Here is a 115,047-nt window from a genome sequence, read left to right on the forward strand (position 1 = left end):
GCGATACTCGTCGGCCCCCGCCCGGCGGGAACCTCCGACGTGATCGCGAAGGTCGTCGTGTCCATCACCTGGATGTTGTTGGCATCCACCGTCGCCAGGTAGGCGTACTTGCCGTCAGCGCTCAGGGTGATGTCCTGCGGGTGGCTGGCCGTGGGGATGGTCGCAACGACCCGCCCGGTGTTCACGTCGGTGACGGAGACGGAACTGTCGTCGTAGTTGGCGTTGAACACCAGCGGCTTGGTCGAGTGCCGGATGATCGAGTGCGGGCTCTTCCCCACCGCCACGGTCCCCAGGATCGCGTCGTTGCTCGTGTCGATCGTGGTGATGACGTTCGACTCGTGATTGGCGGCGTAGAGCCTGGTCCCGTCCGGCGAGAAGTCCACCCAGTGCGGGTTCGGAGCCAGCTGGATGGTGTTGACCACGGAGTTCGACGCGGTGTCGATGACTGTAACGGAACCCGAGTCGTGATTGGGCACGTACACCTTGCGACCGTCCGGGCTGACGTCGAGGGCGAACGGACGTTTTCCGGTGGGCACCCGCGCCACGAAGGTGCCGGTGGAGGTGTCGAGGACACCGACCTCGTTGAGGGAGTAGTCCTGGTTGAAGATGCTGACGTAGGCGCGGGTCCCGTCCGGGGAGAACGCCACGAACTGCGGACCGCCGTCGGGCACCGGGATGATGCCCGTCGGCACGTTGCGCGTCGTATCGAACACAGTGATGACGCCGGCCGCGCGGTTGGCGATGTAGGCGAAGTCCCCGCTGGGCGCAACCTCCATATAGCCCGGCGTCGAGCCGACCTGGACCGTCGATCCCACGGTCGGCTTGGCCACGGCGTTGGCGACCGGACGCACCGTCGACCCGCTCGAGGGGTCGAACGGCGCGGCGGCGACTCCGCCACCGGCCGAAGCCGGTCGCGTGACCAGGGTGACGACCCCTGCCGTCGCCACGACGAGCAGTACTGCGCAGGCGGCCACCAAAGCGATCACGACGGCACGCGATGGGGGGAACCACCGCGACGAGCCGTTATCGCCGCTTCCGGATCCGGCGGGAGGCGCTGGGGGCGGCGGCGCTTTCGCAGCGCCAGTGGTCGCTGACGGGACTGGCGACGAGCCGTTGCCGGCGCGAGTCGGGCCCCCGGTTCGGGCAGCGGGCACCGTCACTGTGCGCTCGGCCTGGTCCGCCGTCAGGACAGCCGTGGCCGACGTCGACGAGGGCGTAGCAGCCAGGCCGACCGGCTCGTCGACCCGGAGGGCTTCACGGGCCGCCCGCGCGAGCTCACCGGTGCTGGCGAAACGATCGTCGGGGTTCTTCGCCATGCCGCGGAGCACGACATCGTCGAGGGCCGCGGCAGCCCCACCCACGACCTCGCTCGGTCGCCGCGGCTCGAGGTACATGTGGGCGTACACCTGCGACGGGAAGTCGCTCCCAAGGAAGGGCTTGGCGCCGGTGAGACACTCGAAGAGGACACAGGCCAAGGAGTAGACGTCGGTCCGCGCGTCAATGGTTCCGTTGGTAAACCGCTCGGGGGCCATGTACTCCAGCGTCCCCGCAGCCGCCCCGTTTCCCGTCGCCGTCGACTGCGTGTGACCGACGGTGTGTGCAATGCCGAAGTCCGCGACGTAGACGAAGTCGCTGTTCGTGACGAGGATGTTCGCCGGCTTGACATCGCGGTGGATGAGGTCGTTCCGGTGCGCGGCGTCGAGTGCTTCGGCCGCCTGCGCGACCACGGCGACGGCACGCTCCGGCGCCAGAGCGCCCTCCGCACTGATCAGCGAAGCCAGGCTCCGACCCTCCACCAGCCGCATGTCGATGAACAACCGACCATCGGCCTCGCCATAGTCATGGATAGGGATGACATGAGGCTCCGTGAGGCGAGCCGCAGCGTAGGACTCGCGACGGAAGCGCCGCTCGTAGTCGGGATCTTTGCCGAGCGCTTCGGGAAGAAGCTTGAGTGCGACGTCCCGCTCACGCTTCGTGTCGTGGGCGAGATACACCTCGCCCATCCCCCCGCGACCGATCAGAGATCGGATCTCGTATTGGCCGAACTGCTGCATGTTCATCCCCCGGAGCCATGGTGCCTGCACGTAGAACAGGCCAGACATTCAGCTATCGCGACCTAGTGTGATCGCGTTACCTCATTCGAGGACAATCTTTGCCCCGTCGACGCGAACGGATCTTACGTTGAGTGGTCGCTCGGCTGGTCCATTCGCGACCGTGCCGTCGAGGTTGAACCGGCTGCCGTGACACGCGCAGTTGATCGTCCCGTCGGCCACCGCGGCCACGATGCAGGCGGTGTGCGTGCAAATCGCCGAGAAGCCCTCGTACCGGCCCGGCGTCGGCTGGGTGACGACGACCTCGAGGGCCTGGAACACCTTCCCGCCCCCGACCGGTACGTCCGAGATCGCCCCGACCACGGTGCCGGCCGCGCCCGACCCGGCGCTAGGCGCCATGGTGAACGGCTGACCTCCGCCCGCAACACGTGGCGACGATGGCGCGGGATCAGGGCTCGCGCAGGCCGCCAGCCCCAGTGCCGTCGAACCGAGGAGTGCGCTCCGCCGACAGATGCTCGCGGGACCAGGTCCATCGTTCGGGCTCATTCGGCCTCCTTGGACGACAAGTGATCACTGTCTTGGACGGCGGCCGCAGCGAGAATGTTCCGCTCGACTCCGTCGGCGAGGGCGCACCGTCCCGAGCGATCGCGGAGGTCCCGCGCAAGAGGACGGGGCACCGAACTGCTGCGGTGCCCCCTCCTCAACAGCACTCGTCAGTCCGAGTCAGGAGCAGAGCCCGAGGACTCTGACGAGTCAGAAACCTCTGGGGCCTCGTCACGAGAACTCTCACGACTGGCCCGAGCCGAGGATCCTCGAGGGCCCTCGTCGCCGTCCGTGCCCTCGGCCCCGTCCGTCCCCCGAGCGGGATCGTCGAGCAGGGCCTGCCCGCCCCGTCCGCCCGAACCTCCTTGCGCTGTTGCGTCGGAGTTGGCCGACCCGCCGTTGCCGCCGTCGCCGCCCGTCCCGAGAGTGGCCTCGTCCGGATTCGCGCTCCAGTTGCCGTCGCCCCCGATGCCGCCCGAGCCGCCGCGAGCGTCGATATCCGCGGTGGCAGTGCCGCCGTCGCCGCCGTCGCCGCCGAAACCGGCTGAGCGGGAAGGAACGGTGGCCGACGGCCGTCCGGCGCCATAGAAACTGTTCCCGCCGCCGCCTCCGACGGCGGTCGCCCCTGCGGCGGCGTTGCCGCCGTCGCCGCCATCGCCGGCATAGCCGACGGTCTCTCGGCCGGTCTGGGAACCGTTGGCGCCTTCGCCTCCTTCGCCGCCTTGGGCCGAACTGTCTGGCTCGCTGGCACTGGCGTTGCCGCCACTACCGCCGTTGCCGCCGTAGCTCGGGGTTCGGTCGCCACCCCCGCCCCGGCCGCCGTCACCGCCGGCTCCGCCCCCGGCGTACGCGGCGCCGGTGGCGTCACCGCCCCGTCCGCCCTCGCCGCCGGTGCTGCGGATACCGAGATCACCGCCGGCGTCGCGGAACGAGCCGTTGCTGCCATCGCCGCCCTCGCCGCCGACACCGCCGGAGGCACGCCCGCCCGGCGCCTCGGCACTGGCGGCGCCACCGGTGCCGCCGACGCCGCCGACCCAAGTGGGATGCACGTCGCTGAAGCCGGTGCCGTTGCCGCCGCGACCGCCCTCGCCGCCGGAACCGCCGTAGACGTACGTGGCGCCGGCCGCCATACCGCCCGAGCCACCGGCGCCGCCGGTGCCGCTCGAGCCGTCGCCGTTCACTCCGGTTCCGCCCGCACCGCCACCGCCGCCACCGGCCTCACGTCCGACTGCGTCGCCACCGGAACCGCCGGCGCCACCGATGCCAGTGCCCCGAACACCCGGATCAGCGTCAGGTGCGGCAGCCGGGTAGGCCGGATTCGGCGTGCCGTCGTCGTTGAACACCGGCTCCGTCACCAGTGTCAGGGTGCTCGTACCGCCGGTTCCACCCCGGCCGCCGTACCCGCCTCGCGCGTAGCCGGTGGGAGAAGTCGCCGCGCCGCCGTTGCCGCCGGCGCCGCCAATGCTGGGTCGTTCGGTGCTCAATGGCCCGCCGTCTCCCCCGGCTCCGCCGTCGCCCGCACCGGCGTAGGAGGAGCCGATCGTACCGGCCACTGGTGCCGCGCAGTCTGGGTCGCAGGTGGCCTCCCCCGCTTCCCCTGCCTGTCCAGCGGTGGCCGCGGCGTCACCACCGGCTCCGCCTGCGCCACCGATACCGCTCACGTCGTCACCGACCCCGCCGGCACCGCCCCTACCGCCCTCGGCCGTGGCGGCCCCGCCGGCGCCGCCCGTGGCGATGCCACTGCACTCCTGCTCGCAGACTCCGAGGCCGCCATTGCCGCCGCGACCGCCGAGTGCAGTCGCGCTTCCCCCGGCGGAGCCCGCCACGCCTGCCGACGTGGCGTCCGCGCCCACCTCGCCGGTCACGGTCGAGGATCCTCCGTTGCCGCCCTTGGCCACGTTCGTGCAGGTCCCGATGCAGTAGCCGGTCCCGCCGTTGCCGCCGTTGCCGCCTGCCCCCGAAGTCGAGGAACCGCCGTTGCCGCCGCTGCCTACGTTCGTGCAGGTCCCGAAGCAGTAGCCGGTCCCACCGTCCTGCCCGTCCTGCCCGTCCCCATCGCCGACGAGGGCCAGGCGGGCGAAGCCGCCTCCGGGGGCTCGAGGCGCTTGCCCGTTCCCGCCCTCGGCGCCCGCGGCACCCATGGCGACGTCGGTGCAGGCCCCCGAGCAGAACTCGATGTTCTGACCGGACTTGTCCTTCGCGCGGATGAACCCGTCGCCGTAGGTGATGTCGTAGTCGTCGGGGTTGAACGACGCGGAACGCTCGTCGAAGCCGGCCCCCTGAATTTGGTTGCCGAACGCCTCGAGCCGCTGCTCCTCGGAGAGCCCGGGCGCGTTCGGGTCCGTCGGCTCAGCGGGGTCGGTCGGGTCGGTCGGGTCGGTCGGGTCGGTCGGGTCGGTCGGGTCGGTCGGGTCCGTCGGGTCCGTCGGCTGCCCTGGGTTCCCCGGCTGCCCTGGGTTCCCCGGCTGCCCTGGGTTCCCCGGCTGCCCCGGGTTCCCCGGCTGCCCCGGCTGCCCCGGCTGCTGCCCTGGGTGCCCGGGCTCGGACTCCTCACCATCGGTGCGGGTGTCGGAGGCCTCGTCCTGCACGTAGAGAGCTTCCCCGGTACTGCGCCGCCCGGATGTGCCGGACCCGTCGCTCGAGTTGTGCGCAGGGCCCCGCGTGGCAACAGCGGAATCTGATCGGACCAGGCGACAGCCGGAGAGATCGAGGTGGGCGCCAGTGGTCGCGTGCACGGTGCCGGTGTCGTCGACCACGACAGTGGCAGGCGAGAAGTCCAGCTCCGTGGTGTGCGTCGCGCTCCATCCGTTCGCACTGTGCGCGATCGTGGTGATGGAGCGACCCCCCTGGTCGGCCGTGTAGACGTTCCCCGAGCGGGCGTCGAAGACCGCCGAGACCGGGTCAGCCCCGGTCGGCACCGCTGCGATCCGTTCGTGACCGCCGCCGGGGCGCAGGGCGAAGATCAGCAGCCTGTCGCCGCAGGGGTCGACCTGGAACACCGTTCCCGACGCCGGGTCGATCGTCACCCCGGTCGGCAGGGAGAGCCCGGGAACCGGGGCGCCCGCGCCGGGAACCGCGGTCGTCGAAGGCGGCTGCGCTACGGCAGTAGGAGCGGTCGCCGCGATGAGGGTGGCCGACGCCGCGATCGCCAGGGCGACCCATCCCTGCCGAGCACGTACACGGAACCTTCGGCAATCTCGAAGTACCTGGCCAGACATGCGTACATCCCCCCGGAAACAGGTCAGCGACGGTGAATGCCCGCCGGGATGCCGAATCGGAATCCCAGGTGCGAGCAGTGCGGCTCGTGCACGGCAGCTCTGCCGAAGCTGAACTGGGCACACCGGACGAGGCCCCCGCTCTGCCGGTAGCGCCATCACAACCAGGAGGGCTTTCATTCCGCTTTCACGGCGCCACGTCCTCGCACGGACCCGGGTGACGGCCCTCTGCGCCTACACCCCGTCAGGAGTCGCCCCCGGCGCAACGCATCCGGCACGCCGATCAGTCGCGAGCTGTTCGGCGTCTCCCAAGTCCCAGGGGCAGCTCGACGGCGGCACCGTCCAGATGAGCGCCGACGCGCGCGGCTGCATCGACCCATGGCGTCCATCCGAGTCCGACGGCGAGCTTCTCGGCGACGGAGACGTCGGCCCGCGCCTGGGCAACGTCGCCGAGTGCCATCGCGGCGATGCCCGCGAACAGCGCTGCCGGCCCGGTGATCACCGCGCCGTAGCCGAGGATGACGACGGCGTCGGGGTCGGCGGGGAGCTCGGCGCGGACGATACGGGCAGTCTCGAGGTCACCCGTCGACCACGCGGCGCAGGCCGCGAAGCACAGTCCCGGCCGGTCGAACCGCCGGCTGTCGGTGGCCGCGCGACGGGCGCGGAACTCCGCGAGCAACGCTGACGCCTCGTCGTACCGACCCGCGCACGCTCGGGCAGCGGCCGCCACGGCCGCCCACGCCGGCATCGCCGGGTGGTCCCGAGCCGCCTGCTCGGTGAGGTCGCAGAGACCGGCCAGCGTGCCTCCTATCCACGCCCTCACCACCAGGTGCACCGCGAACGCGGCGCGCGCGTCGTCGACCCCGAGGTCCTGCCCGAGCTGGAGCGACGCACTCGCCGCGTGATCGGCGGCCTCGTCGTCGCCACGGGCGAGCAGCACCGACGACTCGAGGACGTGTGCAGCCCAGACGAGGCGCGGACGGTGCCAGCGATGTGCCTCGACGGCGAGTGTCCGGCGCAGCCCCAGTGCCTGGTCCACCTGGCCGGCGGACAGGGCCGCAGTGAGCATGAGCTCGGTGGCGTCGAGCACGACGGTGGGGTCCCCGCCCAGGCGGGCCAGTTCCAGGCCCTCGGCGGCGAGATCGACCCGGTGGGCGGCGGGCACGGGACCCTCGAGCAGCTGACGGACCTCGAGGGCTCGCGCTCGGGCGCGCATTGTCGTCGGCGCATCCTCGGCCCCGGCGAGGGCCCGCATCTCGGCCACGAGCTCGGGCCGGGCGACGCCGTCGAAGGACTGCTCGCGCAGCATGGCCACCAGCAGGTCGAACCGGACCGCCGACGGGGACGGGACGAGCTCGGCCCGATCGAGGCGAGCCCGGCGACGGGCATCTCCGCGACCGGGCCGCTCCACCGACTCGTCGCCCACCGCGGCCTTCACGACGAGGCCGGGGTCGGCCGGCGCCGTCATCGCAGCGCCGATCGCCTCGTCGAGGAGGTCGTCGGCCTCCCGCGCCCGTCCCAGAGCGCCGAGCACGAGGCCGCGGTGGACCTCGACGACGGGGTCCTCGGACAGCACGCGGGCGGCGGCATCGAGCAGGGCGCTCGCTTCGGTGAGGGCCCGGCGCTCGTAGGCCACCACTCCCGCGTCGCGCCGGGCGCGAGCGACTGTCGCGTCGTCGAGCAGAGGAGCTGCACCGAGCGTGTGTCGGAGGCGGAGGAAGGCGTCGTCGTCCGGGCCGAGGTGCTCGAGCCAGGCGGCGTGCCACGCCACCCGGATCGTCTCTGGGACCCGGTCGCGCACCGCTACCGCGACGACTTCGTGGCGGAGGTCGCCGTCAGCGACGAGCCCACGAGAGGCGGCCTCCCGCAAGTCCTCGGCCACGGCGCGAGACGGTCGGTCGAGGGCGACCGCCAGAGCCCCGGGCGGGACCGGGCGCAGGACCGCGAGTGCCTCCACGGTCCGACGAGTGGCGGGCCGCAGACGATCCAGTTGGCGGTCGACGAAGGCCCGTAGTCGGGGTGGAACCGTCCGCACGGCGGCCGCAGCGGCGGCCTCGTCGTGGCACGTCGCGAGCACGTCGAGCAACGCCGTGACGTGCAGCGGATGACCGGCGGTCTGCTGGTACAGGAGCCGGGCCAGGCGGTCGGCCGCCTCGGGCCCGAACGAGACGAGCCGTCGCCGGGCGAGTTGGCGCACCGCCGTGCCGTCCAGTTGACCGAGCTCGACCCGCATCACAGAGGTGTCCCGGGCCAGGTCCGCCCGGCAGAGCTCCCAGCCGAGGCTGACCCCGGGGGCGGGGGCGCAGGCAGAGATCAGGACGACGACCCCGGGCGGCAGCCCGTGCCGGGCGATGTCGGTGATCGCCGCGAACGACGCCGAGTCGGCCCGGTGGGCATCGTCGAGCGTCACCAGGACCGGACCGTCGGCAGCCAGCTCCGCGAGACGCTGGCGCACCCACGGCACGGGGGCGCCGGCCGGGCCGGGCGGAGGCGGACCGAGGGCGTCGACCCATCCGGCCAGAGGAGCACTCCCCTCGTCCCAGGCGCCGTCCACCACCTGCGCGTCCCGGCGGGCGACGTAGCGAGCTGCGGCGAGGACCAGCGACTTGCCGATCCCGGCCTCGCCCTCGACCAGGACGACCGGGCCGTGCGACCCGTCGTCGACCCGCGCGGCGACGATCGTGGCGAGGACATCGTCGCGGCCGACGAGGTACGGACGGGGTTCCTCCGACCTCAGCCGAGACCGTTCGACCAGGACCGCCCGGTAGGCGTTCCGAAGCTCCTCCCCCGGGTCGACGGCGAGCTCGTCGTGCAGTCGCCGCCGGGCTGCGAGGAACGCGTCGATGGCCTCACCGGGCCGGCCCGCGGCGTGGAGGGCACGCACCAGCAAGGCGTGCCACACCTCCTGCTCGGGATGCTCCACCGCCAGCGGGGTCACGGCCTCGACCGCCTCGTCCGGCCGTTCGAGCGCCAGCAGTGCGCGTGTCCTGGCCTCCACGACGCGGCGGTGGCGGGCCAGGGCGTGTCCCCGGGCGAGATCGAGCCGCGGGCTGGACAGCCCCGGCCACGGCGGTCCGACCCAAGCAGTGAGCGCCTCGTCCGTCGCGTCCACCAGGGCGCGCGGCTCGGCGGTCGCCAGGGCGGCCGTCGCCGCAAGATGGAAACGACTCAGGTCGACATCGCGCGGTTCGATGGCGAGCGTGTAGGTCCCCGATCCCGCCACGAGGTCCTGTCGAGGCACCCCGAGCCAGTCCCTGAGACGCGTCATCCGCGTGTGCAGAGTCGCCTCGGGACGCCCCGGCGCCGAGCCGTCGGCCCAGAGGTCGGCACACAGCACGTCGCGCGCCACAGGGACACCCGGTGAACACGCAAGCAGGGCCAGCAGGAGGGTCATGCGCGAGCTGCCAGGAGATCTCGGGCCGTCACCGGTATCGACGGCCACCCGCCCGAGCAGTTGGACCGACCACGCCTCGCCCATGGGCCCCCCAGCCGAATGGTGGCTCCCCCGAACCGACGCCGACAGTAGGTGAGCCGGATGTATTGGGCCAGTTCGCACAGAAAGAACATCGAACTCATCAGGGACAGAACAGAAGATCCATACGAGAGGCCCTGAGAAGTGTGCAAGATTGGGTTCAATTTGTCCGAATCAAACGTCCACGGTCACGGAGTGCGATCGAACCATCACAATTTACGAGAACAGGAGATCTAATCGCGCGGAGAGCACGTGACGGCGCCGACTGACTGTGAACGGCCCGCTCGAGGTGTAAGGCGAATGTAAGTGCCTCGCCCTAGCTTGCCCCTCGTCCTGTCACCAGCCCGGCGTCGCTCCCTCCCGGGCCCTCCCTGCCCGAGGACGTGTCCGTGCCCCGAACGGCTGTTGCCTCCCGCGTGCGTCGGTCGTCCCGACGCCGCGCCCTGACCCTCGCGGTCGGTCTTCTCATGGTGCTCGCCCTCTCCGCCACAATCGAGAGGCCCACCGCCTCGGCGGCGCCCGCACCGCCCGGGACCTGGATCGTGACGCTCCAGGACGGAGTCCCCGTCGACTCCGTCGCGGGTGCTGTGCGGGCGCCCATCCGGCAGCGGTTCACAGCGGCGGTCACGGCCTTCTCCGCAGCGCTGACGCCGGACCAGCTGAGTCGCCTCGATGCAGACCCACGGGTCCGCTCGGTGACCGAGAACGCGGTCGTCGCCCAACTGCCGCGAACCGTGCGACGGGCGAGCCCGGTAGCCCCCTCGACGCAGTTCGTGCCCGAGGGGGTACGCCGCGTCGGTGGGACGCTCAGCCCGACTGCGCGCATCGACGGCGTCGAGCAGCGCATCGACGCCGACATCGCCGTGATCGACACCGGGGTCGACATGCACCCCGATCTGCGGGTGGTCGCCCAGCAGGACTGCACCGGCGAGGGCATCACCGCTGACACCGCCGGGCACGGCACCGAGGTTGCCGGTGTCGCCGCCGCCCGCGACAACCGCATCGGCACCGTCGGTGTGGCCCCTGGAGCCGGGCTGTGGGGTGTGCGCATCTTCGACGCGTTCGGCAACGTCACGCTCGAATCCCTGCTCTGCAGTCTCGACTACGTCCGCAAGAACGCCGATCGCATCGACGCGGTGACGCTGGCCTTCGAGAACGAGGGTGCTCGGGCCTCCGGAACCGTCTGCGGCATCACCACTCGCACCGGCCGCGAGCGCGGTGGCACCAAGTACCAGGTCGTCGACCCCGTCGATCTGGCCATCTGCCGAGGCACTGCTGCCGGCCTGACCTTCGTCGCCAGCGCCGGCAACGACTCCGCGGACGCCGCCAGCTTCGTGCCCGCCGCTTACCCCGAGGTCATCACGGTGTCCGCGACCAGCGACACCGACGGCCTACCTGGCGGCCGCGGCGCCCCGCCGTTCTGCTTCCCGACCGAGGACGACGACACCTTCGCCAGCTTCTCCAACTTCGGACGCGTGGTCGACCTCGCCGCCCCCGGCGTGTGCGCCTACACCACCTACCCGGGCGGCCTGTACACCACCGACGTCGGCACCAGCTTCTCCGCGCCTCTGGTCGCCGGAGCCGCCGCCCTCATCCGCGCACGCGACCCGCGGGCGTCCTTCGTCACGGTGTACACGAGACTCCAGCAGCTGAAGGAACGTGGACCTATCCTGAATGACCCCGACGGAATCCCCGAGGGACTGCTCAACGCCGCCAAGCTCTGATGGCGCCTCTCGCAGTCGGGACGTCGGCCGGGAGGTGCCCGAGGATCGATTCGGCCTCGATCGTCACCGCGTGCACCTGGAGGGCCTGCGCCAGCCACGGTGGAGCAACAGGTAGACGTACCACCCCGCCACCCGCCCCGGCCCGGCCCGGCCCGGCTAGAGCTGCTGTCGGACGAGCCGGGCGCGGCGGTCGACCGCCGCAACCTTGTCGAAAGGCCAGTCCAGGTGTGCGGTGTCGTAGTCCGGGCGCAGGTGCAGAAATGCGCCCGGCGAGCCCCACCTGCTCGACGAGCGACGACGAGGTTAGCTCCTCCCCGACGAGGAACGAGGGCGCGGATGTGAGTAGGCGGACCGGACCGTCTCGAGGTGCCGCGGCACTGCTGTAACCGGTCAACAGATGGCAGGCGAGGCCGGCTCATGCGTGAGGCCCGCCCGTTGTGTCGGTAGGGAAGGACTCTCTTAGCCTCCCGCCTGGTCCAGGGACCACTGTGCTGACCGCGGCCTTCATGAGGAGGGCCGTGTCATCGTGGCTGCCCAAGCTGGCTGGGCCTCTGCGTCCCTGCTCGGCGCGATTGTGTCCCACCGATTGGTCGAGTGCGTGCACAGCATCTAGCCGTCGTGCCCGCAGAGGTTGTTGACGCGGGAGGCGGGTGGGTTGCCGACGAGTGAGGTGTGGGCCGGTGGAAGTTGTAGCCGTGCAGCCAGGCCGGTAGCGAGGCGACCCGCTCGGTGGAGGAGTCGAAGACGCTGGCGTAGGCCCATTCCTGGGCCAGGGGTGCGGTTGAACCGTTTGGCTCTCCCGTTCGTCCAGGGGCAGCGGGATTTGGTGAACCGTTGGGCGATGCCGAGCTCGGTACAGGTCGCGGCGAACAGGCGGCGGCGCCGGTAGGCCATGGCGTTGTCGGTCAGGATCCGCTCGATCCTCACGCCGTGATCGGCGAACCAGGCGTGCGCGCGGCACAGGAACCCGCGCACGCCTGCTGGTTCTCCCCGCCCTGGTCGGTGTGGACGACCTCGACTTAGGCCAGCCGGGAGTGGTCGTCGACGGCGACGTGGACGTAGTCGTAGCCGACCCTGGTGGCGCTGCGGGAGGCCCGGTACTGGTCGGAGTCGCGGCCGTGGGCCCACCAGCCGCCGCCGGCGAGGATGTTGCCGAGTTTCTTTGACGTCGAGGTGGACCAGGTCGCCGGGGTGGGCGCGTTCGTAGCGCCGCCACCGGTTCGGGCCGTGGACGGTGGTGGTCGGGTCGGACTCGCGGAGCTGCTCGCCCGTGGGCGGGTCGAGGTCGCGCAGTCGGGAGATGCCTCGCCGCAGCAGCACCTTGTGCACCCCGGAACCCGAGATGTGGGTGCCGTCGGTGCGGCGCAATTCGTAGGCGATGCGTACCTGGCCGAGATTGCGCTCGCGGCGCACCGCCTCGATGCGGGCCTCGAGCTCAGCTGTTGTGCGCCGCGGGCTGTGCCGGGGCCGCGAGGAACGATCGAGCAGCCCGTCCTCACCCTCGGCCAGCCACCGGGTGTGCCACTTGTGCAGGCACTGCCGGGAGATGCCTGCCTCCGCAGCAACATGCGCCTTGGGGCGTCCGCGATCGACGCGCAGACACAGCCGGCGCTTGCCTTCGAAGGTAGCGGGGCATTGCGGTGAGACACGAGGACCTCCAGGGTCGACGGCGTGGGTGCCTTCAGCAGCTCCACACCTCGCCTGGAGGTCCTCCCTACTTCAAGATCATCGATCTCGGCGTGTCGTCACCGCCGCGTCACCAACCTCCGTGAGTGGGACATATAATGGACCGACTTTGGGCGCTCGTTCTCGCTCCTCCGCCCAGGTGCGCCGTCCGGGGCTGCCTCTCAAGGCAACGGTCCGGAGGCGAAGTAACGGGACCGTGGTCGTTCGCGACACGTTGTCGTGACTGTCGCCGGGGAGACGTCGCAGGCGTCGTCGGCGCCTGCCGCGCGCAGGGACACGGCTCGGCCCTCACCGCCTCGTCGACTGATCGAAGTTGACGTTGCGCGGGCGCTCGTCGTCGTCGGAGTCGTGTTCAACCACGCCGTCGACGGGCTTGTCACGAGCGGCGTCGTCGATCCCGCTTCGGAGCTGGCGTCGGCGAACGCTGTCCTCTACATGTTTCGGATGCCAGCCCTGGCGTTCCTTCTCGGGCTTTTCGTACCCGGCGGTGTCGACCGCTATGGAACGCGGACCTATCTTTGGCAGAGGCTCGTCGCTGTCGGCTATCTTTACCTGCTGTGGTTCTACCTGCAGGGCCTCGTTGAGTTCTTCGCGAGCGGCGTGAAGAATCACGTCTTCCCCTCGGCCCGATTCCTCTCGCCCTGGACGAGCTACGGCCAACTGTGGTTCCTGCCATTCCTGGCGGTCGCCACGGTTACGCTCGTCGCGTTCCGGCCTTGGCAATCGGGCCGACGGACGGTGGTCGTCCTCATCGCCACCGGCGCCGTATCGCTAGCACTGTGGGGCTGGAACATGGAGGTGCTCGGGTTGCACGGGCTGTCGCTGCTCGTCTTCGCCGCCGCCGGTGCCGCCATCGGCTTGGGCAGAATGACCGTCCTGGTCGAGGGCCGCTCTTGCTGCTGGGCATTGCTGGGCGTGGGAGCAGTGTTGGGTCTACTCGTTCTCGTCAACCTTGGGGCGGCGCCCGCGACAAGCGGCTCTGTCGCCACGTCGCTGCCTGCAGCATCGGTCAGCTTTGTCGCCGCCGTCTGCGGCATCCTCCTCGTGATCGCACTCTCTGTCCTGATCGTCCGCATGGCGCCATTCTCCCGGCGTTTCTTCTCGGCCATCGGCACCAATACATTGCCTATCTTCTTGGCGCACGTTGCCGTTGTGGCCGGTGTACGCATCGCCATGGGCCAAATCGGGGTGACCCCAGGGTGGACAGTCGCTTTGGCAGTCGTCTGCGGGGTTGGTGGCCCAGTCGTCGCGTCGAGGTTCGCCATCGGACGACCTACGGTTCAATGGCTATTCGTTCCGCCCGCTCAAGTTCGCCGTTGGCTCGCGGCGTAATGCTCTATCTCGGCGCACGAGCCGGCAAGCTTTCGAAGTGAACGAACGGGACGCGGGCGGCCGATTCTGGACGAGCCCTTGCGTTGCGCTCTTTGAAGCGGCGCCCCGGGGTTCAGTGGAGGCTGGGTTCTCCGGAGATCGGATCTTCTCGGGCTGGTTGGTGAGCGTAGTAGCTCTGTTCGTACTCGACCGGCGGAACGTGGCCCAGCATCGAATGCAGCCGGCTAGTGTTGAGCCAGTGCGCCCACGACGAGGTGACGAGCTCGAGGTCCTCGACGGTGCGGATCGGACCGTCGCGGCGGACGCCTTCGGTCTTGTAGAGCCCGATCAGCGATTCGGCCATCGCGTTGTCGTAGGAGTCCCCGGTCGAACCGAACGAGGCCAGCGCGCCGGCCTCGGCTAGCCGGTCGCCGTAGCGGATCGCGGTGTACTGGCTGCCCGCATCGGAGTGGTGGATCAACCCATTCAGGCGGCCGTCACGGGCCTGACCTGCCCGTTCCCGGGGCCAGAGCGCCATCTCCAGGACGTCGAGCGGGAGCTCAGTAGGCATCCGGGACGCGCAGCGCCACCCGACGATGCGGCGCGAGTAGACGTCGGAGACGAACGCGGTGAACACCATCCCCGACCAGGTCGGGACGTAGGTCAGGTCTACGACTCGGTCGCTGCGCGGTGAGTCTCGGTTGACCAGATCCGGGGCCCGCTCGGACTGTCGATCGCTCCGGGCGGTAATCACCGGCTGGCCGCGGCGGAACCCGCGCAGGCCGAGGGATCGCATGAGCCGCTCCACGGTGCACCGTCCGACCGGGCCGCCGGCCATCCCGGGGACGTGGTCGCGGCGCAGCTGGGCGGTCATCTTGCGGGCCCCGTAGACCCCGCGGCCCTTCTCCCGGTCGAAGAACGTGGCCTCGATGACCTCAGCCAGGACGGCGTCGGACAGGGCCCGCCGGCGACGGCTGGCGCGCCTTTTGGCGTAGTAGCCCGACGGGGCAATCTGGATGCCCTCGCTGGTGACGACCTCGCAGATCGGCACAACCGGAGAACCGGTCTCGGTGCTGGTCGATGTAGTCGACGATCAGCGGATATGGCGGTCGAGGTCCGCCGCCGCGAAAACGCCGACGCGGTCTTGAGGATCTCGTTCGCCCGCCGTAGCTCGGCGTTCTCCCGCCGCAGCCGCTTGAGCTCCTCGGACTCCTCGGTTGTCACGCCCGGGGCGAGGCCGTCGTCGATGTCGGCCTGCCTGCACCACCCCCGCAGAGTGTTCGGGAGGATCCCCAACTGCGGCCCGATCCGCTTACCCGCAGCGTTGACCGACAACCCGGTCTCCTGCTGAGGGGCCTCACGGACCATCCGCTTAGCCCGCTCCGTCATCTCGTCGCTGAACCTTCCTCGGCGCCGGCACGACCCCCAGCTTCCCGTGGGATCAACCTCCACCACACCCGGGGCGCTTCACCCTTCGAGGCCTGACAGGGTTCGCAGTGCGGCCGCAGCCGATGGGTTCGGATCGCCGCGGTCAGCGACGGATACGTGCCGGTGAACCCGAGCTTCGCGAGCTCGTCCTGAAGGGTCGAGGCCCACAGATGCGGATCCTCCCCGAGCCGCAGCCGGCAGTACTCCAGGAACAGCTCCGCCACCGTCGGCTCCCGGCGCACCCGCACCTCGGGCACCCGCCGGCCCTCGAGATAGGCGCGGACGGTCTTGCGGTCATGACCGAGATGTCGGGCGATCGCCGAGATCGTCCACCCCTGCTCGCGCACTGCATGCGCTTCCACATCAGCCTCCCGAGACAGCACCCGGGCCTCCCACCAGTCCGCCTGTTTTCACTCACCAGCAACCCAGCGGCAGACCCCCGTTCGGCCCGGGCACCACGCCGGGGCCGCCGTACTATCTGGCGGAGTTGATCTAGCGAGAGGGGGGAGATTCGACTAGCGCCATCAGGCGCGGGTGCTGGCGTCCGCTCACCCACGACCGGATCGCGGAGGTCTCCGTGCCGTCGACGCCGAGCAGGATCGCGTCCGGGGTTAGTCCGCGGTGAACCCGGCCGTCGTCGTGCAGCGCGTCGAGGGCCGCGGCCGCGGGCCGCAGGACGTCTAGCGCGGCAGGACCGAGACCGCCGTCGGGGAACGATGTCGGCCAGGGTCCAGCCGGGTGGGGCTGTCATGCGTCCGCCAGCTGGTAAAGGCGGAGGCCCTCGATCCGGACGAGCCTGGTGCCGGTGGTGCTCTCCACCTCGACGCTAAGGATGGTGCGGGGGGACGGACACTTGATCGTCGATCACGTCCAGGACACGGCACGCGTAGAGGGCGTACCGGTGCCGCTCACCGCAGCGATACGACCCCAGCTCCCAGACCGGTCACACCCTCAGTTGCACTCCGTTTTCGGAAGAGCCGACAATCCCGGCGAGGTCGGCGCGAGCCGCCAACCTTGGAGCCGCGCCGGACCCACATGAGAGTCCAGCCCCCGGATCCGGTAACAATGCGCACCACAGGACACGATGGAAGTTCCATGGAGGGTCTCCGATGATCGGCCGCAAGCGACTGACGCCCGAGCACGCTGCGTGGAACGCCGCATGGCAACCACCATTTCCCGTCCCCGGCGCGCGGCGGTTCTTACGAATGCCCTGGCTTGCACGGCGCACGGTTAGCCCGTTCGCGTTCCAGCCCAACAGCTCGATGCGGCAATTCGAGTATCCGTGGGCCTACGACCAAGTCGCTCCGCATCCGGGGCAGGTCGTCGTCGACCTCGGCGGCGCACTATCCGGCTTTCAGTTCACTCTGGCCGCCGCAGGGGCCTCTGTCATCAACGTCGACCCGTTCCTCGACTATGGCGGCTCATTGAGTTACGCGGAGTACGTGCCGACGCCCCAAGCGATGCTGTCGAAGATGAACCGGGCATGGCCGGGTGACGTGCGGCTCAGTCGGACGACGCTGCCGAACGCCAACCTCGAGCCAGAATCGGTCGACGTCGTGGTCAGCGTTAGCACCCTCGAGCATTTCCCGCCCGACGAGATCGCCGATACCCTCGACTCAGCCGTGCTAGCCCTTAGACCCGGAGGGCGGCTGGTGCTCACGGTGGACCTATTCCTGGATCTGGCGCCGTTTACCGACCGGACAGAGAACCGGTGGGGAACTAACATCGACCTCCGCGCCCTATGTGAGCGGACCGGGCTCCCGCTCGTAGTCGGTCAACCCCATGAACTTTGCGGCTTCTATGAGTTCTCGCCGCGCGAGGTGCAGGCCAATCTCGGTGAACTGTTTGTCGGCTCTTACCCGGCGGTCCCGCAGGCATTGGTGCTGCAGAAGCCTTGATCATAGGGTAACCAGGAAAGTCGAAGCGCTGGCCGGTGTACCCGTTGCAGCGGATGCTGTGCGTAGCTGTGGCTTGTTCAAGCTCGCAGTAGGTCGGCACTGGCCTCGACAGGGAACAAAGGTGTTTAAAGTTAGCAGATAACTGAGGCGGAACTGGTGCTCATCTGTTTGTAAGCTCATCAGTCAGGTCGACCACGACGTGTTCGTAGTAACTGAATTGAACCGCCGTGGGTCTGGTGGAGATGGATCGTGTCGTTGCGATGAGGCACGATTACCTCGGCGACGTCCCACCCGCCGAGCACGAGCAGGCGTTCTGCGCTGCCACCGGACCGACCAGCCCTCGGTCGGAGTCCCAACGTGAAGGTCAGCCTTCCGGTCGATCACGCCCTCAGATGCACTCCAAAGCCAGAGGAGCCCCTAATCCCGGACCACTCCACCCTCAGCTAGACTCCAAAATCGGGAGGGCGACGTAACGATTGGACCGCGCGAAAGCGACTTCCAAAATTATGCACCCTGAAGGAACACCAACGCTTCCGCTACGGATATCCGCTCTCGCGCTCCGCGTGTACAAAAAGGTCGACCGTAACGTGTGACCCGTTCAAACACCAACGATCGGCAGGGGATCACGACGAAGTGCGACACACGCCGCTTCGTACCTTGGAGGATCGCCTACTTCGGGTGTCTACGAACACGAACTGACCGACGTACAGTCCGCGAGACCGTCGAACCCGGCGACGTCTTCCTAGAACCGGCGCCAACATCGGCTGCTTCGCGGGGACGTGGATCGGCGATGAGTCCACGTCGTCGCCATCGAGGCAGACCCGTCCACCTACGGCCGACTCGTCGAGAACGTCGAACTCAACCCCTCCCTGAAGATCTCCACCCGCCACATCGCGGTGACCGCCCCGCCGGGCCGCGTCCGAATGCACGTCCGGGGTGAGAAGAACCTAGGCGCCAGTCGGATCGTCGAGCGCGGGATGGCGCCGAGGTCGAGGGCCAGCCACTCGACGCCGTCGTCGGGGAGGACCTGGCGAGGACCATTTCCATCAAGATCGACGTCGAGGGCGCCGAGGCGCCACTGCTGGACGTCATCCTGCAGGAGTTGCCGAGGATGTCACCCCGTCTGATCATCGCCGTCGAGGTCGACAAGTCCAATCGGCACTGCAGCACGGTTCGGGGCGGAAGGGTTCGGCGCCCGTAACTACGAGTTCGAACACTACCTAGCTCGAACACTACCCAGCTCGCTCAATGAATCGGGAGCGAACCAGCGGACCCGCCGCGTCCGCCGACGACTACGTGTTCGTCCGGAACGGAATCGGCGGAGACTCGGCGTCGTCTGCCTGAATCCTCGCATACTAGTCAGCGGTCACGTCAACAACCCCGCCGACGTCGGTCCACCGACAGTCGTCGACTATCGACTCAGAAGGCGTTTCAATCTGTCGAGATCATCGTTCACGACGATCTTACTCGCGTAGAGCAGCGCAGCTTCTTGCGCGCGCCGGCGACGCGCTCGGTCCACGATGAGGTCCTCCATCGCCCGCTGTTCGATTTGAAAGGCGCAGTCTTCGTAGCCCTGAGGCAGCCCCGCGAGCGTGATTGTTGAGCCGAAGACCGGCAGACCGGTCGCGAATGCCTCCAAGGCCTTGATCTTGAGACCCGTACCGTCGACCGGCGAGATCAGGAAGCAGCACCGCCGCATGAGTGTCGTCAGATCTTCGACGTAGCCGAGCAGTTCTACCTTGGGCAGGTCCGCTACGGCTTCGCGCACCCGCTCGACGGAAGATACACGGCCTACAATAGCCATTGTTCGACATGACAGCCACGCGTAGTGGTCGGCGACGAAATCGCAAAGGCCGTCGACGTTGAGAGTGTTCTCGGAACCAACGAAGAGGATATCGTAGAGGACCTCATCCTCACCGACTTCTGGCCGCGGGAGCTGGTAAGCGGGAATGAGGTATATGGGCATATCTGGATAGAAGAGACGGAACAATCCCGCTTCCGGTGGAGCAATTGCGATCAAGCTCCCGGCAAGGCCTAACAACTCCATCTCCATGCGCGCGCTGAGCGTGGTCTTCGCAGCTGTCAACCGACGGTGCAGCGATTTGGCTGCGTTGACAAAGTTGATGTCGTGGGTCTCGACGATGGCCTCGCTCGGATCTACGCCGTTCAGCTCGGCGAGCCCGTGAGCGTAGTTGACGAAGGTGCTGATGTTCGGGTAGTCGGTCCGGAGCCGATCGTAGGCTGGGGTCAACGCTATCAGCCTCAGAGAAAGCAAGCGCGCTCCGAGGCGCGGCATCAGCGCAATCAAGCGCATTTTCAGCAGTGTGATGAGCCGGAAGAGGCGGCTACGGTGGTCGAGGACGAGCTCGACATTGGGATACGCACTCCGGAAGCGCTCGATGTCATCCTGCCGCCACGGACACGAAGGGTGCTCATAGTAACTGTAGACGATTACGGGGCGACCCGTCGCGATGACGAAACTCAAGAGTTCTGCGACGCGGGCCTGAGCGCCGTTCTCGCGGTTGACGAAAGTCCCGTTGAAGTAGACGAGAATCGGTTCAGTCAAACTGGCGGGTCTCCTCTGGTCGACGTGGCTGCCGCACGTGTATGCGTGCGGGCGTGGAAGGCAGCTGTGGGTGCCGCCAGATCGAGGGTGGACGTGCTGCCGTTGCCGTGACCCGACGCGCTATATTGATCACCCGCTCGCTACTGGAGATCGACGGAGATCATGCCGTCCAAGCGGAGAACGCGTTTCTCCATTGTCTGAGCACTTCCTCTTTCCTGAACCGTTGCCCGTAGGTTCTCAAGCCTAGGCTGCGCATCTGACGCTCTTCGACCGTCAGTGCGGCGAGCTTTTCCATTCCACGTTGAATATCCGACACATCTTCCGCATCCGCCGTGAACGCGTCGGCGCCGGCGACCTCTTCGAGCACGCTGTGCCGGGTGACCAGCGGAACCAGGCCGTACTCGATCGCCTCCGCGACGGGCATGCCGAAGCCCTCCAGCCGACTGACGAGGACGAAGCCCTGCGCGTTGGAGTACAGCCAGTCCAGTTCGCCGTCCGGGACGTGAGGCAGCATCACTACCCCGTCGACCGAGTCGGCTGCTGCTGCGACCTCCTCGAACCCGGGTTCGGGTCCTCCGCAGATGACGTACTGGACGTTTTGCGATGGCAAGCTGGAATACGCGTACGCCTCGATGCACCGTCGCTGATTCTTGCGCGCACCGATACTTCCCACCGTGAGGAGGAAACGGGAGCCGACTGATGGCGGCGCCACTCCGCCGTCGTGGGGCACCTTCTTGCTCTCGATCGCGGGGTAGATCACCCTACGACTTGCGGCCCGACCCTCGGGATACGCCTGCTGGAACCTGTCGCGGACGTCTCTGCTCACGAAGACGAGGTGCGGGCCGACCTGCGCGATCTCGTCGTAGATCGATCGGTACATCGCGCCGACGTCCTTCTCGAACAGATCGGGGTGGGTCAGCGGTCCGATGTCGTGACAGACGACTATGTCATCGCTCCGCAACCGGACCGTCGCGACTGTGAGCGGATCCAGGTGCAAGAGGGGACGCATATTCCGCCGCCGAGGGATCAGGGCCGCGAGCCGTTCGTGTCCCGAGGCCGTTCCGGTCTTACTCTTGATGTGCCACAGCTGGAGCCGACCGAAGATCCGCCGGACGAGGCCGCGCGGGACGCGCGAACTCCACCAGTAGAGAACACGCACGACGGGTAGGTCGTCGCAGTCGATCAAACTCCGACCAATGACGTACTTACCCGTGCGATTGTGCATGGCAAGCGAGAAATCGACGTCGACCCCTTCGTGTCGCTGCCCGCTCATTGCCGTGTTCCTCGCTTCTCGCACCCAAGAACACGTCGATAGAACGTCACGTACTGCTCTCCTACCGTCACGGTTGCCTCCGCTCGACATCCCGACTCACCGCCGACGCGGGAATGCGACCGCTGTTGCACCGCTGTCGTGATCGCCGCCGCCCACGCCTCCGGGTGGTCTTCGGCCACGACATAAGAGTTCGCGACACCTCTGACCGTCTCAGGAAACCACTCTTGTCAGACACGAGCACGGAGAAGCCGGTCGAGGCCGCTTCGGCTGCGACACGACCAAAGGGTTCCTCCCACCGGCTCGGCACCACGACCAGATCGACCTGAGTCAGGAAGTGGTCGATGGACACGTGGCCGACGAAAGACACCCGGGACGACGGGGCGAGCGATCGTGCGCGATCACGCAGTTCGTCTGGCACCTCGCCGGCGCCGATGAGACGGAGGTCCAGGTGGTCCACCATGGCGAAGGCATCGAGCAAGAGATCGACCCCCTTCTTGCGGTCCACGGCTCCGATGTAGCCGACGGTCGTGATTCGCGAGACCACTCGCCGACCAACCGCTTGAACCACCACCTGCTGATTGGCGACGGTCGCAGTCGGTGCAGTCGGCCATACCCCAAGCCGACGATGCGCACCTGCGATGTGCGAACTCACACTGACCAACAGATTGGGAACAGGAGCACTGCGACGTCGAACGGTTAGGATCTGGCACTTCCGACAGATGCCGTCACAGCTCACCGGCGCCCGATAGCGTGTTGTCCGCGAGCAGATCGGATTGTAGCCCCTGAGGGCGTGGACCCAGGGATATTGCTCGGCTACCTCGATTCTTGACGGCCCGAAGCAGGCGATGTTATTCGAGTGGAGCACATCGGCGCGAGAGCATCCTACGACACGTTTGAGGAAGCGGTCAGCCTCTGATCGATACTCCTCTCGAGCGTGCCACACGACCTTGTCGAGCGGAGTCACTGGCGCACCGTCGAGGGATGCGTAACTGCTAGTGGCCCACCGGAAGACCTGGACGCCCTGCACGTGCTCGACGGAGACCGACAGTCCGTCGGCCGGCGGACCGAGTGTGGCGACGGCGACCTCGTGTCCGTCATCGATGAGACTCGACGCGAGCTCGGCGGCGGAGCGCTCGGCTCCACCACCTCCCCGGGGTGAGTACAAGGAGTTGACGAGGAGCAGCCGCATCTAGCGCTCGACCGTCGAGATACACGGAGGCACGAACTCCGAGACCTGCGCGGGGACACCTCGTCCGCTCAGCAGGCTCTCGATCAGGACCATGTGCCTCCGCGCGTAGTCCTCGCTGCGGAGGCCTCGGCTTTTCAAGTGAGCGTGGGGGCAATGTCGTCCGACGACCGACGGCCCGGCGACGAGTGCCGCTCGAATCGAAGCGACCAGGGACGCCGCATCACCGACGTCGTAGTACTGAACGGCGTCTCCGAAGTAGTCGCGGAGTCCCCCGGTGTCGGCCACCACCACGGGGCGGCCGACCGACAGCGCCTCAAGGGCCACGGTGACGCCGCTTGCGTGCCGGTTGGACGAGAGCGGGACGACGACCACGTCACACCACGACAGATCGTCGAGGAACTCGTCGACGTCGATCGACGGTCTTACCGATGCATCCACCTCGTCGAGCGAGGCGCGGGCCACCCGACTGGAGCTGCGAACTCGGAGGTCGAGCGGCGTCCGTGCCGCAGCTCGAGCGAGCACGTCCCAGTCGCGGTCCTTGTCGTTCCCCGCGCTCAACACGCGCGGCCGCGCGTGGTCGGCGTGGTCCACCGCGACCGCGATGGGCGGGAGCGGCTGGATCCCGAAGGGGACGACGACGGCCGGCACGGACGGTACGACGTCACGACACACGACGACGTTCTCGTGGCTGTGCGTGGTCAGCACCAGTGCCCGGTTCATGAGGTGCCGGTATGCCAGTCGCTGCAGCGGGAGGAGATACGGCCAACGGTCCCAGAGCCACACCGCCTGGCAGAGGACCTTCCGGCGTCGGTCGCGGAACAACCGGAGGAGCACGAGGACGCCGATGAACTCGAACTCGGTGTGGGTGACGACGACGTCGCTGCGCCGCAGCTGCATACGGTTGGTCCAGAGGTGGGCAAGGTCGAAGCCGAGCACCTTGCGCAACGCCCGGTGAGCCGTCACCGCCCAGGGCTCCCGGGGCAGGTCGCGAGAGAAGGTGACCTCGTAGAACTCACGCAGCGTCTGGTACCCGTACGAGTCGGCACCCCTGACCTCACGAGCCTCCACCTTGCGCCGCCACGACTCCGGGCTGCGTCCCCAGTCGAGATGCACATGGACGTGACGTCGCACGCCCGTCCCCATCGCGCTCGCCGTAGGTGGATGAGCGCCGGAACTGTTCATGAGATGTGTTGCTCCTTCCGCCGCGTGTTCACGGCTCTGCGCACCGTGGCCGGGGCCGCGCCGAGGAGTCGGACGTCCGCCCGGGTCAGGCCGACGAAGCGGGAGGCGGGGACGCCGAGTTCTCGGCCCGCGAGGACGACGGAGACGACGCTGGCGAATAGGGTGGCCACTACGACGGCCGCAGCCGCCCCCACCGCCCCGAACTCGGGGACGAGCGCGAAGACGAGGGCGCCGTCCAAGACGAGGCTCGCCACGAGCGTCAGCGACCGGACGTGCGGTCGACCCGACGCCTCCAGCGCGGCTCCCGCGATGAGGCCCGGCACCGCAGCGCAGGCGCCGAGCAGGAGCAGGTTTGTGGGCCATAGGGCGCGCGCGAAGTCGCCACCAAACACGGGGACGAGCCACCAGGGTAGGGTCACCGCGACCCCGACGCACAGCAGGGCCGCTCCGGCGGAACAGATCCGGGACGCCTGGGTCAGCACCTTGGAGTCCATCGTGCGGCTGCTAGCGCCGAACAGCACGTCACGCAGCGCTTGCGTAACGATCCACGGGATATCGGAGATGGTCACTGCCACGACGAGCAGGCCGAGCTGCGTGGCGTCGGACAGCGGGATCAAGAAGATTTCGTTGATTCGCGCCATCAGCATAGTGGCGACCGAACCCATCCACACCGACGACCCGAAACGAAGCAGACCGCCGAGACGGGCGGGCGGGGCGTGGATCGGCACGCTGACCGATGCTCGCCTGCGCGCGCTCGGCCGGAGCCCCGGCAGGTAGGTCATCCCCCCGATCACCGGCGAAAGGCACACGGCGAGGACCGCCGTGAGCAGGTCGAGGCCTCCGGTGGCCGCGAGCCCCACAATTGTGACGGCGCGCACGAGCGTAGTCAGGGCCTTTTCGGCCGCGACCTCGTTCCATCGCTGCAGCCCAGCGGCGCGGCCCCGGAGGAGCCCGACGAGCAGCGCGGGCGTCACGAAGACTCCGCCGACGACGATGAGATCGGCGAGCAGGGGATCGGCGTCGGAAAGGTAGCCGCGGGCCGCCGCGATCCCGACCGTCGACGCCACGCCGATCACGACAGTGATCCCAACTACGGCCGCGACGACGGAGGAGGACAAGCGGCGGCCTTGGGCGACGTAGTACGTCACCGCCTGGGGAAGACCGAGGCTGCCGGCGGCGGACAGGACGAGGAGCGGGGCGGCGGCGGCCGCGGACTGCCCTCGCCCCGCCGCACCGAGGACGTTGGCGAGCACTGGAGCCGTGACGAGCCCAACGACCGGCACGAGAACGGAGGACGCCGACACGAGCAGCAGGGCGCGGTGGACCGATGTCACGGCTCGCTCTCCCCGCAGTCGGCCCCAGACGACGAATTGTGCTCGTGCCACGGCGAAGCGAATCGCACGAGCTGCTGAGCGCTCTTGTGAGCGGCTCGGCTGAGCGAGGCGTAGCCGACCGGGTCGTCCGCGAGTTCGCGGAGCGCCGTCGCCGCGTACTCGACGTCAGGATCGGCCCACTGACTGCGATGGCGGTAAACGCCGGCTCGGTCCCGCACGTCGACGAGGCGATAGGGAACGAGGATCCCGTCGTCCGGGCCCATGAAGTCGAGGTTGCCCGACCAGCCGGTCGCGACGGCCGGGGTGCCGTGCGCCATCGCCTCGAGGATCGGCAGCCCGAAGCCCTCCGCTCGATGCAACGACAGCAGGACGTCGGACTGCCGGAAGAGGGCACGCAGCTCGTCGAGCCCGAGCGTCTCGGTCAGGAACTCGATGTTCGAGGCCCCACCGACGGCGTTGACGAGCTCGCTGACCTCGGAGGGGCGACCAAGAAGCTTCACAATCAGACGGACGTCGGAGCGGTCGCCAAACGCTCGCCGGAACGCCGAAACCGCGCCAATCGGGTTCTTCCGGTCGAAGCTCGATCGGCTGTCCGCCATTGTCAGTACCGTGAAGATCGAGTCGGGATCGCGGGCGCGCCGGGGCTCGGGAGCCACGCGGTGCGGGACCACGTACACCGGGATATCGAAGAGCCGTCGGAGCGATGCCGCGGAGAACGTGCTCGGCGTCCATATCTCGGAGACGAGTCCCTGGTAGCGCTTCCAATCGCGCGGCGGATCGGGCAGCTCCCACGCCCAGTACCCGATCGGGTACACCGACAGAGGTGGGAGGGCGAGACCGTTGATCAGCCGGGCGCACTCGGGCGCGCCCGAGTGCAGGACCAGGTTGCTGCCCGCTCCCGTCGCGAGGCCGCCGTCGGCCGGACCGGCGCTTCCCGGAGAGGTCGGGACGCCCGCCCGTCCCATCGAGTCCACCTGGAGCTGCGCTCCGCGGGTCAGCCCGTTCGGTTTGGCGTAGAAAGCCTCGACCCGCCAGGTGGAGCCCCGCTCCTCGGTCCGGGCGCGACCCATGCGACGAGCGGCGACGGCGTGCTCGGCGGCGAGGACCGCCGCCACCGCTGGCGGGCGCAACAGGGCTTTCAGCTGACTGGTCATCTGAGCCCTAGCCTCGACCCGTCCGCGACGAACCGGCGCCGGGGAGACGACGACGGGGCCACGCCGCCGGGCGCGGGCTCGTCGGGCGCGGTGGCGTGCCGTCGCCACGCGCCCTGCGCGCACACTGCGAACAGGAACCACAAGATCGGTTCTGACACGTCCGGCCCCGAGACGGCCTTGCTGATCATAAGGGCGATCGCGGACCATACGGCCGGCTGGTAGCGAGCGTCCCGGAACGCGTACCCGAGCACCAGGACGAGGGCGACGACGAGGAGCAGCGCACCGAGCACTCCGACGTTGGAGAGCACCGTCGCCACGAACGAGGACGGGCGGTTTGACCCCAGGCCGGTCCCGATCCCCGACGAGTCGCCAAGAACACCAAAGGAGAACTGGTCGGCCGCCGATCGGTTCGCCGCCGAAGTGCTTCCCGACTTGTCGACGACGATTGCATCAACGAAATCGGACACGGCCGGCCCGGCGATCGCAGCGATCGGAAGCACTGCGACCATTCCCGCGGCTCCGAGATTGGAGATCCTCTGCCGCCCGACGATGACGACATAGGCCCCCCGGGCGAACACCACGAGAGCGACAAGGACACCTGTGACCACGGCACCGCCGGAATAGGAGAGAGCGGCGTTGGTGAACGACCAGATGGCGAACAGCAAGCAGATGTAGCGCAAGGGCCCGGTCGAGCGGGCAGTGGACACCGCGAAGAAGATGAAGGCGGCGACCGAGAAGGCACCGAGACCGGCCGGTTCGGAGAATAAGCCGCGCATGCGCTCCACGCCGTCGAAGGTCCCGGCGGTATATGTGACGTTCGAAGAGTTGTCGAACACCTGCGTCTGCACCGACTCCGGCAGGAGACCCTTGAGGGTGTTCAGCACCGTGCCGAGGCCGAACGCGAGGCCCGGGAGCCTGTACGCAGGATAGGGATGGAAGGCGATGACGGCGACGACGAGCACGGCGAGGACGAGGTAGCCGCTCTGCGCGACGTTGGAGATCGACGGTTCGAGCGACCCCGGTTGCTTGACGCCGAGATCGATCCCACGTCGAGGATCCAGCACCTTCAGACCTGCGAAAATGCGCGGACTCGTCATGGTGACAATCACGGCCCAGACGCCGAACGCGAGGAGCGGTCGGGCGCCGGGCAGCGTCGACAGGTCCGCGTGGTAGGCCCGCAGGAGCAAACCGCCGGATGTCGCGATGAGAAGGATCGCGACCAGGTGGTAGGGGATAACACTCTGGCCCGCGACCGTCACCGCACTGGTGGCGGCAAACGGCACCGCCGCCGCCAGCAGCAGCGGCAGCCGCTCCACGTCCGTGAACAGCGTGACTGCGGCAGCGAGCACGACGAGAGCTCCGACGATCGACACCTAGCCGTGTCCGTTCCACCGGCCGGCAATCTGCTCGGTCCCGGCGTCGAGATGCCGTCCGTTCGCAGAGCGCTGACCCACCGGCTGAGGCCGCGGCCGGGGCCGCGGGCGCCGATGGGCCTCGTCCGGCTTGGACCCGAGTGTCGGCCGACCGTCGTGCTCTTGCTCGAAGGGCGGCGCCTCGGACGGTGTGGCGTTCGGAAGGACCGGGGAGACCGGGACGCTCGCCTGCGAGGACGCGGCGTAGGAGTACGAGCCGAGACGCCGGCCGCTGCGATCCCCCCCGACCAGCACGACGCCACCGACCTTGCTCGACACGGAACGGAGCGCCTCTGCAGCTCGACGCGCTTCGACCGAGGACGTGCGGTTCGCGCGGCACACGAGCACCGAAGCATCGGTCGCCGGGGCAAGGGCCGCCGCGTCGCTGACAGGCAGCAGGGGCGGCGTGTCGATCAGGACGACGTCGTAGCGGGCACGGCTCTCCTCGATGACGCGGGCGTTCTGGGCGCTGGCCAGGAGTTCGCTCGGGTTCGGTGGAATCGTGCCGCTCGTGAGCACGTCCAGCTTGACGGCGGGCACGTTCTGCACCGCCTGGAACAGTCCGATCGCCCCGGCCAGGACGTTGGTCAGGCCCGCGGAATTATCGAGGACAAACCGCTCCGCGATCGCTGGGCGACGGAGGTCGGCGTCGATGAGCAGAACCCGGTGGCCCGCGGCGGCCAGTGCCAGGGCCAGATTTACCGCCGTCGTGGTCTTTCCCTCCGCGGGCAAGGCGCTGCAGACCGCAAGCACCTTGTGGTCCTTGTCCGCCTCGATGAACTGCAGATTCGTCCGCAGGCGGCGGAAGTCCTCGGCAGTCGCGGAGTTCGGTTCGTCGATGACGATCAACGGGCGCTTGGTGAGGTTCGACTCGACCGTGATCTGGCCCAGGTTCGGTGCGTCGACGATCTCGGCCAACTGCTCTGGCGCCCGCACGCTGTTGTCGGCGGCGTTGCGCGAGATAGCCGCGGCGACCCCGGTCGCGAGCCCAAGCAGGAACGCGATACCCAAGACCCGCTTCGGCCCGGCGGACGACTGGTCCTCGGGCACCGGGGCCGGCTCCACTGCCCGCACGGTCATCACCGGCGCGGTGACCGGGCCGGGCACCGTCGGGCGCTCAAGGCTGTCGACGGTGGCAGTCATGGCGTTCCCGACCGCGTTGGCGATCGCGGCTGCGGTCTCAGGAGACGCATCGGAGACGTTCACGACCATCACGACCGACCCGTCGGTAACCGTCGCGTCCATCTTGCCTCGCAACTCCGTCACGGTCAGTGGCAGTCGAGTGGCCGCTATGGCCGCCGTCAGCACGCGAGGGCTCGTAACCAATTCCTGATAGGACTTCACCCGGTCCTGCGCGAGCTGGGCTCCGGACAGCGACGCGGAGTCCGAGTTCCCGGCCGCGGGCGACGAGACGTACATCTGGAGGGCCGCCGTATATACGGGCGGGCGGAGCGCCAGGTAAGCCACTCCCAGGCCCATTGCAAGCACAACGACGGCGACGACCGTCAGCCAGCGTTCGCGTAGGACCCTGAGATGTTCTTGGGCGCTCATCACTCTCCATCCCCGACATTCATGTTCTCTACTGCCGCCCGTTCCCGACCGGGCCGCAGAGTCGTCAGCCCCGTGAGGCGGACGTAATCGCTGCTGCGGTCTCCTCCCATGTGAAGCGGTCGTGGTCTAGCCGCGAGGACGGCGCGCCGTCGAGCTCGCGCGCTAGGCCAGCGGCGATGTCGTGAACGCTCGACGGGTCGACGTACCGGGCCTGGTCGCCGCAGATCCAGCGGAAGACCGGTATTTCGGACACGAGCAACGCCGGGGCGCCTGCGGTCGCCGCCTCGACGATCGGGAGGCCGAAGCCCTCGTCGAGGCTGACGAGCAGGACGCACCGCGAGTGGCGGTAGAGCTGCCTCAGATGGTCGTCGGAGACGAACTCGGCGTCGATCACGCCGTCGGGCACCGTCAGCTCCTCGTGTCGGAAGATCGCGCTACCGCCTCCCACTAGCAACAGCGGTGTGCGCGAGCGAACGTCCGCGGCCAGCGAGCCGTACGCGCCGAGTAGACGGGGGAGGTTCTTCCTCGGGTCCCGGCTGCCGACCGCGAGTAGATACGAGCCAGCCGTAAGCTCACGCTCCCGCACCGCCTCGTCGTCAGGAAGGTCGTGTTTTGTCGAGTCGAACTCGGCACTAGGGGCGTTGGGCGCGACCGCCACGCGGTCGGTGCGATAGGCCGCGAGCTGCTGCGCCACCGGCTCGCTGACCGCGACAACCGTTCCAGCGCTGCGCAGCTGCAGGCGCAGCAGTGGGGCGTGTGTCCAGATGTAGCGCCGCGAGTACCACTCCGGATGGTTCAGCACGAACAGGTCGTGCACCACGAGGACGGTGCACCGACGCCAGACGGGCGCGCGCGAGGTCATAGACACGATGACGCGGTTGCCCGCGAGGATCGGCAGGACCAGCTGTACCCATATCCAGACCAGTAGCGTCGAGCGAGCAAACACCCCTTGCGGACGCAGTTCCTCCACCTCCGGGTCGACAAGTAGGCGGCTCGCCACCTCAGTGGCATAGCGCTGCTGGCCAGTGACCCGCTGGCCCCGAAAGGCGCCGTTAATGACGATGCGGCTCAACCTTGGCTCACCCACTCGGCGATCTCGCGCTGGAAGCGGGCGAGGGAGAATTCCTTGGCGTGTTCGCGACGGTGACTCTGCAGAGTCTGCATGGCTTCGTACGCGGCGCGACGGATGGCGTCGTCGTCGTCGAACGCGACCAATCCGCCTGTGAGACCTGGGATGACGCTTTCCGCGGCACCGCCCTCGACCTGGGCCAGCACCGGGGCACCCGCGGCCATGGCCTCCACGGGCATGATCCCGAAGTCCTCGACGGCCGGGAACACGTACAGCGCGGTCCGCTGGTACAGCGCGTACAGCATGGCGCGCGACGGTGCGTCGACGAAGATCACCGGGACGTTCGCGGTCGCCGCGGCGTCCTCGAGCACGCGGCGGTGTGGCCCGCGGCCGGCCAGCACGACGGGCTTGCTGAGAGCCTCGCCGGTGCGGATGACGTCCTCGAGTCGCTTGTAAGGGATGAAGCGCGAGGCACCGAGCACGAAGTCGCTCGGCAGGAGGTCGAGGAAGCGGCGCTCGCCGTCGGTGAGCTCGCTGCGCCAGTCGTCGACCGACTGGATCAGCTCGACGTCGACCGGGGGGTGGATGACCCGGGCGTCGACACCCCAGGTCCGGCGGATCCGCTCGCGGACGAAGTGGCTGTTCGCCGCGAACTCCGCGCCTTCACCGGCGCGACGGCGGTCGAGCGGACGCAGAGCGCGCGATGCGATGCGCGCGAGGAGGCCGTCGCCGCGCGCGTCGTGGGCGCGGGACCACACGTAGCGGGCCGGGGTGTGGACGTAGACGAAGCGCCGGAAGGTGGCCGGTGCACCGCGGAAGTGCGCGTGGTGGGCGAAGGCGTGGGAGCTGATGAGCGCCCACTCGTAGCCCTGGTCCTGCAGGGTGCGCCAGGCGACGGGCATGAGCGGCAGGGCGAGCGCCTTGCTCCTGCGGAACGGCGTGCGCGCCATCCACGACTCGTGGACGCGGCTGGCGTCGAAGCGTCCCGACGAGTCGTTCCACAGACAGTGGATGTCGGCGTCGGGGAACGAGGTGCTCATCGCCTCCAGCACGTTCTCCGATCCCCCGGCCTGGGCGATCCACTCGTGGACGAGCACGCCCCCCGTCCGCGGTGGCGCTACCTCATCCAGCCTCGGTCGCGCGTCCTCGGTCTCCAGCCGTGCAGTCACTCGAGTCCCCCACCCCTCCGGGAGTTGCCGTCACTATCTGTCCACCCCCACTTACGGACAGCACGGTCCTCCCAGGGCGACCAAGCTACATCGCCGGAGGAGTGGCATCGTCGTCCACCTGAGGGACTAGCGAGCTAGACCTTCTGGTCGAAGATCACGCCCTGTACGTGTTGTCGCCACCGTGTGGGTGTCAGCGCCCGCGGGCGAAGAACACCTCGCTGAAGGTCCGCAGGATGACCTTGGCGTCGAGCCAGAGCGACCAGTTCTCGATGTAGTAGTTGTCGAAGCGGGCGCGGTCGCTGATCGGGGTGTCCCCGCGAAGACCGCTCACCTGAGCCAGGCCCGTGAGGCCGGCGCGCACGCGGTGCCGGTGGTCGTAGCGATCGACCTCGGCGGAGAACTGGCTGACGAAGTGCGGTCGCTCGGGGCGAGGCCCGACCAGGGTCATGTCGCCACGCAGGATGCTCCAGAGCTGCGGGAGCTCGTCCAGCGAGGTGCGACGAAGCACCTTGCCAACCGGGCCGACCCGCTTGTCGTTCCCGATGTTCCACTGCGTGGCCGACTCGGAGGCGGTCGCCGGCTTCATCGAGCGGAACTTCAGGCAGGAGAACACCTGGCCGTGACGACCGACCCGGTCCTGGCGGAAGAGAAAGCCGGGCCCGCCCTCGAGGCGCACCGCGATCGCGCACACCGTCATGACGGGGGCGAGGACGAGGAGAGCGAGAGCGCTGACCACGACGTCGAAGGCGCGCTTGGCGGCCCAGGTCGGACCCTCGAGCGACGGGTTGCGGATGCGCATCACCGGGACCGACCCGATGTGGTCCACGATCCCGACCTGGGTGTGGAACTGCGGCAGCCGCGGGATGACCAGCAGGTCGCAGTCGAGGCACTCGGGACTGCGGACGATGTCGAGGAGCTCGGTCTCGGCCAGGTCGCCGTCGGCGACGAGCAGGACGTCGGCGCCGGTCGCGGGCACCAGGAGCTCGAGGTCGCGGACCCGCCCGAGGTGGCTGGTGACCCGACCGGCCTCGCAGTCCCGGCTGTCGTCGACGAAGCCGACCGGCACCAGCCCGTACTGCGGGTAGCGGGCGAGCAGGGTCGCCATCTCCGCGGCCCGCACTCCCCCGCCGACGATGATCGTGCGGTGCGCGACGACCCGACGCCGACGGGCGGTGAGGATGAGCATCGTCGTGGTCATGCGACCGACCAGGACGAGCGCGATCGTGACCAGGAGCGTCCCCAGGAAGGACGCGACCTCCGCCTGATTGTTGATCAGGGCGAAGAGGGTGGCAACCACCGCGCCGGCGGTGAGGAGGCGACCCATCAGGGTCGGGAGCTCGTCGAGAACGCTGAGGTGGAGGCGGGCGCGGTAGCGGCCGGCGCCGAACAGCAGGGCCATCGAGACGGCGGCCATGAGCAGGATGGCCTTGAAGTGGTTGCCGTTCCAGAGGAGCGGCAGGAGGAGCATCGCCGCGTCGACCGGCGGGACGATCATCCAGGCGGCCCACCCCTTCGCCGATCGGACTCCGAGCATCGGGCGGGACGTCAGGTAGACGTCGGGCTCGACCTCAGCCGCCTCGACGACCTCCGACATGGATCGATTCCGTTGGACAGGCGCCTCGGACACCTGCGCCGTCTCGAGCACGAGGCCGTCGGCCTCCCGCTCCTGCTGCTGCGTCACGCCAGTGACCCCCCATAGTCACAGACGGCCAGATCGTGACCTTCGAGCGCAGTGGTCTCCCACCCCGCCGCCCCGGTCCCGCGGCCGTCACCCCTTAGTGCGTCTTCACCTGGGGCATCGCCACGAACTGATCACGTCGTTACTAGGCCGCTTGTTCCGCTACGGCGTGTCGCCACGACACGCCGCGATCCCCTGACGCAAGGGCGATGCAGGTCACCCTTCCGTGTTCGTCACGGTCCGGACAATCGCTACGTTCTGTGTACGCACTAACAGCGCGCGGACGAATGGCTGCTCCGACTCGTCCCTGTGGGCCATCACCGAGGCAGGTGAGTGAGGTTCAAGCGGTCGTCGCCCACCGTCACCTACGGTCGGGCCAGACGAGGATCGCGGCCGCCGCGAACGCGGCGAGACTGAGCAGGTCCGCGGTAGTCAACCCATGTTGCGGGGTGACCACCAGCAGTACGGGCCCCTCGAGCCGCTGGTCGACGCGCAGCCATACGAGGCCGACGAGAATGAGGAGAACAGCAAGCAAGACGCGGCGAGTGCGGAGCATGGGTCTCGAACGTCCCGTCGTCGCGTGCCTTGCTTGCCACGTCGCTGACTCCATCGTCAGCGAGGAGTGGCCCAGTTCATCACCCGGTCCGTCTGCCGGCGCTCTCATGCGTCGCGACGAGCCCATGCCTCACGGCAAGAGCAGCCGCTTCCAGACGCGAGTGCACGCCGAGCTTGTAGAAGATCGACTGGATGTGGCTCCGCACCGTCATCACGGAAATGCCGAGTTCAATGACGATCCGGTCGGTGGGGGCCCCGTCGACCAGGAGGGAGAGACACTCCTGCTCGCGGACGGTCAAGGAGGCCGAGAGCCGCTCGATGACAGTAGGCGTGGCCGGGCGCGCTCGGTGGCTGTCCGAGTTCCGGCGACCGAACGACTTCCCCTCGCGCAGGAGGTGGAGAGCGCCCAGGAGGTCCTCGAGGCCGCCGGACACGTCGAGGAATCCCACGCGATTGTTCAGGCTGATGTCGACGGGTTCGTCGTCGGACTCCTCGCCGTCGATCACCACGACCTGGGCCGAGGGCACGAGGCGCGCGGCCCGATCCAGAAGCGCTCTCCGGTCACCGCAGCCCAGCCGTCCAGTCACGGTCACCATGGACCGCAGGTGGAGCACGACCACCCTCGGACGGTGACACTCGATCTCGGCGAACAGATCTTCGGCATTGCCGACCACGGCGACCACCGGATGTCCCTGTTCCTCGAGCGCCCTCCGTAAGAGATCTGCGTACAGGGCATGCCCGTCGCCCAACACGATTGCCATTGGTCCCCCTCCGGACTCTCCGGAACCGAACTTCGAGGACGCCTCACCCTGCTGGGACGCCCATCACACGACCGAGGACGGATCAGTAACACTCAGCGAGCCCCCGGCGCCCACCTTAAACCACTCGGCGGACATCACCTCTAGGCCGGAAGGGGCGATCACTGCGCCGACAGTGGCCGTTCTTACCCATCGAGATCGAGATCCCGCATTCGACGTACGTCCACTACGTCGCGGATTCGACGACGCCGGATGGGCAACCTCCTATCGTCCTAGGGACATCCGCCTCTCGAGGAGATTCGTGGCCACAGGATCCGCGCGAGGGAGACTCAGCGCGCTCGCCCTTCTCCTTTCGATCGGGGCGGGATGTGCTCCGTCGTGGCCACCGGCCCCGCATGCGCAGGCTGTCGCCGACGACGGACCGACGGCGGCTACCCGGTGGAACTGGGGCCCGCCCACGTGGTCCGACGAGTTCGCCGGGACGTCCCTCGACTCCGGCTGGAACGTCTACGACAGCCCCGGCAACGGCGGGAACGGCACGCGACGTCCGACGCAGGTGTCGGTGGCCGGCGGACTGCTGACCCAGACCGGAACGGCGGCGACGGTGACTGCCGGCATGCTGCTCGAGGGCCGGGACGCCCGGAACGGGCGTTGGGAGGTCCGGGCCCGGGCCGACCAGGATCCCTCGTCTCGCGGCAGGCCGTACCACGTGGTGGTGGCCCTGATCCCCGTCGGCGTCCCCTACAACTCAGGGGAGCGGGATGTCGACTTCCTCGAGGGCGACATCGGCCAGGGTTCGGCCTTCTTCTTCCTGCACCACCCCCCGAACAAGCAGGACTACGCCCAGATCCCGCTCGACATCGCGACCTGGCACACGTTCGCCGTCGAGATCACGCGGGGGCACGTGACGTGGTTCGTGGACGGCCGACCGGTGGTCACCGATCAGCGTCCGGAGGCGATCCCGAGCGTTCCGCTGGCGCTCAACATCCAGCTCGACGCCAACTCGGACCGGGGAATGCGCCCAGGACGACTCCAGATCGACTGGGCCCGGTACTACGCCCTTCCGAGTACCGAGGTGCCCGTTCCGTCGGCTCCGGCTCCCGTGACCGGGGACTACGACCCCTCGTCCTAGGCCCCGTAGCCCCAGTCGGTCGTCTCTAGGTCGCTGTGACCGCGCTGCCCGCCCGCTCTGCGACCCGTCCGGCCGCGAAGGCGATGTGGCGGCGTGCCTGCCCGAGTGGTGCGTTCACGGTGCCGAGCCACCGGTCGCTCGAGTGGGTCATCTCGTAGGGGACGAGGTTCGCGACCTCCCGGCAGAACCGCCGCTGCAGGTCGTACTCCCGTCGTCCCGCTCCCCCGGACACTGACCCGGGAGCGATGCGGAACGAGGCGAGCGTCTCCCGGAGCCCCAGCAGGTTCCCGTGCTCCGTGAGCTGGACCCACAGGTCGAGATCGGCCAGGAACTCGCGCCCGACCCGGAAACCTTCGGTCGCGTCGAAGGCGCTCCGCCGGAACATCACTCCGGCGGGCGCCCCGATCGGGTTCGCGCCAGCGCGGACGATTCGGCGGAGTACCGACGTCCTGTCGTGAACGCCTAGGAGCCCACGCAGGAATCGGGCGGGAGCGATGATGCGGTCCTCACAGTCCACGAGGTCCTGGCGATGGACGACGAAGGCCACGTCCGGCGCCGACGCCAGGGCCTCCGCCTGGACCTCCAGGCACCGCGGGTGGAGCAGGTCGTCGGCGCAGACCAACTTGACGAACGGGCCCCGGGACAGCGCGACCGCCCGGTTCCAGTTCTCGGTCAACGGCAGAGTGGTCCGGTTCCGCTCGATCCGGAGCCGCGGGTCGTCGAACGACGCGATGACGTCCGGAGTCCCGTCGTCACTGGCGTTGTCCAGGACCACCACCTCCATGTCCTGCGTGGTCTGCCCGAGGACGTGCTGGAGGGTGCGGGCGAGGAAACGTTCGCCCCGGTAGACAGGGATGCACACCGAGACCGTCGGTGTCGTGGCGCCGGACTGCGCGGGCCGCGGCTGCGGCAGCACAGCACGACGAGAACGGGCATACGCAGGTGCCACCAGCGGGCGTCGATGCACCGTCAGCATCTGGAGGCAGTCGACGTCCGCCGCGGTGAGGCCCGCGAACTCCGCCGCCCTGGGCACCGGGCCAAGGGCCTGCGAGTGGTCCTTCTCCTGGACGACGTCGAAGCCGGCCTCGGCGAACAGCGTCCGCCATTCGGGCCGCTGGATCCGGTTGACGTACTGCACGTCGGTGTCGAACCACCGGTTCCACGTGCGGTCGTCGTAGCGGTAGTAGTGCTTCGGCGAGGTCGTCGGGTCGAAGTAGTGGAAGTGATCGACGAGGTCGATGCGGTGCACGGCGAGCCCGCCCGGACGCAGGGCCCTCCTGGTGGTGGCAAGCAGGGACGGAAGTGCCTCGCGACGAACGTGTTCGAGCACGTCGGCGCTCACCACCAGCGCGAAACGCTCCTCGGGCAGATCGTCGAACCGTCCGGTCGGGTCGACGACGTACCGCATCCCGAGCAGGTCGTAGACCTCGTCGAACGATTCGCACCGCAGGATGTCCCCGAGCAGGGTCATCGCCGCGGCGCGACGGGAGGCCGACAGGGTGTCGTCCGCGGCGAGATGCCTCCCCAGTTGCGCAAGCCAGGTCTGGTACGTGCCGAACAAGCGGTTGTCGACGACGTCCACCATGGTGATCCGCACATCGTGGAACAGACGGAGAACCGTCGACTCCCAGTGGAGCCAGCCCGTCCCGAGCTCGAGGACCTCGTCGCCCGGCTGCAATGCGTCGAACCGGTCGACCTGCGCCAGCAGCGCGCGCGCCCGCTCGACGTAGCGCTCGTCGACCGACCGGCTGGTCCGGAGCCGTTCGAGGGCCACATTGCCGAGTGCCCGGTAGGCCCGTTGGGTGGCCGGGCTCATCGAGAACGCTTTCGAGGCGGCGACGACCGCTCCGTACTTCAGCATGTGTCTACTCGATTCGTGCTCGTGCCGCCGCGACGGGCGGAATCGGTCCGGACATCGAGACTTCCGTCTTCACACTGGCTCGACATCCCCCATCGGCGCAGCCGCCCTACGTCGGTTGCGGGAGCTCGGACAAGCCGGGGCTGCGCTCCGACCAGACGCCCGCCGGGGCCGGGATGACGGGAGCCGCCACGACGGGAACCGGGACCACGGGAGCCGGAGCGATCGGCACAGGTCTTGCCGGTTCGATGCGTCCGGGGACGTGCGCCGGCCGCCCCCACAACGCCGACCTCAGCCGTTGCACGGCCAGGCCGCTCAGTCCGCGGTCATGGGAGCCGACGACCGTCCGGAGCACCCGAGAGCCGTCCCGGAACGTGCGGAGGTTCGAGTCTCCGCACAAACGAGGCGATTCACAGCTGCCCACCTCCGTGACGCGCAGCCTCGCCCGGATGGCGGAGATCAGAAGTTGCGCCTCGACCTCGAAGCCGGGACAGCTCATGTCGAGCCTCGACAGGTGGCTCCGGTCGAAGGCGATGTAGCCGTAGCAGAGGTCGCTGAAGCCGGAGGCGTAGAGCCGGTTGAACAAGCCGAGCAGGGCGAGGTTGCCGGCTCGGCGGAGGATCGTGATGTCCGTCGAGCACCCACCATCGGCGAAGCGCGAGCCCTTGACGACGTCGTAGCCGCGGTCGAGCAGGTCGATGAATCTCGGTATTTCTGTGGGAGACATGCTGCCGTCCGCGTCGATCATGACGATGCGTTCGCCCCGAGCAGCCTCGAACCCGAGACGGAGTGCGTCGCCCTTGCCCCGACCCTCCTGGTGGACCACCCGGATGTCGGGACGGACGGCGCAGGCGACCTCGACCGTGCCGTCGGTCGACCGCCCGTCGACCAGGACGATCTCGTCGACGATGTCCGGCACCCGACGCAGCACCCAGGGCAGGTTGGGGGCCTCGTCGCGAGCGGGGATCACCAGCGATACGCGGGGTCCGGTCGTCTCGCCGTAGGAATCGATCACCCGACGAACCGTACGAAAGCCGACGGCTCGGGAGCCTCCCCCGCCTGCAGCAGGCCGTGTACTGCGGGCTCAGGGGACGGACTGTCCGGGGTCGTCCCCAGGGGCGCTCGTCCGGGCGTCGTAGCGGGCGGCCCGGCCGGGAGTCAGCCCAGCCTCCCGGGCCACGCGGACCGCCTCGAGCCTGCTGTGCACCGCGAGCTTGCGGAAAATCCGGTTCGTGTGGGTGCGCACCGTGTTCGGGGCCATCGCCAGGTGCTCGGCGATGAGCGCACTCGGCCAACCCTCGACGAGGCAGGCCAGCACCTCGAGCTCGCGCTGACTCAGGGCCGTCACCGGACCGGTGGGAGCAGGCTCGACCTCGAGCACGCGGCGGACGTCGCGGAGCAGGGCCCCCAGATGATCGGGCGGGTAGTGCGCGTGGCCCTGGCGGACCCCGCGGACGGCCTCGATCACGGCCGCGGTCCCTGCGTGCGGTGACAACCACGCTCCGAATCCCGCGCGGACGGCGGCCACCACGTCTCTCGCGTCGTCCTCGTCGGCCACGAGCACCTGACCGCAGTCCGGGAGTGCCTTGCCGAGCTGCTCCCCGACCCGAGGCCACGGCAATGCCAGACCTCGCGCCACGACCACGATCACATGCGGGCGACTTGCGCGGATCTGGGGGACGAAGTCCGGCTCGGACGTCCGTCGGGGCGGCAGAACGAAGAGGTCGGGCTCGCGGGCGAAGCACCGCTTGAGCGCCTCGACGAACAGGCGGTGGTCGGCCACCAGCGCGGTCCGGATCACCTCCATGACAGCGACCGTAGGGCGGCAACACCCTTGATCGCCTCCATCAGATCAGTGACCGTTTCGTCCCTTTCCGGGCCACCCTTGACTCACTGAGCGTAGCCGGGCGGCACGGGTGAACCATCGGCCGACCAGGAGGCACCCCGCGACCGTGCTCTGGCCGACGAGGGCGGCCATCCCCACGCCGGCCAGACCGAACGCCGGCATCGACGCCCACGCGGATGGGATGACGAGGAGGGCGGTGAGAAGTGGCACGCCGACCTGGAGAAGGCGTCGGTGGTGCACCCGCGCCAGCGCGATGCCGGCGGCGCCGACGATGTTGGGCACCGCCGAGAGGGCCGTGAGGGCGAGCAGCACGGTCCCAGTCCTGACGTAGTGCTCGCCGAACACCCGGAGGATCGGCGAAGCCCCGATCGCAAGCACGAGGGCCGCCGGGCCGACGACGGTCAGGGACTTCACGGCCATGTCGCGGGCCGCCCGCTCGGCCCGTTCGGGGACCGCGGCGGTGTGGGCGACGAGCGACTGCCCCATGCTCTGGGCGACGAGGTACAGGGCGAAGGCGACGGTCCAAACGACCCCGAAGGTCGCCGCGGCATCCGGTCCGAGTCGTGCCAGCACCAGGAGAGGCAGCCCGAAGTAGACGGCGCTGAGGAAGATCGTTCCGGTCCAGTCCGCCACGACGTAGCGTGCCAGGACCGGGCCGGCCACCCTTCCCGCGGCGTCGGTCGTCGCTCCATGGCTCAGGACGCGCCGGAGGTAGAGACTGACGACCACCACGGTGATGGCCGTGGCCACGGTCCACGACCCGGCGATCGTCGCCACGGTCCCGAGGGTCGAGGCAGCGAGGAGCAGGAAGACCTTGCCCACCGCGAAGGCGAGGTTCTCGAGCGGCACCACCGTCGCCCGTTTCGTCGCCGTGAGGACATAGTCCTGCATGACGAAGACCGTCCACACCGGGGTGGCCAGCACGAAGAGGACCAGCAAGGGCCGCTCCCCCAACGCAGCGACCAGCTCCGGGGCCCACCACGCCGCACCCAGCGCGAAGCCGAGTCCAGTGACCGTGCCGACGAGCACGCCGAGCGCGTAGCACGCGGCCACGAGGTGACCGGCTCCCCGACCCGCCTCGGGCACGAAGCGCAGCAGGGCACTACCGAGATTGAGCTGAGCGATCCCCGCCAGCATGGTGAGCGTGGACACGATGGTCGTGTTGACCCCGACGACCGCCGGTGGGAACAACCGGGCGGCCAGAACCCAGTAGCCCAGGCCCACCACCGACGAGAGGGCCGAGCTCAGCACCAGGGCGGCGCCGTCCCGATGCTGCGGCGCCCGCCAGCCGCGGAGGACGTCGACAGGGAGCCGGGACCGCAGCCGCACCGTCAGAGCGAGACCGTCGCTTCCGGCGTCTGGGTTGGTCGGGCGACACGCTGCGGTGGCGCGGGGGTGTTGCCGAGGAGGTGGTCCACGCCCTTCTCGGCGAGCATCATCGTCGGCGCATGGGTGGCGCTGTTCGGGCAGTACGGCATGGCCGAGGCGTCGATGACGCTCACGCCCTCCAGCCCGTGCACGCGCATCGTGGTCGGGTCCACCACCGACCCGGGACCGACGCCCATCCGGCACGTGGAGGTCGGATGCATGTCGGTCTCTCCGGTCCGGGTGACCCAGTCGACCACCTCCCGGTCGCTCGCCACCGCGGGGCCGGGCCAGGCCTCTCCGGCATCGAACTCCCGGAACGCCGGCTGGGCGAGGATCTCGCGGGCGATCCGGAGCGCGTCGATCCAGAACCGCCGATCGGGCTCGGTCTCCAGGAAGTTGAACAGCAGTTCCGGGGAGCGGCGGGCGTCGGCGGATCGGATGCGGACGGATCCGCGCGACTCGGCCCGCATGCTCGCCATGATCAGTTGGTAACCGTGTTCGGGGGCTCCCTCGTGGAACTGCATCGCGACGGGCGCGAAACCGAGCATGAGATCGGGGTAGTCGACCTCGGGCCTCGTCCGGACGAACCCACCGCCCTCGAAGATGTTCGTCGTGGCCGGACCGCGACCGGCCAACCAGGCGAGCCCGATCCCGGGCCAGTTCCGCTTCCGTCGCATCCCGCCCATCGAGACGGGCGACGAGCATGCGTGCTGCACCTTCGCCACGAGGTGGTCCTGGAGGTGTTCGCCGACGGCCGGCAGCTCGTGCATCACCCGGACCCCAGCGCCTTCGAGGGTCGCCGGGGCACCGATCCCGGAGAGTTGGAGGAGCTGCGGTGAGTTGAAAGCGCCTCCGGCGAGGACGACCTCGCCGCACCTCGCCTCCTCGGCCCGCCCCCGACGGTCGGAGTAGCGCACCCCGACGACGCGCCCGGACTCCACGATCAGGCCGGTCACGAGGGCCCCGGTGCGCACCTCGAGATTCGGGCGGCGGAGCACGGGGTGCAGGAAGGCCCGGGCCGCCGACATCCGACGGCCGTGGGCGATGGTCCGCTCCCAGGGGCCGAAGCCCTCGGGGTCGACGCCGTTGAAGCCGGGCACGACACGGTGGCCGGCGGTCTCGGCTGCCCCGAAGAGAGCACGGAAGAGCGGGTGGTCGACCGGCCCGCGTTCGAGCTGCTGCGGCCCGGTTGCGCCGCGCAGGTCGTCGCGCAGCGAGGGATCGCTGGTCTCCAGGCTCCTGAAGTACGGCAGGCAGTGCTCGTAGTCCCAGCCCGCCATGCCCTCGTCGGCGCCCCACCGGTCGTAGTCCAACGGGTGCCCCCGTTGGAAGACCATGCCGTTGATGCTGCTCGAACCACCCAGGAGCTTGCCGCGGGGATGCCGCATGCGGCGCCCCGCCATGTGGGGCTCCGGCGCCGACTCGTAGCGCCAGTCGTGGAACCGGCTGCCCACCGGGAAGGCGAGGGCAGCCGGGACGTGGACCGCAAGGTCCCACCGGCGATCCGGACGTCCCGCCTCGAGGACGAGGACCCGTCGAGCGGGATCGGCGCTCAGGCGGTTCGCCACCACCGAGCCCGCAGAACCCGAACCGACCACCACGAAGTCGTGGGTCTCCACCGTCGTCCCCTCACTGTTGCGTGTCCCGGATCGTCGGTGCCTCGTCGCCCGGGAGGAACCTGCAGACGACGTAGACGCCCGCACCGTCTGAGGGACGTTCCGGGTCAGACGAGGGTCTGGACCACGACCACCACCAGGCCCACCAGCAGGACGAGGGCGGCGACGCCGGCGAGCACGTCGAGGATCCGCACCGCCTGCGCCCGGCGGGGACCACGCCGGACGATCGGTGGCGCGCTCTCCGTAGCGACGGCGCGTGCAGCCAGGACCATGAGGAACACCGCGAATGCGCCAGCAGCGACGCCGGCTGCGACGGTCACGGAACCACCCTCACCAGCAGCGCGGAGACGTCGCCGGGTCCACCCGGGCCGTCGATCTGCCAGGCGAGCCGATAGGCACCACTCGCCGTCAGGAAGCGGACGGCGTCTCGCGTCCACCCGGGCGGCCGGTTCTCCAGCGCCACGCCACCGGCGTCCATGTTCGGCATGACGAGGATGCGGTCGGGACGTTCGAGGTCGACACAGCGCCGGAGATCGTCCGCGAGCTCGGAACATCCCCTCGCCGAGTTGACCTGGGTGAGTTCGCCGACCCGGGCGACCGAGAGCGGCGCGCCCCGGGAGAGCGGCAGGAGCTTGGCCCCGGGAGGCGTCTCGGCGATCACCGCGCGGGTGATCGCGACGTCTCTCGGCGTCACCTGCAGGTAGGAGTCGTTCCCTCCGCGAAGCACCACCAGGAGGAGGAACGTCGCGATCATGGCGACCACGCTGAGACCGGCCGCCGGCCGCCGCCGCCATCGCGTTCCGACGGTCCGGATCGCCTCGGCCCCGAGGACCGCCAGAACGGGCAGCCCGTAGAGCATCACCCGGAGGAGGACCTCACCGCCGTAGCTCTGCGCGGCGACGAGGACGACCGGGACGAGGGCCACGAGCAGCAGGACGACCTCGCGGTCGCGGCGCCACCGGATCCAGGCCCCCATCAGAGCCAGCAGCCACGTCGCGAGTGCCGTAACAATCCGCGCGGCCTTGACCACGAGCTGCCCCGGATCGCCGACGAGCCGACCGAGCAGTGAACTCGACAGCGCTCCCTGGACGTCCCCGAGATCCCCGGTGATCAGCTGCAACTGGGCCAGCCAGACCTCGCGGGCCCCGATCACCACCCAGGTGAGCTCCGCCGCGATGAGGACCAGGACCAGCCAACGCCCCCAGAACCGGCCGGCGAGTGCGAGCACCAGCAGTTGGCCGCCGAGGGCGAACGGCGTCAGTTGGTGATCCACGACGACCGCGAGCAGGCACAGCCCACAGGCAAGCCAGGAGAGCAGTACCTGCGACCCGGGGACGTCCGGTCGCCGGACCGGGGTCAGCGCTGCCACGAGCATCCGGCGGACGGGCCCGCTCGGCGATGCTCCGGGGTCCGGCAGCGGCCACCCCTCGTCCTCCGGTCGGACCCGGCGGGTCGCCAGCGGGCCGACGACCAGCGCCAGTACCGCAAGCACGAACACGATCGCCGTCGCCTGGGGCGAGAAGTAGTCCTGCTCGATCCAGTTCGCGCCGCAGAACAGCCACACGGCCACCCAGGGCCCGCGTCCTGCTCCGAGGAGTGGCCGAGCGATGGCGAACACTCCCACGGCCCAGACGACTACGATCACCGGAGGCGTCCAGCGCAGGACCACGTCGAGGGACGCCCCTCCCCCCGCCTCGGTGATCCAGGCCCACTGGGCGAAGAAGCCTGCCCAGCTGAACCGGGCGTCGACGTCCGCGGGGACACGGCCGGTGCGGGCGATGACCTCCACGAATCCGGAATGCAGCCACGCGGTCGGGATGCGGGCGCCGGTCTCCACTACGGAGGGCATTCCGGTGGAGCAGAGGATCAACGTCCCGGTGGCGAAGCCGAGCACCCGTGGACGGGCCCGTCCGGCGAATTCGGCCGCACAGGCGAGAACCGCGAGAAGAACGGCCCCCCAGCCCCACCCCGACAGCACCCCGGCGAGCCCCAGGCCGCCCATCGCCGTGACGTCGGTGCTGCTTGCGGCCAGAGGCAGGCAGACGAGTGCAGCGACGGCCAGTGCGGCGGACACCGGTGCCCGCCATCTCGTCCTCGGCCCAGACGCCGGTTGCAGGGCGTCCTCGACGTCGCTGGCCCGTACCTCGAGGGTCGTCATCCCGGAACCGCAGAGGAGCGTGCAGATCGTCCTAGTCGGGACGCGACCTCTCGCCGTCGACGCGCCCCGGGTGCGCGCAGGGCCCCCACCACCCGGTCGACCCGGGTCACCCCGTCGATGAGACCGAACTCCCTCGTGGAGGAGCGTTGCAGGGAGAAGAACCGGTCAGCCGTATCGGCATCCGGCGGGGATGCGCCGAGCCGGACCGCGGCGAGGGGGTCGGGAAGCCCGAGCATCGGACCGTGCTCGGTCATCCGGACATAGAGATCGAGATCGGCGACGAAGCGCTCGCGCCGGAACCCACCGATTGCGTCGAAGACGGACCGCCGGAGGAGGACTCCGGACGTCGATCCGACGGGATTGGCGCCACTGCGCACCACCCGGCGGGCGACGTGGCGCCGCTCCTGGACCCCGAGCAGCCCCCGGAGGAAGCGGGCGGGAGCGATCGTCCGTCCGAGTCGGTCGATCAGGTGCTGGCGGTGGGCGACGAAGGCCGCGGCCGGCTCGGCCTGCAGGAGCGATACCTGGACGGCGAGGCAGTGCGGGTGGAGGAGGTCGCCCGGCTGCAGGAACTTGACGAGAGGCGCGCTCGACGCGCCGACCGATCGGTTCCAGATGGTGGTGACCGGCAGTGTCTCCTCGATGTGCTGCACCCGTACCCGGTCGTCGTCGAGATCGGCCGTGACCGCGGCGCCCGGGGCAGCCAGCACGACCACCTCGATGTCCGTGAAGGCCTGCATCAGGACGCTTCGGACGGTCTTCGCCAGATCCTGCGCGCCCTGGAGTACTGGGACGCAGACCGAGACCGTCGGGGTCACCGGACCGCCACGGCGTGCCGCACGAGCAGGGGCAGACACACGAGCGCGACCAGATACAGAGCCAGGACCGGGTGGAACTCCTGTGCCACCACCATCGCCTGACCCCCGAGCACCCCCACCGCGCAGCCGACGGCCAGCGCGATCGTCCAGACCAGCGCCACCGGCGCTCCGCGGAGGAATCCGGCAACCGCCCAACCGGGCCCGAGCACCAGGAAGAGCACTGTCACCGCAAGGCGCGTTGGCCCCTCCGCCCCGACGAAGGCCGACACGGAGGCAGCGGCACCGAGTACGAGCAGGGCGAGCGCCATGGCGCGCCGTAGTCCGACCTGCGCCGTCCACCCCGCCGACGCCACCGAGGTGACCAGCCCGACGAAGTAGGCCAGAGCCGTGACGAGGACGGCCAGCGGCAGCGCCACCGCGGCACCGAGGGCCCGGCGGCGCGAGCCACCGCCGCGCACCGCGATCGTGAACTCCCGCCATACCGCTCTCGGGATGGCCGACACCACGTAGGAGCGCTCCGTGGCGAGCCCGTCTCCATCGCCGACCAGCCGTGAGAGCGTCGCCTTCGAGCGGCCCTCACCCCAGCACCGCCGGACCAGGTATCGCCATCGGGTGCGGGCGGGAGTGACGCGGTGGTCCACCACGGCGGCCGGGGTCAGCACCACCCGGGCACCTGCGTCCGCCTGTCGGAGCCGGATACACAGGTCGGTCTCCTCGCAGCCGGAGGGGGCCGTGCCACGTCGCCCCAGACGCTCGGTGAAGCCGCCGAGGGCGAGCGCCGACGAACGACGGAGGGCCATCGAACAACCCATCACGTTGCGGACGTCGCGATCCTCCTCGTCCCGGACGTAGCTGCACCCGACGACCCAGAGGAGCTCGAGCGGGAGGCAGGCCGGTGCGCCGGAGTCGTCGGGCCATTGCGGTTCTGCGGCCCCTCCGACCGCCACGACCGCGGCGTCGTCGAACGGCGCGAGGATCGCCTCGAGCCAGCCGGGCCTGGCGACGGCGTCGTCGTCGAGGAAGGCGACGACATCTCCCGTCGCCGAGGCCAGGCCGGTGTTCCGCGCCCCGGAAAGCCCCCGTGGGCGATCACTCTCGACCACCGATACGAGGAGGGGCCCAGGCCACTGTTCCGTCGCCCGTCGAGCGAGGTCCGGGTTGTGGTCGACGACCACCAGGATCTCGTCGGGCCCGCGGCTCTGGCCGGCCAGCGAGTCCACGGCACGGACGATGTCGTCCCACCTGTCCTCGGTGTAGGCGCACACCACCACGGACGTCGTGATCACGGCCCGGAACCCTCCGCCTCCCCGACGTCGCTCTGGAGGTGTCGAATGTCGTCGAGAGCGCGGCGGACCTCATCCCCCACGGGGCGTCGAGCAGTACGCCGTCTGCGCGAGTCCCCGGCGGGGCGCACGTTCCTATGGTGGGAGCCGCGATCGAGGTCCGGGGGATGCCGTGCCGTGGACGTGGGTGCTCGTCGCCGTCGTCTGGTTGACGCTCTCACTCCTCGTGGCCGCCGTGCTCGCGGCCGCGGTGAGGGCGAACTGGCGGACGACGCAACACCGGCTCGACGCCGCTGCGCGAGCCACGGACGCCGGTCCCGTGACCTCGGCACCGCCACATGCTCCCGGAGCCCTCGATCCGAACGCAGGATCGATGATCTGTCCCGGATGCGGCGCGGGTCGAAGCGGCAACTCGCCAATCCGGCCCCTGCCACGTGGCGCTGGAGGGAGCTGCACCTCCTGCGTCGGGCGCGACCCTGTGACACCTGATTCCTGACTCGACGAGAGCATCGGGGTCGGGACAGCGCGAAACGGGCGCGCGTGCTCTACCCCCGCTTCCTGCCAGGGCCGGCACAACCCGGAACGGCGCCGCTCCCGATGCGCGCCCACCTGGCTCCACGTCAGCCGGGCCGCGCGGTGGCAAAGGCAGTTCTCAAGAGTCCCGCAACGTCTGCCGAAGATAAGCGACGGTCACGACGCGGGTATTCGCCGACCAGCATCGGCAAACGGTCAGAGTCGGCCGGGTCGCCTCGGCTGCAGGGAGGTCGTAGCCGCGCGCCACAGCAACGGCGTCGTCCCAGGCGTCGTCGAGCCAGTAATCGCCGTGCTTGCGGAGCGGGAGGAGCGGTTTGACCTGGAGTTCCTGGTCGGGGACCGGCGGATCAGCGAGTCTCCAGTCGGGTCCGAATTCCCGACGACCGGGACGGCTCTCACCCGCGCCAGCTCCGCCTATCCAATCGGCCCGCGATACCTCACAGGCGTCGAATGTGTGGCGCCAGCTCAGCACCGGACCGGCAACGTGATCGGTATCCCGGTACAGATTGACCCACCGGGCGCCGAGATCGTGATGCAGCCCCTTAATGACGTCGAAATTGACGTACCCGGGAAAGGAGCGGGCGAACAGGACCTGCAACTGGGACCCGAAGGTGACGAGTCCGAGACGACGTCGATCCGGACAGTCGCGCGGCATCGACGCGAGCAGACGGACGAGGGTCGCTAAAGAGATCAGGCTCCCTTGGCTGTGGCCACACAGGACCACCGGCCCGCGCGACGATTCGAGATGGTGTTCCACCCGATCGGTCAGGCGCCGGATCGTGCCTCGGGCGTAAGGGGGCGGCACGAAGGGGTGCGACGACCTGGGCCAGAAGGCGATGACGTCCCAGATGACGTTGAGCCCGCGGCGGGTCGTCGTGTTCCGCGCCGCCGACCGCCCCAGCAGAGCGAGACGCACCGCGACGAGGCCGAGCAGGGCGGTGCCCGCCTCCATGAGCAGGGGCTCGATCCCTGCGCCGGCCGTGGACGCATAGGTCAGGAGTGTCGGTGGGGGTGCCCATCCGAAAAGGTCGCTGAGCTCCCCCCAAGCGGCGAAGACACTGAGGAGGCACCCGACGGCGGTCGCCGACGCGAGAAGGCCGACCAGATGGTTCTTCAGACGTGCCACGCCGATCGCTCGAGCTACGCGTGTCAGCCAGGAGGCCGGGAGCGGAGCACCGTACGCCTCGAAGGGCTCGGCTGCCTGGGCGCGTCGCCGACGAGGGGAGGCGACCGGCAGCCAGAACAAGACCACCAGGCCCACCAGGATGAGCAGGCACGTCATGACGCCCCACGCGTAGACCGCTCGGCTGAGCATGCCGGGGGCCACGACCCGGTAGTCCTCCGGAACCGACGGCTGCGCCTCCAGCGCCTTGGCCGCAGCGGTGCCCAGAGCACCGGCGTAGCCGACGGCGACAAAGATGGCCAGTCCGGATACGAGCGTGGCGGCCATACCCCCGGCGAAGGGCCGGAAGCGATCGGGCGACTCTCGGTGCCTCTCGCTCCATGCCACCACGGCATTGCTGATGAGCAGGACGATCCAACTGGTGCAACACCACACCATCACGGCGAAACAGGCGGGCTCGGCGTCAGGCAGTGACTCAGCGACGTTCCCCGGGGCTAGCGAACCAGGGCCGGTCAGCACGAGGAACAGGGTGAAAAGCAACGGTATCGAGCTCAGCAGGCTTGCAGCGTAGAAGGCTACCCCCGACCAGGACTGTATCCATGCGAACCTGCCCCACGGCCGGTCCCCGAGAACTATCGTGACAGCGGCGAGCAACCCCAGCGACACGAGCGCTACGAGCCGCGTGACGTGGAGTTCCCTGGTCGGAGGGCCGAGCGGTGCTGCGAGAACAGCGACCGTGAGAAGGCCGGCCGCCAGATGGACCGACCGGAGGACGGGTGCGTCCGGGTCGCCTTGGAGGAACTCGGGCGTCGTGAAGCGCGATGGCCCGTCGGACCTGAACGCTTGGCTCGGTTCACAGACGTCGTGACGATTCCGGGCCAGCCCGAAGCAGCCGAGGACGAACACGGCGCTTCCGGCTATCGCCAGGAGAGACACCCAGGTGGTCGGGCCTCCGGGCTTCTGCCACGCCCAGAGATCGAGGAGGATTACCGACACCGATACCGTGAGCAGGACGGTGAGCCCGAGGCCCAGAAGTCGGAGCGCAGCGCGCGCCACGGCCCGACCGCCTCGGGCGGCCCTTGCATCTCCTAATTTCGACCCGGTCATCGGCAACATGAAACCCGCAGCGTTCACGATCCCGAAGGGCGCGAGCAGGAACCAGAAAGCGCTGGCGGCCGAGCCTGATGTGGCCCGGCCCCAGTGGAAGGCCTCGATCTCCTCGCCGTGGTCGCCGCGAAGTAACGCGCCCCGGTTGTCGATTCCGCGGAAGAAACGCCCGTCCTGATCGCCGGCGACCTGCTCGACGCGGGCCGCCGCGAGCATCGATTCGGGTGGTGTGCCACTCACACCGTGCACTCGAAGCTCGACCCACGGAACGGCTGCGTTCTCGACCGACATCGCGCCCCCCCAGTATGTGCCACTGAAGGTGATCGGAGAGCCCAAACAGTGCAAGGCCATACACTCATTCGTCCGATTCGAACCACTCACTCGTACGCAGTGGCGTTCGCTCGGTGTGCACGTCTCCTCACGGGGAGCGGCGGGAAACCCGAAGCCCGAGGGGCAGCGCGGCGTTGCCGTCATCAACCGCCGCTCGCAGGGCCCGCGCGGCAGTGACCCACGGGACCCACCCCGACCGCTCGGCGAAGGCGACCGCCTCGCCGAATCGCTGCCGCGCCGTGGCCTCGTCGCCCCGGGTCCAGGCGCTGAGCCCGAACCACAGGGCCTCCGGCCCCACGATCGCACCCCCGAACCCGACGAGCACCGCCCCTCCTGGCTCCGAGGGAAAGGCGGCGAGAGCGGAGGCTGCCACCTTCGCGTCGCCCAGCCCGAATGCGGCACCGATGGCCATCGCGGCTGCTGTGCGCTTGAACCACATCGACGGGTTGGCCGCCCGCCGCGAGTATTCGGCGAGGTGTTCGCGGGCGAGGTCGTCGTGCCCGGCGCTCATCTCGGCCAGCGCCGTCGCTGCCGCCCATGCCGCGGTGTTGGCGGCACGGGCGGAGGCGGCGGCCGTCAGCGGCCCGAGCTCGGCGACGGTGCCGGCCAGCAGCCTCGACGCGAAGAGATGGGCCCCCACCGCGATCTGGGCCGACGGCAGACCGAGCTCGGCGCCTCGGGCGGCGGCCCGCTGGGCCGTGGACTCGGCGTCGGGATGACCCTCGGCCTGGAGCATGGCCGCCTCGATCACCCCCGCCGCCCACATGGAACGAGGGCGGAACCAGCGCGCCGCGGCCCGCTCGAGCTCGAGCCGGAGCTTCCCCGCGCGCTCGGTGCGCCCGTTCGCGAGTTCGGCCGACATCAGCAGTTCCAGGGCGTCGATCTGCAGGATCGGGTCCTCGGTCGCCAGCGCCAGGGCGTGCGCGTCGACCGCGAGCTCGAGCCGCTCCGTCGCGGGAGCCGTCGTGTCGGACACCTGCCGCGCCTCGAGGGCCCGCACGCGGGCGACCGCCGCCGGGTCCTCGGCGAGGACCGCCGGCGCGACCGCCCGGGCCTCCGCCATCAGCTCCGGCACCGTGGGCCCGGCGCTCGCGCCCACCTCACGGATGTAGGCCGCGAGCAGCTCGAGCCGTTGCCGGGGCGATAGCGGTCGGTCGAGCAGGCGTCGGAGCCGGTCCGCGCGGCGAGGGTCCCCGTCGATGGCGAGTCCGAGCGGCTCATCCCCCACCGCGGCCCGCAGGGCGAGCTCGTCCTCTCCTGCGGCGAGCGCCATGTCGACAGCGGCGTCCAGCTCGTCGTCAGGATCGCGGGGGTCCCGGTCGTCACGACGCATCCCGGCCAGAGCGCCGAGACACAGGGCTCGGTGTACGACGAGCGCCGGAACCAGGTCCGGCGATGCCGCCTCGGCCGCGTCGAACAGGACCAGCGCCTCGGCCAGCGCCCGCCGCCGGTACGACTCGACGCCGGCCCGCACCCGCGCGTCGGCCACCCGGTCCGCCTCGAGGACCGCCACGGCTCCCTCGCAGTGGCGGAGTTCGACGAAGGCGTCGTCGATGCCCCCGGTCTCGAGCCGCGCCCGGTGCAGGTGGGCGGCCCGGACAGCGGGGACCCGGGCGCGCAAGGCATCGGCGTCGAGCTCGTGGCGCAGCACGAAGCGGTCGGTCTCGGGTGCGACGAAGCCGCCGCGAGCGGCCGGGTCGAGATCGTCGGCGAGCTGGAGGGGACGGCGGCCGAGGACGTCGGCGAGCGCGGTCAGGGAGAGCGGGGCGAGCACGGCCAGGGCCTCGAGCGCGGAGCGCGTCGGCTCGGGCAGCCGCTCGACCTGGTGGGCGATCAGGGCGAGGACCTGCGGCGGGACCGTGCCGATCGCGCTGCGGGCATCGTCGAGCGATCGGGCCGGCCGGAGCACGTCGAGCAGGGCGGCGACGTGCAGGGCATGCCCGTGCGTGCGGGCCTGCACCAGCCCGACGAACTCGTCGTCCGGGTGGAGGTGCGCGAGGCGCGAGCGGGTCAGCGAGGCGACCGCATGTGCCGGGAGCGGGCCGAGCGACGGCATCTCGACGCCGTCGGCGCGTGCGAGGTCGGCGCTGACGGCGTGCCATTCGGGATGGGCGACCGCGTCGGGCACCCGGGCGGCGACGACGAGCACCGCCCCCGGCGGGAGGCCGCGGCGGGCGAGGCCCCGGAGGACGTCGAGCGAGGCGGAGTCCGCGTGGTGGGCGTCGTCGAGCGTGATCAGCACCGGACCGTCGGCAGCGACCTTCCCCAGGCCCTCGTGCAGCCACGGGCCGAGGGAACGGTCGGGCCGGCCACTCAGTCCGAGGTCGCCCGCCACCTCGTGCCAGGGCTCCGCCGGGGCACCGCCCGGCCCCCAGGCCGAGGACGCGGTCGTCGTGCCGGCCTGGTGTGCGGCGTCGGTGAGCGCCCGCAGGACAGCGGTCTTCCCCGTTCCGGCCGGCGCCTCGAGGATCACGGCGCGGCCGTCGTCGTGCAGGTGCTCGAGGACCGTGGCGACGAGTTCCTCCCGCCCGACGATCGCGGGGGCCTCGGGGCGACGGGGCGGGCGACGACGGGCGAGCGAGGCGTAGAGCTCGCGCAGCTCCTCACCCGGTTCGGCCCCGAGGTCGTCGCGCAGCCGGCGGCGGACGTCGAGGAAGTGCTCGACCGCGTCGCGCGGGCGGCCCGCGTCGCTCAGGGCGCGGACGAACAGGGCGGCGAGGCGTTCGTCGAGCCGGTCGGCGTCCGCGAGGAGGTCGACGACCGCCTCCGGCCGACCGGCGTCGACGAGCAGCGTCGCGTGGCGCTCGACGAGGGTGCGGTGGCGCTCCTCGGCGTGGGTGCGGGCTACTGCGAGGCGCGGTGAGTCGAGACCGGGGAGGACCGGCTCCCGCCAGAGAGCGGCGGCCTCGTCGTACCGGGCGAGGTCGGTGCCCCTCAATGCCTCGTCGGCGGCGTCGAGGAAGGCGAGGAGGTCGACGTCGCGGCGGTCGACGTTCAGCGTGTACAGCCCGCCCGAGGCGGTGATCAGCGACTTGTCGCCCAGCCATGTACGGACGCGGTGCACGGCGACCTGCAGGGTGGGACGAGGGTTGTCCGGGAGTTCCTCGCCCCAGACTTCGTCGATGAGCAGGTCGGGCTCCACCCCATCGCCCGCCCGGAGGGCGAGAAGCGCGAGCAGGGCGCGGGACTGCGAGCTGCCGGTCTGCTCGACCTCGCCCTCGCGGACGACGGCGACGTCCCCGAGCAGGCGAACGCCCACGTTCCCCATCGCAGCTCCCCCAGTGCGACTCACCCGATCCGGTGACGCGGAGAGAGTAGCCGTTGCGCGCGATTTGTCGGCATCCGCACGAAACAGGATCGATGAGCTACCCCGACGATCGCTGCGCGAGCGCACGGCGCCGGCCGTTGGTGCGGGCCCAGCCTGCGCAGCGCTCAGCCGCAGAGCACGCCCGCGCGTTACCCGGGCTCGATCGCGGTTCCGACGTCTTCACGTTCTGGCGCCTCATAGCCGGAGAAGCGCTCGGGAGGCTTGCTAGCGGTCCCCTTGAGCTGCACTAGCGAGCCATCGAGATCACGCACCCAGCCCCGGCCAGTAGCGTCGGCGAAGACCAGATCAATCCAGATCGGGACCTTCTCGTCGTAGTTGGCTAGCACTATGTCGTTCAACCACTCGTTGATGCGACGGCGAGTGTGTTCCTCGCCCGTCGGGTAGATGCGCCGCATCTGCCGATAACCCATGTCCACACCGTTCAGGTAAGCGTGCACTCGGATCCGGTAGACGGGCACGTCGGAAGCGTTGCGATACTTCAGCGACCACTCTCCAGCCTCTGATTTGTCCAGCCAGTGTGCAACCTTTGAAGCCTGACTCTCTGTTTGAGCCCGACGCTCTTCACGTCGCCGGCGGCTTTCGATCCACAGGAGAGAGGTTGTTCCAGCGAACGCAAGACTGGTCGCTATCGCTTCGATCCACCCTGGAACGTCACCAAAATCCAGCAGCATGCATTCCCCCGTCATTCACAGAAGGTTGCCTAGGGTACAGATCCTATCCGCGGCCTCGTGATGACCGTCGCGTCGGCACCATGGCTCAGGGGGCATACGTCGGCGGGGCCCGACGTCGGTGAGAGAGAGCGAACACGGGCAAACTGGCAGAAGCCGCACTGAGACGGGCCCACATCTCCATGGCGACGCAGAACTCGTCGGGTTTCCTGGTGGTCAGCTCCAGCCCGTCGTACGAGGAGTTCATCGGTGGAGGCGATCCGAAGTCGGACAGTGGCCTGCCGCATCACGGATGCCTCGGGGCCGTCGTCTCGTAGCAGCAGGTGTCGGGGCAGAGCGCGAACGCGAACTGTCTCGGCTACTGACGACCCGGACGCGCGCGACGACCACGAAGGGTCGCCATCGGGAAGCGTGTCGGCAAGACTCGGTTGATCGGTTGCTCGATGAGTTCGAACACGCGACTCGTCAGCTACCGGTCGGACTGCTCAGGTTTTCGGCCTGTCTATTCCCTCAGCACGGGTGGAGGGACTCGAACCCCCGACCGGTCGCTTTGGAGACGACAGCCCTGACCTCTGAGCTACACCCGCGTCGACCAACGTAGGCAGCGGCAGCGTCTTCGGCGAACGAATTCCGGAGGGCGGCGTTCTGCCGCGCACATCAGCCGGCGGCGAGACGACGACCGGTGCGCGGTGGGACCTCATGGGCGCTTGCACATGAGGCCCGTGCGAGTCGGATGGCGGACGAGGGCAAGCAGTGTCACTACCTCCAGACCGCACCATGGGTCCGTGAGCCACTGCTTCCTCGCCGCGGCCGCGGACGACACCATCATTGCGACGTGGTGCTCGGTCGCCTTCGAGGACACGCTCCGAGGCCTTCCAAGTCCCGTGACCGACGGCGACGTCACCGCGGAGCGCTTCCTGCTCCACCGCGACCCGGCCCTCGAGGTGTACTTCGCTCCCCTCGACCGGTTCAACGCGTCGGCCCGGGTCGCGCTGGTGGGCATCACTCCCGGCCGGTCCCAGGCCCGGCTCGCCCTCGCCACCGCCTCGGCCGCCCTGCGAGCGGGCGCCTCCCTCGACGTGGCCCTCGCGCAGGCGAAGTCGACGGCCAGCTTCGCCGACCCCATGCGCCGCAACCTCGTCACCATGCTCGACGGGATCGGCCTCGCCACCGCCCTCGACATCCCGACCTGCAACGACCTCTTCCACGAGCGGACCGACCTCGTCGCGATGACGTCGGTCGTCTGCCATCCCGTCTTCGTGCGCGGCGGGGAGAACTACCGCGGCTCATCCCCGGCGCTCGACGGCCATCCGCTGCTCCGGGCCTTCGCCGAGCGCGTCCTCGCGGCCGCCCTCACGTCGGCGCCCGACGCGCTGGTGGTGCCGCTCGGGGTGGCCGCCGAGCAGGGTTTCCGCCTCGCGGGTGTGGATCCTGCGCGGGTCCTGTCGGGCTTCCCGCACCCCTCGGGCGGGAACGGCCACCGCGTGGCCTTCTTCGCCCGGGAGAGGTCCCAGCTCTCGGCGGCCGTGACGGCCTGGGGAGCTCGCGGACGCCGGTGGCCTCGCCCTCGTGCTGCGCCTCGGGCTGTGGGTCGATGACCGAGAACCGGGTCCCCGGGACCCGGTTCTCGCTTAGGGTTGACCTTCGAGGACATCAGCACGGGTGGAGGGACTCGAACCCCCGACCGGTCGCTTTGGAGACGACAGCTCTGGCCTCTGAGCTACACCCGCGCCGAGCAACGTAGCGAGTGAATGCTGTGCTGCCGAACGAATTCTCGGTAAGCCTGGTCGCTGGATCAGCGACGGATCATGGTCGCCAGACGGCGGCGCACCGCCCGAGGCACGACCCGACAGGCCAGATCGACCAGCGCGACCCGCGGCGGCGCGACGACCAACGAGCCGGACCGGGTTGCTCCGGTGATCTCACCCTCGGAGCGTCGCGACAGGGCGGTGCCCGTCCGCGGCGGGACCACGGCCACGATGTCCACCTTGGAATCGAGCACGGAGATGCCGAACGACCGGGTCAGGGAGAGCACGAACGCGTCGGTCGCTCCACGGGTCGTCCCTCGCCCCGGGCTGAAGCCGGCGGCGTCGGGCAGCGTCACGATGCGACCTCCTCTGCCCGCCGACATCGCGGACAGTGCGGCGCGGAGGAGTTCGAGCGCGGCCATCGGGCCGGCCTGCAGTTCGGACTGCAGGACGTCGAGGGCAGTGTTCGAGAAGTTCGTCGACAGTGCGGGACGCTCGACGCCGAGCACGACGAGGTCGATGGGCCTGCTCTCGTCCTGGAGGCGTCGGCAGATGTACTCCCGTTCGAGGGGGACGGCCAGGTCGGCGGCCACGACCTCGACGGCCTTCTGGTCGGCGCTCCCGAGGGACTCGACCAGCCGGGCCATCCGGTCCTCCGCGCGGCCGACCAGGACCACCTCCGTGCCTTCGGCCAGGAGAGTGCGCGCCACGGTGCCGCCGAGGTCGGAGTCCGCCGACGTGATCAGGGCGCGACGGGGGACGCCACTGGCGAGCCCGGACCGTCGTCGCCGGGCCAGGGTCGGAAGGACACCCAACGGTCGGTGGGGCACGAGACGACCGAGGGTCGCGGTGACGCGGAACCGGACCCCCGGCACGGACACGACCCGACCCCGCGCGAGATCACCGAGGCAGGCCTGCGCCATGTCGGCGGGCGACCACGAGCGTGCACCGAATCGGCGGGGCGACGTCGCACCGACCTCGTTCCGGTCGGCGAACTCGGTGTCGGTGAGGCCGGGGCACAGTGCCATGGCGTGAACGCCAGTGCCGCGGAGCTCCTGGGCCAGCGACTCGGTGAGGACCGTGACCCACAGCTTCCCCGCGCTGTAGACGGCGGCGGGACCGGCCTTGGACACGAAGACATCGACGCTGGCGACGTTGACCACCGCGCCACGACGGCGGGCGATCATCGCCGGCAGCGCGGTGCGGGTGAGGGCGAGGACAGCGCCCAGGTTGAGGGCGACGTGGCGGCGCAGTCGGTCGACGTCGACGTCGCCCAGCGCGGCGTCGACGGTGTCCCCGGCGTTGTTGAACAACAGGTCGACCGGGCGCTCCGTCTGCGTGAGCCGGGTCCCCACCCGCGCGACGTCTTCCGGGTCGGTGAGGTCGGCGACCAGCACCTCGACCAGGACCCCTTGCTGCTGACGCACGCGCTCGGCGAGCGCATCGAGCCGGGCCCGGTTCCTGGCGACCAGGACGAGATCGTGCCCACGGGCCGCGAGCGCCTCGGCGAGGGAGCACCCGATCCCCGAGCTGGCTCCGGTGATCAGTGCGGTCCGGAGCCCCGTCAGGTCCACGGTCACGGGAGAACTCTCCTCCCTGCTGAGAACACGTTGGTGATCGTATCGACGCCCGTCGCCGCAGACCGGAGTCAGTTCCCCGCGCGTCGAGGAGCTGGTCGTCGATCCACCGGTCGCGCGAGCGCTCCCGGCCCTGGGAGTCGACGTAGCCGCAGTTCCGGGAACGGGGCGTCGCGGTGGTCGTCGAGACCGGCGCGACCACCGGGGCTACGGCGGCAGGGGCCGTCGTCGGGAAGGCCGGGAGGACCGGAACGGACGGGACCGGCGCCGCCTGCAGCGCGACCGCCACCCCGAGCGGCACATGGGCCCCCCAGCCCGCTCCGCGGAGGCCGCCGCCTCGTCGAACCGATGGGCCAGAAAGGGAAACCTCGGCACAGACAGGTCAGGGGCCTGTCAGCGGTCCGTGCTCGTCAAGTGGCCGGCAGCCCTCTGGAACGGCCACTTCAACTACTGAGCACGAGGCCGTCGTCGAGGATCTCGTGGACCGGTGTCGAACGCCCGTCCACGGTCGTCCCGAGCACCCGCACCCAGCCGTCGCCGGTCCCCACCCGGACCTGTTCACCCTCGACACGGACACGACCTGGCTCCGCCGCACCGTCTGACACGTCCGGCTCGAGCCGCGTCACCGCCACCTCCCCCACACCCGGCACCAGCGTCCGGGCCGCACCCCACGGCGACCGGAACGGCCGGTAGTCGAACGCACGGACGAACGCGTCCACCTCCGCCGTCGAGGAGGACCAGGAGATCCAGCCCTCCTGCGGCACCTCGCGGCCGTAGTAGACCCTCGCGGAGAGGTCCTGCGGCGTGCGGGGCAACCCGCGCGGGTCGTCGTGAAGGCGCGCGAGCAGGTCGTCGACCAGTTCGATCCCGCGCTGAGCACACCGGGTCGAGACGGTCAGCCCGGTGTCGCGCGCGGTCAGATCGAAGTCGGCGCGGGACACCACGTCGCCGGTGTCGATGCCCGGCTCCATCCGGTGCAGCGTCACGCCGTGGCGGTCGCGGCGGTGCAGGACCGCCCAGCTCGGCACGTTGAGCCCGGCGTACTCCGGCAGCGGCCCCGGGTGCAGGTTGAACGCGCCCACGCGCGGCGAGGCCAGCACCTCCGCCCGCACGATGGCCAGCGAGTGCACGTTGAGCAGGACGTCGACCCCGAGCGCGCGGAGCTCGTCGGCCAGCGCGACGTCGCGGACCCGTCTGGCGGGCAGCACGGGGGCGCCGGCCTCCGTGGCGATCGTCGCCACCGAGCCGCCCACGGGCGCCGAGTCGGTCAGCGCACACACGAGCTCGTGGTCGCCGGCCACCACCCGCGCGACGGCCCGCGCCCCGGCCGCCTCCTCACCCACGAACGCGATCCGCATCGTCGCCCACCCCCGGACGAGTGAGCGTAACCGGACGAAGAGGACACACCAGTCCATGCGCGAGATGTATGGGCGCGCACCTCCGGGCGTCGCGGGCGGCCCGAGCTACGGGAACACCCGCAGAGACCTCGTGCCGGTTCCGCCGCCGACTGCACCGAGGCCGAGGAGCTGCTCAGGTCGCCCCATGTCTCGTGCGCCAGGGTCTTCCCGAGGTGCGTGCACCCGCTCAGCGGAGTCAAGGAGCACAGGACCCGTGCCGGGCGTACCCCCCAGGCAACGCCCGGCACGGTGTATGAGGGTCGGGGATCAGCTCCCCGGGGGCACGACGTTGCGCCGGCCGGCGTCTACCGGGAGAGCGTTGCCGACACGGGGCGGCAGATGGGTCGCGGTGTCGATCCGCAGCTGCCGGCACCGCGCCTCGACCTGGTGCCAGACTCTCCGTGCATCGGCGTCGTCGTCGAGCCACTCCTGGGCCTCGGCGGCGGCGGCCGCGTCGCCGTGCTCGACGAGCACGTGCAGCTCGACCAGTCGGTCGCGCGTCCGCGCGCCGCCGGCCAGTTCCGGATACCGCGCTGCGGCGACTGAAGGCTGCGCGTCGAAAGTCGACGGCAAGCCCAGGGCGGTCAGGTCGATCAGGCTCATGCGCGCACCCCTCGGGTGGTGAAGCCGCGGCAAGTCGTAGTACGGGGCGCACCCGGGACTGGAGTACGTCGACGTCGTCGGCACTGGGCCGTCCGGACCGTTCCAGCGGCGCCACCCGCTGTGCGATCTCCCCGCAGTCCAGGTTCACGCTCCGTCCTCGGCCTGGCCACGGACCCCGGGGCGGCGAACATACCGCTCGTTTTCGTCGGTGAGAAGGGTGGACGTCGGGTTCGACTGGCCCGGTACCGTCGCGCTCACCTCAGCGGGGAGGGGGACCACTGTGAGTTCGCATCCTGATGACGGCACCGGCGCCAGTGCCACCGGGGCCTCCGATGGGTTCCCGCGGCATGGCGGTCGCGGACAGCAGCAGCGTGCCGTGGTGACACGCCACGGCCTGCTCACGGCCGCAGGCGAGCACTTCGCGGCCACCGGCTACCACGGGACGTCGCTGCGCGAGATCCTCGAGGCCTGCGGGGTCACCAAAGGCGCGCTGTACTTCCACTTCTCCAGCAAACAGGCCCTCGTCGAGGCCATCATCGCCGAGACCACCCACACCTGGACCGAGATGGCCGCCGAGGTCCGGGGGCGCGGGATCGATCCGCTGAAGGCCCTCATCGCCTCCATCGACGGGGTGTTCACGCTGATGCTGACCGACCCGATCGTGCGGGGCGCCATCCGGCTGCTCAACGACCCCGGCGTCCCCTCCGACCGTGCTCGCGAGCACTACGAGCAGGCCGAGGCCTTCATCGACACCCACCTGAGCGACGCGGCCGCAGCCGGGCTGCTCCGGGACGGGACCGACGTCCACGCGCTAGCGCAGTCCGTCACCGCCACCATCACCGGGCACCGACTGATCTGCGACCGCACCGACGCCCTCGATGAACTGTCCGGGCGACTCGAAGCCATGTGGCGGGCGCTGCTGCCCCTCATCGCCTCCCAGCGCTGGCTCGACGACCACCATGAAGGTGCACTGCCAGGACGCTGAGCGGTCCTCCGGATCGATCTGCGCCTGTCATGAGGACCTGTCCGGGCGGTGCTCAGCCGCGTCTCCGTGCCGCGTGCCGCGACACCCCTCCGTTGACTCGAGCACCGAACCGCCGCACGCGTCAATGCGCGGCAGCGTCGAGGAGCTGGTCGTCGATCCACCGGTCGCGCGAACGCTCCCGGCCCCGGGAGTCGACGTAGCCGCAGTTCCGGTTGGTGATGACGTTCGGGTGGGCCGGGTCGCCGAACTCCGGCGGGCCCGAGAGGTCGCAGACCGGCGCCGGCTTCTTCGTCGTCGGCTTCTTGGTGGTCGTCTTCTTGGTGGTCGTCTTTGCGGGGGTCTTTGACGAGGGACGAGCCGCCTCGGTCGTCGTCGGCACCGGCGCGACGACCGGAGCCACGGCGGCAGGGGCCGTCGTCGGGAAGGCAGGGACGACCGGGGCCGGCGCGGCCTGCAGCGCGACTGCCACCCCACCGCCGCCGAGCATGCCGGCGACCGTGGCCGCGCCGAGCGCGAGGTGCGCGACGTAGCTGCCGCGCCGCGAGTGCTGCTGGTGATGCCGACCCATGGTGTCCCCCGACCTCCGTGTTGACCGGTGGTTCGGAGTTCCGGAGGCGAGCGTTATCGCAGCTCCAGGGGTCGCACCCGAACGAGCGAGCTACGCCTCGAACACCAGCACCGCCGCCCGGGCCATGACCTCGGTCCGGCTCCGACCCCCGTGCGAGGCGACGATCAGGGAGCTCGAGATGGCCGCGGCGAAGGCGAGCAGGCAGCGGGCCTCGAGGTCGAGCGGGTCGGGGAAGCGCTCGCGGAAGGTGTCCCGCAGGTACTCCATGCGCGCGTCGTCGACCCGGCGGAGGCGCTCGGCGACCTCGGGGTCACGCCGGGCCCAGTCCCGCACGGCCAGGTCGACCGGCACGAGGTCGTCGGCGAACGTCAGCATCGCCGCGCGGCGGGCCTTCGTCAGCGGGTCGCCGCCCTCGCGCTCGGCCTGCTCGACCACGGCGCTCCCGCTGCGGCGCTCCCACTCGTCGAGCACCTCGGTGAGCAGGGCCGGGCGGTCGGCGAAGTAGCCGTAGAAGCCGCCCTTGGTGACCCCGAGCTCGCGGGCCAGCACCTCGACCCGCACCGCGTCGGGGCCCCGCTCCCCCAGCATCCGCAGGCCGGCGTCGACCCAGGCCTGTCGGGGTGTCCTCGCGCGTGCCACATCGTGACTATACGGCGCCGTACAGAGCGCCTACGGTCGAGTAGATACGGCACCGTACAGAAGGAGTCCCGATGCGACGTTCGACAGCGGTCTGGGCCGGCGGGTGGCTCACCCTCGCCTTCGGCGCCACCCACACCGTGCTGGCCACGTGGGGCACGCGGTCGGAGTGGGCCCGCATCCACCGCGAGGGCTGGTGGGACACCGTGCGACTGGAGCCCCACGACGAGGCCGGGGTCCGGCGGGCGCTGACCGCCTGGTTCTCGATCGCGAGCTTCGGCGTGCCGTGCGCGGTGCTGGGAGCACACCTCGTCTCGGCGGCGACCCGGGGACAGTCGGTGCCGCGGTGGGTCGGCGGGACGCTGCTGGCCTGGTCGGTCCCGATGGTCGTCGTGCTGCCGCGGTCCCCTGCGTGGGTGGCGCCGGTGTTCGCGTCGCTCCTCCTGATGGGTGCGGAGCGTCCCGCCCAGTCGAGCACCTAAGTCGTGCCGACAGGCTCTGCTTGCAGAGGCCTGCCACGGTGCGCTTCGACACTCGCCTCTGGTTTGCGGTCAGACGTTGCCGGGCCGAGCAGCCGCCGATTGTGGCGGGGTCGCCGGCCGACTCGCCGCCGCCGACTGCGGCGGAGGTTCGCGACGCGCAGCCGCCGACTGTGGCGGGACTCGGCGCCGCGAAGCCGCCGACCCCGGCTGCGTCTTGCCGCCGCTCGCCGCCGCCGACTTCCGTTGCGTCGTTTCCCCGCTCGCCGCCGCCGACTTCCCCTTGGGCGCGGGCGTGTCGGCCGCCGACCGGGGCGCGACGCCACGGGGCCGCGCAGGCGACCGGGAAGCGCTGGCTCGGCTCTGACACAGGGCAGAGCAGTACGGCCGATCCCGCCAGAGGTCGATCGGGTTCCTGCAGGTCTGACACTGGTACGCGACGACCGGGGGCAACACAGCGCGGGTCGTCCTGGGTCCGGGCCTGGGCCGCGGAGACTGTGGAGCCAGCATGGACGGAGCATGACCGGGCGAGGTCACGAACGGGACACTCCTCCTTGCCCGGACCGAGCCGGAGCAGCTGACGGTCCGCCGGGACGGCCCGGGCCTCAGCGACACGACGACGACGGAACCGTGTCCGATGGACACGGTCCCGACGTAGCTCCGACTCTCACCGACGGGACATGACCTCGGTGCGCGGCTCGCGGTAGTCCTGCCCGGCCTGCAGGTCCGCGCGGTCGCCGCGCCGACCACGCCCGATCGCGTACGCGCCCCCGCCGATCAGCACCACCGCTCCGGCCCCGCCGAGGACCCAGGGCAGCATGTCCGAACCAGTCTCCAGCTCGGTGCTGCTCGCGATGGTGTCGGTCTCGGTCGCGGTATCGGTCGACGTGCTGCTCGAGCTTCCCGACGACGAACCGTGTCCCGAGCCGTGCGTGCCAGCCCCGGCGCCCGCGCCCGCCGCGGTGCCGCCGTGGTGGGCGGGCGTGGGGGCCGGGGCGGCGCCGGGGACGGTCAGCGTGGAGGTGACCGTGCCCGCCGACGACGACGCGGTCACCGTGTACGTGCCGGGCTTCGCCCCGGCGGCGACGACGGCCGATCCGGAGAACGCCTCGGGGTCGGTCCGCGTCATCGTGGCCGGCCCGGCGAACGCCGGCGAGGTGACCGTGATCGGGCCGGTCGCGGTGGAGGCCGCCGGCTCGGCGAACGTCCCGGAGAACTGCACCGACGCGCCGGGCTTCACCGACGAGGCCGACAGCATGAGGCGCCCCGGCTCGCTGACCACGGCGGCACTGGTGCTCGACGTCGGGACGGTGACGGGGGTGGCGGCCAGGGCGATGCCGGTGCCGGCGAAGGTGAGCGAGCCGGCGATCAGGGTGGTGGCGGCGATCCGGGCGAGACGCATGACGTGCTCCCGAGGGTGAGGGAGTGGGGGCGGGAGCGTCCTGGTGGGCGTTCTCCGTGCTGACAGGGAGAACTCTGCCGCCGCGACCGGGTCCGTCCCGTCCCCTGAGCAGCCGGTCCCCGGGACGACACGGGTGTCCCCCGACGAGGGGACGACGCCGACCGCCATCACGGCCGCATCCCGCGCGCCTCCGGGAGGTTCACGGCGCGTGACCCCTACCCTTGCTCCGTCAGAGCGATAGATGGACACCGGGGGCGAGGGTCCGGGGGTAGGTAGTGACTGCTGTGCTCAGCCCGTCCGGCGCGCCGTCGAACGACGCGCCGACGAGGGCACGCCCGGTCACCGTCCTCGCGTGGGCGCTGCTCACGATCGTGCTCGGGCTCGCGATCCCCCTGGCCCCGGTCACCAGCGAGGTCACCACGGTGTCGTGGCCACCCGCCGGCCAGCCCGCGCGCTCGACCACCCTCGCGCTCAGCCCGCCCCGCCCCGCCTCCCTCGACGTCACGCTCCCCTGCGCCGCGCTGCGCGTCGGCGGGGACGTCTTCCGGACGATGCCGCCGGGTGCGGTGCCGCCGGCGGAGAAATCCGACGTCGCCCCCGAGGACCGCAAGCCCGACCCCACGCCCGACCGCGTCGCCGCCGGCGGCCTCGTCGTGTCGTCCGCCGGGAACCGGGTCGACGTCGTCGTCTCCGGCGAGCGGATGCTGACCACGCCGATCCCGGCGAACAACTGCACCCTCGCCCTGTCGAGCGGCGCAGAAGGCCTCCGAGCCACCCTCGACGGCGCCCCGCTCCCCCTCGCCTGTGGCGACTGCGCCGACATCGCGGTCCCCCAGGTCTCGGAGCTGACGACGACCGCCGAGAACCAGCCGCTCGAGGTGACGCTCCAGCCCGACGACCGCTACGACAGCACACCCGGCGCCCTCAAGATCGTGCTGCTGATCGCCCACCTGGCCGCGCTCGCTGTGCTGTTCGTCCTGCTCGCGCGCGACCACGGGCCGGCGGTCGCGCGGTGGTGGCAGGGCCGGCGGCACGCGGGATCGGTGCTGCGCCGCCATCTGTCGTGGGCCGACGGCCTCGTCGTCGGGGTGTCGGGCGCCTGGGTGGTGCTCGGCCCGATGAACTTCGACGACAGCTGGTATCCGCTGATGGCGCGCAACGCCGACGCCGCGGGCTACATCGGCAACGCCGTCTACATGTTCAACGTGACGGAGAACCCCTTCGTCCTGTCGCAGTACCTCATGCAGGCCTGGGGGGCGGTCGGCGGCTGGTCGCTCGTGTGGATGCGCCTGCTCCCGCTCGCGTTCGGCCTGCTCACCTATGCCCTCCTGCGCGTCTACCTGGCGCTCGCCCTGCGGCGCGCGCGGGTTCGTCGGGACCTGGTGCCGTGGGCGCTGCTGGTCGCGCACCTCGTCTGGTTCCTGCCGTTCGGGCTGACGCTGCGCCCGGAGCCGCTGATCGTGCTGCTCTCGGTGGTGGTGCTCCTGCTGGTGGAGCTCGCCCGCGTCCGCGAGGCGCCGCTGCTCCTCGCCCTGGCGGTGGCGGCCGCGGCGCTGTCGCTGGCGTGCTCGCCGACCGGGCTGGTGGCGGTCGCGCCGCTGGTGGTCGAGCTGCCGCGCTGGTGGCCGCGGATCGTGGCATCGACGGCGCGGGAGCGGGTCGTCGTCGTGGCGGTGCTCGGGGCGGCGGCGTCGATCGCGGTGCCGGTGGCCTTCGCCGACGCGTCGCTCGGCGACATCCTCGAGGCGTCGGCCGTGCACGCGTACTACTACAACACCGTCCCCTGGTACGACGAGCTCACCCACTACCAGACCCTGCTCTCCCCCGGCCGCACGCCGTGGGGCCGCCGCGGGCCGATCCTGCTGACGATCGGCGTGATGCTGCTGGTCGCGGCGGGCAGTGCGCTGCGGGGTCCCGACGACGACGACCTCCGTCGCCTCCTGCTGCACTCCGCGGCCACGAGTGCCGTGGCGTTCGTGCTCGTCGCGGCCAGCCCGACGAAGTGGGTGCTGCACTTCCCGGCGGTCGCGGCGGCCGGGACGGTGCTGCTCGCGGTCGCCCTGCTGCGCGCGCCGATGCCCCGCGGGGAACGGGCGCTGGCCACGTCGGCCGGCCTCGCGGTGCTCGTCGTGGTCGTGTCGATCAGCTTCGCCGGCTGGAATGTCTGGACGCCCTACTCCGACCGCGGCCAACCCTTCGGCGCCCACGCCGACCCGGCCCCCACCCCGCTGAGCCAGAACCTGCTCGCGCCCCACCTCGGGCCGGTGTTCCTGCGCAACCCGCTGGTGTGGATCGCGGTCGCACTGCTCGCGCTCGCCTGGGCCCGGTGGTCGGTGCGCCGCTGGCCCGAGCGTCGTCTCCCCCGCCCCGAGCCCGACCGCGCCGTGCTCATCGTCGCCTGCGTGACCCTCGTCGTCGGGATGCTCGGCGCCTTCCTCTACGCCCCGCTGCGTCAGTACCCGGGCTGGACCATCGCGCTGGGCAACACGAAGGACGTCGTCGGGACGGCGTGCGGTCTGGAGACCGAGGTGACGGCCCTGGGGGCGGCGTCGGTGCCGCTCGGGCGACCGGTGGGGCCGGCCGTGACCGACGGGGACATGGTCGACGCGGCGCGCTTCCCGGCGCCGGGCCCGGTGCCGGACCTCGGGCGCGTCTGGCACGACGTCACGCCCACCTCGACCGGCCGTGGCGGCCTGCGCACCGGCTGGTACCCGGTGCCCGCGGGCGGCGACGCGACGGACGTCGTCGTGCCGATGCTGATGTCGGGCGGTCCCGACGAGCGCGTCGTCGTCGAGTTCGGGCGCGGCGCGGTCCCCGAGGTGACGGGCCGCAAGGACATCCAGCCGCTGCCCAACGCGGACGGCCGGACGTGGCAGGAGCGGGCGGTGTCGCTCGTCGACCAGGCGTCGCGTCCCGAGTGGACCCGCGTGGTCGTCGAGCCCGGGCCGGCGCGCGCCCAGGACCGGGTCGCAGTGGCCGAACCCTTCCTGGGCACGCCGAAGCCCGTCGGCGAGGTGCTCGCGGGCAAGCCCGTGCTGGCCGACCAGATGTCGGCCGTGCTCTGGCCGTGCGTCGACCAGGTCGCGGTCGCCCGCGGGATCGCCCCCGCCCCGGACGTCCGCATCCACGCCGACGAGGACCTCGGCAAGGACTACTGGGCGCTGCAGGAGAAGCAGGAGCGCGGCGGGGCGTGGCGGTTCGACGACGAGCGCTCCACCTACGTGCGCCTGGCCACCGCGGTGCAGCCCGGTGGGCCGCGGACGAAGCCGTGGGGCCGCGTCGACCTGGTGGTCCGCGATCGGCCGGCCGGCCTCGTCGACCTCAGCTCCGGCACCCGGTCGACGCCCGGCTGGGAGACCGGCCCGACGATCGCCTACGAGGACTACGACGACGTCGAGTACCAGGGCGCGGTCGGCTGACCGCTCCGGCCGTGCCGGAACCGTGTCCGTCGGACACGGTCGTCGCGACGTCCTCCGGCGCCGCGGGCCGGACGGCCGCACCGAAACCGGGTCACGACGACCCTGTTCCGGCCGACCTCCTCGGACCGTCGCCCGCGGCGGAACCGTGTCGATCGGACACGGTTGCCGTGGGCCCGGTTCCGGCGTCGCTCCGGGTTCCCTACGGGTCGAGCACGAGGCGTCCCGGGCCGCGACCCGGGACGTTCGTCGGCCACCCCGGGCCCTCTCCCTCCACCCAGCGCAGCCGGTGGTCGGTGGGGCGGGGCGGCTCGTTCTCGGAGAACAGGTAGTTGACCCGCAGGAACGCGCGGGTCAGCGGTCCGCCCTGGGCCTCCCGGCCGGCGGCGAGGGCGCGCACACGGTCGTGGTCGGAGAACGCGTCGACGATGTCGCACTCGCACCCGTAGGCCAGGGCCCCGATCTCGCCGGGGGCCGCCACGCTCTGCCCGGGCGGCAGCACCGCGCCCAGCTGCTTCCCGGCCTCGATGTACTGCGCGGCCGTGGCCCAGTTGCCGAAGATCACCGGCTGCGACCACGGGACCGGCCCCACGACCTGGATCCCGACCGCCATCCCCGCCACCACCGCGAGCGCGGGGACCAGCGCGGTCGTCCGGCGGGTCGCGAGGTCGGCGGCGAGCAGCGCGGCGCAGGTCGTCATCAGGAAGAGCGACGGGCAGTAGTACCAGATGTACGACGACACCCCCATCGCCGCGTACACGCCGTAGTGCAGCAGCCCGCCGAGCCCGCAGGCGACGATGACGCGGTCGACCGGGACGTGGCGTCCCCGCACCACGGCGGCCAGCGACCGCACCAGCGCGACCAGCCCGGTGAGCACCACCGCCCCGATCAGCACCATCGGCACCGGCCACCGCTCGGCCCAGAACGCGGGGCCGTTGCCGAAGACCTCGCCGTTGGGGAACGAGCCGCCGGTCTTGATCACCAGAGTGTCGGGGACGAAGCCGCCGAGCACCACCCACGACCACAGGTGCCACGGCAGCGCCACGACGATCGTCGCGCCGAGCGCCGGGATCAGGGCGCGCCAGTTCGCGAGGGTCCGCCCGACCAGCAGCCCCACCAGCAGGACGAGGCCCGGCGCGGCGAGGTCGGGCCGACAGAGCACCGCCAGGCCGAGGACGATCCCCGCGGCGAGCGGCCGCCGGGCCGCGGCGTAGCGGGCGACCCCGAGCAGCAGCGCGGCCCCGAGGAACGACTCCATCCCGACGATGCTCGCGAAGATCGGCGAGGTGAGGGTCAGCCCCACGACGAGCCCGACCAGCACCCGCCGCCGCACCCCGAGCGTCGCGGCGAGCTGGGCGCTCCACACCCCGAGCGCCGCCGTCGACGCCACGAGCACCAGCCCGACGGAGACCGCGGGCCGCCCGGTCACGACGATGCCCGCGGCGAGCAGCCACACGTTGAGCGGGGAGGTCGCGGAGTTGGCGTCGCGGAACGGGGTGAGGCCCCAGTGCCCGTGCAGCGCGAGGTTCCGGGCGTAGTCGAGCGTGATGTACGTGTCGTCGGGCATCCCGCGGTGCGCGAGCGCGAAGAGCACCGCCCCGGCGAGGGCCCCGCAGAGCCCGCCGATCACCGCGGGCGAGAGGCGCCGGCGGGTGGGCGTCACCTCCGGCGCGTCGGGCCGGTCGGTGATGGTGGCGGTCATGACGCTCCCCCGGGGGTCTCGGCGGCCCGGTTCGTGCTGGTGGGGACGCTCGCTGCGCAGGAACGGTATCCGGTGGGGACCTCGTGTCCGGCGTGACGTCGCCGAGCCGGGGGGCTCAGGCGCCGAGGACGTCGCGGACCGCGGCCGAGGCGTCGTCGAGAACGCTCCGCGCGGCCGGGTAGCCGAAGGGCTGCTGGGAGAAGATCGCGACGACGAAGCGGCCGGCCTCGTCGGGAAGGCCCGCGCTGTGCAGGTCGACGCTGTCGTCGAGGCAGCACAGCCAGCCCTGCTTGGCCGCCGCCGGGCCGCGGCGCTCGGGGTCGAGCAGCCCGAAGGCCTGGTCGAACCCGTCGGTGGCCCGCGCCGGGGCCGCGCTCATCGCGGTGAGGACGAAGTCGCGGTCGGCCGGGGCGAGACCCTCGACGACGAAGCGCAGCACGCTCGCCATGTCGCGGGGCGAGAGCTGGACCTCGCCCCACTGCGACGCGTCGTCGGGGACGGTCGTGTCCTGCAGGCCGAGCCCGTCGACGATGCGCGTGATCCCCGACGAGCCGCCGGAGGTGGACCAGAGCGTGTTCATCGCGTCGTCGTCGCTGGGGCCGAGCGCCGCCTGCATCAGCTGTCGGTCGTCGTCGGTGACCTCGTCGCCGTTGGTCAGGGCGTCGACGACGGTCAGCACCTTCGACAACGACGCGGAGTTGAACGGCGAGGCACCGGCGTCGTTGGTGGCGAGCGTGCCGGTCCGCCGGTCGAGCACGGCGATCCCGACCTCCACCCCGTCGCGCGTCACGGTGGCGTCCCCCGCGTCGACGGCCTGCTGGGCCGGGGAGGTGGTGGGCGCGGTCCCGGGCTCCTGCGCGGTGATCGAGGGCGCGACGACCGGGGCCGGCGGGGACATCGGGCCCGCGCAGCCCATGGTCAGCGCCAGGAGGACACCTACCCCGACAGCCCGCCACGAACGGCTCATATCGGGCGGGTCCCCGCCGGTGGTGTGCTGCTGGTGTGGCGCCGGGACCGGTCAGGGCCAGTCCGGGGCCGGTCCGGGCAGGGGGTGGGCCCCGGCGGGGCGCAGTCCGTCGAAGATGATCGCCAGGTAGCGGCGCCAGAGGTCGGGAGCCGGGTCGGTCACGTAGGTGGTCGCGTGGACCGGCGCGCAGATGAGGACCCAGACGTCGGTGCCGGTGACGTCGGCGCGGACCGCCCCCGCGTCGCGCGCCCGCCCGACCAGCTGTTCGACGCACCCGTGGAGCTCGTCGCGCAGACGGGCGACCCCGGAGTCGCCCGCGGTGATCGTCTGGAGGAACGACAGGTCGTGGTGGGCCTGCCCGCCGGCCGCCACCGTCAGGAACTCCAGGAGCGCCGCACCGGGGTCGGGTGCGTCCGCGAGGCCCCGGGCGACGGCGGCGAGCTCCTGGAAGTGGCCGCCGACGATGGCGGCGATCAGCTCCTCCTTGGTGGCGAAGTGCCGGAAGACCGTGCCCTTGGCGACCCCGGCCCGGCGTGCGATGTCCGCCATCGACGCATCGAGACCCCGCTCGGCGAACTCCGCCTCGGCCGCGGCCAGCAGCGACCCGCGATTGCGGGTCGCGTCGGCGCGCAGCGGTCGCTCGGGCGTGGTCACGGTCACCACCCTACCCAAGTTGACCGTGCGGTCATCTTGTCACTAGGTTCGGGAAACATGACCGCACGGTCATGTTGGCTGCATCGGAGGCACTCGATGGAACTGCGCGGAGCTACCGCCCTCGTCACAGGCACGAACCGCGGGATCGGCCACCACTTCGCGGTCGAACTGCTGCAGCGCGGGGCCAAGGTCTACGCCACCGCCCGCCGGCCCGAGCTCGTCACGATCCCGAGCGTCGAGATCCTGCGCCTGGACATCAACGACCAGGCCTCGGTCGACGCCGCCGCCGCCGTCGCCACCGATGTCGACGTCCTGGTGAACAACGCCGCGTTCACCGCGGGCGGCAACCTCGTGACCGGTGACCTCGACGCGATCCGGGCGACGATGGACTCGAACTACTACGGCACCCTGGCCATGGTCCGGGCGTTCGCCCCGATCCTCGCCCGCAACGGCGGCGGCGCCATCCTGAACGTCCTCTCGGGCGTCGCCTGGACCACCGTGGACGGCAACACCGCCTACGCCGCCGCCAAGTCCGCCCAGTGGGGCCTGACCAACGGCATCCGGGTGGAGCTCGCCGGCCAGGGCACGCTGGTGGCCGGGCTGGTCCCCGGGCTCGTCGCCACCGACACGATGAAGGAGTTCGCGCGCGACGCCGGGCTCGACCTCGGCACGGACGTCATGACCGACCCGCTCGACCTCGTCCGGCTCGCCCTCGACGGACTCGAGGCCGGGGAGGTCGAGATTCTCGACGGTCTCGGCGTCGCCGCGAAGGCCACCCTCGCCGGCCCGCCGCAGGCCCTCGACCTCAGCGCCGTCTCCGCCTCCTAGCGGTGCCGGCTCACCACGTGAGGCGCGGCGGCACCGTCCCGGCGTTGATCTGGTTCGCGAGGTTCGAGCAGACGACCGCGCACGTGATGAAGGCGGCCAGCCACACGAGGAAGCCGAGCGGGGCGAAGAGGACGAACAGGAAGATGCCCACGACGAAGTGGGCGCCCATCAGCGCGAGCCCGGTGCCGACGCGGTCGAGGTAGAGGTGCCCGGCGCCGAGCCAGAAGAAGGTCAGCAGCACCGCGACCCCGGCCGACTTCGCCGAGCGCACCGGCATCCCGTAGGGCTGCGCGTAGGCGTTCGGCGCGGGCATCGGCGGGTACGAGGGCTGGGGCATCGGGTAGGGCCCGCCCGCGTATGGGGCGTTCGGGTACGGCTGGCCCTGGTAGGGCGCGTACGGCTGGCCCGGGTACGCCTGGCCCGGGAACGGCGGCGCCGGGTACTGCCCGCTCGGGGCCGGCGCGGACCACCCCGGGTGCGGGCGGCAATTCGGGCAGATCGCCCCCGCCCCGGAGAGCTCGGTGGAGCAGGTGGGGCAGGTCGCCCTGGCGATCTCGGTCATCTCGTGTCCCCCGACTGGTGGCGCTGGTCGCCACGGCAACGGTGGCGTCGAGGGGGACATCGCCGGACTTCCCGGCCGGGTTACAGCGAATGGCGGACGGATCGGGCCCGGATGTCACGGGGCGTGAGACGCACTCCGGACACCCGCGCGAGAACCGGGTCCTCGGGACCCGGTTCTGCGCGACCATCCCGTCGTCGTCGGGGTCGTCGTCCGAGGGTGGGGACGACGGCCTGGCGACCGTGTCCATCGGACACGGTTGTCACGGAGCTCGGCGGGCCGCAGGTCGCCGGTCGACCGAGGGCGAGACCTACCGACCGGGTAGGTGCACGGCCGTGATCCCGACCAGGAGGAGGTCGAGCCCGGTGAGGAACTCCTCGCGGTCGTCGTGGTCGCGGAGCTGGGCCGCGACGGCGCGGGTGAAGGAGTACTCGTCGGGGTCGAGGTCCTCCCAGGCCGTCGCGGCGGAGTCGAGGAAACTCGTCCGGCCGGCGTCGAGGGTCCGCCCGTACACGCCGGCCACCGCGTTCAGGCCGGCGGCGCCCAGCACGTAGTGCATCACCGCCGACGTCGCGGTGAACCAGGAACGCTCGGGCAGGCCCAGGGCGCGGACCTGCCGGCCGAGGCCCTCGAAGAGCCGGGCCGTCGTCGGGCCGCCAGGGCTGCGCGAGATCTGGGTGGCCAGCTGGGTGGAGAGCCAGGGGTGGGCGTCGGTCGCGTCGAACAGCCCGAGGGCGAGGGCGTGGACGGCGGCGCGCGGGTCGTCGGTCGGCTCCACGTCCAGCGCCGCGGCGACCACGGAGTCGGTGGCGGCCGCGAGCAGCTCGTCCTTCGTGCCCACCCGGTGGTAGATCGCGCCCGGCCCGGTGGCCAGGCGCTCGGTGAGCGCGCGGGTCGTCAGGCCGGCCTCGCCGCCCGCGTCGAGCAACTCCACGGCCGTCCGGACGATGCCGTCGCGTGAGAGCGGGTCGGTGCGCCGGGGGCGTGCCTGGCCGGGTCGTGTCGTGGGTCCCACGAGGACAGCTTGACACATGTTGGTGCACCGCTCCAATCTTGGAGCACTGCACCAACTAATCCAGGAGCCCACCATGACGACCCCCGTCACGATCATCGGAGCCGGACTCGGCGGGCTCGTCCTCGCCCGGGTCCTGGCCGTCCACGACGTCCCGGTGACGATCTACGAGGCCGAACCCTCTGCCGACGCCCGCGCCCAGGGCGGGATGCTCGACATCCACGAGGACGGCGGCCAACCCGCCCTCGCCGCGGCCGGGCTCACCGAGCAGTTCCGCGCCCTGATCCTCGAGGGCGCCGAGGCCACGCGGGTGCTCGCGCCCGACGGCACCGTCCTGCTCGACGAGCCCGACGAGGGCCAGGGCGGTCGCCCGGAGGTCCAGCGCGCCGCGCTGCGCCGGATGCTGCTCGACTCGCTGCCCGCCGGCACGATCCGCTGGGGCCACAAGGTCCGCGAGGTGCGCAGCCTCGGCGGAGGCCGGCACGAGGTGCGCTTCGCCGACGGCACCGCGGCGACCGCCGACCTGCTCGTCGGCGCCGACGGGGCCTGGTCGCACGTGCGGCCGCTCGTCTCCGACGCCGTCCCCGCCTACGCCGGGATCTCGTTCCTCGAGACCTACCTCCACGACGCCGACACCCGTCACCCCGAGGGCGCACAGACCGTCGGCGGCGGCGCCCTGTTCGCACTCGCCCCGGGCCGCGCGATCCTCGCCCACCGTGAGAGCGGCGCGACCCTGCACACCTACGTCGCCCTCGCGGAGTCGCAGGACTGGCTCGACCGGATCGACCTGTCCGACCCCGTCGCCGCCACGAAGCGGATCGCGGCCGAGGAGTTCGACGGCTGGGCGCCCGAGCTGACCGCGCTCCTCACCGACAGCGACACCACCCCGGTCCCCCGCCCGATCCATGCCCTGCCCGTCGGCCACCGCTGGGACCGGGTGCCCGGGGTGACCCTGCTCGGCGACGCCGCCCACCTCATGTCCCCGTTCGCCGGGGAGGGCGCCAACCTCGCGATGGTCGACGGCGCCGAGCTCGGCCGGGCGCTCGTCGCGCACCCGGACGACGTCGAGGCCGCGCTGGCCGAGTACGAGCAGGCCCTGTTCCCGCGCGGTGCCGCGTCCGCCGCCGAAGCGGCCCGCAACCAGGCGATGATGTTCGGTGACGACACCCCGCGCGGCCTGCTCGCCCTGATGGCCGGGGAGGACCCCACGCCGTCGCTCGACCCGCGGGACTGACCCTCACCGGGCCGTCGTCGGGATGTCGTAGGACCGGCAGGGTCAGGCTGGAGTGGCGCCGGGCGAGCAGACTGGCTGGCGTGGAGCCCTCACCGTTCGGTCCGACCCTGCGCCGGTGGCGCGAGCGGGTGGCCCCCGAGTCGGTCGGCGTGCACGTGGGCGGGACCCGACGCCGCACGGCCGGCCTGCGCCGTGAGGAGCTCGCGGGACTCGCCGGGATCTCGGCCGACTACCTGACGCGGCTCGAGCAGGGGCGGTCCCGGACACCGTCGGCGCAGGTCGTGGAGGCGCTCGCCCGGGCACTGCGGCTCTCCGACGCCGAGCGCGACGTGCTGCACCAGCAGGCCGGGCACGCGGCGCCCGGTCACGACGTCGTGCCCACCCGGATCACCCCGAGCGTCCAGCGCCTGCTCGACCGCCTGACCCACACACCGGTCGCGGTGTTCGACGCGACGTGGAACCTCCTCGTCGCGAACGCCCCCTACGAGGCCGTGATGGGGGCGACCTCGTCGTGGCGGGGCGTGGAGCGCAATGCCGTCTGGCGCCACCTCGCCGGGCCGGCCAGCCGGGTCGTCATGGCCCCCGAGCAGCGGGCCGAGCTCGAGAGCGGGCTGGTGGGCGAGCTGCGGCTGACCGCGTCCCGCTACCCCGCCGACCGCACCCTCGCCCGTCTCCTCGGCGAGCTCCGCCGCATCCCGCGGTTCGTCGCGCTGTGGGACTCGGCCGACCCCGCGCCCGCGGAGCAGCCGGGGAAGAGCAAGACGATCGCGCACCCGGCGGTCGGGCCGATCACCCTCGCCTGCGACACGCTCGTGGTCGCGACCGACGACCTGCGGATCATGGTCTACACCGCCGAGCCCGGCACCGAGGACGACGAGCGGCTCGCGCTCGCGATCGTCCTCGGCACCCAGGTGCTCGTCGACTGATCACGCGTGCGGGAGGCGCTCCCGCACCGCGGCCTCCGCCTGGGCGAGGGTCGAGGTCTCGGCCTCGCGGCGCAGCTCCTCGAGCCGCTCCCCCGCCTCCGGGCGGCTCCACTCGCGGGCGAAGGCGCCGGAGAGGATGTCGTCGTGCAGGACGTTCGAGAAGCGTTCGTGCAGCGAGGTCACGTCGGCGGACGCGAGGCCGCGGAGCTGCCCGTACTGCGAGGTCCGGGAGTGCAGCCCGAGCTGGCCGAACAGGCCGTCGCGGGCGATGTGGTCGAACACCTCGGCCGGCTCGCCGGAGAGGTAGAGCTCGGAGAGCACCGCCTCCTCGCTGAACCCGGCCTCGGTGAGCACCGCGTGGGCCGTGCGGAGCATCCCGAGCACGGTCGGCCAGACGGCCTGCTCGCTGAACAGGTCGAGCGCCGCCTCCTCGCGGGCGCTCGACTCGACCGCCCCGCCGAGAGTGCCGCCGATCCCGCGGGCGATCGCCATCGTCGTGGCCCACGCGTTGCCGGTGGCGTCGCGCTCGACCGACACGAGACACGGGAAGCCCACCCGCGAGACGTAGCGGTCGCGTACTGCCGCGCCGATCATGCGTGGCGCCACCATCACCACGTCGACGCCCTCGGGCACCTCGAGCAGCCCGAAGTGCCAGTTGTAGCCGCTGGCCACGACGAGGGTGTCGCCGGCGCGCAGGCCGGGCGCGACCTCGTCGCGCACGAGCTCGGGCTGGACCTCGTCGGGGACGAGCAGCAGGACGACGTCGGCGGCGGCGGCCGCCTCGGCGATCGGGCGTGGGGCGAAGCCCTCCTCCGTGGCCGCGGCGCCGTGCTCGTCGTCGCGGTTCCCGACGATGACCGGGACACCGGAGTCGCGCAGGTTCGCCGCCTGGGCCGCGCCCTGGTTGCCGAACCCGAGGATGCCGACGGTGCGCCCGCCGAGGGCCTCGAGGTCGCCGATGTCGCCGATGTCGTCCCGGTGGATCTCCGCGTGAGCCATGCCGTCGAGCCTGACCGGGCGCCCGGCGGGAGCGCCACCCTCGGCGATTCGCGGATCTTCGCCCGGACGGAGGGGCCGGCGCCGAGTCGATCGTCCTACCGTTCGGATTGTGGGCGATGCGGTGCCGGGCGACGAGATCGACCTCTGCCGTCCCAACGGCGCGCGGGTCTACGACTACCTGCTCGGCGGCGGGCACAACTTCGCCGTCGACCGCGAGCACGCGAAGCGCCTGCTGGAGGCCAACCCCGACCAGCAGCACGGCGCGCACGCCAACCGCGCCTACCTGCACCGCGTCGTGCAGTGGTGCCTCGACCGCGGCATCGACCAGTTCCTCGACCTCGGCTCCGGCGTCCCGACCGTCGGCAACGTCCACGAGATCGCCCACCGTTACAGCCCGCTCGTCCGCGTGGCCTACGTCGACCGCGACCCGGTGGCCGTCGCGCACAGCGAGTCGATCGTCGCCGACCTCGACGCCGTGACCGTCACCCGAGCCGACCTCCGCGACCCCGACGCAGTGCTCGCGGCTCCCGGGGTCGCCGGCCTGCTCGACCTCGACCGGCCCGTCGCCCTGCTCGCCGTCGCCTGCCTGCACTTCGTTCCCGACGATGCCCGCGGCTTCATGGCGGCCTACCGCCGGCGTCTGGCGCCCGGCAGCGTCCTCGCGATCAGCCACGGCAGCGACGACGTCGACGACCCCGACCACGCCGCCCGGATGCGCGCCGTCGCGGACTCCTTCGCCGGCACCCCGAGCCCCGTGGCCCTGCGCAGCCGGGCCGAGCTGCGCGAGCTCGTCGGCGACTTCGCGATCGTCGAGCCCGGGATCGTGGACATCACCGACTGGCCGGTCGCGACCGGGAGCCGGCCGGCCGCCACCTGGGCGGTCGTCGCGGTCGCTCGCTGACCCGCTGGGTCGGCGGGACCGTCGAGCGGTGCACGCACCACTCGGGCCCCGAGCCGACCTAGCGACGCCGCCGCGGGTGGGCGACGGCCTGGCGGTTGAACGCGAGGGCCTCGTCGAGCCAGACCCGGAGCTGCTCGTCGCCGGCGAACTGCTCGGCCGGGACCGTCAGCCAGCTCGGGCCCATCGACCGGCCCGCGCCCATCTCCGCGACGGCCACCCCGTGCTCGGCGACGAGCTTCTCCGACCGCTCGGGATCGACCCGGACGAGCAGGTCGCCGCCGCGGCGGACGTTGAGCAGCATCTTGTCGTCCACCATGAACGACAGCCCGCCGAACATCGCCTTCTCCCGCCACGGGACCGGGAGCATCGCGCGGATGCGGTCGGCGGTGTCGTCCCCCATGGCCGCAGAGTGTGCCGCCCGGTTGAGGATCGGGGAACGGGATGCGCCCCGCACGCGAGCCCGACACGGCGGGACGAACCGGGACGGGCATCGTCGGCACGCGGCGCCGTGCGGCACATCCGCTCGACGCGGACAGCGGGCCTGCGCGAGGCTCGGCGGGATGACCTGGGTGCGGTGGGGGCTGCTGGCGGCGCTCACGGTCGTCGTCACCCTGGCCCTGGGTGCGGTCGGCGTCCCCTCCCCTGCGCTGTTCGCCGGGCTCGGGGTGGCGACGGTGCTCGCGCTGACCGGGCTGGGCCCGACGACGGTCGCGCGGCAGGCCACGGGCGGCGCGCAGGCCGTGATCGGCGTGGTGATCGGGCTGCTCGCGCGCCCCGAGACCCTCACCGCGGTCGCCGCGCAGTGGCTGCCGGTGCTGCTGGTCAGCCTCGGCACCCTCGCGGCCAGCATGGGCGCGGGCCTCCTGCTCGGGGTGCAGCGCGGGGTGTCCCCGCTGACCGGGATGCTCGCGCTCACCGCGGGCGGAGCGTCCGGGCTGACGGCGATCGCCCGCGACCTCGGCGGCGACGAGCGGATCGTGTCGGTGATCCAGTACCTGCGGGTCGGGCTGGTGACCGCGACGATGCCGATCGTCGCGGCCGCGGTGTTCGGGGCCGCGCACGTGGGGGTCGGCGCGCAGTCGGGCGGGGGCGCGCCCTGGTACGTCGGGCTCGCGCTCGTGGCGGTCTGCGCACTCGGCGCCCCGGTCGCGGAGAAACTGAAGGTCCCGGCCGGTGCGCTGCTCGGGCCGATGGTGATCGCGATGGGCCTGTCGCTCGGCGGGCTGACCTTCGGGGGCTCGGCGCCCGACCTGCTCGTCGACGTCGCCTACGCCGTGATCGGCTGGCAGGCCGGGGTGCGCTTCACCCGGGAGGCCCTGCGGACCGTCGTCCGGGTCCTCCCGCTGGCGACCGCGCTGATCGTCGTGATCATGGGCGTGTGCGCGGCCCTCGGGCTGCTGCTGTCCGCCCTCACCGGCGTGACGCCGCTCGAGGGCTACCTGGCGACGAACCCCGGCGGCATCTACGCCGTGCTCGCCACCGCCATCTCCTCCGGGGGCGACGTCACGTTCGTCGTCGCGGTCCAGGTGGTGCGGGTGATCCTCATGCTGCTGGTGGCGCCGCTGCTCGCGCGCCTCGCCGGCCCTCGTCGTCAGCACCACCACTTGCGCTTGCAGTAGCCGCCGGTGAGGGCGCCGTCGGGCAGGCCCTGGTCGCCGGGGGTGGGCAGGTCGATCGAGCCGTCGTCGTCGTAGTTTCCCGACGACGAGGTGGGCGCGGGCTGCGAGCACGTCCTCCCGTTGGGGTCGGCGTCGCGCAGGCCGGCGAGGTAGGAGGGGTCGGCGCCGTTCTCGACCGCGCCGGTGTGGTCGTAGGCGACCATCGACCCGCCGAAGTCCGACCCGTAGGGGAGGTCGACGTAGCGCAGGAGCCGGCCCGCCCTGTCCTTCTCGACGCCGGGTTCGGCGCGCAGCGTGACGTCCCGGCCCTCGACCAGCGACTCGGCGAGGGACGTCGCCTGCTTCCCGCCGTAGGTGGAAGCGGGACACGAATCGATCCCCAGCACGCCGATCCTCCGGCCTCCGACGAGGAGGGTGTCGCCGTCGATCACCTCGGTGACCGTGACGGTGGGCGCGGCCGCCCGGGTGGGGGCGGGCGCGGCGACGGACGTCGGGGCCGAGGAGGCCGGTGCGGGAGCGGTCGCGGCCGCCGGGGCGCTCGCCGCGGTCGTCGGGCTGCTCGAGAGATCGCTGATCGCGACCAGGCAGAACACCCCCGCCGCGATCCCCGACCACACCTTGTGTGCCGTCCGCATCGTGCCGCCCCCCGACGTCGTCGTCCCTCGCGGACCGTGTCGCTCGCCGGAGGGGATCTCGTTACCGGGTCGGCGACGCACCGTCGTCGGAGAAAGGCGCCGACCCGAATTCGCGGATCCGCTCACCGTTCCGATGGGGTGAAAGCGCTCCACTATCGCGGTGCGTCACGAAATCGTGAGCCTGCTCGGCCCGGAATGTCCCTATCGTGAGCCCCCGGGGGAAAGCGGGGGCGGACATGAGATCCATTCTGGGGGCGGCCGTGGTGGCCGGGATCGTCGGGATCGCGGCGCCGTGGGTGGCGATGGCGCGGCGGGGCACGCTCGACGAGCAGGCGTTGGCGTCGATGCGCGAGCCGGTGGTCCCGGCGCCCCGACGAGCGCCCGACGACCTGCCGGTGCGGACGGCTCCGGTCCCGCCTCGTCGTCGGGAACGGCACCGGCCGCCGAGCGACGAGGCCGGGTGCGCGACGCACCCGGTCGAGATGGTGCGACCCGGCGCCGACAGCGCGGTTCGCGACCGCTGAACCGGGTCGGACCTCCGGACGAGGCGTTGCGCCGCACACCCGGCCGGCTCGGTGCGGACGGTTTCCGAGGCGCGTTGCGCCGCGCACACGGCCGGCTCGGTCCGGACTCTCCCCGAGCGGTGTTGCGCGACGCAACGCGCGTCGGCGGCCGAGCGGCCTCGTCCGGCCGTGTGCGTCCCGCAACGCCCCGGGGCGAACCGAAGCGGGTGCGTCAGGTCGCGCGGCCGCTCGCGGCCACGCCCACCCCGAGCCCGATCATGGCGACGCCCCCGCTGGCCTCGAGCGCCGCGAGGCGGCGGGGCGACCGGGCGAGCCAGGCCCGCGCGGTGCCCGCGGTGAGCGCCCAGATGCTGTCGAGCGCCACCGCGATAGTGCAGAAGATCGCGCCGAGCAGGACGAGCTGCGGGGCGACGCTGCGCGTGGGGTCGACGAACAGGGGCAGGAACGCCACGAAGAAGATCACGGTCTTGGGGTTGAGGGACCCGACGAGGACGCCGTCGAGCACGCACCGCAGGACCCCGGCCTGCGGGGCGGGGCCGTCGGGGGCGAGCTTCCCCGCGGCGGCGTGCCGACGGCGGATGGCGGTGACGCCCAGATAGACCAGGTAGGCGGCGCCCGCGAGCTTGACGAGGGTGAACACCGTGGCCGACCGCTCGATGAGCTCGCCCAGCCCGAGCGCCACACCGACCACCTGCAGCATGACCCCGAGGGCGTTCCCGACGACCGCCGCGAGGGCTCGCAGCCGGCCGACGCTCAGCCCGCGACCGATCGCGAACATGGTGCTCGGCCCGGGGACGAGGATCAGCAGGGTGGCGGCGCCGACGAAGGCGAGGAGGCGGGGGTCCACGGTCGGTAGGAGAACACGACGCGTCGCGGAGGTCGAGCGGATAGCGCTCACCCGACGACCGGGTCGGCCTCCGCCAGCCGGTCGAGCACCCTGGTGATCCGGACGAGCGGTCGGCGCACGACCGCACCGAAGGTCGTCGGGTCGGCGTCGCGGTGCGCCGCGAGCAGGTCGCGGACGTGCCCGGGGCCCGGCGACGCTTGTCCGGCGAGCGGGCCCGCGACCGTGTCGGCGAGGGCGAGCACGACGGTGCGGGTGCGGTCGTGCATGGCGTCCCACCACGCCCGGACGTCCTCGCGGCCCGCGAGCTCCGCGACGTCGTCGGCGTAGAGCCGGACCGACGCCGCGACCTCGGCCGCGGCGTCGGCCCGGGAGGTGACCGGGTCGAGCGCGTGCCGGTATCGCCGCCGCCAGAGGGGGTTGAGCCGCACCGCGCGCCGGGCCGTGGCGAGCTTCGGCGCGAGGCCGAGGGCGCGCACCTCGGTCGTGCGGGTGCGGTCGCGCAGCTCCTCCGTCGTCGGGCCGGGGTGCGGCGCGAGCAGGTCGGCCACGGCCCGGAGGTGGTCGGCGCACTCCTGCGCGACCGCGTCGAGCTCGCGGCGGAACGACCGCACGGGGTTCGTCGGCAGGAGCAGGGGGGCGAGGACGATCGTCACCGCCGCGCCCACCGCGGTCTCCCACAGCCGCGACACGGCGTAGGCCGACGGGTCGGTGTTCGCGAACACCAGCAGCGCCGAGACCGCGACCTGCACGTTCAGCGCGCCCGCCACGCGCAGGACGACCCCGACGGCCAGCGCCACCCCGAGCACGAGCACCACGGCGAGGGTGCCGGGCCGCAGGAGGCTCAGGACGCCGACACCGATCGCCAGCCCGGCGACCACGCCGACGACGCGGCCGAGCGAGACGTCGAAGACCGTGTCGGGGGCGTCGCGCAGGGCCACGAGCGGCACGATCACCGCGAACACCGGGGGCTGGGTGGCGCCCAGCCGGACGCAGAGCTCCCAGGCCACGGCCGCCGCGACGAGGATCCGCAGGAGGACGCGCCCCTCGGTGGGCGCCGCGACGGCCACGGTGTGCGCCCGGACCCGGAGCCGTTCGACGACCGACGTCATCGGCCTCCCCTCGACCAGCGGTGATGTCCCGGCGCAGCGTCCCGTGATCCGCACGTCGGCGCGAGCAAATGTCGCGCCTCGTCGTCACGGAGGCAGGGCAGCGGAGGCAGGTCAGCGGAGCAGGAGCTGCACCAGCGCCGCGAGGCCGACTACGACGATCACCGCCCGCAGCACCACCGGCGGGAGCCGGCGCCCGATCAGCGCACCGAGCACGCCGCCGACGATCGACCCGCCGGCGATCAGCCCGACCACCGGCCACGACACCGGCGCGACCAGCACGAACACGATCCCCGAGACGAGGTTCGCGAGCATCGTCAGGACGATCTTCACCGCGTTGTGGCGCTGCAGGTCGTCGTCGAGCAGGAGCCCCATGACGCCCAGGAGCAGGACCCCCTGGGCGGCTCCGAAGTAGCCGCCGTAGATCCCGGTGCCGAACGTGGCGCCGGCGAGGGCGGGGCGCACGCGGGTGCGCGGTTCCCCGGACGTGCGGCGCGCCGCGACCCGCCGCGACACCCACGGCCCGATCACGACGAGCACGATCGCGAGCGCGATGAGGACCGGCACCACCGCGTCGAACGCGCTGGCCGGGAGCACGAGCAGCAGGAGCGAGCCGACGAGGGCGCCGACGACGGTGGGCACCGCGAGCCGCGCGACCCGCCCCCACCGTCCGACCAGCTCCCGGCGGTAGCCGACCGCGCCGGTGATCGCCCCGGGCACCAGGCCCAGGCCGTTCGAGACGTTGGCCGTCAGCGGCGGGTAGCCGAGCGCGAGGAGCACCGGGAAGGTGACCAGGGTGCCGGAGCCGACGATCGTGTTGATCATCCCGGCCCACACCCCGGCGACCGCGATGAGGACGGCGCCGCCGAGGGTCACGCGCCCATCATGACGACGGTCAGGACTGCTCGGTGGGCCGGACCAGGATCTCGTTGACCGCCACGCGCGGCGGCCGCGTGACCATGTAGAGCACCGCCTCGGCGATGTCGGACGCCTCGAGCACCGCGAGCTCGCCGAGGGAGTCGACGTCGGGGGTGTCGCCCTCGCCCTTGCCCGGCAGCTCGGTGCGGGTGATCCCCGGTTCGACGATGCCCACGCGCACGTGCGCGGGCGCCAGCTCCTGGCGCAGCGACTCGGAGAACGCCCCGACCGCGTGCTTCGTCGCGCTGTACACGGCACCCACCGGCAGCACGCGGCGTCCGGCGTCGGACCCGACGGTGACCACGTCGGCGACCCCGCGCGGCCCGGCGGCCGCCGCCACCAGCGGCTCGAGGGCGGCGTGGGTGGCGGCGAGGAGCCCGTCGAGGTTGATGCTCGTGGTCGCGAGCCAGTCGCCGAGGTCGGAGCCCCGGGCCGGGGCGAGCGAGCCGAAGCCGGCGTTGTTCACCAGGACGTCGAGCCGGCCGTGCCGCTCGACGACCTCGCCGATCGCCGCGACGGCGGCCTCCGTGTCGGCGAGGTCGACCACGTGCACGCTGGTCGTGGCGCCGTGCTCGGCCAGCTCGGCGGCGAGGTCGTCGAGCCGCTCGGCCCGGCGCGCGAGCAGCGCGACGGTGGCGCCGTGCTCGACGAGCGCCCGCGCGGTCGCCTCCCCGATCCCGCTCGACGCGCCGGTCACCGCTGCGACCACACCATCCAGATCACCCATGATCGGCGGCTACCCGTTCGCCTCGGTCCCAGCGGACGTGGTCACCACCAACTTGCCGAGCGCCGCCCGGCCGCCGAGGGCCTCGACCGCCTCGTGGGCCCGCTCGAGCGGGTAGGTGCCGCCGACCGGCGGGTCGATCGCGCCGGACTCGAGCAGGGGGACGATGCGGTCCCACTCGCGGCGCTGCGCCCCGGAACGCGGCATCGCATAGGCGCCCCAGCCCACCCCGCGGACGTCGATGTTGTTCAGCAACAGGCGGTTGACCTTCACCGTCGGGATATCGCCCGCGGTGAACCCGATGACGAGGAGCCGGCCCAGCGGGGCCAGGCTGCGCAGGGAGTCGGTGAAGCGGTCGCCGCCCACCGGGTCGACGACCATGTCGACCCCCGCTCCCCCGGTGGCCTCGGCGACGGCGTCCTTGAAGCCGTCGCTCGCCACGACCGTGTCGACGCCGAGCGAGCGGACGAACTCCGCCTTGTCCGGGGTCGAGGTGACGCCGATGACGCGGGCCCCGAGCGCGAGGGCGAGCTGGACGGTCGCCGTCCCGATGCCGCCCGCCGCGCCGTGGACCAGCACGGTCTCGCCCTCCCGGAGGCCGCCGCGGATGCCGAGCCCGAACGACATCGTCAGGTAGTTCATCGGCAGGCAGGCGCCGGCGACGAAGGAGACGCGGTCGGGCAGCGGGAACACCGACCCGGCCGGCGCGGCCACCACCTCGGCGAAGGCGCCGATCGTCGTCGTCGCGGCCACCCGCTGGCCCACGACGAACCCGCTGTCGGCGCCGGCATGGCGCACGGTCCCGGCGACCTCGCCCCCGAGGACGAACGGCAGCTCGGGCTTGTACTGGTAGCGGTTCTGGGTCAGCAGCAGGTCGGGGAAGTTCACGCCGGCCGCCGCGACGTCGATGAGCACCTCGTCGCCGGTGGCCTCGGGCTCGGGGACCTCGTCGACCGACAGGGCGGCCGGACCGTCGTGGGTCACCACTCGTACTGCGCGCACTCCTACCTCCGTGGTCGGGTGATCGGGTAGCGGGGGTTGGCGACGGCGAGCCGGCCGAGGGTGCCGCTGCGTACGGCGGCGGCGACGGCCTCGTCGTCGAGGCGGAGGGTGCCGGAGCGCAGCCCGGCGGCGAGCTCGGCGTCGTCGTGACAGCCGGTGCGGGCGAGGGCCGCCGCGTGGTCGCGCTGCAGGCCCGGGCCCAGGGCGAGCTCGCGGCGCACCACCGCGAGGCTCGTCCGGGCGACGCGGGCGAGGTAGCGGGAGCGGTCGTCGGCCGGCTCGAGCTCGTCGACGAGGAAGCCCTCGACGGCCGCGAGCAGCTCGTCGACGGTCGGACGGTCCGTCGGCGGGCGGACGGGGTGCGGTGCGACCGAGTCCGAGGGACACGGTTCGTCGGGAAGCGTCGTCCCCGGTTCGACGAGCCCGAGGAGGAGCAGCGCGTCGTGCTCCGCCTCGACCGCGCGGCGTCCCAGCACGGCGAGCTCCACCGAGGGCTCGGCGCCGGAGAGGTGGCGCTGCGCCTGCATCCGGCAGATCACCGCCCAGTGCACGCAGGCGAACACCTCCCACCAGTGGACCGCCGCCGGGTCGGGGGCCGCGCCCGCGACCTCGTCGTACCCGGCGAACAGGTCCTCCCGGGAGCCGAACCCGCCGACCTCGGGGGCGGCGCCGAACCGCCAGACCCGGGCGCACATCCAGCCCAGGTCCTCGCGCGGGTCGCCGACGTGCGCGAGCTCCCAGTCGAGCACCCCGCGCAGCCCGTCCTCGCCGACGAGGAGGTTGCCGTGCCGGAAGTCCCCGTGGACGACCGCCGGGGCCGTGGCCACCGGCGGGTGGTCGGCCAGCCAGCGCAGCCCGGCCTCGACCGCGGGGCGTGGTTCGCCGAAGGCGTCGTGCTCGGCGCGGAGCCGGGCGAGCCGGTCGTCCACCCGGTCCAGCGAGGGCACCTTCCCCGGGTCGATCGCGTGGATGCGGGCGAGCACCCGGCCCAGCTCGCGCGCCAGCCCGGCGCGGGCGGCGGCGAAGCGGTCCTCGCGCAGCAGGCGGGTCGGCAGCGTCTCGCCCTCGAGCCGGGCCAGGACGAGGTAGGGGGTGCCGACCGCGTCGCTCCCGTCGCCCGCCGCGACCAGGGCCGGCACCGGGATGCCCACCGCGGCCGCCGCCCGGAAGCACTCCGCCTCGCGGCGCATCCCCTCGGGCTGGGGCAGCCCGGGCGGGTCGCGGCGCAGCACGAGGGCCCGGTCGTCGGCGTCGAAGGCCCAGGTCTCGCGGCTCGCCCCCGCCGTGATCCGCTGCAGCCCGGTGACCGTCCGGGCGCCGAGGACGGCGGCCAGGGCGGCCGCGAGCTCGTCGCCGCCCCGTGGTGCGGTCACCGGCGGTGCCCGACGGCGTCGAGCGCGATGGCGCGGTGCCGGGCCACGACCTGCTCGGGATGGAGCGCTCCACCGGGGCGGTACCAGGTGGCGACCCCGGTGCATGCGGTCACGACGAACCGGGCCGCGTCGCGCGGGTGCGCCGTGGTGAAGACGCCCTCGCGGGTGCCGTCGCGCACCACGCGGTCGAACAGCCGCTGCTGGGCGTCGCGCTTGGCGATCACCAGGGCGCGCCCGGCCGGCTCGAGGGCCCGCAGCTCGCTGTTGCCGATCAGGCTCTCGCGCTGGGAGTCCATGTGGAAGCGCACGTGGGCGCCGACGATCGCGTCGAGCCGCGCGGCGGGTTCGTGCCCGGCGTCGTCGAGCGCGTCCTCGGTGGCGTGGAGCAGGAGGTCGAGGCTGCGGTCGCACAGGGTCACCAGCAGGCCCTGCTTGGACGCGTAGTGGTGGTAGAGCACCGCGGGGCTCGTCCCGGCCGCCGAGGCGATGTCGCGGACCGACGAGCCGTGGTAGCCGTTGACCGCCATGACCTCGACCGCTGCGGCCAGCAGCGTGGCGGCGGTGGGCTCGTCGTCGGGGCGGGTCAGCACCGTCGGGGGCGGGACAGGCGACGGAGCGGACCGGCCCGGGGCGACGACGCGGGGCATGCCCGGCACCGTAGCGCGCCGAACGGTCGTTCAACGACCTCGTGATCTGGTGGTCAGCGCCGTCCGCTGGAACCCCCGGACACGTGCTCCGTCGCGCCGGTGCCGTGTCCGATCGCGCTACCGGGGGCCGCGCTCGAGACGCTCGCGGTCCCGGACCCGCGATCGCGGCGGGGCGAGGAGGAGCATCGCGACGGCATGGTCGAGGTCGAGCCACTCGTGCTCGGCGCCGAAGGCGACGTGGTCCCGCGTGCGGGCGAGGTAGTCGCGGAGGGCCGCCTCGGGTGCGCGGAACACGGCGCGCTCCCCGGGCCACCGCAGCTCGATCTCGACCTCCCGGCCCGGCGTGGGCGTGTCGAGGGGGCGGAGGCGGACGTCGCCCTCGCCGGCCGCCTCGATCAGGCCCTGGGCGAGGAGCGCGCGGGAGAAGCGCCACACGACCTCACCGGTGTCGACGGTCTGGAACGCGAGCGCCACCGCGTAGGGATCGACCCCGGCGTAGCGCAGCTCGACCTGGGCGGGCACCGGAGGTCGGTGTCCGCGCACGAGCTCGAGGACGACGGGAACGCGCACGAGGACGTCGTGTCGCATGGCACGGCCTTTCACGAGGAAGGTCTGGTGGCGGTGGGGCGGCGAGCGCTCCCGCGAGGTTCGGAGCCACGCGGAGGACCGGCGACGACCACGCGCGGGGCACACCCCGCGACATCCGCAACGGATGGCGCGATGAGCCGCCCCCTCGTACGGCCCATCGCCCGCGGTACTCGACGACGTGGCCCCACGCGTGATCGCCAGGGTCGGCCGACCCGGGTAGCGCACTACCTCGGAGCCGGACGACCGGTCCGGAGGAGACAGGCGCGCGCGGACGGCCCTCGCCCCGGACCGGCTCGCCCCCGTCGCGCTGCACGTCGGTCGCGAGGACCGGGCGAGCGCGCCGGGAGCGTCAGGTCGGGGGCACGGGCCGACGGGGCCTGTCCCGGGAACTGACGGGGACTCGACGGGACGACCGCCGGCCGCACTGGGCGGACGGCGGACGTCGAGGCGTCAGTCGGGCCCGATGGCGACCTCGGGGAACCACCACGAGAGCCGGCGCCCGCAGGCGACGAGCACCAGGCCGGCCAGGATCGCCGGAAGTGCGAGGGGGTCGGTGAGCACGCCGGTCAGGCCGAGCGCGCCCGGGCCTGCCGAGGCGCCGGCCGATCCGGTTCCGGCAGGGGCCGCCGGAGCGGCGGGAGCCCAGGGCGCAGGCGCACCGGGGAGTCCGGGCTCGGACACGGGGCCGACGACCGCAGTGACCGTGGACCACGGCGCGCTCGGCGAACCGGAACCCAGGGGCGGTGACACGGCGAGGCCACTCGGGACCGGGTTGCTCCCGTTCCCACCGGCGACTGCTGGGTGCGCCGGTATCGAGGGCAACCGGTTCGCGTCCGTCCGGGGCGCGAGGAGCGGTGACGCCGTGCGCCCCGCGACTCCGGCCGCGGTGACAGCCACGGTCGGGGCGATCCCGCCCAGCGCGTCGCGCGGCAGGCCGAGGGCGGTCGTGCCGAGGGCGCCGACCGTTCCGATCAGGCCCGTCGTGGTGTCGGTCAGCCCGGTGACCGTGCCGCCGAGGAGGCCAGTGGTGTCGCCGATGGCGCTCGCGCCGAGGGCGCCGACCGTCCCGATCAGGCCCGTCGTGGTGTCGGTCAGCCCGGTGACCGTGCCGCCGAGGAGGCCAGTGGTGTCGCCGATGGCGCTCGCGCCGAGGGCGCCGACCGTCCCGACCAGGCCCGTCGTGGTGTCGGTCAACCCGGTGACCGTGCCGCCGAGGAGGCCACCGGTGTCGCCGACGGCCCTCGTCCCGATGACGCCGACCGTGCCGGTCAGGCCCGCCGTGGTGTCGGTCAGCCCGGTCACTGTGGCGCCGAGCAGGCCACTCGTGTCGTCGATGGCGTTCGTGCCGAGGACGCCCACGGTGCCGGTCAGGGCCGTCGTGGTGTCGGTCAGCCCGGTGACCGTGCCGCCGAGCACGCGACCGGTCCGGTCGACCACCCCGGAGGGCTGGAGGAGCGTGTCGGGCACGGTGACGACCGGGGTGAGCAGCGACGACACGGCGGGGGCCGCGTCAGCCACGGCCGAGGTCAGGGTTGCCGTCGGCGCGAGGACCGACCGGGGTTCCGTCGTGGTCCTGGTGGCGGCGGTCGTGGTCGCGGCGGTGGCGGTCGCGACAGCTGAGGTCGCCTTTGCTGCGGTCGCCTTTGCGGTGGTGGTCGCCTTCGCCGCGGTGGTCGCCTTCGCCGCGGTGGCCTTCGCCGTGGACGTCGCCTTCGCCGTGGTCGCCTTCGCCGTGGTGGTCGCCTCCGCCGCGGTCGACTTGACCGCTGAGGTGGCCGTCGACGTCGCCTTCGCCGTGGAGGTCGCCTTCGCCGCAGTCGCCTTGACCGCTGAGGTGGCCGTCGACGTCGCCTTCGCCGCGGTCGCCGTCACCGAGGTCGTCACGCTCGAGGTCGACGTGGCCGGGGTCGCCTTGTCCGAGCTCGCCTTGTCCGAAATCGCCTTGTCCGAGGTCGGCTTCGCTGACGTCGACTTGCCCGACTCGGCCTTGTCCGAGCTCGCCTTCGCTGGGGTCGACTTGCCCGACGTCGACTTGCCCGACGACGACTTGCTCGACGACGAATCAGCCGAGCTCGCCTTCGTCGAGGCCCCCTTGCCCGTGACCGCGTGGACCGCGGAGCTCACGGTGCCGGTCGAGGAGCCACTGCCGCCGCCGGAGGAACCCTCCTCGTCGCCGGCCGCCGAGGCGGGACCGGCAAGCAGGAGGCCGGCGAGGAGGAACGCGCCCAGCAGTCCGACGAGCAGCACCAGACGGCGGAGGAGACGGGGCACGAGCGAGTGGACCTCGTCCACGTCTCCACCCCCTCGATGTTCCGGTCGACCCGTGCCGGATTGAGGCGGTGGGTGACACCCTTTCCCGCATCGTCGGGCCACCGGACACACACCTCAGGCAACGATGAGTACCGCCCAGCCTCCGGACAGTGAGGTCAAGTGACGGGAATCACAGGTATTCGCGGGCAACCACTCGCATTGGGCTGTATCCGTTGCTGCCGTCGGTGGCTCGCTCGCTCGTCCGGGCCCTGACGGTGGCGGTGGCCCCCCTCGACCTCGACGACCCGCGACACCCCCGCGCCACCCTTGGTCCGCACCCGTCCCGCGGGGTACAACACCCTGCGCCGGGGTCCTCGTCGAGTCCCGCCGGCCGTCGTCGGGAAGAACCTTGAAGCACGTGCGCCGGGAGATGCTGCGATGACCACGCTCGACCCCGACGTCGAGATGCTCCTGCACGACCTCGACGCCTTCATCGACGCCGAGATCGTCCCGCTGCAGGCCCAGGACGACAACGAGCGCTTCTTCGACCACCGCCGCGAGTTCGCGCGCACCGACGTCGAGGCCGGCGGACTCCCCCGGCCCGAGTGGGAGGCGCTGCTCGCCGAGGCCTCCCGCCGCGCCGACGCCGCGGGCTTCTTCCGCTACTCGCTGCCCGCGGACCTGGGCGGGCAGGACGGCACCGAGTCGGCCATGGCCGCGATCCGGGAGCACCTCGCGCACCGCGGGCTGGGGCTGCACAACGACCTGCAGAACGAGCACAGTGTCGTCGGGAACCTCGTCTTCGCCCACCTGCTGCACCTCTACGGGACGCCCGAGCAGCGGGAGGAGCTCGTCGAGGACGTCATCACCGGGCGGCGGGCGCTCGCCTTCGGGCTCACCGAGCCCGAGCACGGCAGCGACGCCACGTGGATGGAGACGACCGCCCGCCGCGACGGCGACGACTGGGTGATCGACGGCGCGAAGCGCTGGAGCACCGGGGTGCACCGCGCGAGCCACGAGATGGTGTTCGCCCGGACCTCCGGGGAGCCCGGCAGCGCCCGCGGCCTGTCGGCCTTCCTGGTGCCCACCGACTCCCCCGGCTTCGAGGTCCCCTTCTACTGGTGGACGCTCAACATGCCGACCGACCACGGCGAGGTGGTCCTGCGCGACGTCCGCGTCCCGGGCTCGGCGCTCTTCGGCGGGGAGGGCCAGGCCCTGGACGTCGCGCAGACGTTCGTCCACTCCAACCGCATCCGGCAGGCCGCCTCCAGCCTCGGGGCCGCGCAGTACTGCATCGACCGGGCAGTGGAGTACGCCCGGGAACGGCACACGTTCGGCCGGCCGCTGGCGAGCCGGCAGGCGATCCAGTGGCCGCTGGTCGAGCTGCACACGGAGGCGACGATGCTCCGCGCCCTGATCCGCGACACCGCCGCCGAGCTCGACGAGTGCCACCGTGAGGGCCGGTCGGAGGTGACGGTCGGGCACCACGTCTCGATGTGCAACTACCGCGCGAACCGCCTGGTCTGCGAGGCCGCCGACCGCGCCATGCAGGTGTTCGGCGGCCTCGGCTACTCCCGCCACGAGCCCTTCGAGCACATCTACCGCCACCATCGCCGGTACCGCATCACCGAGGGCGCGGAGGAGGTGCAGATCCGCCGTGTCGCCGGTCAGCTCTTCGGATTCCTCTGACGCCGTCCTCACCACGGGTCCCGACGACGAGGGCGTCCGGACGCTCACGATCAACCGTCCGCGTCGGAAGAACGCGCTCGACGTCGACGGCTGGGCCGCGCTCGCCGACCACCTCGCCGCCTCCGCGGGCGACGGCTCCCGCGCCCTGGTCATCCGCGGCGCGGGGGGCGACCTCTGCGCCGGGGCCGACCTCTCGGGCGACGAGCCAGGCGACCACCCCCTCGAGCGGATGCGCCGCATCAACCGCGTGCCGCTGACCCTGCACGAACTGCCGGTCCCGACGATCGCCGTGGTCGACGGGGTCGCCGTCGGCGCCGGGTGGAACCTCGCGCTGGGCTGCGACCTCGTCGTCGCGACCCCGCGCTCGCGGTTCTCCCAGATCTTCGCCCGACGAGGCCTCTCGCTCGACCTCGGCGGGTCCTGGCTGCTCCCCCGCATCGTCGGGATGCAGCAGGCGAAGCGGCTCGCGCTGCTGGCCGAGATGATCGACGGCGCGGAGGCGTACCGGCTCGGGCTGGTCACCTACCTCGTGGAGCCCGACGAGGTCGACGGGGTGGTCGCCGACCTCGCGTCCCGCCTGGCCGCGGGCCCGCCGGTCGCGCTGGCCCAGACCAAGGAGCTGCTGCACTCCGCGGTGGAGTCGACGCTGGCCGAGGCGCTGGCCAACGAGGCCCGCGCCCAGGCGGTGAACCTGGCCGGGGACGACGCGGCGGCGGCGTTCGCGGCGTTCCGGGAGAAGCGCGAGCCCCGCTTCACCGGTGGGTGGGCCCCGGACCGCGGTCAGGACTCCGGGGCGTAGTCGTCCCAGCTCGGCATCGGCCCGCCGTGCAGGCTCGCGGTGAGGCGGTCGAGGTACCAGTTCCAGCCGGCCTCGACGTCGGGGTTGCGCTCGCCGTCGGGCAACGACTGCGCGAAGACGAGCACGGCGCCGTCGCCGTCGGGCTCGACGGTGAGGTCGAGGTGCCAGGAGTCTCCGCCGTCCCCCACGGGCAGGTCGACGACGAGCCGCCGGGGCGGGTCGCACACGCGGATCGCGACCTCCGTCGGCTCGTCGACCTCGCCGCCCGCGTCGACCTCGCCGGTCATCGTGAACGACACGGTGCCGCCCTCGCGGGGCTCGCCGGTCCAGGTGCCGATCCAGCGCCCGAGCCGCTCGGACTCGGTGACCGCCGCCCACACCTCCTCGACGGGGTCGGGATAGCGGCGCCGCAGGACCATGGCGGTGCCGCCGTCGTCGGTGCGGACGATCTCAGCCGGTGGTGCGACCACGGGGGTCTCCTTCGTCGGTGGCGGCTTCCTGCCGGCGACGGTGCCGCCGTCCGCGCGCCATCTCGGTGTCGAGGGCGTCGAGCCGGGCCGCCGGGCCGGGAACGCTCGTCGCGGTGGTCGTCGTCAGGGGCCGGAAGCGCTCCAGCCACGTGTCGAGCTCGCCCAGCGGGCGCCGGTCGAGGGTGTAGATGCGCTCCTGCCCGGCGACCCGGGAGGTCACGAGCCCCGCCTCCCGCAGCAGGCGCAGGTGGCGGCTGACCGCGGGGCGGGTGATCGTCGGGAAGGCGCGGGCGATCTCGCCCGCCCCGAGCTCGCCGTCGACCAGGCGCTCGACGATCTCCCGGCGGACCGGGTCGGCGAGGGCCTGCAGGACGAGCACCCCGAACATGTAACCAGTGCTTTAATGAACGAGCAAGTTACGCACGACGAGGAGGCGACGATGACGGCGTTCACCGACCTGTTCGGGATCGAGCACCCGATCGCCCTCGCCCCCATGGGCGGAGCGGCCGGCGGGGCGCTGGCCGCGGCGGTGTCGAACGGCGGCGGGCTCGGGCTGCTCGGGGCCGGGTCGGCGCGCGACCCGGCGTGGGTGGAGCGCGAGCTCGACCTCCTCACGGCGGGCACCACCGCGCCGTGGGGCATCGGCTTCCAGTGCTGGGCCGCCCCGCCGGCGCTGGTCGCGCGGACGCTGGAGCGCGGCCCGGCGGCGGTGATGCTCGCCTTCGGCGACCCCGCACCGTTCCTCGGCGCGATCCGCGACAGCGGCGCCCGGCTGATCATGATGGTCACCGACGTCGCCGAGACCCACCGCGCGCTCGAGGCGGGCGCCGACGTGATCGTCGCGCAGGGCACCGACGCCGGCGGGCACGGCGGGTCGCGCGGCACGATCGGGTTCGTCCCGGCCGTCGTCGACCTGGCCGGGCCGACGCCGGTGCTCGCCGCCGGCGGGATCGCGGACGGGCGCGGGCTGGCGGCGGCCCTCGCGCTCGGCGCCTCCGGAGTACTGCTGGGCACCCGGTTCCTCGCGAGCCCCGAGGCGCTGCAGACCCCCGCGGCCGCGAAGGCGCTGCTCGACGGCCTGGGCGAGGACACGGAGCGGTCGAGCGTGCTCGACATCGCCCACGAGTCGGGGTGGCCCGCCCGCTGGACCGGGCGCGCGCTGCGCACCCCGTTCACCGACCGGTGGCGCGACCACGAGGACGCGCTGCGGGCCGACCCCGACGCCCGGCGCGCGTTCCGGGCCGCCGAGGAGCGCGGCGACCCGGAGGCGGCGGTCGTCTGGGCCGGCGAGGGCCTCGACCTGATCAGCGACCTGGTGCCGGCGGCCGACCTCGTCGGGACCGTCGCCCGGGAGGCGGCGTTCGCCGCTGCGCGGCTCGTGCGTGCTTTTCCGTCCCCGGACACGGAGAAGCACGCACGAGGGCGCTAGCCGACACCTCCGGTCAGACGGCGATCCGCCCGCCGTCGGCCGGGAGCACGGCCCCGTGCACGAAGCTCGCCTCGTCGGTGGCGAGGAAGGCGATCGCGGCGGCGATCTCCTCGGGCTGCGCGGGCCGCCCGGCGGGGCCACCGGCGGCGAGCGCGTCGAGGCCCTCGCCCATCCCGACGGTGCCCTCGGTGCGCGTCGGGCCCGGGCTGACCGCGTTCACGCGCACCCCGGCGGGGCCGAACTCGGCCGCCCACGACTTGGTCAGCAGGACCAGCGCCGCCTTGCTCGCCCCGTAGAGACCGGCGCCGGCCATCCCGAACTCCGCGACCATCGTCGTGACGTTGACGATCGCCCCGTGCCCGCGGGCGGCCATCCCCGGCGCCAGGGCCGCGACGAGCATGTAGGGCGCCTTGACGTTGACCGCGAACAGCTCGTCGACGTCGCCGGGCTTCGTGTCCGCGGTGGCGCCGAACGGGAAGAGCCCCGCGCTGTTGACCAGGACGTCGACGCGGCCGCCACCCAGCTCGGTCGCACGCTCGGCGAGGTGCTGCACGCTCGCGTCGTCGTGGAGGTCGGTGGCGACGAAGTCGGCGCGGCCCCCGTCGGCCCGGATGGCGGCGACCGCCGCGTCCCCGCGCTCCTGGTCCCGCCCCGACACCACCACGTACGCGCCCAGCGCGGCGAGCCGACGCGCGGTGGCCCTGCCGATGCCGCTCGTGCCGCCGGTGACGAGGGCGGTGGAGCCGGTCAGGTCGCTGCTCATGGGGAGCCTCCTCAAAGATTGGATCGTTCGTTCCAGACTCTGCTCCTCCGATTTTGGAGTGTCAACTCCAGTCTTGTCGTAGGCTGTGGGTGTGACGGACGAGGTCGCGGCGGCGCCGCGGAAGCTGACGGTGAAGGGGCGGGCCACCCGGGCGCGCATCGTGGCGGCCGCGGCGGAGCTCGTGTTCGCCCACGGGGTCGCGCGCACCGGGATCGACGACGTCCGGCAGCGGGCCGGGGTCAGCGCGTCGCAGCTCTACCACTACTTCACGGACAAGGACGACCTCGTCCGCGCCGTCATCGCCCACCAGACCGACGGGGTCCTCGACGCGCAGCAGCCGCTGCTCGACCACCTCGACAGCTTCGAGGCGCTCGAGCGCTGGCGCGACCTGCTCGTCGACCTGCAGGAGCAGCGGCACTGTCAGGGCGGCTGCCCGATCGGCTCGATCGCCGCGGAACTGGCCGACGACGACCCGGTGGCCCGCGCCGACCTCGCGGACGGGTTCGAGCGGTGGGAGGCGCCGATCCGGGCGGGGCTCGCCCGGATGCGGGAGCGGGGCGACCTCCGGGCCGACACCGACACCGACGCGCTCGCCCTGGCGCTGCTCGCCGCGCTGCAGGGCGGGCTGGTGCTGACCCAGACCCGCCGCAGCACCGAGCCGCTGCGCACCGCGCTCGACGCGATGCTGGCCCACGTCCGCGCGGCCGCTGCGTGAGCGGTCGCCACGTCGGCCCGTGCGCCGGTCCTAGAGGCGCTTCGGCGTCACCGCCGTGAGCCGGGCCCGCAGCGAGGCCGGCACCTCCCAGCCCTCGTCGGGAAGGCCGGTCTCGCTGGCGTCGTAGGCGGCGGCCGCGGCGAGCAGCGCCGGCAGGTCGTCGCCGGACACGGCGGAGAAGCGGACCCGCGGCTTGCCCGGCCCGTCCATCGCGACGTTCGCGAGGTGCGGGCACCCGCCGAGGCACGGCACGTGGCGCACGCGCACCGGGCCCGACCCGCTGAGCAGCGGGTCTAGCGCGGCACCGAACGAGCCGGTGTCGGCGTGGTCGCGCGGACAGGTGCGGCAGACCAGCAGCGGCATCGGTGCTCCTCCCCCCGGCCCGGGGCGCTCAGGCCCGGACGGCGGTCGACTCGTGGGCGGCGGCGTCGAGGAAGGCCGACGACGTGGCACAGGCCGCGCAGATGGCGTCGTGACCGTGCGAGGGATCGCGGTCCATCTCCACGGCGACGTAGGACTTGTGGCAGACGTGGCAGCGGACGCGGTCGGTCCACACGTCCTCCACCTCGTGGCGGGGGTCGTGCGGCCGGAGGGCGGCGGTGGTCGCCCGCCCGTTCGTGCGTGCTTCTCCGGGGGGAGGCGGGACCGACGCGGGAGGGCGGCCGGCGACGAACGGGCGCGCGAACAGGGCCGGCGCGGCGGTGTGCACGCGTCGGCTGGGGCGGTGTGAGGGGTGGGTGCGTGCGTGCGTTCCCGTGCCTGAACACGGGAACGCACGCACGAGAGCGTCAGCTCGAAGCGCTACGGGCGCGCCTCGACGTACTCCCGGGTCCGCTCGGTCACCGGACCGGCGGGGTCGTCGAGACCGCGGTGCGTCACCAGCGGGCTGTCCTCCTTGTGGAAGCGCCCGTCCTTCATGATCGCGTGCAGCTTGTCGTGGTCCTGCAGGATCGTGATGTCCTCGAGCGGGTCGCCGTCGACGAGGATCAGGTCGGCGAGGTAGCCGGGCTGGACCTTCCCGAGCTCGTCGGGACGCAGCATGATCTCGCCGCCCCACGCGGTGGCCGAGATGATCGCCTCCATCGGCGTGAAGCCGAGGCGCTCGACGAAGTGCTCGAGGTCGCGCGCGTAGGTGCCGTGCGGGGTCCACGCGAAGCCGTAGTCGCCGCCGGGCAGCAGCTTGATCCCGCGCCGGTGCATCTCGCGCAGCCCCTCGGTGGCCTGCTCGAGCTCCTTCTTGTAGCCGACGGCCTCGGCGGCCTCCTGCGGGAAGCCGAACGCCTCGGCTTCGTAGAGGGTCGCGACGAGCCAGTTGATCCCGGGGGCGACGAACACCCAGTCCTTGTTGGCCTCGAGCATGTCCATGCCCTCGGCGTCGGTGAAGCTGGCGTGGTAGACGATGTCGACGCCGTGCCGGACGCACATCTTCACGCTCTCCGCGGAGCGGGCGTGGGCGCAGACGCGCTTGCCGCGGCGGTGGGCCTCGGCGACGGCGGCCGCGACCTCCTCGTCGGAGAAGTAGGTGTCCTCCGCGCGCTGGGTGCCGGTGATCTCCTCGCCGGTCATCGAGAGCTTGATCTGGTCGACGCCGAGGTCGATGAGCTCGCGGACGGCCTTGCGCATGCCCTCGGGGCCGTCGGCGAACTTGGTGATCGACTTGATCAGGGCCCCGCCGGTCACGGCGATCTCGGGGCCGTTGGCGAGGTAGCGCGGGCCGGGGATGCGCCCGGCGTTGATGGCGTCGCGGCAGACGACGTCGAGGCGCTCCTTCGCCGACGCAGCGCCGAGACACATCGTGTAGCCGGAGTCGATGTAGGTCCTGGCCGACTCCATGGAGAAGAGCAGGTGCTCCTCGACCGGCATCGTGCCCAGACCGTCGAGGTCGGCGGAGTTGTTCCAGCTGAAGTGGGTGTGCGCGTCGCACAGCCCCGACATCAGGGTGCGGCCGCGGCCCTCGACGACCTGCGCGTCCCCGGCGCGCGTCGGGTCGACGGTGCCCACGGCGGCGATGCGGTCGTCCTCGACGAGCACGTCGCCGGGGTAGGGTGCGGCCCCGGTGGAGTCGAGGACGGAGACGTTGCGGAACAGGACCTTGCTCATGGCGGGCTCCTCGTCGGCGAGGGTTCGATGGGGTCAGAAGAACTTGAGGAGGTGCTCGGTCACGTCGTTCGGCCGCTCGAGCGCGGTCCAGTGGCCGCAGCCGGGGAGGACGTCGAGCGTCGCGGCGCCGTGCGCCTCGGCGAGCGCCTCGCTGATCGCGGGCTTCCCGACGCCGTCGTCGGCGCCGGTGACGAGCAGCAGCGGCAGCTGCGGGTCGACCGGGCCGGGGTCGGGGGCGCCCGCGAGCGCCTCGCACGAGCGGGCGTAGCCCTCGGGGTCCTGCCGCAGGACGAGCTCGCGGACGAGGGCGGCGGTGGCCGGGGCGTCGCGGCGGGTGACCTCGGAGGTCGCGTTGGTCATCACGGCGTCGGCGATCGCGGACATCTCGCCGGCGCGGGCCTTCGCGGCGCGGTCGTGCTGGCCCTGCTGCCCCGCCTCGGGCAGCGGTGCGGGGACGGCACCCAGGAGCGCCAGGTGCGAGACGAGCTCGGGGCGGGTGGCCGCCAGGAGCCGGACGGTGATCGTGGCCATCGAATGCCCGACCACGCGGGCCGGGCCGGCGTCGAGCTGCTTGAGCAGGTCGGCGAGGTCGTTGGCGAAGCTCTGGATGGACAACGTGCCCGAGACCGGGGAGCGGCCGGAGCCCTCCATGTCGGGGCGGACGACGGTGAAGCGCTCGGCCAGCGCGGCGACCTGCGGCTGGTAGAAGTTCGAGGTACCGCCCAGGCCGTGCACCAGCAGCACCACCGGCCCGTCGCCGGTGATCTCGACCGCCAGGTCCTTGCCGTTGACGTCCACGTACTCGTCCTCCTGGGTGTTCAGCGGATGGTGTTGCGCAGGGCGCCGAGGCCGGTGATCGCGCACTCGACGACGTCGCCGGGCTGCAGGAACCGCGGCGGGTCGAACCCGATCCCGACGCCGGCCGGGGTGCCGGTGGCGATGACGTCGCCGGGCAGGAGCGTCATCCCCGCGGAGAGCACGCGGATGAGCTCGGGGACGTCGAAGATGAGGTCGGCGACCGGCGCCTTCTGGCGCGGCTCCCCGTTGACCGTGGACGAGACCTCGAGCGCGGCGAGGTCGCCGACCTCGTCGGCGCTGACCGCCCAGGGGCCCATGGGGGCGTGGGTGTCGAGCGACTTGCCCAGCAGCCACTGCTTGTGGTCGCGCTGCACGTCGCGGGCGGTCACGTCGTTGACGATCGTGTAGCCCCAGACGTGGCCCATCGCGTCGTCGCGGGAGATGCCCCGCCCGCCGACGCCGATGATGACGGCCAGCTCGGCCTCGTAGTCGAGCTCGCCCGTGACGCCCGGGTGGGCCTCGACGTCGTCGTACGGGCCGGTCACCGAGGTGGTCGCCTTGGAGAAGACGATCGGCCTGGCGGGGAGGTCCTCGGACCGGTCGGGACTGTCGTAGCCCGAGCGGCCGAACTCGGCGACGTGCTCGCGGTAGTTCTTGCCCACCGCGAACAGGTCGCGGCGCGGCACGGGGAACGGCGCGCGGAGGGTCGGGCGCTCGACGACGACGAGGTCGTCGGCGTCCGCGATCCGCGAGGCGAGCGACCCCCACTCCTCGATCACCGCGAGCAGCGACCTGTCCCCCACCACCGGGGTGAGGTCGAGGATCCTCGACTCGTCGTGCGCGTCGACCAGGCCCACGGCCTCGCGCCCCGCCACGTAGGTCACCAGCTTCACGCGGCACTCCCACCCGAACCAATCACGACCAATACGGTGTGTGGTGGCTCATTGTTCGACGGACCCCGACGTTACGACGGGGTGCATGCCGAGCCAAGCGAGAATTGGTCTAATATTGGTGCGCATGACGACGAGTGCGGAGGCCACCCCGGTGGTGCGGCTGCGGGCGCTCCTCGACCGCCAGGTCGCCGAGGGGACGCTCGGCACCGGCGCGAAGATCCCCACCGAGCGCGCGCTGGCCGAGACGCTGCAGACCTCCCGCACCGCCGTGCGCGCGGCCCTGGCGGAGCTGGAGCGCGAGGGCCGGATCACGCGGCACGTCGGCCGCGGCACGTTCCTCGCCGACCTCGAGGCCGACGCCGACCTCCCGCCCGCGGCCCGCGGCACCGTGCAGACGAGCCCGGCGGAGATCATGGCGACCCGCCTGGTCCTCGAGCCGGAGATCGCGGCGCTCGCCGCGCGGCACGCCACCCCGTCCGACCTCGAGCACGTCGAGCACTGCCTGCGCCGCGGCAACGCGACCAGCACCTACGAGGAGTTCGAGGCCTGGGACTCGGCGCTGCACCGGGCGATCGCGGCGGCGGCGCACAACGGTCTGCTGCTGCGGCTCTTCGACACCATGAACGCGGCCCGCGACCTCCCGGTGTGGGGCAGCATCAAGCGGCGCTCGGCCTCACCGGCGCGGCGCTGCGGGTACGAGGACCAGCACGGCGAGATCGTGGCCGCGCTGGCCGAGCGCGACGCCGACGCGGCGCGGGACCACATGCGGGCCCACCTCGTCGACGTCCGCACGAACCTGCTGGGGTTCGCCTAGCGACTCGCGTGGGCGTCAGCGCGACGTGAGCACCGGGTAGTCGGGCAGCTCGATGGCGTCGGAGCGGGGCCGGGTGAGCGCCGAGAACAGGCCCCCGAAACGGCTGCTGACCTCCGCGGCCGCGCGGAAGGCGACCCGCTGCAGCGCCACGCCGGCCCGGCTCCTCGGGTTCACCGCCTTGAGCATCGCGGGCTTCACGTCCTGGACCTCGTCGATGAACGGCCGCATGAGCTGCTCGTAGCGCTCGAGCGCCACGCGGTGGTCGGGGTTCGCGTCCAGCTCGCCCGCGAGGATGTACGCGCCGGTCAGCGCGGTGCTCGTGCCCGTGCCGAACGGCCCGGCGGCCCAGGCGGCGTCGCCGAGCAGCACGCGCCGGCCGGTGCTCCAGCGCGGCAGCCGCACCTGGGCGACGGCGTCGAAGTACATCGGGGCGTCGTCGAGGGCGGCCAGCACGCGGGGCCCCTCCCACCCGACGTCGCCGAGGGTGCGGCGCAGGATCGCGATCTGGCTGTCGCGGTCGAGGGCCTCGAGCCCGCGCACGTCGGACATGAACGAGAGCATCGCCCTCGTCGTGCCGCGGTTGTCGGGGCGCAGGCTGACCCCGCCGGTGCCGGTGGTGTGGTACCAGCGCCACCAGCGGTCGTCGTCGGGCGTACGGGGGATCGTCGCGTAGGCGACGTAGAGGCCGAGCTCCTTGAGCTCCGCGTCGGGCACGACGAGGTCGCGGGTCCGCGACCGGGTGCCCTCGGCCACGACGACGACGTCCGCGTCGATCCGCGCGCCGCTCTCGAGGGTCGCGGTGACGCGGTCGTCGTGGTCGACGAGGTCGGTGATCCGGTCGCCGAAGCGGTACTCGGTGTCGTCGGCGGTGCGGTCGTAGAGGACCCGCGCGAAGTCGCCGCGCAGGATCTCGAGCTCCGCGGTGGCGCCGTCGGTGTCGTTCTCCCCCGCCGGGAACTCCGCGATCGCCCGGCCGCGCTCGTCGACGAAGCGCGTCCCCACCTCGGTGGTGGTCGCGGCGAGCAGCACGTCCTCGATGCCCATGCGGCGGGCGACCTCACGGCCGGCGCCCCGCAGGTCGACGTTCTGGCCCTCCTCGCGCAGCCGCGGGGAGCGCTCGACGACGGTGGTCCGCCAGCCGCGGGCGTTGAGCTGATGGGCGAGGGCGGGACCGGCGATGCTGGCTCCGGAGATCAGTGCGTGGCGGGTCACGACGTCCGGCTACCCGTTCCCTAGAATGTCTAACTATCAGCGACGGACAGGAGGATCGCGTGGACCCGGAGGACCGGATCGCCCGGCTCGACGAGACGACGCTCGCGGTCCGCGACCTGATCGGCGCCTCGCGCGACCTCGCGACCCGCATGGCGAAGGTGATGGCGATCAACGCCACCGACATGACCGCGATCCACCTGCTCACCGAGCAGGGGCCCATGGGGGCGGCCCAGCTCGCGGAGCGCCTCGGGATCCGGTCGGCCTCGGCGACCGTGCTGGTGGACCGCCTCGAGCAGGCCGGGCACGTCGAGCGGGTGCGCGACACCACCGACCGCCGCCGCGTCACCCTCACCGCCACGGCCGCCGCGCGCCGAGCCAGCCTCGAGGCCTGGCTGCCCGCGATCCTCGACCTCGACGAGGTCTGCCGCACCCTCTCCGACGACGAGGCCGCCCTCGCCCGGGACCTCCTGCGCCGGCTGACGGCCACGATGGAGGGCGCCGCGCGGGGCTGAGGCGGCCGGAGCGAACGGCACTCTCGCGCACACAGACGCAGCGGGAGTGCCGCTCGCTCCACTTCGGAGGGTCCTCAGCCGAACCGCTGGCTGCCGACCACCCGCAGGAGGTCCAGCTTCTCCCGGGCGTCGGTGCCCTCGGTGGGGAAGTAGGCCAGCACGACGAGGTCGTCCTCCGGGGTCAGCAGGACCTCGCAGGTCAGGTGGAGCAGGCCGACCTCCAGGTGGTGGAACCGCTTGCGGTCGAACCGGCGGGGGCCCACCTCGTGGCGCTCCCACAGCGTGCGGAACTCCTCGCTGCGCTCGAGCAGGTCGCCGACCAGGGCGGCGACGTCGGCGTCCCCGGCGCGGCGCGCGTGGGTCGCGCGCAGGTCGCGGACGTGCGAGGCGGACAGCCGCGGCCGGTCCTCCTCGGGGACCCACGCGCGCATCGCGGGGTCGGTGAACCACTCGCGGACCGGGTTGCCGTCGCGGCGCGGGCCGAAGACCGCGTCGGCGAGGGGGTTCTGGACGAGCGCGTCGTGCAGGTCCGTGCCGATGCGCGCCGGGACGTCGGTGAGGTGGTCGAGCAGGCTCAGCAGCCCGGGGCGGATGTGCCGGCCGGCGAGGCGGGGCGGCGGGGTGAGTCCGGCGAGGTGGTGGAGGTGGTCGCGGGCGTCGAGGTCGAGGCGCAGGGCCCGGGCGAGGCTCCCGACGACGGGCCCGGACGGGTGCGGTCCCCGGCCCTGCTCGAGCCGCGAGTAGTAGTCGGCCGACACGCCCGCCAGCTGCGCCACCTCCTCGCGCCGCAGGCCCGGGGTGCGTCGCCGGGCCCCGGGCGGCAGCCCCACGTCGGCCGGGTGCAGCAGCTCGCGGCGGCGCCGCAGGAAGTCGGCGAGGCCGCGGCGGTCGATCACGTCCGCCAGCATCGGCGCCCGGGCGCCGCCCAGCCAGGGTCGGGCGGTCCCTGGTTGGGCCGGACCTGCCTGTCGTCCTCGTCCCGGCGCAGGGTGGCGGCCATGACCACACGCCAGCTCGGCACCACCGGCCCCGTCGTCTCCTCCCCCGCCCTCGGCACCATGGGCCTCTCCGGCGCCTACGGGGCGGTCGACGAGGACGAGGGCGTCCGCGTGATCCACGCCTACCTCGACGCGGGCGGCACCCTGCTCGACACCGCCGACTTCTACGGCTCCGGCCACAACGAGTTACTCATCCGTCGTGCCCTGGCGGACCGCTCCCGCGACGACGTGGTGCTCTCGCTCAAGTTCGGGGCGATGCGCGGACCGGACGGCGCCGTCGCCGGGATCGACGCCCGCCCCGCGGCCGTGCAGAACTTCCTCACCTACTCGCTGCAGCGCCTCGGGGTCGACCACGTCGACGTCTACCGGCCGGCCCGCCTCGACCCCGCCGTCCCCATCGAGGACACCGTCGGGGCGATCGCGGAGCTCGTGGCGAAGGGCTACGTGCGCCACGTGGGGCTCAGCGAGGTCGGCGCGGTGACCCTGCGCCGCGCGGCCGCCGTGACCCCGATCTGCGACCTGCAGATCGAGTACTCCCTGCTCCAGCGCGACATCGAGGACGCGATCCTCCCGACCTGCCGGAAGCTCGGCATCGGCATCACCGCCTACGGGGTGCTCGGCCGCGGGCTGATCGGCGGGAGCGGCGCCGTGACCGGCGGCCGGGCGGCGACGCCGCGGTTCCAGGGCGAGCACCTGCAGCACAACCGGGCGCTGGTCGCGCGCCTGGAGGAGATCGCGGCGGCGCGCGGGTGCACCGTGGCCCAGCTCGCGGTGGGCTGGGTCGCCGCGCAGGGCGACGACGTGGTCCCGGTGGTCGGCGCGCGGCGCGTCGAGCAGGTGGCGTCCCTGCTCGACGAGGTGGTGCCGACGGCCGACGAACTCGCCCGGATCGACGAGCTCGTCCCCCGCGGGTCGGTGTCCGGCGACCGCTACCCGGCCGCGCACATGGCCGCGCTCGACAGCGAGCGGTGAGGGGGCCGGGCGGTGAAGGCGGCCAGTTGTGAAGGCGGCCGGACGGTGAGGTCCGGCCGTGTGCGTCCCGCACACGGCCGGCCGCAGCAACCCGGGTCCGCCGCGGCGTTGCGGCCCGCAACGGAGGTGCAGGACGGTGTCGGACCGCCTCGCCGTGTGCGCGACGCAACGCCCCAGCACGGCCACGCCCCAGCACCGCCGGGCCCCAGCACCGCCGGGCCCCAGCACCGCCGGGCCCCAGCACCGGGCCGAGCCACGCGAGCCCCGGCTCCGCCCCGCGTCAGGGTTTCGAGCGACCCCCGACGACCGCCCGGGGGCGCCGCCCGGTCGTCCGCCGCCGCAGGCCGGCGCGGGCCGACACCATGACGAGCACGGCGAGGGCGACCAGCAGCGGCACGCCGAGCCACGGCGTCGTCAGGACCCCGCCCGCCACCGCCCATCCCGCGATCGCGGCGAGGGCGACGGGCTGGACCCCGAGCAGCCACGCGACGAGCGCCGTGCGCCACGTCGCGGCCCGCCGCTCGGCCTGGTTCCGGCGGCGCGCCGCCTCGGCCGCGGCCCGGGACCTCGTCTCGTGCCCGCGCCGCGCCCAGTCGGGCAGCCGGTCGGCCAGGAGGTCGGCGACGGCGGAGTCGCTGCCGTGGCGCAGGGCGTCGGCGGTCGCGGGATCGGCGGCGAGGAAGGCGGCCAGCTCGCGCGGCGGGAGCTCGCTGCCGTACACCGGGACGCCGAGCCGACGGGTGAGCCCGGCCCGCTGCTCCCCGGAGATGCCGGGCCCGGTGAGCAGGAACCGCGGATAGCCCTGCGCGGCCCGCCACCCGCGGGTGCCCTCGACGACCTCGCCCCACAGGGAGACGACGCCGAGCACCTCGTGGTCGGACGGGCTCCAGCCGAGGTCGCCCGGATCGGCCACCGCGTAGAGCCCGCACCCGCAGGCGTCACCGGGCGGGGCGTGTCGCGGGCTCGCGCAGTCGGCGAGCATCGGACGTCCTGGCGGCCAGGGGGTGCCGGTCAGGGGGGAGAACAGCTCGTGGCGCTGCTGGGCCCGGCGGCCGACCCGCCAGGTACGCCAGCCGACGACGGCGACCGGGACGTCGGGCACCCGGACGTCGGGCGAGCGGACGTCCGGGGTCCCGTCGGCTCCCGCCGGGACCGAGGTCGTCACGGGGTGGTGTCGACTCCGGCCCGGGAGCCGACGGCGGGCGCGTCGACGGGTTCGACGGCGATGTCCGGCTCCTCGACGGGAGCCTCGGCGCCCGGGACCGGGGAGAGGATCGGTTCGGCGGTGAAACGACGCTGGATGCGCCCGATGTGCATGAGCCGAGGTTGCCATCTGCGGAGCGTCCGAAACAGGGTTCGAGCAGGCGATCTGCTGCACTCCCGACCGACCGGCGGCGGTCGTCGGGTCGGGGTGCCGCGACGGTGCGAGGATCACGCCCGTGACCCTCAGGTTCGGATGGCTGTCCCCCGCGATCGGCAACCGCTTCAGCGACCAGATCCCGATCGCCGCCTACCAGGACACCGCGATCCTGCCGACCGCGCTGCCGCACTTCGACTCGCTGTGGCTCGCCGACCACTTCTACGGGATGGACCGGCCGACCGACCCGTTCCTCGAGGCGTTCACGACCCTGACCTGGCTCGCCGCCCGCCACGAGAACGTCGAGCTCTGCCACCACGTCCTCGGCGTCGGCTACCGGCACCCCCCGCTGCTGGCGAAGATGGCCGCGACGCTGCACTACCTCTCCGGCGGGCGGTTCGTGCTCGGGATCGGCGCGGGCTGGCGCGAGGAGGAGTACGCGGCCTACGGGTACGAGTTCCCGAAGCCCTCGGTGCGCTTCGCCCAGCTCGAGGAGGCCGTGACGATCTGCCGGCGGATGTGGACCGAGGAGTACCCCTCGTTCGACGGCGAGTACTTCCGCATCGCCTCCGCCTCCGCTCCCCCGCTGACCGACCCGCCGCCGCGGGTCTGCCTCGGCGCGGCGGGCGAGAAGGTGGGCCTGCCGATGGTCGGGCGGATCGCCGACATGTGGAACGGACCCGCCGGCGACGGCTTCACCCGGCGCCGGGACATCGTCCGGAACGCCGCGGAGCAGGCCGGGCGCGACCCCGACGCCATCGAGGTGTCGGTGACCCTGGAGCGGGCGCTGCCCACCACCGACGACGAGTCGGCCCGCCTGGTCGAGGAGCTCGCGGGGCACCGCGACCTCGGCGTCGACCACGTCGTCATGGACTTCGGACACCCCCAGGACACCGAGCCCGTGCTGCGCTTCGCCGAGCAGGTGATCGCCCCGCTGCGGGCGTGAGGGACACCGTCCCGACGATGCACGGCGCCGGTCAGGGGCGGCCCCCGGGCGTCGTCGGGCGGGCGATCCCGTGCAGCAGCGCGTCGACGAGCCGGGCCGGCATGGCCTCGTCGACCGGTTCGCGGGTGAGGACGACCCGGAAGTGCACGGGGCTCACGAGCATCTCGATCGCCAGCCGGGGATCGAGGGTGTCGGGGAGCTCGCCGCGGTCGACGGCGCGCGTGATGATCTGCCGGGAGCCGGCGTAGCGGGTGGCCCAGTACTCGTCGCGCGCCCGCCGGGTGTCGTGATCGTCGCCGGCGACGGCGAGCGTGTGCTCGAGGGCGTGGCCGACGGGCGAGGCGAGGAAGTCCGCGAGGTCGGTGACGTAGATCGTCAGGTCCTCGCGCACGCTGCCGGTGTCGGGCACCCGGAGCTGCTCGGTGGCCGCGAGCATCGCGTCGATGAGCAGGTTCTCGCGGGTGCCCCAGCGCCGGTAGACCGACGTCTCGTGCACGCCGGCCCGCGCGGCGACCTCCACGACCTTGAGGCCCTCGAGCCCGTGGGCGAGCAGGAGCTCGAGCGTCGCGTCGAGGACGGCCGCCCGGACCCGGGCCGACCGCCCGCCGGGGCGGCGCCGGACCTCCTCGTCGTTCACGACCCGACCATAACGCAAGCCCACTTGCTTTAGCTCGGGATCCCGGCCCACACTCCGACGGTGCAGATCGACCGCGACGTCCCCATCCCCACGCGGGACGGCTCCCCCGTCCTCGCCGACGTCTTCCGCCCCGACGGCGACGAGCCGGTCCCGGCGATCGCCTCCTTCGGCCCGTACGGCAAGGACGTGCACTGGCCCGACCGCTACCCGCTCTACGACCTGGTGCAGAACAACGACCACATGAACTGGGAGACCCCCGACCCCGAGTGGTGGGTCCCGCGGGGCTACGCGCTGATCCGGATCGACACCCGCGGCACGGGCAAGAGTCCGGGCCGGATGGACCTCTACGGGCCGAAGGACGCCGAGGACTTCCACGACGCGGTCGAGTGGGCGGCCGAGCAGCCCTGGTGCAGCGGCAAGGTCGCCTCGAGCGGCATCTCGTGGCTCGCGATGATGGGCTGGCGGGTCGCGGCCGAGCAGCCGCCGCACCTCGCCGCGGTGGTGGCGTGGGAGGGCCTCACCGACTTCTACCGGGAGGCCGCCTTCCAGGGCGGGCTCTACACCCATGGCTTCATCGAGGGCTGGTGGGCGCTCCAGATCGAGCCGCAGCGCACCGGGGACGACGGCGAGGACTGGCGCGAGGTGCTCCCGGCGCACCCGCTGCTCGACGACTACCACCGGGTCCGGGCCACCGACCTCGACCGCGTCACCGTGCCCGTGCTCTCCGCGGCGAACTGGGGGGCGCTGCACCTGCACCTGCGGGGCAACATCGAGGGCTGGCGCCGGGCCGCGGCGGCCGACAAGTGGCTCGTCGTGCACACCGGCACGCACGTCGACCCCTACTACGCCGACTGGGCCCAGGAGCTGCAGCTCCGGTTCCTCGACCGGTTCCTCAAGGACCGGACCGACGCCATGGACGGCGTGGCCCCGGTGCAGCTGGCGGTGCGGCACGGACGCGACGTCGTCTGGCGCGACGCCGAGGACTTCCCGCTGCCGGGGACGCAGTGGCGCGAGCTGTACCTCGGGGAGGGCTCGCTGGACTGGTCGCCGGGCGCACCGGCCACCGCCACCTACCCGGCGCGCTTCGACACCGCGCCGGCGACGGAGCCCCTGGAGATCACCGGGCCGGTCGCGCTGGACCTGTGGCTCTCGGCCGGGCAGGACGACCTCGACGTCCTCGCCCGCCTCCAGCACCTCGACGTCGACGGCGAGCCGATCTCCGCGATCGGGCCCCAGGGGCAGCCGGTCCCGATGGCCCTCGGCTGGCTGAAGGCCTCGCACCGGGAGACCGATCCCGAGCGTTCCGAGCCGTACCGCCCGTGGCACCCGCACGACCGCGAGGTCCCGCTGACGCCGGGAGAGCCCACCCTGCTGCCGGTGGAGATCTGGCCGACGAGCATCACCCTCGCCCCCGGCGAGCGGCTGCGGCTGGAGCTCGTCGTCGAGGACACCGACCTCGGGCGCATGATGGCCCACGACGATCCGCGCCTGCGCCGGTCGGCGGAGGGCGCCACCGTCCACCTCGGCGGGGAGCACGCGTCGCACCTGCTGGTGCCGGTGATCCCCGCCGGGCAGACCTAGACGGTCAGCACGATCTTGCCCCGCAGGTGCCCCCGGGCGGCACGCTCGTGCGCCCGGGCGGCGTCGGCGAGCGCGTAGGTGCCGTCGATCGCCACGCGGACGGTGCCCGCGTCGAGCAGGGCCGCGAGCTCGGCGAGCTGGGCGCCGTTGGACCGGACCTGGGTGGTCGAGGTGGTGACGCCCCGCTCGGCGAGCTCGGCGGGGTCGAACGCGGCGACGTAGACCGGGAACAGGGCGCCGCCCCGCCGGAGCGTGGGCAGCAGCCGCGGGCTGCCAGCGCCGCCGACCGTGTCGAGGACGAGGTCGACGTCGGAGACGACGTCCTCGGGGCGGGTCGCGGTGTAGTCGACGAACGCGGTGGCGCCGAGCTCGCGCAGGAAGCGCTCGTTCGGGCCCGACGCGACGGCGACGACGTCCGCGCCCCGCCACCGCGCGAGCTGTACGGCCAGGTGGCCCACCCCGCCCGCGGCCCCGTTGACGAGCACCGTGGTCCCGGGGTGCAGCGGCACCGGCCGGTGCGGGACCGACTGGAACGGCGACGCCTCGTCGTGCCCGAGGTCGATCAGGAACTGCCACGCCGTGAGCCCGGCCATCGGGGCCCCCGCGGCGTGGACGTGGTCGAGGTGCACCGGCTTGCGGGCGAGGTCGGAGACCGGGGCCGTGACGTACTCGGCGTAGGCGGCGCCCTCGAGCCCGGGGAAGCGCAGCATCCCGAACACCTCGTCGCCGACCGCGAACTCGACGACGCCGTCCCCGACCGCCGCGACCACGCCCGACACGTCGGTGCCCGGGATGAGGGGGAGCTCCGGGGCCGCCATCACCTCGGGCGGGACGTCGGGGAACCCCTCGCGGACGTACCAGTCGGGCGGGTTGACCCCGACCGCGTGGACCCGGACGAGCACCTCGCCCGGGCGCGGCTCCGGGACCGGCACCTCGTCGGGGACCAGCACCTCCGGACCGCCGAAGGTGTGGAGGCGGATCGCCCGCATCGTCGTCGACATCGTCGCCCTCTTCCTGACAACTCCGCGCTACCGTAGGCGGAGCAGTGCCCCGAATATAACCGGGGCAGTGCTCCGGTTGTCCAGGGCTTCGATCGTCGAGGGCGGGGTGTGGTGCGGGCCGACGCGAGGAAGAACTACGAGCAGCTGCTGGTGGTCGCACGCGAGGTGGTGGGCGAGCAGGGCGCGGAGGCGTCGCTGCGGGACGTCGCACGCCGGGCGGGGGTCGGGCTCGGCACCCTCTACCGGCACTTCCCCACGCGGGAGGCGCTGCTCGAGGCCCTGCTGCGGACGGGGTTCGACGACCTGGCTGCGCGCGCGGCGGAGCTGGCGACCTCGTCGTCGTCCCGGGAGGCGCTCGTGGTGTGGCTGCGCGAGTGCGTGGCCGGCACCGTCGAGGTCCGGGGCCTGACGGAGCTGATGGTGGCCGCCATGGAGGACCCCGACTCGGCGCTGTACCGCTCGTGCAAGGCGTTGCGCGCGGCGGGCACGGACCTGCTCACCCGCGCCCAGGCCGACGGGACGGCCCGGACCGACCTCGACGGCACCGACCTCTTCGCGCTGATCAGCGCCGTCGCCTGGCTCGGCGACCAGCCCGCCCTCGGGCCGCGCCTCGACCACCTCTGCGACGTCGTCGCGGACGCCACGCTCCCCCGGTAGAGGCTGGACCTACGAGCAGGACCGGCCGTTGGGGTCGTCGTCGCGCAGGCTCGCGACGTAGTTCCGGGAGGCGCCGCCGGCGGCGTCGGCCCCGGTGTGGGCGTAGGTGACCATGAAGTCGCCGTAGTCCCCGTCGTTCGCGAGGTCGACGTAGCGCAGCAGGCGCCCCGAGGCGTCCTGGTCGACGCCCGCCTGCGCGCGCAGGGTCACCCGGTGGCCCGCGAGCATCGCGTCGGCCATCTGCAGGGCCTCCTGGCCGCCGCGGGTGGAGACCGGGCAGGAGTCGATGCCGAGCACGTGGACCTGCCGGCCGTCGGCGACGAACGTGTCGCCGTCGAGCACGTCGGTGACCGTGACGGTGGTGCGCGCCGGGGGCTCGGAGTCGCTCGCGAGCGTGCTCGCCGAGACCGGGGTGGTGCCGCCGGACAGGGCGCCGATCGTCGCCAGGCCGAAGAGCCCCGTCGCGATCCCCGACCAGACCCGCTGCGTCGTGCTCACCCTGCTGCTCCCCCGACCTGCTCCGACCCGCTGCCCCGACGTCGCGGATGTCGGCGGATGGGCTGACCGTGTTACGGCCGGGGGCGGCCCGGACGGGTGAGTGCGCTCGTCCGGGTGAGGTGACCCAGCCCACCGGATCGACGCGTGAGGATCCGCGTTCGGTTGCGTCCTACCGAATGTAGGTCGACGGGCGGCGCCGCCCGATCAGGACGGCACGTTGGGACCGTCGACCGGACAAGGGGTTCACGCCATGAGCACCAGCACCGTCCCGACGACCGCCACCCCGGCCACCGGCGCCGGCACCCGCTCGCCCCTGGAGACCACGCAGGGCCGGACGACGATCGCCGACGGCGTCGTCGCGAAGATCGCCGGCCTGGCGGCCCGCGAGGTGAACGGCGTCCACGGCTTCGGCGGCGGCGCCGCCCGCGCCTTCGGCGCGATCGCCGAGCGCATCCCCGGCGCCCGCTCGTCCTCGACCCAGGGCGTGTCGGTGGAGGTCGGCGAGCGCCAGGCCGCCGTCGACGTGACCGTCGTCGTCGAGTACGGCGTCGCGATCCCCGAGCTGGCGCGCGCGATCCGCCGCAACGTCATCGGCGCCGTGGAGCAGATGACCGGCCTCGAGGTCGTCGAGGTCAACGTCGACGTCACCGACCTCCACCTGCCCAGCGACGACGACGACTCGGACGACGCCGCGCCGGCCTCGACCCCCGCCCGCGTCCGGTGAGCCGCCCGGCCCGCCCCGGTCGTGTCGAGACCCCGGCCCTGGTGGCCGGCGTCGACGTCGACCGGGTGGCGGTGGCGGTGGCGGCCTGCCCCCTCGTGGCCGGCCTGCTCCCCGGGGAGCACGGCACCCACGCGACGCTGCTGCCCGGCCGCAAGGTCGAGGGCATCCGTGTCCTCGCCGACGGACCGGGCACCGCCCGCGTCGCCGTGATGGTCGCCGCCCACTACGGCGCGCCGATGTCCCGGCTGGTCGAGCAGGTCCGCTCGGCCGTGGGGGTGCACGCCCCCGGCCACCCGGTGGACGTCACCGTCGCCGACGTCGCCTGACACCCACATCCCGTTCCTGCGGAGGTCCTCCCATGCCCCTGTCCAACACCACCCTCGGCCTCGCCGTCGGCGTCGCCCTCGGCTTCGCCGGCGCCTTCGGCGGGTTCGGTGCCTTCCTGCTCGTCCTCGTGCTCGGCGCCGTCGGGCTGCTGGTCGGCCGCTGGCTCGACGGCCAGCTCGACGTCGACGGGATCGCCGACCAGTTCCGCGGCTCCGGCTCCGACCGGGCCCGGGTGCGGCGATGAGCGCGCCCGCCCCGGCCGAGGAACGCGGCACCCTGTCGATCGCCGACGGCGTCGTCGAGAAGCTGGTGGTCGCGGCCGCCGGCGAGATCGACGGGGTCGGCCGGCCCCCCGGCGGGGGACGCGGGACGCGGACCCGGGCCACGGTGCAGCGGACCGGGGAGCGCGTCGAGATCGGCCTCACCGTGGCGATCGCCTACCCGGCGAACGTCGCGGCGACGGCCGACGCGACCCGCGGCCGGGTGCGGGCCAGGCTCGCCGAACTGGCCGACCTCACCGTCGGCCGGGTCGACGTCGACGTGGCCGCCCTCCCCGTGCCCGCAGCGGGCGCGAGCCGGCGGGTGGTCGCATGATCCGCCGTTCCCGCCGGACCGCCCCGGCCCTGGTCGTCGCGCTCGTGCTCCTCGCGGCCGGTGCGCTGGTCGCGACCGCGGCGATCCAGACGCTGTCGGACTACCGGCCGGTGTTCACCTTCGAGGCCGTCACCGGCGCCCTGTCGGGCGTCGCGTGGGGCTCCGGCATCGTCGTGATCGTCGCGGCGGTCGCCGCGGTGGTCGGTGTGCTGCTGGTCGGCGCCGCGATCGTCCCGGGCGCCAGCCACGTGCTGCCGCTCGCCGCCGCCCCGGCCGAGGCCTGGAACGGCTCGGCCGGTTGGCACCGCACCGACCTCTCGACCCGGCTGCGCCGACGCGCCGTCGCGGTCGAGGGAGTGGACCGGGCGACGGTCCGGGTGCGGCGCAACCGGATCCGCGTCTCGGCCCGGACGCACCGCGGCACCACCGCGGACCTGCGCGAGGTCCTCACCGCGGACCTGTCCGCGGACCTCGACGCCCTCGCGCTGGCCCGTCGCCCCCGGCTGCGCGTCACCGTCACCTCCACCCGCAAGGAGCCCTGATCGCCATGGCCCGCCGCGCGACGAACCCGCCCGCCCGGCTCAACCGCTCGCTGCTCGCCCTCGTCGGGCTGCTGCTGATCGCCGCCGCCGTCCTGGCGGCCGGGATCTCGACCGGTCGGCTGCCGTTGCTCGACGCCGGTTCCCCGATCCTGTCGGCCCCCGACCCGCTCCCGGGCTGGGTGCCCTGGGTCGCGGCCGTCGCGGGCGTCGTCGTCGGGCTGCTCGCCCTGCGCTGGCTGCTCGCCCAGGCCCGGCGGCGCCCCGCGGGCAGCGCGTGGTCGGTGGACGCGGACGGTCCCACGCCCGGCACCACCTCGGTGCCCTCCGGCGTGGCCGAGGACGCCCTGCGGGACGACCTCGTTGCCCACCCGGCGATCGCGGACGCCCGGGTGCGGCTGACCCGCGGCGGCCCGGCGCCGACGCTGTTCGTCGAGCTGGCCGTCGACGCCGGGGCCGACCCGGCCGAGGCCCGCGCCCACCTCGGTGGACACGCCCTCCCGCGGCTGCGGAGCGCGCTCGACGTCGGCTCGGTGCCGACCGAGCTGCTGATGCGCACCGGCCGGGCCCGCGAGGACGAGCGGGTCGCCTGAGTTCCCCGTCCACCGGTGGATTCGGTGGGCGGACGGGGTAGTGGCATTCAGAGCAGTACCGAACCGAGAGGAGTCCCTGATGAGCGAGTCGAAGAAGGCCGACAACAAGGCCGAGGAGCTCGTGGGCAAGGTCAAGGAGACCGTCGGCCGCACGGTCGGCAATGAGAAGCTCGAGGCCGAGGGCCGCGCCGAGCAGGGCAAGGCCAACGTCAAGCAGGCCGGCGAGAAGATCAAGGACGCCTTCAAGTCCTGACCCTCCCCTTCACGACGACGCCCGCACCCCGATGACCGGGGTACGGGCGTCGTCGTGCGTCGGGGGGTCAGACGACGGCGGCGCGCACCGCGTCGTGGAGCGACGTCGGGGCCCGGCCGAGGAGGTTCTCGAGCGCCGGGCTGTCGGTCTGCAGCTCCCCGCGGGCCGCCGAGAGGTCGAGCGAGGCGACGAACCCGGCGGTGTCGGCGTCCATGCCGGTTTCGGTGAGCAGCGCGGTGAAGTCCTCGCCCGAGAGGTCGCGGTAGGAGACCTGCGTCCCGGTGACCTCGGTGATCGTCGCGGCGAGGTCGGCCAGGGTGAACGACGGCCCGCCGAGCTCCCAGTAGCCCTGGTAGTCGGTGATGTCGCCGGCCAGCAGCGTCACCGCGGCCTCCGCGTAGTCGGCGCGCGTGGCGGCCGAGATGCGCCCCTCGCCGGCGGCGCCGACGATCTCGCCGCGCTCGAGGAACTCGCTGATGCGGGCGGTGTAGTTCTCGATGTACCAGCCGTTGCGGGCCACCGCGAACGGCAACCCCGAGCCCTGCAGCACGTCCTCGGTGGCGGCGTGCTCGGGGGCGAGGAGCAGCTCGGTCTCGTCGGCGTGGATGACGCTGGTGTAGACGACGTGGCCGACGTCGGCGGCGTTCGCGGCCTCGATGACGGCGGTGTGCTGCCGCACGCGGTCGCCGGTGGTGGGGCTCGAGACCAGCAGGAGGCGCTCGATGCCCTCGAGGGCGGGGCCGAGGGTGTCGGGACGGTCGTAGTCGGCCTCGCGGACGCCGACGCCGAGCTCGGCGAGGTCCTCGGCCCGCGCGGGGTCGCGGACGAGGGCGAACACGTTGCCGGCCGGGATGCCGCGGCGCAGGAGGGCGTCGACGGCGAGGCGGCCGAGGTGGCCGGTGGCGCCGGTGACGGCGAAGGAGGGGGCGGGCATCGTCGGGGTCTCGCTCATGGGGGTCAGAGTGCCCGTCGAGCGGGCCGCCACACGTCGGACCCGGGTCGTCAGCGGGGATCGAAGGGGTAGCGGCCGCGGGTGGGGGCCTCCGCGACCTTCTCGACGAGCTCGTCGGGCACCCTCGGCCCGAGCCGCTCCCCCGCTCCCGCCCAGCTCGCCGGCACCCCGAGCCGCACCGACCGCGGGACGACGACGCGCGCCACGGCCTCCGGGACGCACGCGGGATCGGCCGGGAGCTCGACGGACGGCTCGCCGTGCGGCAGGTCGATCCGCACGGGGCCCGGGCGCCGGGACCCGACGAGCACCACCGACGCGAGCCCCGCGACCGCACGGGCCGTCCGGTGCGCGGCGGTCTCGATCCGGCGCACCGCCGCGGGCGGGGCGTCGTCGGGAAGGCCGATCAGCACCAGCGGCACGTCCCGGTCGGGACTCCCGGGGTCCGGCCGTCGGCAGCGGGAGACCGACGCCCGCAGCGCCACCCCGTGGCGGCCCGCGTCGGTCCCCGCCAGCAGGTCGGGGACGAACTCCGGCACGGGCGGGAGGCCGCCGGGTCCCTCGACGTCGACCCACACCCACGCCCGGCCCCCCTCGGCCGTCGCACCCGGACCGCGCCACGAGCGGACGCGGGTGTGCGTGCGCCGGCCGTCGTCGCGGGTGTCGACGACGTCGAGGCGCACCGCGGCGGTGATCTCCGGGTCGGCCGGGTCGGCGTGGGTGTCGCGGACCAGGACGAACCGGCCCTCGTCGCTCGCCCGCACCCGCGAGCCGTCGCCGGGCAGGTGGTGAGCGTGACGGTGCGCGACCTCCTCCGCCCAGGCGACCGCGACCCGGTCGACGCGCTCCACCGCCGCCCCGTGGGGCGACGACCAGAGGGCCCGCCAGAGGACCGTCATGTGAACTCCCGGTGAACGCGTGGGAGGCAGGATGGCGCATACGGGACGCTGTGTCAGGACTCCCGCAGGTCGGCGGACCCGGATGGCCTATTCCCGCCCAGCCTGGGACAGGCGCTCCCGGGCTGGATGTCGGTGCTCCGTGCAACGGTGGGTGCCACGACCCACCGAGAGGCGGAGATGACCACCACCATCCCCATCGGGCTCACCGTCGACGGCCACCGGCACGAGCTCGACGTCGATCCCCGCACCACGCTGCTCGACGCCCTGCGCGAGCGGTTGGGTGTCACCAGCACGAAGAAGGGGTGCGACCACGGGCAGTGCGGCGCGTGCACCGTCCTCGTCGACGGGCGCCGCGTACTCGCGTGCCTCACCCTCGCCGTCGCCCGCGACGGCGCCGACGTCACCACCGCGAACGGGCTCGCCCCCGAGGGCGAACTGCACCCGGTCGCCGAGGCGTTCCTCGCCAACGACGCCTACCAGTGCGGCTACTGCACGCCGGGCCAGATCTGCTCCGCGGTCGGCGCCCTCGACGAGGCCCGCCGCGGGATGCCCAGCGCCGCGACGGCCGACCTCACCGGCGAGGTCACGCTCGACCGCGCGGAGATCGCCGAGCGCATGAGCGGCAACCTGTGCCGCTGCGCGGCCTATTCGAACATCGTGACCGCCGTGCAGGAGGCCGCCCGGTGAAGCCCTTCGCCTACGCCCGTCCCGACGATGCCGCGGCCGCGGTCGCCGTCGTCGGTGCCGACCCCGACGCGCGGTTCCTCGCCGGCGGGACCAACCTGATCGACCACCTGAAGCTCGGCATCGTCAGCCCCAGCCGGCTCGTCGACGTCACCGGGCTCACCTCCACCGAGGTCACGGAGCTCGACGACGGGTCGCTGCGCCTCGGGGCCGGGGTCGCGAACTCCGACATGGCGGCGCACCCGCTCGTGCGGGAGCGCTATCCGATGCTCGCGGCCGCGATCCTCGCCGGGGCCTCGGGCCAGCTGCGCAACATGGCCACCACCGGCGGCAACCTCCTGCAGCGCACCCGCTGCGCGTACTTCGCCGACCCGAGCACGCCGTGCACCAAGCGGTCGCTCGACGAGGCCTGCTCCGCGCGGGAGGGCTGG

At 72.2% G+C, this 115,047-nt stretch carries 104 protein-coding genes, 2 tRNA genes and 2 pseudogenes (2 of these 108 running past the window's edge); 35 read left to right on the top strand and 73 right to left on the bottom strand.

Features of this window, described 5'->3' with window-relative positions; translation table 11 throughout:
• Positions 1-2,102 carry the 5' portion of a protein kinase domain-containing protein gene (locus ACFPBZ_RS05165; RefSeq protein ID WP_378034939.1) on the bottom strand. 85 nt of this gene lie to the left of the window's left edge, so 2,102 of the gene's 2,187 nt are visible here — the first part of the coding sequence; it begins with the start codon at positions 2,100-2,102; its stop codon lies beyond the left edge, outside the window.
• Positions 2,103-2,135: 33 nt separating this feature from the next.
• Positions 2,136-2,372 (bottom strand): QcrA and Rieske domain-containing protein, encoded by a 237-nt coding sequence (locus tag ACFPBZ_RS05170; protein WP_378034940.1) that lies wholly within the window; start codon positions 2,370-2,372, stop codon positions 2,136-2,138.
• Here ACFPBZ_RS05170 and ACFPBZ_RS05175 point away from each other — a divergent pair.
• On the top strand, positions 2,293-2,463 hold the full coding sequence (locus tag ACFPBZ_RS05175; RefSeq protein ID WP_378035083.1) for a hypothetical protein: 171 nt from the start codon (positions 2,293-2,295) through the stop codon (positions 2,461-2,463). The genes ACFPBZ_RS05170 and ACFPBZ_RS05175 overlap by 80 nt on opposite strands.
• A gap of 301 nt (positions 2,464-2,764) precedes the next feature.
• Here the strand turns inward: ACFPBZ_RS05175 and ACFPBZ_RS05180 are convergent, their stop codons facing one another.
• Positions 2,765-5,620: a YncE family protein gene (locus ACFPBZ_RS05180; RefSeq protein WP_378034941.1), complete on the bottom strand. Its 2,856-nt coding sequence runs from the start codon at positions 5,618-5,620 to the stop codon at positions 2,765-2,767.
• 472 nt (positions 5,621-6,092) lie between these two features.
• Entirely contained in the window at positions 6,093-9,077 is a 2,985-nt protein-coding gene (locus tag ACFPBZ_RS05185) for a BTAD domain-containing putative transcriptional regulator (RefSeq protein ID WP_378034942.1), read from the bottom strand.
• A gap of 671 nt (positions 9,078-9,748) precedes the next feature.
• Here ACFPBZ_RS05185 and ACFPBZ_RS05190 point away from each other — a divergent pair.
• Positions 9,749-11,005 carry a S8 family peptidase gene (locus ACFPBZ_RS05190; RefSeq protein WP_378034943.1) on the top strand — a complete coding sequence of 419 codons (1,257 nt, stop codon included), beginning with the start codon at positions 9,749-9,751 and terminating at the stop codon, positions 11,003-11,005.
• Between the two features lie 609 nt (positions 11,006-11,614).
• On the opposite strand, the pseudogene ACFPBZ_RS05195 reads toward ACFPBZ_RS05190, so the two are convergent.
• A pseudogene (locus ACFPBZ_RS05195) lies at positions 11,615-12,610 on the bottom strand (IS481 family transposase).
• 300 nt (positions 12,611-12,910) lie between these two features.
• Between ACFPBZ_RS05195 and ACFPBZ_RS05200 the strand changes: the two are divergent.
• Positions 12,911-14,023 (top strand): acyltransferase family protein, encoded by a 1,113-nt coding sequence (locus tag ACFPBZ_RS05200; protein WP_378034944.1) that lies wholly within the window; start codon positions 12,911-12,913, stop codon positions 14,021-14,023.
• Positions 14,024-14,135: 112 nt separating this feature from the next.
• On the opposite strand, the pseudogene ACFPBZ_RS05205 reads toward ACFPBZ_RS05200, so the two are convergent.
• Positions 14,136-15,391: pseudogene (locus tag ACFPBZ_RS05205) on the bottom strand (IS3 family transposase).
• The gene (locus ACFPBZ_RS05210; RefSeq protein WP_378034945.1) at positions 15,388-15,813 is read right to left on the bottom strand and encodes a hypothetical protein; all 426 of its coding nucleotides are present in this window, start codon (positions 15,811-15,813) and stop codon (positions 15,388-15,390) included. Before ACFPBZ_RS05210 ends, ACFPBZ_RS05205 begins: the two are co-directional and overlap by 4 nt.
• A 726-nt stretch (positions 15,814-16,539) precedes the next feature.
• Between ACFPBZ_RS05210 and ACFPBZ_RS05215 the strand changes: the two genes are divergently transcribed.
• Positions 16,540-17,328, top strand: coding sequence for a methyltransferase domain-containing protein (locus tag ACFPBZ_RS05215; RefSeq protein WP_378034946.1), 789 nt, complete (start codon positions 16,540-16,542; stop codon positions 17,326-17,328).
• A gap of 1,411 nt (positions 17,329-18,739) precedes the next feature.
• Here the strand turns inward: ACFPBZ_RS05215 and ACFPBZ_RS05220 are convergent.
• The 12 genes from ACFPBZ_RS05220 to ACFPBZ_RS05275 form a co-directional block, all read right to left on the bottom strand.
• Entirely contained in the window at positions 18,740-19,894 is a 1,155-nt protein-coding gene (locus ACFPBZ_RS05220; RefSeq protein ID WP_378034947.1) for a glycosyltransferase, read from the bottom strand.
• A gap of 160 nt (positions 19,895-20,054) precedes the next feature.
• Positions 20,055-21,167 (bottom strand): glycosyltransferase, encoded by a 1,113-nt coding sequence (locus ACFPBZ_RS05225; RefSeq protein ID WP_378034948.1) that lies wholly within the window; start codon positions 21,165-21,167, stop codon positions 20,055-20,057.
• 67 nt (positions 21,168-21,234) lie between these two features.
• Positions 21,235-22,356 (bottom strand): glycosyltransferase, encoded by a 1,122-nt coding sequence (locus ACFPBZ_RS05230; protein WP_378034949.1) that lies wholly within the window; start codon positions 22,354-22,356, stop codon positions 21,235-21,237.
• Positions 22,357-23,469, bottom strand: a complete 1,113-nt coding sequence (locus ACFPBZ_RS05235) for a glycosyltransferase (RefSeq protein ID WP_378034950.1) — start codon at positions 23,467-23,469, stop codon at positions 22,357-22,359.
• 65 nt (positions 23,470-23,534) lie between these two features.
• The gene (locus ACFPBZ_RS05240; protein WP_378034951.1) at positions 23,535-24,872 is read right to left on the bottom strand and encodes a lipopolysaccharide biosynthesis protein; all 1,338 of its coding nucleotides are present in this window, start codon (positions 24,870-24,872) and stop codon (positions 23,535-23,537) included.
• On the bottom strand, positions 24,869-26,026 hold the full coding sequence (locus tag ACFPBZ_RS05245; RefSeq protein ID WP_378034952.1) for a glycosyltransferase family 4 protein: 1,158 nt from the start codon (positions 26,024-26,026) through the stop codon (positions 24,869-24,871). The genes ACFPBZ_RS05240 and ACFPBZ_RS05245 overlap by 4 nt, the downstream gene beginning before the upstream one ends.
• On the bottom strand, positions 26,023-27,399 hold the full coding sequence (locus ACFPBZ_RS05250; RefSeq protein ID WP_378034953.1) for a hypothetical protein: 1,377 nt from the start codon (positions 27,397-27,399) through the stop codon (positions 26,023-26,025). The genes ACFPBZ_RS05245 and ACFPBZ_RS05250 overlap by 4 nt, the downstream gene beginning before the upstream one ends.
• Positions 27,400-28,989 carry a tyrosine-protein kinase domain-containing protein gene (locus tag ACFPBZ_RS05255; RefSeq protein WP_378034954.1) on the bottom strand — a complete coding sequence of 530 codons (1,590 nt, stop codon included), beginning with the start codon at positions 28,987-28,989 and terminating at the stop codon, positions 27,400-27,402. It lies immediately after the preceding gene.
• Positions 28,990-29,053: 64 nt separating this feature from the next.
• Positions 29,054-30,061, bottom strand: a complete 1,008-nt coding sequence (locus ACFPBZ_RS05260; protein WP_378034955.1) for a glycosyltransferase family 4 protein — start codon at positions 30,059-30,061, stop codon at positions 29,054-29,056.
• Positions 30,058-31,155 carry a glycosyltransferase gene (locus tag ACFPBZ_RS05265; RefSeq protein WP_378034956.1) on the bottom strand — a complete coding sequence of 366 codons (1,098 nt, stop codon included), beginning with the start codon at positions 31,153-31,155 and terminating at the stop codon, positions 30,058-30,060. The genes ACFPBZ_RS05260 and ACFPBZ_RS05265 overlap by 4 nt, the downstream gene beginning before the upstream one ends.
• A gap of 262 nt (positions 31,156-31,417) precedes the next feature.
• On the bottom strand, positions 31,418-32,908 hold the full coding sequence (locus tag ACFPBZ_RS05270; RefSeq protein ID WP_378034957.1) for a sugar transferase: 1,491 nt from the start codon (positions 32,906-32,908) through the stop codon (positions 31,418-31,420).
• A gap of 632 nt (positions 32,909-33,540) precedes the next feature.
• Positions 33,541-34,143, bottom strand: a complete 603-nt coding sequence (locus tag ACFPBZ_RS05275; protein WP_378034958.1) for a helix-turn-helix transcriptional regulator — start codon at positions 34,141-34,143, stop codon at positions 33,541-33,543.
• A gap of 637 nt (positions 34,144-34,780) precedes the next feature.
• Between ACFPBZ_RS05275 and ACFPBZ_RS05280 the strand changes: the two genes are divergently transcribed.
• Positions 34,781-35,350: a glycoside hydrolase family 16 protein gene (locus tag ACFPBZ_RS05280; protein ID WP_378034959.1), complete on the top strand. Its 570-nt coding sequence runs from the start codon at positions 34,781-34,783 to the stop codon at positions 35,348-35,350.
• Positions 35,351-35,375: 25 nt separating this feature from the next.
• On the opposite strand, the gene ACFPBZ_RS05285 is transcribed toward ACFPBZ_RS05280, so the two are convergent.
• From ACFPBZ_RS05285 to ACFPBZ_RS05345, 13 genes are all read right to left on the bottom strand, one after another.
• The gene (locus ACFPBZ_RS05285; RefSeq protein ID WP_378034960.1) at positions 35,376-37,211 is read right to left on the bottom strand and encodes a glycosyltransferase; all 1,836 of its coding nucleotides are present in this window, start codon (positions 37,209-37,211) and stop codon (positions 35,376-35,378) included.
• A gap of 106 nt (positions 37,212-37,317) precedes the next feature.
• A complete protein-coding gene (locus ACFPBZ_RS05290) occupies positions 37,318-38,223 on the bottom strand; it encodes a glycosyltransferase family 2 protein (RefSeq protein WP_378034961.1) in 906 nt (301 codons plus the stop codon).
• 69 nt (positions 38,224-38,292) lie between these two features.
• Complete coding sequence (locus tag ACFPBZ_RS05295; RefSeq protein ID WP_378034962.1) at positions 38,293-39,015, bottom strand: response regulator transcription factor; 723 nt, start codon at positions 39,013-39,015, stop codon at positions 38,293-38,295.
• 45 nt (positions 39,016-39,060) lie between these two features.
• On the bottom strand, positions 39,061-40,383 hold the full coding sequence (locus ACFPBZ_RS05300; RefSeq protein WP_378034963.1) for a lipopolysaccharide biosynthesis protein: 1,323 nt from the start codon (positions 40,381-40,383) through the stop codon (positions 39,061-39,063).
• A gap of 2 nt (positions 40,384-40,385) precedes the next feature.
• Positions 40,386-42,041 (bottom strand): choline dehydrogenase, encoded by a 1,656-nt coding sequence (locus ACFPBZ_RS05305; RefSeq protein ID WP_378034964.1) that lies wholly within the window; start codon positions 42,039-42,041, stop codon positions 40,386-40,388.
• 104 nt (positions 42,042-42,145) lie between these two features.
• A complete protein-coding gene (locus tag ACFPBZ_RS05310) occupies positions 42,146-42,358 on the bottom strand; it encodes a hypothetical protein (protein ID WP_378034965.1) in 213 nt (70 codons plus the stop codon).
• Positions 42,355-44,112: a hypothetical protein gene (locus tag ACFPBZ_RS05315; protein ID WP_378034966.1), complete on the bottom strand. Its 1,758-nt coding sequence runs from the start codon at positions 44,110-44,112 to the stop codon at positions 42,355-42,357. Before ACFPBZ_RS05315 ends, ACFPBZ_RS05310 begins: the two co-directional genes overlap by 4 nt.
• Positions 44,113-44,192: 80 nt before the next feature.
• Positions 44,193-45,014 carry a glycosyltransferase family 2 protein gene (locus ACFPBZ_RS05320; RefSeq protein WP_378034967.1) on the bottom strand — a complete coding sequence of 274 codons (822 nt, stop codon included), beginning with the start codon at positions 45,012-45,014 and terminating at the stop codon, positions 44,193-44,195.
• The gene (locus ACFPBZ_RS05325; RefSeq protein WP_378034968.1) at positions 45,011-46,300 is read right to left on the bottom strand and encodes a glycosyltransferase family 2 protein; all 1,290 of its coding nucleotides are present in this window, start codon (positions 46,298-46,300) and stop codon (positions 45,011-45,013) included. The genes ACFPBZ_RS05320 and ACFPBZ_RS05325 overlap by 4 nt, the downstream gene beginning before the upstream one ends.
• A gap of 649 nt (positions 46,301-46,949) precedes the next feature.
• Positions 46,950-49,352 (bottom strand): hypothetical protein, encoded by a 2,403-nt coding sequence (locus ACFPBZ_RS05330; protein WP_378034969.1) that lies wholly within the window; start codon positions 49,350-49,352, stop codon positions 46,950-46,952.
• Positions 49,353-49,479: 127 nt separating this feature from the next.
• Entirely contained in the window at positions 49,480-52,650 is a 3,171-nt protein-coding gene (locus tag ACFPBZ_RS05335; RefSeq protein ID WP_378034970.1) for a BTAD domain-containing putative transcriptional regulator, read from the bottom strand.
• Between the two features lie 197 nt (positions 52,651-52,847).
• Complete coding sequence (locus tag ACFPBZ_RS05340) at positions 52,848-53,390, bottom strand: hypothetical protein (protein WP_378034971.1); 543 nt, start codon at positions 53,388-53,390, stop codon at positions 52,848-52,850.
• Between the two features lie 511 nt (positions 53,391-53,901).
• Positions 53,902-53,974, bottom strand: a tRNA-Trp gene (locus ACFPBZ_RS05345).
• Between the two features lie 198 nt (positions 53,975-54,172).
• Between ACFPBZ_RS05345 and ACFPBZ_RS05350 the strand changes: the two genes are divergently transcribed.
• Positions 54,173-54,985, top strand: coding sequence for a hypothetical protein (locus ACFPBZ_RS05350; RefSeq protein WP_378034972.1), 813 nt, complete (start codon positions 54,173-54,175; stop codon positions 54,983-54,985).
• A gap of 59 nt (positions 54,986-55,044) precedes the next feature.
• Here the strand turns inward: ACFPBZ_RS05350 and ACFPBZ_RS05355 are convergent.
• The 4 genes from ACFPBZ_RS05355 to ACFPBZ_RS05370 all read right to left on the bottom strand — a co-directional run bounded on the left by ACFPBZ_RS05355 (position 55,045) and on the right by ACFPBZ_RS05370 (position 58,712).
• Positions 55,045-55,117 (bottom strand) — tRNA-Trp (locus tag ACFPBZ_RS05355).
• A 65-nt stretch (positions 55,118-55,182) separates the two neighbouring features.
• Complete coding sequence (locus ACFPBZ_RS05360) at positions 55,183-56,715, bottom strand: SDR family NAD(P)-dependent oxidoreductase (protein ID WP_378034973.1); 1,533 nt, start codon at positions 56,713-56,715, stop codon at positions 55,183-55,185.
• Between the two features lie 440 nt (positions 56,716-57,155).
• On the bottom strand, positions 57,156-58,070 hold the full coding sequence (locus ACFPBZ_RS05365; RefSeq protein ID WP_378034974.1) for a methionyl-tRNA formyltransferase: 915 nt from the start codon (positions 58,068-58,070) through the stop codon (positions 57,156-57,158).
• Between the two features lie 306 nt (positions 58,071-58,376).
• The gene (locus ACFPBZ_RS05370) at positions 58,377-58,712 is read right to left on the bottom strand and encodes a hypothetical protein (protein WP_378034975.1); all 336 of its coding nucleotides are present in this window, start codon (positions 58,710-58,712) and stop codon (positions 58,377-58,379) included.
• A gap of 217 nt (positions 58,713-58,929) precedes the next feature.
• On the opposite strand from ACFPBZ_RS05370, the gene ACFPBZ_RS05375 reads away from it, so the two are divergent.
• The gene (locus tag ACFPBZ_RS05375) at positions 58,930-59,697 is read left to right on the top strand and encodes a ScbR family autoregulator-binding transcription factor (protein WP_378034976.1); all 768 of its coding nucleotides are present in this window, start codon (positions 58,930-58,932) and stop codon (positions 59,695-59,697) included.
• Between the two features lie 121 nt (positions 59,698-59,818).
• On the opposite strand, the gene ACFPBZ_RS05380 is transcribed toward ACFPBZ_RS05375, so the two are convergent.
• Positions 59,819-60,265 carry a hypothetical protein gene (locus ACFPBZ_RS05380; RefSeq protein ID WP_378034977.1) on the bottom strand — a complete coding sequence of 149 codons (447 nt, stop codon included), beginning with the start codon at positions 60,263-60,265 and terminating at the stop codon, positions 59,819-59,821.
• A 90-nt stretch (positions 60,266-60,355) separates the two neighbouring features.
• Entirely contained in the window at positions 60,356-60,904 is a 549-nt protein-coding gene (locus ACFPBZ_RS05385) for a TetR/AcrR family transcriptional regulator (protein ID WP_378034978.1), read from the bottom strand.
• Between the two features lie 71 nt (positions 60,905-60,975).
• Between ACFPBZ_RS05385 and ACFPBZ_RS05390 the strand changes: the two genes are divergently transcribed.
• A complete protein-coding gene (locus tag ACFPBZ_RS05390) occupies positions 60,976-61,383 on the top strand; it encodes a DUF6463 family protein (protein WP_378034979.1) in 408 nt (135 codons plus the stop codon).
• Positions 61,384-62,047: 664 nt separating this feature from the next.
• Here ACFPBZ_RS05390 and ACFPBZ_RS05395 read toward each other — a convergent pair.
• On the bottom strand, positions 62,048-62,782 hold the full coding sequence (locus ACFPBZ_RS05395; RefSeq protein ID WP_378034980.1) for a hypothetical protein: 735 nt from the start codon (positions 62,780-62,782) through the stop codon (positions 62,048-62,050).
• A gap of 284 nt (positions 62,783-63,066) precedes the next feature.
• Here ACFPBZ_RS05395 and ACFPBZ_RS05400 point away from each other — a divergent pair, with 284 nt between their 5' ends.
• Entirely contained in the window at positions 63,067-66,201 is a 3,135-nt protein-coding gene (locus ACFPBZ_RS05400) for an arabinosyltransferase domain-containing protein (RefSeq protein WP_378034981.1), read from the top strand.
• A gap of 199 nt (positions 66,202-66,400) precedes the next feature.
• Here the strand turns inward: ACFPBZ_RS05400 and ACFPBZ_RS05405 are convergent, their stop codons facing one another.
• The 3 genes from ACFPBZ_RS05405 to ACFPBZ_RS05415 form a co-directional block, all read right to left on the bottom strand.
• Positions 66,401-67,900 (bottom strand): hypothetical protein, encoded by a 1,500-nt coding sequence (locus ACFPBZ_RS05405; protein ID WP_378034982.1) that lies wholly within the window; start codon positions 67,898-67,900, stop codon positions 66,401-66,403.
• A gap of 115 nt (positions 67,901-68,015) precedes the next feature.
• A complete protein-coding gene (locus tag ACFPBZ_RS05410) occupies positions 68,016-68,867 on the bottom strand; it encodes a serine hydrolase (RefSeq protein ID WP_378034983.1) in 852 nt (283 codons plus the stop codon).
• A gap of 51 nt (positions 68,868-68,918) precedes the next feature.
• The gene (locus tag ACFPBZ_RS05415; protein ID WP_378034984.1) at positions 68,919-69,521 is read right to left on the bottom strand and encodes a TetR/AcrR family transcriptional regulator; all 603 of its coding nucleotides are present in this window, start codon (positions 69,519-69,521) and stop codon (positions 68,919-68,921) included.
• Between the two features lie 96 nt (positions 69,522-69,617).
• On the opposite strand from ACFPBZ_RS05415, the gene ACFPBZ_RS05420 reads away from it, so the two are divergent.
• A complete protein-coding gene (locus ACFPBZ_RS05420) occupies positions 69,618-70,349 on the top strand; it encodes an SDR family NAD(P)-dependent oxidoreductase (protein WP_378034985.1) in 732 nt (243 codons plus the stop codon).
• Between the two features lie 10 nt (positions 70,350-70,359).
• Here ACFPBZ_RS05420 and ACFPBZ_RS05425 read toward each other — a convergent pair whose 3' ends face one another.
• Together ACFPBZ_RS05425 and ACFPBZ_RS05430 are read right to left on the bottom strand one after the other, a co-directional pair.
• Positions 70,360-70,911, bottom strand: coding sequence for a TM2 domain-containing protein (locus ACFPBZ_RS05425; RefSeq protein ID WP_378034986.1), 552 nt, complete (start codon positions 70,909-70,911; stop codon positions 70,360-70,362).
• Positions 70,912-71,218: 307 nt separating this feature from the next.
• Positions 71,219-71,941, bottom strand: coding sequence for a TetR/AcrR family transcriptional regulator (locus ACFPBZ_RS05430; RefSeq protein ID WP_378034987.1), 723 nt, complete (start codon positions 71,939-71,941; stop codon positions 71,219-71,221).
• A gap of 55 nt (positions 71,942-71,996) precedes the next feature.
• Here ACFPBZ_RS05430 and ACFPBZ_RS05435 point away from each other — a divergent pair, with 55 nt between their 5' ends.
• Complete coding sequence (locus tag ACFPBZ_RS05435) at positions 71,997-73,154, top strand: FAD-dependent oxidoreductase (RefSeq protein ID WP_378034988.1); 1,158 nt, start codon at positions 71,997-71,999, stop codon at positions 73,152-73,154.
• Between the two features lie 80 nt (positions 73,155-73,234).
• Positions 73,235-74,080: a helix-turn-helix transcriptional regulator gene (locus ACFPBZ_RS05440; protein WP_378034989.1), complete on the top strand. Its 846-nt coding sequence runs from the start codon at positions 73,235-73,237 to the stop codon at positions 74,078-74,080.
• On the opposite strand, the gene ACFPBZ_RS05445 is transcribed toward ACFPBZ_RS05440, so the two are convergent.
• Entirely contained in the window at positions 74,081-75,079 is a 999-nt protein-coding gene (locus ACFPBZ_RS05445) for an NAD(P)-binding domain-containing protein (protein ID WP_378034990.1), read from the bottom strand.
• Between the two features lie 109 nt (positions 75,080-75,188).
• On the opposite strand from ACFPBZ_RS05445, the gene ACFPBZ_RS05450 reads away from it, so the two are divergent.
• A complete protein-coding gene (locus ACFPBZ_RS05450; RefSeq protein WP_378034991.1) occupies positions 75,189-75,980 on the top strand; it encodes an SAM-dependent methyltransferase in 792 nt (263 codons plus the stop codon).
• 58 nt (positions 75,981-76,038) lie between these two features.
• Here ACFPBZ_RS05450 and ACFPBZ_RS05455 read toward each other — a convergent pair whose 3' ends face one another.
• Complete coding sequence (locus tag ACFPBZ_RS05455; RefSeq protein WP_378034992.1) at positions 76,039-76,380, bottom strand: TfoX/Sxy family protein; 342 nt, start codon at positions 76,378-76,380, stop codon at positions 76,039-76,041.
• Between the two features lie 160 nt (positions 76,381-76,540).
• On the opposite strand from ACFPBZ_RS05455, the gene ACFPBZ_RS05460 reads away from it, so the two are divergent.
• On the top strand, positions 76,541-77,599 hold the full coding sequence (locus tag ACFPBZ_RS05460) for an AbrB family transcriptional regulator (RefSeq protein WP_378034993.1): 1,059 nt from the start codon (positions 76,541-76,543) through the stop codon (positions 77,597-77,599).
• Here ACFPBZ_RS05460 and ACFPBZ_RS05465 read toward each other — a convergent pair.
• Positions 77,572-78,234 carry a thermonuclease family protein gene (locus ACFPBZ_RS05465; protein ID WP_378034994.1) on the bottom strand — a complete coding sequence of 221 codons (663 nt, stop codon included), beginning with the start codon at positions 78,232-78,234 and terminating at the stop codon, positions 77,572-77,574. The two genes, ACFPBZ_RS05460 and ACFPBZ_RS05465, sit on opposite strands and share 28 nt — an antisense overlap.
• 236 nt (positions 78,235-78,470) lie before the next feature.
• On the opposite strand from ACFPBZ_RS05465, the gene ACFPBZ_RS05470 reads away from it, so the two are divergent.
• On the top strand, positions 78,471-78,758 hold the full coding sequence (locus ACFPBZ_RS05470; RefSeq protein ID WP_378034995.1) for a hypothetical protein: 288 nt from the start codon (positions 78,471-78,473) through the stop codon (positions 78,756-78,758).
• Between the two features lie 211 nt (positions 78,759-78,969).
• Here the strand turns inward: ACFPBZ_RS05470 and ACFPBZ_RS05475 are convergent, their stop codons facing one another.
• The 9 genes from ACFPBZ_RS05475 to ACFPBZ_RS05515 form a co-directional block, all read right to left on the bottom strand.
• Complete coding sequence (locus tag ACFPBZ_RS05475) at positions 78,970-79,605, bottom strand: LysE family translocator (RefSeq protein ID WP_378034996.1); 636 nt, start codon at positions 79,603-79,605, stop codon at positions 78,970-78,972.
• Between the two features lie 47 nt (positions 79,606-79,652).
• Positions 79,653-80,714: an FUSC family protein gene (locus tag ACFPBZ_RS05480; RefSeq protein ID WP_378034997.1), complete on the bottom strand. Its 1,062-nt coding sequence runs from the start codon at positions 80,712-80,714 to the stop codon at positions 79,653-79,655.
• 111 nt (positions 80,715-80,825) lie between these two features.
• Positions 80,826-81,587 carry a sulfite exporter TauE/SafE family protein gene (locus tag ACFPBZ_RS05485; RefSeq protein WP_378034998.1) on the bottom strand — a complete coding sequence of 254 codons (762 nt, stop codon included), beginning with the start codon at positions 81,585-81,587 and terminating at the stop codon, positions 80,826-80,828.
• Between the two features lie 19 nt (positions 81,588-81,606).
• A complete protein-coding gene (locus tag ACFPBZ_RS05490) occupies positions 81,607-82,356 on the bottom strand; it encodes an SDR family oxidoreductase (protein ID WP_378034999.1) in 750 nt (249 codons plus the stop codon).
• Positions 82,357-82,365: 9 nt separating this feature from the next.
• On the bottom strand, positions 82,366-83,355 hold the full coding sequence (locus ACFPBZ_RS05495; RefSeq protein ID WP_378035000.1) for an NADPH:quinone oxidoreductase family protein: 990 nt from the start codon (positions 83,353-83,355) through the stop codon (positions 82,366-82,368).
• A gap of 2 nt (positions 83,356-83,357) precedes the next feature.
• Complete coding sequence (locus ACFPBZ_RS05500; protein ID WP_378035001.1) at positions 83,358-84,728, bottom strand: phosphotransferase family protein; 1,371 nt, start codon at positions 84,726-84,728, stop codon at positions 83,358-83,360.
• Entirely contained in the window at positions 84,725-85,375 is a 651-nt protein-coding gene (locus ACFPBZ_RS05505) for a TetR/AcrR family transcriptional regulator (RefSeq protein ID WP_378035002.1), read from the bottom strand. Before ACFPBZ_RS05505 ends, ACFPBZ_RS05500 begins: the two co-directional genes overlap by 4 nt.
• A gap of 117 nt (positions 85,376-85,492) precedes the next feature.
• The gene (locus ACFPBZ_RS05510) at positions 85,493-85,945 is read right to left on the bottom strand and encodes an SsgA family sporulation/cell division regulator (protein WP_378035003.1); all 453 of its coding nucleotides are present in this window, start codon (positions 85,943-85,945) and stop codon (positions 85,493-85,495) included.
• A 468-nt stretch (positions 85,946-86,413) separates the two neighbouring features.
• Positions 86,414-87,481, bottom strand: a complete 1,068-nt coding sequence (locus ACFPBZ_RS05515) for a hypothetical protein (protein WP_378035004.1) — start codon at positions 87,479-87,481, stop codon at positions 86,414-86,416.
• Here ACFPBZ_RS05515 and ACFPBZ_RS05520 point away from each other — a divergent pair.
• From ACFPBZ_RS05520 to ACFPBZ_RS05530, 3 genes are all read left to right on the top strand, one after another.
• Positions 87,444-88,298 (top strand): hypothetical protein, encoded by an 855-nt coding sequence (locus tag ACFPBZ_RS05520; RefSeq protein WP_378035005.1) that lies wholly within the window; start codon positions 87,444-87,446, stop codon positions 88,296-88,298. The two genes, ACFPBZ_RS05515 and ACFPBZ_RS05520, sit on opposite strands and share 38 nt — an antisense overlap.
• Before the next feature lie 353 nt (positions 88,299-88,651).
• Positions 88,652-89,902, top strand: coding sequence for an acyl-CoA dehydrogenase family protein (locus tag ACFPBZ_RS05525; RefSeq protein ID WP_378035006.1), 1,251 nt, complete (start codon positions 88,652-88,654; stop codon positions 89,900-89,902).
• Complete coding sequence (locus ACFPBZ_RS05530) at positions 89,871-90,701, top strand: enoyl-CoA hydratase/isomerase family protein (protein WP_378035007.1); 831 nt, start codon at positions 89,871-89,873, stop codon at positions 90,699-90,701. Before ACFPBZ_RS05525 ends, ACFPBZ_RS05530 begins: the two co-directional genes overlap by 32 nt.
• On the opposite strand, the gene ACFPBZ_RS05535 is transcribed toward ACFPBZ_RS05530, so the two are convergent.
• Together ACFPBZ_RS05535 and ACFPBZ_RS05540 are read right to left on the bottom strand one after the other, a co-directional pair.
• Complete coding sequence (locus ACFPBZ_RS05535; RefSeq protein ID WP_378035008.1) at positions 90,683-91,171, bottom strand: SRPBCC family protein; 489 nt, start codon at positions 91,169-91,171, stop codon at positions 90,683-90,685. The two genes, ACFPBZ_RS05530 and ACFPBZ_RS05535, sit on opposite strands and share 19 nt — an antisense overlap.
• Positions 91,152-91,559: an ArsR/SmtB family transcription factor gene (locus tag ACFPBZ_RS05540; protein ID WP_378035009.1), complete on the bottom strand. Its 408-nt coding sequence runs from the start codon at positions 91,557-91,559 to the stop codon at positions 91,152-91,154. The genes ACFPBZ_RS05535 and ACFPBZ_RS05540 overlap by 20 nt, the downstream gene beginning before the upstream one ends.
• 51 nt (positions 91,560-91,610) lie before the next feature.
• Between ACFPBZ_RS05540 and ACFPBZ_RS05545 the strand changes: the two genes are divergently transcribed.
• Positions 91,611-92,600 (top strand): NAD(P)H-dependent flavin oxidoreductase, encoded by a 990-nt coding sequence (locus tag ACFPBZ_RS05545; RefSeq protein ID WP_378035010.1) that lies wholly within the window; start codon positions 91,611-91,613, stop codon positions 92,598-92,600.
• A 13-nt stretch (positions 92,601-92,613) separates the two neighbouring features.
• Here the strand turns inward: ACFPBZ_RS05545 and ACFPBZ_RS05550 are convergent, their stop codons facing one another.
• Complete coding sequence (locus ACFPBZ_RS05550) at positions 92,614-93,363, bottom strand: SDR family NAD(P)-dependent oxidoreductase (protein WP_378035011.1); 750 nt, start codon at positions 93,361-93,363, stop codon at positions 92,614-92,616.
• Positions 93,364-93,454: 91 nt separating this feature from the next.
• On the opposite strand from ACFPBZ_RS05550, the gene ACFPBZ_RS05555 reads away from it, so the two are divergent.
• Entirely contained in the window at positions 93,455-94,078 is a 624-nt protein-coding gene (locus tag ACFPBZ_RS05555; RefSeq protein WP_378035012.1) for a TetR/AcrR family transcriptional regulator, read from the top strand.
• 30 nt (positions 94,079-94,108) lie between these two features.
• On the opposite strand, the gene ACFPBZ_RS05560 is transcribed toward ACFPBZ_RS05555, so the two are convergent.
• The 5 genes from ACFPBZ_RS05560 to ACFPBZ_RS05580 all read right to left on the bottom strand — a co-directional run bounded on the left by ACFPBZ_RS05560 (position 94,109) and on the right by ACFPBZ_RS05580 (position 97,869).
• A complete protein-coding gene (locus tag ACFPBZ_RS05560; RefSeq protein WP_378035013.1) occupies positions 94,109-94,441 on the bottom strand; it encodes a DUF1636 family protein in 333 nt (110 codons plus the stop codon).
• A gap of 28 nt (positions 94,442-94,469) precedes the next feature.
• Complete coding sequence (locus ACFPBZ_RS05565) at positions 94,470-94,634, bottom strand: hypothetical protein (RefSeq protein WP_378035014.1); 165 nt, start codon at positions 94,632-94,634, stop codon at positions 94,470-94,472.
• A 245-nt stretch (positions 94,635-94,879) separates the two neighbouring features.
• Positions 94,880-96,178 carry a metal-dependent hydrolase family protein gene (locus ACFPBZ_RS05570; protein ID WP_378035015.1) on the bottom strand — a complete coding sequence of 433 codons (1,299 nt, stop codon included), beginning with the start codon at positions 96,176-96,178 and terminating at the stop codon, positions 94,880-94,882.
• 33 nt (positions 96,179-96,211) lie between these two features.
• Positions 96,212-96,976, bottom strand: a complete 765-nt coding sequence (locus ACFPBZ_RS05575; protein ID WP_378035016.1) for an alpha/beta fold hydrolase — start codon at positions 96,974-96,976, stop codon at positions 96,212-96,214.
• Positions 96,977-96,996: 20 nt separating this feature from the next.
• Entirely contained in the window at positions 96,997-97,869 is an 873-nt protein-coding gene (locus ACFPBZ_RS05580) for a fumarylacetoacetate hydrolase family protein (protein ID WP_378035017.1), read from the bottom strand.
• A 124-nt stretch (positions 97,870-97,993) separates the two neighbouring features.
• Here ACFPBZ_RS05580 and ACFPBZ_RS05585 point away from each other — a divergent pair, with 124 nt between their 5' ends.
• A complete protein-coding gene (locus ACFPBZ_RS05585; protein WP_378035018.1) occupies positions 97,994-98,683 on the top strand; it encodes a FadR/GntR family transcriptional regulator in 690 nt (229 codons plus the stop codon).
• A gap of 15 nt (positions 98,684-98,698) precedes the next feature.
• Here the strand turns inward: ACFPBZ_RS05585 and ACFPBZ_RS05590 are convergent, their stop codons facing one another.
• The gene (locus tag ACFPBZ_RS05590) at positions 98,699-99,895 is read right to left on the bottom strand and encodes an FAD-dependent monooxygenase (RefSeq protein ID WP_378035019.1); all 1,197 of its coding nucleotides are present in this window, start codon (positions 99,893-99,895) and stop codon (positions 98,699-98,701) included.
• Between the two features lie 59 nt (positions 99,896-99,954).
• Between ACFPBZ_RS05590 and ACFPBZ_RS05595 the strand changes: the two genes are divergently transcribed.
• Positions 99,955-100,407: a MarR family transcriptional regulator gene (locus ACFPBZ_RS05595; RefSeq protein ID WP_378035020.1), complete on the top strand. Its 453-nt coding sequence runs from the start codon at positions 99,955-99,957 to the stop codon at positions 100,405-100,407.
• Between the two features lie 74 nt (positions 100,408-100,481).
• Here ACFPBZ_RS05595 and ACFPBZ_RS05600 read toward each other — a convergent pair whose 3' ends face one another.
• On the bottom strand, positions 100,482-101,303 hold the full coding sequence (locus ACFPBZ_RS05600; protein ID WP_378035021.1) for a helix-turn-helix transcriptional regulator: 822 nt from the start codon (positions 101,301-101,303) through the stop codon (positions 100,482-100,484).
• Between the two features lie 102 nt (positions 101,304-101,405).
• Here ACFPBZ_RS05600 and ACFPBZ_RS05605 point away from each other — a divergent pair, with 102 nt between their 5' ends.
• Entirely contained in the window at positions 101,406-102,377 is a 972-nt protein-coding gene (locus tag ACFPBZ_RS05605) for an aldo/keto reductase (RefSeq protein ID WP_378035022.1), read from the top strand.
• Between the two features lie 280 nt (positions 102,378-102,657).
• On the opposite strand, the gene ACFPBZ_RS05610 is transcribed toward ACFPBZ_RS05605, so the two are convergent.
• Together ACFPBZ_RS05610 and ACFPBZ_RS05615 are read right to left on the bottom strand one after the other, a co-directional pair.
• Positions 102,658-103,542, bottom strand: a complete 885-nt coding sequence (locus ACFPBZ_RS05610) for a hypothetical protein (protein WP_378035023.1) — start codon at positions 103,540-103,542, stop codon at positions 102,658-102,660.
• On the bottom strand, positions 103,539-103,694 hold the full coding sequence (locus ACFPBZ_RS05615; RefSeq protein WP_378035024.1) for a hypothetical protein: 156 nt from the start codon (positions 103,692-103,694) through the stop codon (positions 103,539-103,541). The genes ACFPBZ_RS05610 and ACFPBZ_RS05615 overlap by 4 nt, the downstream gene beginning before the upstream one ends.
• 122 nt (positions 103,695-103,816) lie before the next feature.
• Here ACFPBZ_RS05615 and ACFPBZ_RS05620 point away from each other — a divergent pair, with 122 nt between their 5' ends.
• Positions 103,817-104,680, top strand: a complete 864-nt coding sequence (locus ACFPBZ_RS05620; protein ID WP_378035025.1) for an LLM class flavin-dependent oxidoreductase — start codon at positions 103,817-103,819, stop codon at positions 104,678-104,680.
• 31 nt (positions 104,681-104,711) lie between these two features.
• On the opposite strand, the gene ACFPBZ_RS05625 is transcribed toward ACFPBZ_RS05620, so the two are convergent.
• The gene (locus ACFPBZ_RS05625) at positions 104,712-105,317 is read right to left on the bottom strand and encodes a TetR/AcrR family transcriptional regulator (RefSeq protein ID WP_378035026.1); all 606 of its coding nucleotides are present in this window, start codon (positions 105,315-105,317) and stop codon (positions 104,712-104,714) included.
• Positions 105,318-105,377: 60 nt separating this feature from the next.
• Here ACFPBZ_RS05625 and ACFPBZ_RS05630 point away from each other — a divergent pair, with 60 nt between their 5' ends.
• Entirely contained in the window at positions 105,378-106,898 is a 1,521-nt protein-coding gene (locus ACFPBZ_RS05630) for a CocE/NonD family hydrolase (RefSeq protein WP_378035027.1), read from the top strand.
• Here ACFPBZ_RS05630 and ACFPBZ_RS05635 read toward each other — a convergent pair.
• Positions 106,895-107,899 carry an NADP-dependent oxidoreductase gene (locus ACFPBZ_RS05635; protein WP_378035028.1) on the bottom strand — a complete coding sequence of 335 codons (1,005 nt, stop codon included), beginning with the start codon at positions 107,897-107,899 and terminating at the stop codon, positions 106,895-106,897. The two genes, ACFPBZ_RS05630 and ACFPBZ_RS05635, sit on opposite strands and share 4 nt — an antisense overlap.
• Before the next feature lie 108 nt (positions 107,900-108,007).
• Between ACFPBZ_RS05635 and ACFPBZ_RS05640 the strand changes: the two genes are divergently transcribed.
• Positions 108,008-108,556, top strand: coding sequence for a TetR/AcrR family transcriptional regulator (locus ACFPBZ_RS05640; RefSeq protein WP_378035029.1), 549 nt, complete (start codon positions 108,008-108,010; stop codon positions 108,554-108,556).
• A 9-nt stretch (positions 108,557-108,565) separates the two neighbouring features.
• Here ACFPBZ_RS05640 and ACFPBZ_RS05645 read toward each other — a convergent pair whose 3' ends face one another.
• Positions 108,566-109,054, bottom strand: coding sequence for a thermonuclease family protein (locus ACFPBZ_RS05645; RefSeq protein ID WP_378035030.1), 489 nt, complete (start codon positions 109,052-109,054; stop codon positions 108,566-108,568).
• Between the two features lie 250 nt (positions 109,055-109,304).
• On the opposite strand from ACFPBZ_RS05645, the gene ACFPBZ_RS05650 reads away from it, so the two are divergent.
• From ACFPBZ_RS05650 to ACFPBZ_RS05680, 7 genes are all read left to right on the top strand, one after another.
• Positions 109,305-109,778 (top strand): Asp23/Gls24 family envelope stress response protein, encoded by a 474-nt coding sequence (locus tag ACFPBZ_RS05650; RefSeq protein WP_378035031.1) that lies wholly within the window; start codon positions 109,305-109,307, stop codon positions 109,776-109,778.
• Entirely contained in the window at positions 109,775-110,104 is a 330-nt protein-coding gene (locus ACFPBZ_RS05655; RefSeq protein WP_378035032.1) for a hypothetical protein, read from the top strand. Before ACFPBZ_RS05650 ends, ACFPBZ_RS05655 begins: the two co-directional genes overlap by 4 nt.
• Before the next feature lie 38 nt (positions 110,105-110,142).
• Complete coding sequence (locus tag ACFPBZ_RS05660) at positions 110,143-110,349, top strand: DUF2273 domain-containing protein (RefSeq protein ID WP_378035082.1); 207 nt, start codon at positions 110,143-110,145, stop codon at positions 110,347-110,349.
• Positions 110,346-110,699, top strand: coding sequence for an Asp23/Gls24 family envelope stress response protein (locus ACFPBZ_RS05665; protein ID WP_378035033.1), 354 nt, complete (start codon positions 110,346-110,348; stop codon positions 110,697-110,699). The genes ACFPBZ_RS05660 and ACFPBZ_RS05665 overlap by 4 nt, the downstream gene beginning before the upstream one ends.
• Positions 110,696-111,241, top strand: coding sequence for a DUF6286 domain-containing protein (locus tag ACFPBZ_RS05670; protein ID WP_378035034.1), 546 nt, complete (start codon positions 110,696-110,698; stop codon positions 111,239-111,241). Before ACFPBZ_RS05665 ends, ACFPBZ_RS05670 begins: the two co-directional genes overlap by 4 nt.
• A 5-nt stretch (positions 111,242-111,246) precedes the next feature.
• Entirely contained in the window at positions 111,247-111,831 is a 585-nt protein-coding gene (locus ACFPBZ_RS05675; protein ID WP_378035035.1) for an alkaline shock response membrane anchor protein AmaP, read from the top strand.
• A gap of 79 nt (positions 111,832-111,910) precedes the next feature.
• On the top strand, positions 111,911-112,084 hold the full coding sequence (locus tag ACFPBZ_RS05680) for a CsbD family protein (protein ID WP_378035036.1): 174 nt from the start codon (positions 111,911-111,913) through the stop codon (positions 112,082-112,084).
• Between the two features lie 67 nt (positions 112,085-112,151).
• Here ACFPBZ_RS05680 and ACFPBZ_RS05685 read toward each other — a convergent pair whose 3' ends face one another.
• Together ACFPBZ_RS05685 and ACFPBZ_RS05690 are read right to left on the bottom strand one after the other, a co-directional pair.
• Positions 112,152-113,036, bottom strand: coding sequence for an SDR family oxidoreductase (locus ACFPBZ_RS05685; protein WP_378035037.1), 885 nt, complete (start codon positions 113,034-113,036; stop codon positions 112,152-112,154).
• Between the two features lie 50 nt (positions 113,037-113,086).
• The gene (locus ACFPBZ_RS05690) at positions 113,087-113,932 is read right to left on the bottom strand and encodes a hypothetical protein (RefSeq protein WP_378035038.1); all 846 of its coding nucleotides are present in this window, start codon (positions 113,930-113,932) and stop codon (positions 113,087-113,089) included.
• Between the two features lie 177 nt (positions 113,933-114,109).
• On the opposite strand from ACFPBZ_RS05690, the gene ACFPBZ_RS05695 reads away from it, so the two are divergent.
• Positions 114,110-114,619, top strand: coding sequence for a 2Fe-2S iron-sulfur cluster-binding protein (locus tag ACFPBZ_RS05695; protein ID WP_378035039.1), 510 nt, complete (start codon positions 114,110-114,112; stop codon positions 114,617-114,619).
• Positions 114,616-115,047, top strand: the beginning of a protein-coding gene (locus ACFPBZ_RS05700) for an FAD binding domain-containing protein (protein ID WP_378035040.1). 573 nt of this gene lie beyond the right edge of the window; 432 of the gene's 1,005 nt are visible here — the first part of the coding sequence; the start codon lies at positions 114,616-114,618; its stop codon lies beyond the right edge, outside the window. Before ACFPBZ_RS05695 ends, ACFPBZ_RS05700 begins: the two co-directional genes overlap by 4 nt.

This window comes from Actinomycetospora atypica, assembly GCF_042653685.1.
Lineage (GTDB): Bacteria > Actinomycetota > Actinomycetes > Mycobacteriales > Pseudonocardiaceae > Actinomycetospora > Actinomycetospora atypica.

Excerpts from the sequence above, each read along its gene's own strand:
- ACFPBZ_RS05675 (WP_378035035.1), top strand. The coding sequence starts at position 111,247 with ATGGCCCGCCGCGCGACGAACCCGCCCGCCCGGCTCAACCGCTCGCTG.
- ACFPBZ_RS05390 (WP_378034979.1), top strand. The coding sequence starts at position 60,976 with ATGCGACGTTCGACAGCGGTCTGGGCCGGCGGGTGGCTCACCCTCGCC.
- ACFPBZ_RS05465 (WP_378034994.1), bottom strand. The coding sequence starts at position 78,234 with ATGCGGACGGCACACAAGGTGTGGTCGGGGATCGCGGCGGGGGTGTTC.
- ACFPBZ_RS05585 (WP_378035018.1), top strand. The coding sequence starts at position 97,994 with ATGACGACGAGTGCGGAGGCCACCCCGGTGGTGCGGCTGCGGGCGCTC.
- ACFPBZ_RS05455 (WP_378034992.1), bottom strand. The coding sequence starts at position 76,380 with ATGGGGGACGACACCGCCGACCGCATCCGCGCGATGCTCCCGGTCCCG.
- ACFPBZ_RS05490 (WP_378034999.1), bottom strand. The coding sequence starts at position 82,356 with ATGGGTGATCTGGATGGTGTGGTCGCAGCGGTGACCGGCGCGTCGAGC.
- ACFPBZ_RS05690 (WP_378035038.1), bottom strand. The coding sequence starts at position 113,932 with ATGACGGTCCTCTGGCGGGCCCTCTGGTCGTCGCCCCACGGGGCGGCG.
- ACFPBZ_RS05425 (WP_378034986.1), bottom strand. The coding sequence starts at position 70,911 with ATGACCGAGATCGCCAGGGCGACCTGCCCCACCTGCTCCACCGAGCTC.
- ACFPBZ_RS05215 (WP_378034946.1), top strand. The coding sequence starts at position 16,540 with ATGATCGGCCGCAAGCGACTGACGCCCGAGCACGCTGCGTGGAACGCC.
- ACFPBZ_RS05185 (WP_378034942.1), bottom strand. The coding sequence starts at position 9,077 with ATGACGCGTCTCAGGGACTGGCTCGGGGTGCCTCGACAGGACCTCGTG.
- ACFPBZ_RS05285 (WP_378034960.1), bottom strand. The coding sequence starts at position 37,211 with ATGCTGAAGTACGGAGCGGTCGTCGCCGCCTCGAAAGCGTTCTCGATG.
- ACFPBZ_RS05380 (WP_378034977.1), bottom strand. The coding sequence starts at position 60,265 with ATGGGTCGGCATCACCAGCAGCACTCGCGGCGCGGCAGCTACGTCGCG.
- ACFPBZ_RS05295 (WP_378034962.1), bottom strand. The coding sequence starts at position 39,015 with ATGGAGGTGATCCGGACCGCGCTGGTGGCCGACCACCGCCTGTTCGTC.
- ACFPBZ_RS05685 (WP_378035037.1), bottom strand. The coding sequence starts at position 113,036 with ATGAGCGAGACCCCGACGATGCCCGCCCCCTCCTTCGCCGTCACCGGC.
- ACFPBZ_RS05670 (WP_378035034.1), top strand. The coding sequence starts at position 110,696 with ATGATCCGCCGTTCCCGCCGGACCGCCCCGGCCCTGGTCGTCGCGCTC.
- ACFPBZ_RS05230 (WP_378034949.1), bottom strand. The coding sequence starts at position 22,356 with ATGCGGCTGCTCCTCGTCAACTCCTTGTACTCACCCCGGGGAGGTGGT.
- ACFPBZ_RS05560 (WP_378035013.1), bottom strand. The coding sequence starts at position 94,441 with ATGCCGCTGCTGGTCTGCCGCACCTGTCCGCGCGACCACGCCGACACC.
- ACFPBZ_RS05680 (WP_378035036.1), top strand. The coding sequence starts at position 111,911 with ATGAGCGAGTCGAAGAAGGCCGACAACAAGGCCGAGGAGCTCGTGGGC.
- ACFPBZ_RS05245 (WP_378034952.1), bottom strand. The coding sequence starts at position 26,026 with ATGACCAGTCAGCTGAAAGCCCTGTTGCGCCCGCCAGCGGTGGCGGCG.
- ACFPBZ_RS05540 (WP_378035009.1), bottom strand. The coding sequence starts at position 91,559 with ATGTTCGGGGTGCTCGTCCTGCAGGCCCTCGCCGACCCGGTCCGCCGG.
- ACFPBZ_RS05225 (WP_378034948.1), bottom strand. The coding sequence starts at position 21,167 with ATGAGCGGGCAGCGACACGAAGGGGTCGACGTCGATTTCTCGCTTGCC.
- ACFPBZ_RS05420 (WP_378034985.1), top strand. The coding sequence starts at position 69,618 with ATGGAACTGCGCGGAGCTACCGCCCTCGTCACAGGCACGAACCGCGGG.
- ACFPBZ_RS05370 (WP_378034975.1), bottom strand. The coding sequence starts at position 58,712 with ATGAGCCTGATCGACCTGACCGCCCTGGGCTTGCCGTCGACTTTCGAC.
- ACFPBZ_RS05570 (WP_378035015.1), bottom strand. The coding sequence starts at position 96,178 with ATGAGCAAGGTCCTGTTCCGCAACGTCTCCGTCCTCGACTCCACCGGG.
- ACFPBZ_RS05505 (WP_378035002.1), bottom strand. The coding sequence starts at position 85,375 with ATGCCCCGCGTCGTCGCCCCGGGCCGGTCCGCTCCGTCGCCTGTCCCG.
- ACFPBZ_RS05395 (WP_378034980.1), bottom strand. The coding sequence starts at position 62,782 with ATGCGTCTCGCCCGGATCGCCGCCACCACCCTGATCGCCGGCTCGCTC.
- ACFPBZ_RS05435 (WP_378034988.1), top strand. The coding sequence starts at position 71,997 with ATGACGACCCCCGTCACGATCATCGGAGCCGGACTCGGCGGGCTCGTC.
- ACFPBZ_RS05545 (WP_378035010.1), top strand. The coding sequence starts at position 91,611 with ATGACGGCGTTCACCGACCTGTTCGGGATCGAGCACCCGATCGCCCTC.
- ACFPBZ_RS05665 (WP_378035033.1), top strand. The coding sequence starts at position 110,346 with ATGAGCGCGCCCGCCCCGGCCGAGGAACGCGGCACCCTGTCGATCGCC.
- ACFPBZ_RS05550 (WP_378035011.1), bottom strand. The coding sequence starts at position 93,363 with ATGAGCAGCGACCTGACCGGCTCCACCGCCCTCGTCACCGGCGGCACG.
- ACFPBZ_RS05695 (WP_378035039.1), top strand. The coding sequence starts at position 114,110 with ATGACCACCACCATCCCCATCGGGCTCACCGTCGACGGCCACCGGCAC.
- ACFPBZ_RS05470 (WP_378034995.1), top strand. The coding sequence starts at position 78,471 with ATGAGATCCATTCTGGGGGCGGCCGTGGTGGCCGGGATCGTCGGGATC.
- ACFPBZ_RS05430 (WP_378034987.1), bottom strand. The coding sequence starts at position 71,941 with ATGTGTCAAGCTGTCCTCGTGGGACCCACGACACGACCCGGCCAGGCA.
- ACFPBZ_RS05650 (WP_378035031.1), top strand. The coding sequence starts at position 109,305 with ATGAGCACCAGCACCGTCCCGACGACCGCCACCCCGGCCACCGGCGCC.
- ACFPBZ_RS05480 (WP_378034997.1), bottom strand. The coding sequence starts at position 80,714 with ATGACGTCGGTCGTCGAACGGCTCCGGGTCCGGGCGCACACCGTGGCC.
- ACFPBZ_RS05615 (WP_378035024.1), bottom strand. The coding sequence starts at position 103,694 with ATGCACATCGGGCGCATCCAGCGTCGTTTCACCGCCGAACCGATCCTC.
- ACFPBZ_RS05525 (WP_378035006.1), top strand. The coding sequence starts at position 88,652 with ATGACCACGCTCGACCCCGACGTCGAGATGCTCCTGCACGACCTCGAC.
- ACFPBZ_RS05445 (WP_378034990.1), bottom strand. The coding sequence starts at position 75,079 with ATGGCTCACGCGGAGATCCACCGGGACGACATCGGCGACATCGGCGAC.
- ACFPBZ_RS05340 (WP_378034971.1), bottom strand. The coding sequence starts at position 53,390 with ATGCTGCTGGATTTTGGTGACGTTCCAGGGTGGATCGAAGCGATAGCG.
- ACFPBZ_RS05635 (WP_378035028.1), bottom strand. The coding sequence starts at position 107,899 with ATGTCGACGACGATGCGGGCGATCCGCCTCCACACCTTCGGCGGTCCG.
- ACFPBZ_RS05460 (WP_378034993.1), top strand. The coding sequence starts at position 76,541 with ATGACCTGGGTGCGGTGGGGGCTGCTGGCGGCGCTCACGGTCGTCGTC.
- ACFPBZ_RS05410 (WP_378034983.1), bottom strand. The coding sequence starts at position 68,867 with ATGAGCCGTTCGTGGCGGGCTGTCGGGGTAGGTGTCCTCCTGGCGCTG.
- ACFPBZ_RS05190 (WP_378034943.1), top strand. The coding sequence starts at position 9,749 with ATGGTGCTCGCCCTCTCCGCCACAATCGAGAGGCCCACCGCCTCGGCG.
- ACFPBZ_RS05255 (WP_378034954.1), bottom strand. The coding sequence starts at position 28,989 with ATGAGCGCCCAAGAACATCTCAGGGTCCTACGCGAACGCTGGCTGACG.
- ACFPBZ_RS05330 (WP_378034969.1), bottom strand. The coding sequence starts at position 49,352 with ATGTCGGTCGAGAACGCAGCCGTTCCGTGGGTCGAGCTTCGAGTGCAC.
- ACFPBZ_RS05365 (WP_378034974.1), bottom strand. The coding sequence starts at position 58,070 with ATGCGGATCGCGTTCGTGGGTGAGGAGGCGGCCGGGGCGCGGGCCGTC.
- ACFPBZ_RS05605 (WP_378035022.1), top strand. The coding sequence starts at position 101,406 with ATGACCACACGCCAGCTCGGCACCACCGGCCCCGTCGTCTCCTCCCCC.
- ACFPBZ_RS05405 (WP_378034982.1), bottom strand. The coding sequence starts at position 67,900 with ATGACCGCCACCATCACCGACCGGCCCGACGCGCCGGAGGTGACGCCC.